Origin of the sequence: Capnocytophaga granulosa ATCC 51502 (genome assembly GCF_000411115.1) — a bacterium.
GTDB classification, from domain to species: Bacteria; Bacteroidota; Bacteroidia; order Flavobacteriales; family Flavobacteriaceae; genus Capnocytophaga; species Capnocytophaga granulosa.
Genome location: NZ_KE150242.1, coordinates 645,529 through 760,871, shown reverse-complemented (window position 1 = coordinate 760,871; position 115,343 = coordinate 645,529). Strand labels below are relative to the sequence as shown.

At 41.4% G+C, this 115,343-nt stretch carries 98 protein-coding genes, 5 tRNA genes and 1 other RNA gene (2 of these 104 only partly in view); 59 read left to right on the top strand and 45 right to left on the bottom strand.

Annotated elements, in window-relative coordinates; all coding sequences use genetic code 11:
- A protein-coding gene (locus tag HMPREF9331_RS03385) for a RecQ family ATP-dependent DNA helicase (RefSeq protein WP_234945848.1) crosses the window boundary here: on the bottom strand, positions 1 to 1,372 show its 5' portion. It extends 584 nt beyond the left edge of the window; only the first 1,372 of its 1,956 coding nucleotides appear in the window; it begins with the start codon at positions 1,370 to 1,372; the stop codon falls past the left edge of the window.
- 75 nt (positions 1,373 to 1,447) lie between these two features.
- On the opposite strand from HMPREF9331_RS03385, the gene hemC reads away from it, so the two are divergent.
- The 6 genes from hemC to HMPREF9331_RS03355 all read left to right on the top strand — a co-directional run bounded on the left by hemC (position 1,448) and on the right by HMPREF9331_RS03355 (position 10,481).
- Entirely contained in the window at positions 1,448 to 2,374 is a 927-nt protein-coding gene (gene hemC / locus HMPREF9331_RS03380; protein ID WP_040356925.1) for a hydroxymethylbilane synthase, read from the top strand.
- Entirely contained in the window at positions 2,374 to 5,916 is a 3,543-nt protein-coding gene (locus HMPREF9331_RS03375) for an MMPL family transporter (RefSeq protein WP_016419743.1), read from the top strand. The genes hemC and HMPREF9331_RS03375 overlap by 1 nt, the downstream gene beginning before the upstream one ends.
- A gap of 91 nt (positions 5,917 to 6,007) precedes the next feature.
- Positions 6,008 to 7,195, top strand: coding sequence for a phosphoglycerate kinase (locus HMPREF9331_RS03370; RefSeq protein WP_009641867.1), 1,188 nt, complete (start codon positions 6,008 to 6,010; stop codon positions 7,193 to 7,195).
- A gap of 216 nt (positions 7,196 to 7,411) precedes the next feature.
- Positions 7,412 to 8,278: a DUF58 domain-containing protein gene (locus HMPREF9331_RS03365; RefSeq protein WP_016419742.1), complete on the top strand. Its 867-nt coding sequence runs from the start codon at positions 7,412 to 7,414 to the stop codon at positions 8,276 to 8,278.
- Entirely contained in the window at positions 8,278 to 9,873 is a 1,596-nt protein-coding gene (locus tag HMPREF9331_RS03360) for a BatD family protein (protein ID WP_016419741.1), read from the top strand. The genes HMPREF9331_RS03365 and HMPREF9331_RS03360 overlap by 1 nt, the downstream gene beginning before the upstream one ends.
- A 5-nt stretch (positions 9,874 to 9,878) precedes the next feature.
- Entirely contained in the window at positions 9,879 to 10,481 is a 603-nt protein-coding gene (locus HMPREF9331_RS03355) for a non-canonical purine NTP diphosphatase (RefSeq protein ID WP_016419740.1), read from the top strand.
- Positions 10,482 to 10,600: 119 nt separating this feature from the next.
- Here the strand turns inward: HMPREF9331_RS03355 and HMPREF9331_RS03350 are convergent.
- The 6 genes from HMPREF9331_RS03350 to HMPREF9331_RS03325 all read right to left on the bottom strand — a co-directional run bounded on the left by HMPREF9331_RS03350 (position 10,601) and on the right by HMPREF9331_RS03325 (position 14,009).
- Positions 10,601 to 10,675 (bottom strand) — tRNA-Pro (locus tag HMPREF9331_RS03350).
- Between the two features lie 6 nt (positions 10,676 to 10,681).
- Positions 10,682 to 10,755: transfer RNA gene (locus HMPREF9331_RS03345), tRNA-Arg, on the bottom strand.
- 40 nt (positions 10,756 to 10,795) lie between these two features.
- A tRNA-Pro gene (locus tag HMPREF9331_RS03340) sits at positions 10,796 to 10,870 on the bottom strand.
- 20 nt (positions 10,871 to 10,890) lie between these two features.
- Positions 10,891 to 10,974 (bottom strand) — tRNA-Ser (locus HMPREF9331_RS03335).
- A gap of 217 nt (positions 10,975 to 11,191) precedes the next feature.
- Positions 11,192 to 13,135 (bottom strand): DUF349 domain-containing protein, encoded by a 1,944-nt coding sequence (locus tag HMPREF9331_RS03330; RefSeq protein ID WP_016419738.1) that lies wholly within the window; start codon positions 13,133 to 13,135, stop codon positions 11,192 to 11,194.
- Between the two features lie 136 nt (positions 13,136 to 13,271).
- The gene (locus HMPREF9331_RS03325) at positions 13,272 to 14,009 is read right to left on the bottom strand and encodes a 16S rRNA (uracil(1498)-N(3))-methyltransferase (RefSeq protein WP_016419737.1); all 738 of its coding nucleotides are present in this window, start codon (positions 14,007 to 14,009) and stop codon (positions 13,272 to 13,274) included.
- 177 nt (positions 14,010 to 14,186) lie between these two features.
- On the opposite strand from HMPREF9331_RS03325, the gene HMPREF9331_RS03320 reads away from it, so the two are divergent.
- The 7 genes from HMPREF9331_RS03320 (at position 14,187) to HMPREF9331_RS03290 (ending at position 20,938) form a co-directional block, all read left to right on the top strand.
- A complete protein-coding gene (locus HMPREF9331_RS03320) occupies positions 14,187 to 14,750 on the top strand; it encodes a DUF1599 domain-containing protein (protein WP_016419736.1) in 564 nt (187 codons plus the stop codon).
- A complete protein-coding gene (locus HMPREF9331_RS03315) occupies positions 14,737 to 15,834 on the top strand; it encodes a BT_3928 family protein (RefSeq protein WP_016419735.1) in 1,098 nt (365 codons plus the stop codon). The genes HMPREF9331_RS03320 and HMPREF9331_RS03315 overlap by 14 nt, the downstream gene beginning before the upstream one ends.
- Positions 15,834 to 16,649, top strand: coding sequence for a twin-arginine translocase subunit TatC (tatC, locus tag HMPREF9331_RS03310; RefSeq protein WP_009642792.1), 816 nt, complete (start codon positions 15,834 to 15,836; stop codon positions 16,647 to 16,649). Before HMPREF9331_RS03315 ends, tatC begins: the two co-directional genes overlap by 1 nt.
- Before the next feature lie 20 nt (positions 16,650 to 16,669).
- Positions 16,670 to 17,320 carry a hypothetical protein gene (locus HMPREF9331_RS03305; protein WP_016419734.1) on the top strand — a complete coding sequence of 217 codons (651 nt, stop codon included), beginning with the start codon at positions 16,670 to 16,672 and terminating at the stop codon, positions 17,318 to 17,320.
- A 126-nt stretch (positions 17,321 to 17,446) separates the two neighbouring features.
- Positions 17,447 to 19,351 (top strand): hypothetical protein, encoded by a 1,905-nt coding sequence (locus HMPREF9331_RS03300; protein WP_234945847.1) that lies wholly within the window; start codon positions 17,447 to 17,449, stop codon positions 19,349 to 19,351.
- Complete coding sequence (gene lptB, locus HMPREF9331_RS03295; RefSeq protein WP_009642782.1) at positions 19,332 to 20,066, top strand: LPS export ABC transporter ATP-binding protein; 735 nt, start codon at positions 19,332 to 19,334, stop codon at positions 20,064 to 20,066. The genes HMPREF9331_RS03300 and lptB overlap by 20 nt, the downstream gene beginning before the upstream one ends.
- A 26-nt stretch (positions 20,067 to 20,092) precedes the next feature.
- Positions 20,093 to 20,938 (top strand): transketolase, encoded by an 846-nt coding sequence (locus HMPREF9331_RS03290; RefSeq protein WP_016419732.1) that lies wholly within the window; start codon positions 20,093 to 20,095, stop codon positions 20,936 to 20,938.
- 34 nt (positions 20,939 to 20,972) lie between these two features.
- Here HMPREF9331_RS03290 and HMPREF9331_RS03285 read toward each other — a convergent pair whose 3' ends face one another.
- Complete coding sequence (locus tag HMPREF9331_RS03285) at positions 20,973 to 22,040, bottom strand: branched-chain amino acid aminotransferase (protein ID WP_016419731.1); 1,068 nt, start codon at positions 22,038 to 22,040, stop codon at positions 20,973 to 20,975.
- 985 nt (positions 22,041 to 23,025) lie between these two features.
- On the opposite strand from HMPREF9331_RS03285, the gene HMPREF9331_RS12560 reads away from it, so the two are divergent.
- From HMPREF9331_RS12560 to HMPREF9331_RS03245, 8 genes are all read left to right on the top strand, one after another.
- Positions 23,026 to 23,721 carry a GLPGLI family protein gene (locus tag HMPREF9331_RS12560; protein WP_016419730.1) on the top strand — a complete coding sequence of 232 codons (696 nt, stop codon included), beginning with the start codon at positions 23,026 to 23,028 and terminating at the stop codon, positions 23,719 to 23,721.
- Between the two features lie 208 nt (positions 23,722 to 23,929).
- The gene (locus tag HMPREF9331_RS12555) at positions 23,930 to 24,628 is read left to right on the top strand and encodes a GLPGLI family protein (RefSeq protein WP_016419729.1); all 699 of its coding nucleotides are present in this window, start codon (positions 23,930 to 23,932) and stop codon (positions 24,626 to 24,628) included.
- A gap of 349 nt (positions 24,629 to 24,977) precedes the next feature.
- Complete coding sequence (locus HMPREF9331_RS03270; RefSeq protein ID WP_016419728.1) at positions 24,978 to 27,599, top strand: carboxypeptidase regulatory-like domain-containing protein; 2,622 nt, start codon at positions 24,978 to 24,980, stop codon at positions 27,597 to 27,599.
- Between the two features lie 90 nt (positions 27,600 to 27,689).
- The gene (gene nirK, locus HMPREF9331_RS03265; protein ID WP_016419727.1) at positions 27,690 to 29,123 is read left to right on the top strand and encodes a copper-containing nitrite reductase; all 1,434 of its coding nucleotides are present in this window, start codon (positions 27,690 to 27,692) and stop codon (positions 29,121 to 29,123) included.
- A 52-nt stretch (positions 29,124 to 29,175) separates the two neighbouring features.
- Entirely contained in the window at positions 29,176 to 29,949 is a 774-nt protein-coding gene (locus tag HMPREF9331_RS03260) for a formylglycine-generating enzyme family protein (protein WP_016419726.1), read from the top strand.
- A gap of 76 nt (positions 29,950 to 30,025) precedes the next feature.
- The gene (locus HMPREF9331_RS03255; RefSeq protein WP_040356921.1) at positions 30,026 to 30,697 is read left to right on the top strand and encodes an SCO family protein; all 672 of its coding nucleotides are present in this window, start codon (positions 30,026 to 30,028) and stop codon (positions 30,695 to 30,697) included.
- A 90-nt stretch (positions 30,698 to 30,787) separates the two neighbouring features.
- Positions 30,788 to 32,218 carry an L-serine ammonia-lyase gene (locus tag HMPREF9331_RS03250; protein ID WP_016419724.1) on the top strand — a complete coding sequence of 477 codons (1,431 nt, stop codon included), beginning with the start codon at positions 30,788 to 30,790 and terminating at the stop codon, positions 32,216 to 32,218.
- Position 32,219: 1 nt separating this feature from the next.
- Positions 32,220 to 32,846, top strand: a complete 627-nt coding sequence (locus tag HMPREF9331_RS03245) for an endonuclease III domain-containing protein (RefSeq protein WP_040356919.1) — start codon at positions 32,220 to 32,222, stop codon at positions 32,844 to 32,846.
- A 190-nt stretch (positions 32,847 to 33,036) separates the two neighbouring features.
- Here HMPREF9331_RS03245 and metE read toward each other — a convergent pair whose 3' ends face one another.
- Entirely contained in the window at positions 33,037 to 35,343 is a 2,307-nt protein-coding gene (gene metE, locus HMPREF9331_RS03240; RefSeq protein ID WP_016419722.1) for a 5-methyltetrahydropteroyltriglutamate--homocysteine S-methyltransferase, read from the bottom strand.
- A 288-nt stretch (positions 35,344 to 35,631) separates the two neighbouring features.
- Here metE and HMPREF9331_RS03235 point away from each other — a divergent pair, with 288 nt between their 5' ends.
- A complete protein-coding gene (locus HMPREF9331_RS03235; protein ID WP_016419721.1) occupies positions 35,632 to 38,454 on the top strand; it encodes a TonB-dependent receptor in 2,823 nt (940 codons plus the stop codon).
- Positions 38,455 to 38,519: 65 nt separating this feature from the next.
- Here the strand turns inward: HMPREF9331_RS03235 and HMPREF9331_RS03230 are convergent, their stop codons facing one another.
- Complete coding sequence (locus HMPREF9331_RS03230; protein ID WP_009642116.1) at positions 38,520 to 40,520, bottom strand: DUF3857 domain-containing protein; 2,001 nt, start codon at positions 40,518 to 40,520, stop codon at positions 38,520 to 38,522.
- A gap of 59 nt (positions 40,521 to 40,579) precedes the next feature.
- Positions 40,580 to 41,224, bottom strand: coding sequence for a ribulose-phosphate 3-epimerase (gene rpe, locus HMPREF9331_RS03225; protein WP_016419720.1), 645 nt, complete (start codon positions 41,222 to 41,224; stop codon positions 40,580 to 40,582).
- Positions 41,225 to 41,593: 369 nt separating this feature from the next.
- On the opposite strand from rpe, the gene HMPREF9331_RS03220 reads away from it, so the two are divergent.
- Together HMPREF9331_RS03220 and rlmD are read left to right on the top strand one after the other, a co-directional pair.
- Complete coding sequence (locus HMPREF9331_RS03220; protein ID WP_009642063.1) at positions 41,594 to 42,457, top strand: sigma-70 family RNA polymerase sigma factor; 864 nt, start codon at positions 41,594 to 41,596, stop codon at positions 42,455 to 42,457.
- A gap of 51 nt (positions 42,458 to 42,508) precedes the next feature.
- Positions 42,509 to 43,927, top strand: coding sequence for a 23S rRNA (uracil(1939)-C(5))-methyltransferase RlmD (gene rlmD, locus HMPREF9331_RS03215; RefSeq protein WP_016419719.1), 1,419 nt, complete (start codon positions 42,509 to 42,511; stop codon positions 43,925 to 43,927).
- Here rlmD and HMPREF9331_RS03210 read toward each other — a convergent pair.
- Both HMPREF9331_RS03210 and HMPREF9331_RS03205 read right to left on the bottom strand, forming a co-directional pair.
- Complete coding sequence (locus HMPREF9331_RS03210; RefSeq protein WP_016419718.1) at positions 43,922 to 44,248, bottom strand: MerR family transcriptional regulator; 327 nt, start codon at positions 44,246 to 44,248, stop codon at positions 43,922 to 43,924. The genes rlmD and HMPREF9331_RS03210 overlap by 6 nt on opposite strands.
- Positions 44,248 to 45,222: a M23 family metallopeptidase gene (locus HMPREF9331_RS03205; RefSeq protein WP_016419717.1), complete on the bottom strand. Its 975-nt coding sequence runs from the start codon at positions 45,220 to 45,222 to the stop codon at positions 44,248 to 44,250. The genes HMPREF9331_RS03210 and HMPREF9331_RS03205 overlap by 1 nt, the downstream gene beginning before the upstream one ends.
- Positions 45,223 to 45,581: 359 nt before the next feature.
- Here HMPREF9331_RS03205 and HMPREF9331_RS03200 point away from each other — a divergent pair, with 359 nt between their 5' ends.
- Entirely contained in the window at positions 45,582 to 47,060 is a 1,479-nt protein-coding gene (locus tag HMPREF9331_RS03200) for a YfcC family protein (RefSeq protein ID WP_016419715.1), read from the top strand.
- A gap of 113 nt (positions 47,061 to 47,173) precedes the next feature.
- On the top strand, positions 47,174 to 48,025 hold the full coding sequence (locus HMPREF9331_RS03195) for a lipocalin-like domain-containing protein (protein WP_016419714.1): 852 nt from the start codon (positions 47,174 to 47,176) through the stop codon (positions 48,023 to 48,025).
- Positions 48,026 to 48,100: 75 nt separating this feature from the next.
- On the opposite strand, the gene HMPREF9331_RS03190 is transcribed toward HMPREF9331_RS03195, so the two are convergent.
- From HMPREF9331_RS03190 to HMPREF9331_RS03180, 3 genes are read right to left on the bottom strand one after another with little or no spacing between them, the layout of a single operon-like run.
- Complete coding sequence (locus HMPREF9331_RS03190) at positions 48,101 to 48,889, bottom strand: class I SAM-dependent methyltransferase (protein ID WP_016419713.1); 789 nt, start codon at positions 48,887 to 48,889, stop codon at positions 48,101 to 48,103.
- Positions 48,890 to 48,920: 31 nt separating this feature from the next.
- A complete protein-coding gene (locus tag HMPREF9331_RS03185; protein WP_016419712.1) occupies positions 48,921 to 50,147 on the bottom strand; it encodes a hypothetical protein in 1,227 nt (408 codons plus the stop codon).
- Positions 50,148 to 50,173: 26 nt separating this feature from the next.
- Entirely contained in the window at positions 50,174 to 52,498 is a 2,325-nt protein-coding gene (locus tag HMPREF9331_RS03180; protein ID WP_040356915.1) for a TonB-dependent receptor, read from the bottom strand.
- A gap of 233 nt (positions 52,499 to 52,731) precedes the next feature.
- Between HMPREF9331_RS03180 and HMPREF9331_RS03175 the strand changes: the two genes are divergently transcribed.
- Positions 52,732 to 53,721, top strand: a complete 990-nt coding sequence (locus tag HMPREF9331_RS03175) for a helix-turn-helix transcriptional regulator (protein ID WP_016419710.1) — start codon at positions 52,732 to 52,734, stop codon at positions 53,719 to 53,721.
- A 2-nt stretch (positions 53,722 to 53,723) separates the two neighbouring features.
- On the opposite strand, the gene HMPREF9331_RS03170 is transcribed toward HMPREF9331_RS03175, so the two are convergent.
- From HMPREF9331_RS03170 to mtaB, 5 genes are all read right to left on the bottom strand, one after another.
- The gene (locus HMPREF9331_RS03170; RefSeq protein ID WP_009642119.1) at positions 53,724 to 54,131 is read right to left on the bottom strand and encodes a hypothetical protein; all 408 of its coding nucleotides are present in this window, start codon (positions 54,129 to 54,131) and stop codon (positions 53,724 to 53,726) included.
- An 11-nt stretch (positions 54,132 to 54,142) separates the two neighbouring features.
- Entirely contained in the window at positions 54,143 to 54,376 is a 234-nt protein-coding gene (locus HMPREF9331_RS03165; RefSeq protein WP_016419709.1) for a hypothetical protein, read from the bottom strand.
- Between the two features lie 131 nt (positions 54,377 to 54,507).
- Complete coding sequence (locus HMPREF9331_RS03160) at positions 54,508 to 55,458, bottom strand: acetyl-CoA carboxylase carboxyltransferase subunit alpha (protein WP_016419708.1); 951 nt, start codon at positions 55,456 to 55,458, stop codon at positions 54,508 to 54,510.
- Between the two features lie 138 nt (positions 55,459 to 55,596).
- Positions 55,597 to 57,699, bottom strand: coding sequence for an ATP-dependent DNA helicase RecG (recG, locus tag HMPREF9331_RS03155; RefSeq protein ID WP_016419707.1), 2,103 nt, complete (start codon positions 57,697 to 57,699; stop codon positions 55,597 to 55,599).
- A 5-nt stretch (positions 57,700 to 57,704) separates the two neighbouring features.
- Positions 57,705 to 59,021, bottom strand: a complete 1,317-nt coding sequence (mtaB, locus tag HMPREF9331_RS03150) for a tRNA (N(6)-L-threonylcarbamoyladenosine(37)-C(2))-methylthiotransferase MtaB (RefSeq protein WP_009642077.1) — start codon at positions 59,019 to 59,021, stop codon at positions 57,705 to 57,707.
- Positions 59,022 to 59,168: 147 nt separating this feature from the next.
- Here mtaB and HMPREF9331_RS03145 point away from each other — a divergent pair, with 147 nt between their 5' ends.
- Positions 59,169 to 59,594: a hypothetical protein gene (locus HMPREF9331_RS03145; protein WP_016419706.1), complete on the top strand. Its 426-nt coding sequence runs from the start codon at positions 59,169 to 59,171 to the stop codon at positions 59,592 to 59,594.
- 142 nt (positions 59,595 to 59,736) lie between these two features.
- On the opposite strand, the gene HMPREF9331_RS03140 is transcribed toward HMPREF9331_RS03145, so the two are convergent.
- Positions 59,737 to 60,198: a PIN domain-containing protein gene (locus tag HMPREF9331_RS03140; protein ID WP_016419705.1), complete on the bottom strand. Its 462-nt coding sequence runs from the start codon at positions 60,196 to 60,198 to the stop codon at positions 59,737 to 59,739.
- Positions 60,199 to 60,200: 2 nt separating this feature from the next.
- Positions 60,201 to 60,545, bottom strand: coding sequence for a hypothetical protein (locus HMPREF9331_RS03135; protein WP_016419704.1), 345 nt, complete (start codon positions 60,543 to 60,545; stop codon positions 60,201 to 60,203).
- 155 nt (positions 60,546 to 60,700) lie between these two features.
- Here HMPREF9331_RS03135 and HMPREF9331_RS03130 point away from each other — a divergent pair, with 155 nt between their 5' ends.
- Entirely contained in the window at positions 60,701 to 62,977 is a 2,277-nt protein-coding gene (locus tag HMPREF9331_RS03130) for a helix-turn-helix domain-containing protein (protein WP_016419703.1), read from the top strand.
- A gap of 52 nt (positions 62,978 to 63,029) precedes the next feature.
- On the opposite strand, the gene HMPREF9331_RS03125 is transcribed toward HMPREF9331_RS03130, so the two are convergent.
- Both HMPREF9331_RS03125 and HMPREF9331_RS03120 read right to left on the bottom strand, forming a co-directional pair.
- Positions 63,030 to 65,591: an ATP-dependent Clp protease ATP-binding subunit gene (locus HMPREF9331_RS03125; protein ID WP_009642142.1), complete on the bottom strand. Its 2,562-nt coding sequence runs from the start codon at positions 65,589 to 65,591 to the stop codon at positions 63,030 to 63,032.
- A 140-nt stretch (positions 65,592 to 65,731) separates the two neighbouring features.
- Entirely contained in the window at positions 65,732 to 68,362 is a 2,631-nt protein-coding gene (locus HMPREF9331_RS03120) for a valine--tRNA ligase (protein WP_040356911.1), read from the bottom strand.
- Positions 68,363 to 68,529: 167 nt separating this feature from the next.
- Here HMPREF9331_RS03120 and HMPREF9331_RS03115 point away from each other — a divergent pair, with 167 nt between their 5' ends.
- The 11 genes from HMPREF9331_RS03115 to HMPREF9331_RS03065 all read left to right on the top strand — a co-directional run bounded on the left by HMPREF9331_RS03115 (position 68,530) and on the right by HMPREF9331_RS03065 (position 77,611).
- Positions 68,530 to 68,910, top strand: coding sequence for a DUF1573 domain-containing protein (locus HMPREF9331_RS03115; protein ID WP_009642140.1), 381 nt, complete (start codon positions 68,530 to 68,532; stop codon positions 68,908 to 68,910).
- 83 nt (positions 68,911 to 68,993) lie between these two features.
- A complete protein-coding gene (locus tag HMPREF9331_RS03110) occupies positions 68,994 to 69,446 on the top strand; it encodes a hemerythrin domain-containing protein (protein ID WP_016419701.1) in 453 nt (150 codons plus the stop codon).
- A gap of 63 nt (positions 69,447 to 69,509) precedes the next feature.
- On the top strand, positions 69,510 to 70,106 hold the full coding sequence (gene def, locus HMPREF9331_RS03105; RefSeq protein ID WP_016419700.1) for a peptide deformylase: 597 nt from the start codon (positions 69,510 to 69,512) through the stop codon (positions 70,104 to 70,106).
- Positions 70,107 to 70,119: 13 nt separating this feature from the next.
- Positions 70,120 to 70,512, top strand: a complete 393-nt coding sequence (locus tag HMPREF9331_RS03100; protein ID WP_016419699.1) for a DUF5606 family protein — start codon at positions 70,120 to 70,122, stop codon at positions 70,510 to 70,512.
- 228 nt (positions 70,513 to 70,740) lie between these two features.
- On the top strand, positions 70,741 to 71,670 hold the full coding sequence (locus tag HMPREF9331_RS03095) for a YbbR-like domain-containing protein (protein WP_016419698.1): 930 nt from the start codon (positions 70,741 to 70,743) through the stop codon (positions 71,668 to 71,670).
- Positions 71,667 to 72,275 (top strand): dephospho-CoA kinase, encoded by a 609-nt coding sequence (gene coaE / locus HMPREF9331_RS03090; protein WP_016419697.1) that lies wholly within the window; start codon positions 71,667 to 71,669, stop codon positions 72,273 to 72,275. The genes HMPREF9331_RS03095 and coaE overlap by 4 nt, the downstream gene beginning before the upstream one ends.
- Before the next feature lie 61 nt (positions 72,276 to 72,336).
- Positions 72,337 to 73,932: a sensor histidine kinase gene (locus HMPREF9331_RS03085; protein WP_016419696.1), complete on the top strand. Its 1,596-nt coding sequence runs from the start codon at positions 72,337 to 72,339 to the stop codon at positions 73,930 to 73,932.
- 90 nt (positions 73,933 to 74,022) lie between these two features.
- Positions 74,023 to 74,751, top strand: coding sequence for a response regulator transcription factor (locus HMPREF9331_RS03080; protein WP_009642111.1), 729 nt, complete (start codon positions 74,023 to 74,025; stop codon positions 74,749 to 74,751).
- Between the two features lie 134 nt (positions 74,752 to 74,885).
- Positions 74,886 to 75,245, top strand: a complete 360-nt coding sequence (gene rnpA / locus HMPREF9331_RS03075; protein WP_016419695.1) for a ribonuclease P protein component — start codon at positions 74,886 to 74,888, stop codon at positions 75,243 to 75,245.
- A gap of 103 nt (positions 75,246 to 75,348) precedes the next feature.
- Positions 75,349 to 76,542, top strand: a complete 1,194-nt coding sequence (gene sucC, locus HMPREF9331_RS03070; protein WP_009642110.1) for an ADP-forming succinate--CoA ligase subunit beta — start codon at positions 75,349 to 75,351, stop codon at positions 76,540 to 76,542.
- Between the two features lie 61 nt (positions 76,543 to 76,603).
- On the top strand, positions 76,604 to 77,611 hold the full coding sequence (locus tag HMPREF9331_RS03065) for a 3-oxoacyl-ACP synthase III family protein (protein WP_016419694.1): 1,008 nt from the start codon (positions 76,604 to 76,606) through the stop codon (positions 77,609 to 77,611).
- Here HMPREF9331_RS03065 and HMPREF9331_RS03060 read toward each other — a convergent pair.
- Genes HMPREF9331_RS03060 through HMPREF9331_RS03035 form a run of 6 tightly spaced genes read right to left on the bottom strand, consistent with a single transcriptional unit; the run spans position 77,558 to position 83,245 of the window.
- Positions 77,558 to 78,184 (bottom strand): aminotransferase class IV, encoded by a 627-nt coding sequence (locus tag HMPREF9331_RS03060; RefSeq protein ID WP_016419693.1) that lies wholly within the window; start codon positions 78,182 to 78,184, stop codon positions 77,558 to 77,560. The genes HMPREF9331_RS03065 and HMPREF9331_RS03060 overlap by 54 nt on opposite strands.
- A 4-nt stretch (positions 78,185 to 78,188) precedes the next feature.
- Positions 78,189 to 79,139, bottom strand: coding sequence for an aminodeoxychorismate synthase component I (locus tag HMPREF9331_RS03055; RefSeq protein WP_016419692.1), 951 nt, complete (start codon positions 79,137 to 79,139; stop codon positions 78,189 to 78,191).
- Entirely contained in the window at positions 79,139 to 80,263 is a 1,125-nt protein-coding gene (locus tag HMPREF9331_RS03050; RefSeq protein ID WP_016419691.1) for a nucleoid-associated protein, read from the bottom strand. The genes HMPREF9331_RS03055 and HMPREF9331_RS03050 overlap by 1 nt, the downstream gene beginning before the upstream one ends.
- Positions 80,264 to 80,302: 39 nt before the next feature.
- Positions 80,303 to 80,932, bottom strand: coding sequence for a rhomboid family intramembrane serine protease (locus HMPREF9331_RS03045; RefSeq protein ID WP_016419690.1), 630 nt, complete (start codon positions 80,930 to 80,932; stop codon positions 80,303 to 80,305).
- Positions 80,933 to 80,938: 6 nt separating this feature from the next.
- Positions 80,939 to 81,454 (bottom strand): IS1096 element passenger TnpR family protein, encoded by a 516-nt coding sequence (locus HMPREF9331_RS03040; RefSeq protein WP_016419689.1) that lies wholly within the window; start codon positions 81,452 to 81,454, stop codon positions 80,939 to 80,941.
- A 12-nt stretch (positions 81,455 to 81,466) separates the two neighbouring features.
- Positions 81,467 to 83,245: an AMP-dependent synthetase/ligase gene (locus HMPREF9331_RS03035; protein ID WP_016419688.1), complete on the bottom strand. Its 1,779-nt coding sequence runs from the start codon at positions 83,243 to 83,245 to the stop codon at positions 81,467 to 81,469.
- Between the two features lie 353 nt (positions 83,246 to 83,598).
- Between HMPREF9331_RS03035 and dnaB the strand changes: the two genes are divergently transcribed.
- Positions 83,599 to 85,167: a replicative DNA helicase gene (gene dnaB, locus HMPREF9331_RS03030; protein ID WP_016419686.1), complete on the top strand. Its 1,569-nt coding sequence runs from the start codon at positions 83,599 to 83,601 to the stop codon at positions 85,165 to 85,167.
- Between the two features lies 1 nt (position 85,168).
- Here dnaB and HMPREF9331_RS03025 read toward each other — a convergent pair whose 3' ends face one another.
- On the bottom strand, positions 85,169 to 85,708 hold the full coding sequence (locus HMPREF9331_RS03025) for an isochorismatase family protein (protein WP_016419685.1): 540 nt from the start codon (positions 85,706 to 85,708) through the stop codon (positions 85,169 to 85,171).
- Between the two features lie 159 nt (positions 85,709 to 85,867).
- Between HMPREF9331_RS03025 and HMPREF9331_RS03020 the strand changes: the two genes are divergently transcribed.
- From HMPREF9331_RS03020 to HMPREF9331_RS02995, 7 genes are all read left to right on the top strand, one after another.
- Positions 85,868 to 86,155, top strand: a complete 288-nt coding sequence (locus HMPREF9331_RS03020) for a hypothetical protein (RefSeq protein WP_016419684.1) — start codon at positions 85,868 to 85,870, stop codon at positions 86,153 to 86,155.
- A gap of 14 nt (positions 86,156 to 86,169) precedes the next feature.
- Positions 86,170 to 86,463 carry a cell division protein ZapA gene (locus HMPREF9331_RS03015; RefSeq protein ID WP_016419683.1) on the top strand — a complete coding sequence of 98 codons (294 nt, stop codon included), beginning with the start codon at positions 86,170 to 86,172 and terminating at the stop codon, positions 86,461 to 86,463.
- Positions 86,464 to 86,501: 38 nt separating this feature from the next.
- Positions 86,502 to 86,611: non-coding RNA, 6S RNA (ssrS, locus tag HMPREF9331_RS13525), on the top strand.
- A gap of 49 nt (positions 86,612 to 86,660) precedes the next feature.
- A complete protein-coding gene (rny, locus tag HMPREF9331_RS03010) occupies positions 86,661 to 88,238 on the top strand; it encodes a ribonuclease Y (RefSeq protein ID WP_016419682.1) in 1,578 nt (525 codons plus the stop codon).
- Between the two features lie 112 nt (positions 88,239 to 88,350).
- Positions 88,351 to 88,725 (top strand): DUF4296 domain-containing protein, encoded by a 375-nt coding sequence (locus HMPREF9331_RS03005; protein ID WP_016419681.1) that lies wholly within the window; start codon positions 88,351 to 88,353, stop codon positions 88,723 to 88,725.
- A gap of 9 nt (positions 88,726 to 88,734) precedes the next feature.
- Positions 88,735 to 89,400: a DUF4271 domain-containing protein gene (locus HMPREF9331_RS03000; protein WP_040356902.1), complete on the top strand. Its 666-nt coding sequence runs from the start codon at positions 88,735 to 88,737 to the stop codon at positions 89,398 to 89,400.
- Between the two features lie 11 nt (positions 89,401 to 89,411).
- On the top strand, positions 89,412 to 90,155 hold the full coding sequence (locus HMPREF9331_RS02995) for a uroporphyrinogen-III synthase (protein WP_009642120.1): 744 nt from the start codon (positions 89,412 to 89,414) through the stop codon (positions 90,153 to 90,155).
- 34 nt (positions 90,156 to 90,189) lie between these two features.
- Here HMPREF9331_RS02995 and HMPREF9331_RS02990 read toward each other — a convergent pair whose 3' ends face one another.
- Positions 90,190 to 90,552, bottom strand: coding sequence for a YraN family protein (locus HMPREF9331_RS02990; protein WP_016419679.1), 363 nt, complete (start codon positions 90,550 to 90,552; stop codon positions 90,190 to 90,192).
- A 442-nt stretch (positions 90,553 to 90,994) separates the two neighbouring features.
- Here HMPREF9331_RS02990 and HMPREF9331_RS02985 point away from each other — a divergent pair, with 442 nt between their 5' ends.
- A complete protein-coding gene (locus HMPREF9331_RS02985; RefSeq protein ID WP_016419678.1) occupies positions 90,995 to 91,435 on the top strand; it encodes a nucleoside deaminase in 441 nt (146 codons plus the stop codon).
- On the opposite strand, the gene HMPREF9331_RS02980 is transcribed toward HMPREF9331_RS02985, so the two are convergent.
- Positions 91,432 to 92,391 carry a PhoH family protein gene (locus HMPREF9331_RS02980; RefSeq protein ID WP_016419677.1) on the bottom strand — a complete coding sequence of 320 codons (960 nt, stop codon included), beginning with the start codon at positions 92,389 to 92,391 and terminating at the stop codon, positions 91,432 to 91,434. The genes HMPREF9331_RS02985 and HMPREF9331_RS02980 overlap by 4 nt on opposite strands.
- 149 nt (positions 92,392 to 92,540) lie before the next feature.
- On the opposite strand from HMPREF9331_RS02980, the gene HMPREF9331_RS02975 reads away from it, so the two are divergent.
- Together HMPREF9331_RS02975 and HMPREF9331_RS02970 are read left to right on the top strand one after the other, a co-directional pair.
- Positions 92,541 to 93,476 (top strand): sulfite exporter TauE/SafE family protein, encoded by a 936-nt coding sequence (locus tag HMPREF9331_RS02975; RefSeq protein ID WP_016419676.1) that lies wholly within the window; start codon positions 92,541 to 92,543, stop codon positions 93,474 to 93,476.
- Positions 93,477 to 93,488: 12 nt separating this feature from the next.
- The gene (locus HMPREF9331_RS02970; RefSeq protein ID WP_016419675.1) at positions 93,489 to 94,436 is read left to right on the top strand and encodes a peptidylprolyl isomerase; all 948 of its coding nucleotides are present in this window, start codon (positions 93,489 to 93,491) and stop codon (positions 94,434 to 94,436) included.
- 378 nt (positions 94,437 to 94,814) lie between these two features.
- Here the strand turns inward: HMPREF9331_RS02970 and HMPREF9331_RS02965 are convergent, their stop codons facing one another.
- Positions 94,815 to 95,552, bottom strand: a complete 738-nt coding sequence (locus HMPREF9331_RS02965; RefSeq protein WP_016419674.1) for a ZIP family metal transporter — start codon at positions 95,550 to 95,552, stop codon at positions 94,815 to 94,817.
- Positions 95,553 to 95,676: 124 nt separating this feature from the next.
- Between HMPREF9331_RS02965 and HMPREF9331_RS02960 the strand changes: the two genes are divergently transcribed.
- The gene (locus tag HMPREF9331_RS02960; protein ID WP_016419673.1) at positions 95,677 to 96,693 is read left to right on the top strand and encodes a quinone-dependent dihydroorotate dehydrogenase; all 1,017 of its coding nucleotides are present in this window, start codon (positions 95,677 to 95,679) and stop codon (positions 96,691 to 96,693) included.
- Between the two features lie 71 nt (positions 96,694 to 96,764).
- Here HMPREF9331_RS02960 and purH read toward each other — a convergent pair whose 3' ends face one another.
- The 5 genes from purH to HMPREF9331_RS12695 all read right to left on the bottom strand — a co-directional run bounded on the left by purH (position 96,765) and on the right by HMPREF9331_RS12695 (position 103,746).
- Positions 96,765 to 98,297 carry a bifunctional phosphoribosylaminoimidazolecarboxamide formyltransferase/IMP cyclohydrolase gene (gene purH / locus HMPREF9331_RS02955; protein WP_016419672.1) on the bottom strand — a complete coding sequence of 511 codons (1,533 nt, stop codon included), beginning with the start codon at positions 98,295 to 98,297 and terminating at the stop codon, positions 96,765 to 96,767.
- A 71-nt stretch (positions 98,298 to 98,368) separates the two neighbouring features.
- Positions 98,369 to 99,076 carry a WG repeat-containing protein gene (locus tag HMPREF9331_RS02950; protein ID WP_016419671.1) on the bottom strand — a complete coding sequence of 236 codons (708 nt, stop codon included), beginning with the start codon at positions 99,074 to 99,076 and terminating at the stop codon, positions 98,369 to 98,371.
- Positions 99,073 to 100,026: a methyltransferase gene (locus HMPREF9331_RS02945; RefSeq protein ID WP_016419670.1), complete on the bottom strand. Its 954-nt coding sequence runs from the start codon at positions 100,024 to 100,026 to the stop codon at positions 99,073 to 99,075. Before HMPREF9331_RS02945 ends, HMPREF9331_RS02950 begins: the two co-directional genes overlap by 4 nt.
- Positions 100,016 to 101,446 carry a tyrosine-protein phosphatase gene (locus tag HMPREF9331_RS02940; RefSeq protein WP_016419669.1) on the bottom strand — a complete coding sequence of 477 codons (1,431 nt, stop codon included), beginning with the start codon at positions 101,444 to 101,446 and terminating at the stop codon, positions 100,016 to 100,018. Before HMPREF9331_RS02940 ends, HMPREF9331_RS02945 begins: the two co-directional genes overlap by 11 nt.
- Positions 101,446 to 103,746 (bottom strand): glycosyltransferase, encoded by a 2,301-nt coding sequence (locus tag HMPREF9331_RS12695; protein ID WP_016419668.1) that lies wholly within the window; start codon positions 103,744 to 103,746, stop codon positions 101,446 to 101,448. The genes HMPREF9331_RS02940 and HMPREF9331_RS12695 overlap by 1 nt, the downstream gene beginning before the upstream one ends.
- 360 nt (positions 103,747 to 104,106) lie before the next feature.
- On the opposite strand from HMPREF9331_RS12695, the gene HMPREF9331_RS02930 reads away from it, so the two are divergent.
- Together HMPREF9331_RS02930 and HMPREF9331_RS02925 are read left to right on the top strand one after the other, a co-directional pair.
- Positions 104,107 to 106,311: a RelA/SpoT family protein gene (locus HMPREF9331_RS02930; RefSeq protein WP_016419666.1), complete on the top strand. Its 2,205-nt coding sequence runs from the start codon at positions 104,107 to 104,109 to the stop codon at positions 106,309 to 106,311.
- 13 nt (positions 106,312 to 106,324) lie between these two features.
- Positions 106,325 to 106,822 (top strand): PH domain-containing protein, encoded by a 498-nt coding sequence (locus tag HMPREF9331_RS02925; RefSeq protein ID WP_016419665.1) that lies wholly within the window; start codon positions 106,325 to 106,327, stop codon positions 106,820 to 106,822.
- Positions 106,823 to 106,871: 49 nt separating this feature from the next.
- Here HMPREF9331_RS02925 and HMPREF9331_RS02920 read toward each other — a convergent pair whose 3' ends face one another.
- Complete coding sequence (locus HMPREF9331_RS02920; RefSeq protein WP_016419664.1) at positions 106,872 to 108,497, bottom strand: S8 family peptidase; 1,626 nt, start codon at positions 108,495 to 108,497, stop codon at positions 106,872 to 106,874.
- Between the two features lie 125 nt (positions 108,498 to 108,622).
- Between HMPREF9331_RS02920 and HMPREF9331_RS02915 the strand changes: the two genes are divergently transcribed.
- The 5 genes from HMPREF9331_RS02915 (at position 108,623) to HMPREF9331_RS02895 (ending at position 112,168) form a co-directional block, all read left to right on the top strand.
- The gene (locus tag HMPREF9331_RS02915; protein ID WP_016419663.1) at positions 108,623 to 109,183 is read left to right on the top strand and encodes an L-threonylcarbamoyladenylate synthase; all 561 of its coding nucleotides are present in this window, start codon (positions 108,623 to 108,625) and stop codon (positions 109,181 to 109,183) included.
- A gap of 78 nt (positions 109,184 to 109,261) precedes the next feature.
- Positions 109,262 to 110,536 (top strand): serine hydroxymethyltransferase, encoded by a 1,275-nt coding sequence (gene glyA / locus HMPREF9331_RS02910; protein WP_016419662.1) that lies wholly within the window; start codon positions 109,262 to 109,264, stop codon positions 110,534 to 110,536.
- A gap of 145 nt (positions 110,537 to 110,681) precedes the next feature.
- Positions 110,682 to 110,754 (top strand) — tRNA-Pro (locus HMPREF9331_RS02905).
- Positions 110,755 to 110,782: 28 nt separating this feature from the next.
- The gene (locus tag HMPREF9331_RS02900) at positions 110,783 to 111,298 is read left to right on the top strand and encodes a hypothetical protein (protein WP_016419661.1); all 516 of its coding nucleotides are present in this window, start codon (positions 110,783 to 110,785) and stop codon (positions 111,296 to 111,298) included.
- Between the two features lie 33 nt (positions 111,299 to 111,331).
- Positions 111,332 to 112,168, top strand: a complete 837-nt coding sequence (locus HMPREF9331_RS02895; protein ID WP_016419660.1) for an alpha/beta fold hydrolase — start codon at positions 111,332 to 111,334, stop codon at positions 112,166 to 112,168.
- A gap of 65 nt (positions 112,169 to 112,233) precedes the next feature.
- Here HMPREF9331_RS02895 and HMPREF9331_RS02890 read toward each other — a convergent pair whose 3' ends face one another.
- The 4 genes from HMPREF9331_RS02890 to ftsA form a co-directional block, all read right to left on the bottom strand.
- Positions 112,234 to 112,878, bottom strand: coding sequence for a rhodanese-like domain-containing protein (locus HMPREF9331_RS02890; protein ID WP_040356894.1), 645 nt, complete (start codon positions 112,876 to 112,878; stop codon positions 112,234 to 112,236).
- Positions 112,879 to 112,897: 19 nt separating this feature from the next.
- Positions 112,898 to 113,920: a UDP-glucose 4-epimerase GalE gene (galE, locus tag HMPREF9331_RS02885; protein WP_016419658.1), complete on the bottom strand. Its 1,023-nt coding sequence runs from the start codon at positions 113,918 to 113,920 to the stop codon at positions 112,898 to 112,900.
- Between the two features lie 22 nt (positions 113,921 to 113,942).
- The gene (locus HMPREF9331_RS02880; protein ID WP_016419657.1) at positions 113,943 to 114,779 is read right to left on the bottom strand and encodes a mechanosensitive ion channel family protein; all 837 of its coding nucleotides are present in this window, start codon (positions 114,777 to 114,779) and stop codon (positions 113,943 to 113,945) included.
- Between the two features lie 104 nt (positions 114,780 to 114,883).
- A protein-coding gene (ftsA, locus tag HMPREF9331_RS02875; protein ID WP_016419656.1) for a cell division protein FtsA crosses the window boundary here: on the bottom strand, positions 114,884 to 115,343 show its end. Its footprint extends 944 nt past the window's final position; only the last 460 of its 1,404 coding nucleotides appear in the window; the start codon falls outside the window, past its right edge — the gene reads right to left on this strand; its stop codon occupies positions 114,884 to 114,886.

Sequence of the window (115,343 nt, the reverse complement as noted above, 5' to 3'; positions counted from 1 at the left end):
GCTCTTTGGCTTGTGGATTTTGGTCAAGATAGCCGATAACCTCTTGGCTGGAGTGGAGGATTTGTACGCTGGCTTTTCTAAAAAAAGCTTGGCTGAGGGCAAGCACCCCATTGCGATCGAGAATCTCCAAGGCCTGATACACCTTGAGGGCATCCATTTGGGTACGTGTGGCGAAGTCGGCCAAATTAAAAAAATGGGTAGTACCTTCGCCTTCGCCTATAGCTACCTGAAAGTAGTTACAGAGCTTGGGGAATAGCTCCTTTAGGAAAGGGACGGAAACTTGGCTCCGCTGGGTGTCTATAAGTAGTTTTTTGACATCGTTATCGTTGTATAGGATAATGGCAAAAGCCTTGTGGTTATCGCGTCCTGCACGTCCTGCTTCTTGGAAATAATCTTCTAAGGAGCTAGGCAAGTCCCAATGGATTACAGTACGCACATCGGCCTTGTCTATCCCCATACCAAAGGCATTGGTAGCTACCACTACCTGTACACTGCCTGTTTTCCACATACCCAAGCGCTGGCTCTTCTCTTCGATAGAGAGGCCTCCGTGGAAGCTGGTAGCCGTAAAGCCCTCATCACATAGGTGTTGTGCTAGCTCCTCGGTCAGTCGTCGGTTGCGAACATAGACGATGCTACTTTCCTTGTTTTTGGTAAGAATACGCCCTAGCCGCTCCCATTTGTCCTCTATATAATAGGTCATATATGCCAAAGTGGGGCGCGCAAGACTGCCCTTGATCACTGTGGCCTTAGGAATCTGCAATAGCTGCAATATATCTTCTTGTACCCGATCGGTAGCGGTAGCTGTAAGGGCGACAATAGGCAGGGCGGGGAACCACTGTTTGAGTCTTTGGCACTCAAGGTAAGCGGGGCGAAAGTCCTTTCCCCAATGGGAGATACAGTGGGCTTCGTCTATGACTATGTAGCTTAGGAGGGTGTGCTGCAAGCGGTAAAGTACCAGCTCGTTACTTAGGCGTTCGGGAGCCATATAGACAAATTTGTAGGCCTCACTCTGCACATTGCCTAGCAGTCGTTCCAGTTCGTAGTGGGGAATGCTCCCTGTAAGGGCTAAGGCGGGAATCCCCTTCTCGGAGAGGTTACGCACTTGGTCTTCCATAAGGGAAATCAGGGGCGAGATAACCAAACACACCCCCTCTTTGGCCATAGCAGGCACTTGGAAACAGAGTGACTTGCCCCCACCAGTGGGTAGCATGGCGAGGGTGTCCTTTCCTTGAAGAATAGCATCAACAATAGGCTCTTGGGCGGGACGGAATTGGTCGTACCCCCAGTATTTCTTGAGTATTTCTAAGGCATGTGGCTGCATATAGGCATCGTTAGAGCCGACAAAAATACGAAAATAATGACTAATGGTCAATGATTAATGATTAATTGTTAATTCTATTTGCGTAGGTGCGCAAAAAGTGCTACCTTTGGCCGTTATTACAAATCAATGGAAAAAGTACTACGAATAGGTACCCGTGATAGTGAGCTTGCTATGTGGCAAGCCAAGAAGGTACAATCTCTCTTAGAAAATTTGGGTTATACCACCATCTTAGTTCCCGTGAAATCACAGGGTGATTTGACCCTAGATGTGCCCCTATATGAGATGGGTATTACTGGGGTTTTTACCAAAGTGCTCGATGTGGCTATGCTTCAAGGGCATATAGATATAGCGGTACATAGTATGAAGGATGTGCCCACTATGCTTCCTAAAGGAATTGTAAAGGGGGCCGTACTGGAGCGTGCCAATGTACAGGATGTACTAGTATATAAGGGAAATTTGGACTTTCTCTCCATGGCAGAGGCGACCATAGCCACCGGTAGCCTTAGGCGCAAAGCCCAATGGCTTAGGCGCTATCCTACTCATAGCGTAGAGAATCTCAGGGGCAATATTGCCACCCGCCTGCGCAAATTGCAGGAACAACCTTGGCAAGGGGCGATTTTTGCTGCTGCTGCCTTGGAGCGCTTACAGCATGATAACCTACAAACCCTCACGCTAGACTGGATGACCCCTGCCCCTGCTCAAGGGGCGATTATGGCCGTAGCACTGGCCAATGACACCTATGCCCTTGAGGCGCTTGCCCAGATAAATAGCCCTAAGGCAGATGCTGAAACCGATATAGAACGCCGCTTCCTCAAGCGCTTAGAAGGAGGCTGTACCGCCCCTATTGGGGCAAGAGCGACTCTTGAAGGCGAGCAGATTTCCTTTGTCGGTAACCTTTTCTCCTTGGACGGACAAAGAGCAGAGGAGGTAAGAAAAACAATTTCTGCTCACCAAATAGGGAATTTCCCTGAAGAGGCTGCCGATACACTTCTTACCCAAGGAGGGGATGCTCTTATGCAAGAGATACGAAAAGCAATGAATATACAGAAATAATGCTCGTAAGAATTTTTGATTTTGTCAACAAACACAAATTTTTCTCCCTCCTATGTCTGCTCCTTTGGGCATGGGTTGCCCTGTGGGGGGTGTGGCAGTTGCGCTTTGAAGAAGATATTACCAAGGTGCTCCCACAGAACGAGAAAACGTCCTTAACGGCCAAGGTGCTCAAACAACTGAACTTTGCCGATAAGATTTCGGTTGTTGTAAGCAGGGAGAATACAGGTGATTTTGCTCATATGCAAGCCCTTACCGATGCACTCTGCGATACACTCCGCCAAAGACTTCCTCAGTACTTTACCGATATTCAAGGAATCATTCCAGAAGAGGAGCTTGACAAAGCGTGGGGCTTTGTCTATGAGCATCTACCACTGTTTTTGGAAGACAAAGATTATGACTACTTAGCCCAAAGACTACAAACCGATAGCCTGCGTGCTTTGGTACAAGGGCACTACCGTATGATGCTCTCCCCTGCGGGTATGGTAGCCCAACAGTTTGTTCGCAAAGATCCATTTTCGCTGACCTTTAGAGGATTACAGAAATTGCAAGCCCTCAATATAGGCACAGATCTAACCCTCTCAGAGGGCTATCTTACCACCCAAGACCAGCGGCATATACTTTTTTTTCTCAACCCTGTATTTCAGGGGAGCGATACGGAGCATAACACCGCTTTTGTAGACGCTTTGGAGCAGCTACAGGAACAATTCAATGCCCAATATGCAAGCAAGGCCTCTTGTGAGTTCTTCGGAGCGCCCTTTATTTCGGTGAGCAATGCCTCTCAAATCAAGGCCGATATACTCACTACCGTCCTTATCTCCCTTTCTGCCCTCTGTCTGCTACTTATCTTCTTTTACCGAAGTATAACAGTACCTTTCATAGCCTTTATACCCTCTCTCTTTGGCGTACTTACTGCTTTAGCCTTGCTCTACTGGCTCAAGGGAAGTATCTCGGCCATCTCTATCAGCTTGGGAGCGGTGCTACTGGGCGTTACTATAGACTATTCCCTGCATATTCTTACCCACTACAAGGCTACTCAAGACACACGAGAGCTATACCGTTCGGTTACTACGCCTTTGCTGCTCAGTAGCCTTACCACTGCGTTGTCCTTCTTCTGTCTGCTTTTTGTGCATTCGGAGGTGATGCGCGACTTGGGGATTTTCGCCTCTGTGGGGATCATGGTCTCGGCCTTGCTTTCCTTGCTGCTGATTCCTCATTTCTATAGGAAAAATAAAAACATAGAAGCTCGCAAAACTTTTCTCGATAGGGTAGGGGCTTACCCTTTTCACCAGAACAAATGGGTAGTAGGGGCAGCCTTGCTGCTTATCTTGGCTAGCTTTGTAGCGTTTCACGAGGTGCGCTTCAATGGCGATATAGCCTCGGTCAATTACCTAAGCGACCGCTATCAGAAAGCACAACAACGACTCGAAACCCTTACCGATAGCAAGTATAAGTCCCTTTATACTACCGCTTATGGCCACTCTTTGGACGAGGCGCTCAGTCAAAACACTCAGCTCTATCATACCCTTACTCAGCTCAAATCCCAAGGCAAACTCCAACAATTCTCCTCCCTGGGAGCCGTAGTACTCCCTTTGGCGGAGCAACAAAAACGCCTAAAACGCTGGAGTGACTTCTGGAGTGAGGAGCGTGTCAAGGCGCTTGCCCACTCGCTCAGTACTCTTGCTCAAGAGACGGGGTTCAAGTTAGGTATGTATACACCTTTCTTTGCCTACCTTGAGCAGCCCAAAGCACCCATAACCAACCTCTCTGATTACGAGGCGCTTTCTGCCCTGCCGATCAAGGATTTTATCACCGAAAAAGATGGCTTCTACACCATAGCCAATTTGGTCAAGCTCAACACAGATCAGCGTGATACCTTTATACAACAGATAGAACAGCAGACGCCCGCAATAGTCATAGACCGCAAGCAAATAAGCGAAACATTCTTGGGCAAGCTCAAGGACGATGTACTCGCTTTGGCCTCCTATGCCTCTTTGGCGATTTTCTTTATCCTCTTAGTGTTCTTCCGCCGTATAGAATTAGTCCTACTGACCCTTATTCCTATTGCTCTTACAGGAGTGGTAACTACCGCCCTGATGAACCTCTTCGGTTTGGAGTTCAATGTCTTTAGCATGATCGTCTGTACCTTAGTCTTGGGGCACTCTGTGGATTTTAGTATCTTTATGACCTGTGCCCTCCAGAAAGATTATTCCACAGGTAAGGACGAATTGCCTGTATATAAGGTATCGGTACTGCTGGCCTCTATCACTACCTTTTTAGCCATAGGGACTTTGATTTTTGCCAAACATCCCGCCCTGCGTTCTATTGCCTCAGTCTCTCTTATAGGGATATTCTCGGCCTTATTGCTAACCTTCGTATTTTATCCGTCGCTCTTTAGGTTCTTTATCTTCAATCGCCCCAAGAAAGGTTTGTCGCCTATCTCGCTGCGTATATTACTAAATACGATTCTATCCATAACCTACTATGTGGTGTTCTCTATCATACTCTCCAATTCGGGTTGGTTGCTCCTAAAGCTCTTGCCCAAGGGGAAAACGCTTTGGCTGCGCACCTTGGCTGCTAAGCTCACCACTTCGGTACTCTATTCCAATCCCTTTGTACGCAAGCGGGTAGAGAACCCCTCCGCGATAGATTTTACTAAGCCTTCGGTGATGATAGCCAACCACAACTCATGGCTCGATACGCTCGCTATAGGCATGCTCACCCCACGAGTAAGCTATATGGTCAATGATTGGGTGTATCATTCCGTGGTATTTGGTCGTTATGTACAGGCGATGGATTTCTACCCCGCCTCCGAGGGAATAGAAAAAGGAATGGATATATTTGCTAAAAACTTTGCCAATGGTTATTCGGCTATGATCTTCCCAGAGGGCAAGCGCTCGGAGAGCAATGTCATTCATCGCTTTCATAAGGGAGCTTTCCTTGTGGCAGAGCACTTCCATAAGCCGCTGACCCTTGTGTATATACATGGTAATTCCGAGGTACAACCCAAGGGGGATTTCGCCATTTATGACGGTAGTATCACCGTAGTAGCCGCCGAACAGATAGCGCTTGATGATCCTCGTTTTGGTTCGTCCCCGAAAGAACGCGCCAAGCTAATAGGCAGGTACTTCCGAGAGCAGTTTGCCCTACTGCGTCAGCGTATAGAAGGGGAGGACTACCTCAAGAAAAAACTCTTTCTATGCTACCTATACAAGGAGCCTTATATAGTGCATGCCGTCCGAGCTGATTTCCAAAAGCGTAAAAAGCAGTATCATGAGCTTTCTCTTGCCTTACCGGAAAAGGCCACCATACTCCATTGGGCTGATGACTATGGCCAGGCCGATTTTTTATGGCTATTTACCAACCCCCAGCGTACCCTTATCACCATAATCGCTGATGACCACAAGCGCGCCATCGCCGAGCAGTCCTATATCACTCACATTCGCAAAATACAATACCATAAAGAGCTTCCCGAAGGGGTGAGCTACGATTGGGTAGTGGATACAAGGGGAGAGGATTGGACGGTGAGGCAATTGGCTCATTAGCAAATTACCTCATTAAATTCTTGTTTATTACAAGAAAAAAACCTATATTTGCACGGCTCAAAAAAACTGAACAAGATTAAATTTATCATATATGAAGACCATTAATGATATTTCTTGCAAAGGCAAGAAAGTATTGGTGCGTGTGGATTTCAACGTACCTGTCAATGACCAATTTGAGATTACTGATACCACTCGTATTGAGGCGGCGAAACCTACTATCTTGAAAATCGTTAAGGACGGCGGTAGTGCGATTCTCCTCTCTCACTTCGGACGTCCTAAAGGAAAGGACGATAAGTATTCTTTCTCTCACTTGGTAAAGCAAATAGGAGAGGTACTTGGCGTACCTACTCATTTTGCTCCTGATTGTATAGGGGAAGTGGCTGAAAATACCGCTAAGAACCTACCTGCGGGAGAGGTACTCCTTTTGGAAAACGTACGTTTCTATCCCGAAGAAGAAAAAGGCGATGAGGCTTTTGCTGCTAAGCTCGCTAAGCTAGGCGACATCTATGTCAATGATGCTTTCGGTACTGCTCACCGTGCCCATGCTTCTACTACCATTTTGGCTAAATTCTTCCCCAAGGATAAGTATTTCGGTTACCTCCTTGCCAAGGAAATTGAAAGTATTGACAAGGTAATGAAATCAGGAGAAAAACCTGTAACCGCTATCTTGGGCGGTTCTAAAGTATCGTCTAAGATTACTATCATAGAAAATATTTTGGATAAGATAGATCACCTAATTATCGGAGGCGGTATGGCCTTTACCTTTATCAAGGCGCAAGGCGGACAGATAGGTAACTCTATTTGCGAAGATGACAAACTGGATTTGGCTTTGGATATCCTTAAGAAGGCCAAAGAAAAAGGCGTACAAGTACATCTACCTGTGGATGTAGTAGCTGCTAATGACTTCAATAACAATGCTTCTACTCAAGTGGTGCCTATAGACAAGATTCCTAATGGCTGGCAAGGCTTGGATGCTGGGGAAAAATCCTTAGAAATCTTCAAGAAGGTAATCCTTGCTTCCAAAACTATTCTTTGGAATGGCCCTGTAGGGGTGTTTGAAATGCCTAACTTTGCCAAAGGAACCATAGCTGTAGGCGAATACGTAGCTGAAGCTACTGCTAAGGGAGCTTTCTCCTTGGTAGGAGGTGGTGACTCTGTAGCCGCAGTAAAACAATTTGGTTTTGAAGACAAGGTAAGCTATGTATCCACTGGAGGTGGTGCTATGCTCGAAAGCCTAGAAGGTAAGATTCTCCCTGGTATCAAGGCTATCAATGATTAAGTATAAAGCATACAAGAGTAAGGGCGAATCTTGATTCGCCCTTATTTTATATAAAAAACTCGTAAAAACAAAACGTTTTTCTTAACCCAATAATAATATTCTACAGAGCAGATAAAAAGATTTCATATTTAGAAAAACTTTTAGAAATAGTATTGTAGTTTTGCATGAAATTTGAGGCAATAACTAATGACTAATCACTAACAACTAACAACTACATTGGATACAAAAGAAATTTTAAAAAAAGTACGTAAGATAGAGATAAAGACCAAGAAATTGAGCGATAATATCTTTGGAGGGGAATATCATTCAGCGTTTAAGGGACGTGGAATGACCTTTAGCGAAGTGCGCCCTTACCAATATGGAGATGATATCCGCAATATTGATTGGAATGTAACGGCACGCTACAATGAGACCTATGTAAAGGTCTTCGAGGAGGAGCGCGAACTGACCCTGATGCTACTGGTGGATGTCAGTGGGAGTGAACTCTTTGGCTCTCTGCAACAGTTTAAGAATGAGATCCTAACCGAGATAGCGGCGACTTTGGCCTTTTCGGCCTTGCAGAACAATGACAAAACAGGGCTGATTCTCTTCTCTGACCAGATAGAACTATATATCCCGCCTAAAAAAGGCAAGTCGCATATCCTACGTATCATACGCGAACTCATAGAGTTTCAGCCTAAAAATAGGCATACCGATATAGCCAAAGCCTTTGAGTTTCTCAACAAGGTAACCAAGAAAAAGACCATCGCCTTTGTGTTATCGGACTTTATAGGAAGCAATTACCAAAAGCCTCTACAGATAGCCGCACGCAAGCACGACCTTACAGGCATTCGCCTATATGACCCCAGGGAGATGAGTCTGCCGAATGTGGGGCTTATATTGGCCAAAGATGCCGAGAGTGGGGAGCTTTCTTATCTCGATACTACCTCTGCGGCAGTGCGCAAAGCCTATGAGCGTTTTTATAAGGAACGTACCGATTATTTTGAAACTACTTTCCGACGCTTAGGGGCAGGCGTGCTTCAATGCCGTACCGATGAGAGTTATACAACCAAATTGTTAGGATATTTCAAATACAGAGCCTGATGTATATAAGAATTAGTTTGTTTTTAATCCTTTTTCCTGTCTTTCTCTATGGGCAGCAGGTAGGCATATCGGCCTCAGCAGATCGCCAGCAGATAAAGATAGGGGAGGAGATACGCTATAGAATCTCGGTAGAGACAGATTCTACAGCTCAGGTGTTTTTCCCAACAGCAGACCAGTTTGCCCCCTTTGAAGTGATTCAAGAGGACAGGATAGATACGCTGCGCGAACATGACAAGATGCGATTGATAAAGGAATACGGCCTTACTCAGTTTGATACAGGTCATTATGTATTACCGCCCTTGCGTATTGATGTCAATAGGAAGGAATACACAACCGATTCATTGCGCTTTGCAGTGCAAAATGTGGTGATTGATACCCTGAATAATCCTCCGCTTTACCCTGTAAAATCTGCTTTGGAGATAAAAGAAGCTACTAATAAAGCCTCATCGGGATGGGTGTGGCTTATAATAGGGCTTCTTGTAGGGCTTGCTTTGGGGGTATATTGGTTTATCCGTAGAAGAAAAAACCAAAAAATAGAGAATCCGGAGGAAATACTCCCGCCTTTTGACCGAGCACTACTTAAGCTAAAGAACCTCAAAGACTCTCGTTATCTAATAGAGTCTAACCATAAGGAATATTACTCAGTTCTTACCGATATTATCCGTAAGTACTTAGAAGAGGAGATCCATATCGCCGCTACTGAGAGTACTACCGATGAATTATTGACCAAGCTACAAGTATTCTTGGATGCAGGCAAGCTGCACCTTTCTTCTGATGTAGTAGAGGAGCTTAGAACGGTACTACGCAAGGCCGATTTGGTAAAGTTTGCCAAGTCAAAACCAGAGGATTTTGAGGCAGAAAACGACCGTAAGTCTATAGAAACCATAGTGGTAAAGACCAACGAAGGCCTACCTGATGTCTCCGAGCAGCAGGAGGACATGGAGGATATTTACCAGAGAAAACGTATGGAAACCCAGCGCAAGAAGCGTCGCAATAGGTATATCATCATAGGCTCGGCGGCCAGTGTGCTACTGCTGCTGATGCTATGGGGTACTTGGTATGCGTTTTCCTTAGGTCGCGGGGAGAATATCAGTATGGAAAACTGGATCACCAGTGCCTACGGCAATCCTCCTATTACCCTCTCTACCCCTCATGTACTCAAGAGAGATGAGGGAATGGTAGGACAGACGAGATTTGTCTATAAGGAAGCCAAAAATCCACTTTCTATCATGCTTATTTCCAATGACTTACAAGGTTATAAAAAGCAAGAAGCGGAAGCAGATCAAGGTCAAGCCGAAAACGAACTTAACGAACTGGCAGTCAAGATGATAGAACTGGAGCTGATGAAATATTTCCAAGGACAGAATATCATGATAAAGGACGACCCTTATACGACTGTACAGGGAGTAGTGGGACATAAGGTCTTTGGTTCTTTCACCCAGCACACCAAAGAAACCCGACAGATGCACTATCAAAGTTATTTCTTTATACGCGAAAGTAACCTCTATATGCTGCTTTTCGCTTATCCAGAGAGTGATAGGGGGCATTGTAATTCCTTGGTGGAGAAGATTATGACAACGATAAATATTCAATAACAACGATGAAATTAGTATTTGCTACCCATAACAAGCATAAGCTTAGCGAAGTACAACGCATGCTCCCACAGGGGCTTACGCTCCTTACCTTGGATGAGATAGGTTGTTTTGAGGACATACCCGAAACCTCTACCACGATAGAGGGCAATGCGATACAAAAGGCACAGTATATCAAAGAGCGATATGGTTATGATACCTTTGCCGATGATACAGGCTTGGAGGTAGCTGCTCTGAATAATGCCCCAGGGGTCTATTCGGCACGGTATGCAGGTGAGGCAAAGGACAATGAGGCGAATATAAATCTCTTGTTGGCCAACCTGAAAGATAAGCCTAATAGACAAGCGCAGTTTAAGACTATATTTGCCCTTTGCTTGGGTGAAGAGCTATATACCTTTGAAGGAATAGTTCGTGGAGAAATCACCCATGAGCGCAAGGGAACGGGTGGTTTTGGGTATGATGCTGTATTCTTACCAGAGGGCTACAAGGAAACCTTCGCTCAGATGTCAGCAGATGAGAAGAATAGGATCAGTCACCGAGGGCGTGCCTTGCAGCAGCTCAGCGCTTTCCTAAGAAAAGTAGAGATAGAAAAAGTAGCGCGTGAAAAATAAGAATAGCACAAGAGAGATAAAAAAATAGAGATACTTTTTGGAGTATCTCTATTTACTATGGTACAATTTGTTAAACAAGTGTTCTTAGTAAGATGCTATGATCTTATGGATAGAAACAGTCGGGGTGGCAGGATTCGAACCTACGACCTCCTGGTCCCAAACCAGGCGCGATAACCGGACTACGCTACACCCCGCAACGGTGATCACGACAGGATTCGAACCTGTGACCGTCTGCTTAGAAGGCAGATGCTCTATCCAACTGAGCTACGTGACCTCAATTTAAAATAAAAATTAACTATGCCACAAAAATAAAGTCGGGGTGGCAGGATTCGAACCTACGACCTCCTGGTCCCAAACCAGGCGCGATAACCGGACTACGCTACACCCCGAATAAGTTAAGATAAAAAAGCGGAGAGACTGGGACTCGAACCCAGGCGACAGTTACCCGCCGACAGATTAGCAATCTGCTCCGTTACCACTCCGGCACCTCTCCTAAACCATAACTATAAATTCACTATTGCAAATAATAGCTCTTATTTGCGGGTGCAAAGATACAACTTTTTTTCATATATACAAAACAATTTCTCGTTTTTTTCTTGATAAAATTTTAATGATAACTAAATGCTTGATTTTCACCAAAAAGGAAGCTGTTCCTTGGTATAAGAAACAGCTTCAAACAAATAGTATGACACTCTTTAAAAGTTATAATGCTATACAGATGTGGGTTCTTGCTGCGCGGTGGCCTCTTCTTCCTCCTTCTTTTCGCGAAGGCGAAGTTCCTTGAGCTTGTCTTCCCACAAGGCTAAGGCTTCATGTTGCTCATGGATACTCTTGAGGGCTTCACGCATAAGTGGGTGTTTCTTATCCACATTGGTAAAGAACTGTAGGTTGTTTTCCAATTGGAGAATTTCCTTGCGGATATCGTCAATCTTTTTGCGTACGAAGATTTCCTCTCTGGCCAAGGCGTTATCATCGTTGGGCATGTGCTCTAATTTGTTGTTGTACTTGATAAGCTCTATTTGCTTCTTATCAAAGTTCAATTTCTTGTAGATAGCACTCATTATTTTATTAAAACGTGTATCTACCACACGTAGCCTTTCGGGCAGCTTGCCAAGGGCATTCCATTTTTCTTGGAAGTCTTCCAGTACTTTGACATCTTCCTCTTGGTTACCAGTCAAAACGAAAGCCTTGAGCTGGTCAAGAAGCGCCTTTTTCTGTTCTATTTCGGCATTTTCCTGCTTGTGCTGGTGGCGTCTTTCCTTGTGGAGACGGTCAAAATAATGGTTGCAAGCCTCACGGAACTCTTCCCACATAGCATTGGAGAGCTTACGAGGGATAGCCCCGATTTGCTTCCAGTCCTCTTGTATCTTTTGGATCAGAGGAGTTACCACTTCCCAGTCGGTACTGTCCTTATGAGCGTTGGCAATGGCTATGAGTTCTTGTCGCTTAGCGATATTTTCGTTCTGTGTCTTTTTGTTTTCCTTATAGAAATGGTTCTTTTGCTTACTGAAAGCACGGATAGCCTCAATGAAGCGTTGCCATATAGGTTCGGAATCCTCCTGAGGCACACGGCCTATTTTTTGGAACTCTTCGCGTAGCTCATTGACCTTAGCTATGGCCTTTTGGTACTCACTATGAGAGGAGGCTTGTTGCTTGGTAATCTCCTCTATTTGGCTGATGATACCCAATTTCTTGTGTTTGTTATCCACAAACGATGCCTCCAAGCGCTTCAAGAAAGCTTGTCGCTTGTCGTGGATTTCCTTGGTAATAGCACTGAATTGTTCCCATAGTTTTTCGCGGTATTCCTTTTCCACTGGGCCTGTGTCCTCTTTCCAAATCTTGTGTAAGAGCTGGAGTTCTCGGAAAGCCTTTTGCACATCAGCTTCAGCCAGTAGCGCTTGGGCTTTTTCTATGAGCTTGTTCTTTTTTTCCAAGTTTTGCTTGAAATCATTCTCTTGGTAATTGCGTGTAAGGCTCAAGTAGTCAAAGAAATTGTCCGTATGATGATTGAAGTTGTTCCAGATATCGTTGTAATACTCTCTGGGGACAGCACCGATCTCATACCATTTCTTTTTTAGGTCAAGGAATTTGCGCAAGAGGGTATTGGTATCCCATGCCACATCGTCCTTACCTAAGGAAATAAGATTCTTTATCTCGTTTATAATCTCTTGTTTGCGTTCCAGGTTGCTCTTAAGTTCACCTTCGAGTTGCTTTTGGTGTTGCCCTTTGAGCTGTTTGTACTGTTGGTAAGTCTTATAGAAAGTATCGCGGATGGGCAAGGAGAAAGAAAAGTCCTTATCCTCGGCGCCTTCTTGGCTTAGGAACTGGGCACGCTTTTCCTCCACTATTTGGGCATAGCGGTTATCAAAGGCTTTTTTGATGGCCTCCACATGAGGTCTGATAGCGGTAATTTTCTCGTGATCAATAAGTTTCTTTAATTCATGTTGGAGCGCTTCCAAGTCTAAATTATCATAATTAAGCATGGGGATTTCATGCTTTCTTTTCTCTTCCGTATCTTCGGCACTACGAGCATTCTCCTGTTGTATCTCCGTTAAGAAATCAGCAGAAGTATTTCCAAGCGTTGCTTCTTGCACTTGCTCAGCAGGTGCTTGAGCAGAGACATCTTGGGATGATTTTTTTTCGTTTTCTAACATAGAATGAAATACTATTGTGATTAATTTTTCTCCAAAGTTACAATTTTTTTGTCAATTTGCCAAAAAAAATGGCAATAAAGTGCGAAATGAACTAGATAATATATTGTAATTGATTGATAATGAGGGGTATATATATTTAAAAAAGTCCTACTTTTTTTGCACCAAAAGCATCGGCAACGCTGCTGGTGGCCACTACAGCGGCTGTTTCGGTACGTAGCCGATGGGGCGATAAAACCACAGGAGTGAACCCCATGGAGAGGGCTTTTCCAATCTCTTTGGAGGAAAAATCACCCTCTGGGCCTATTAATATGGTAATGTTCTTCACAGAGCTGGGCAAGGCGCAGAGCTGCTCGAAGAGGGCTAGGCGGTTACCTTCTTGACAATGAGCGATGTATTTGGCCTCATTGGGTACCTTATTGAGCCATTCGAGTAGGGTAATGGGAGGGTTGATTTTGGGTAGGTAGCATTGTAGGGATTGCTTCATGGCTGAAAGCAGGATTTTTTCAAGTCGCTCTGTCTTGATGACCTTTCGCTCGGAATGTTCACAGATAATAGGGGTGAGTTCCTGTAGGCCTATTTCCATGGCTTTTTCTACGAACCATTCGTAACGTTCGTTCATCTTGGTAGGTGCTACAACCATGTGTAAGTGGTAGGGGGGGGCAGGGGTTAGCTCACAAGAGCGCAAGTGGACAAGGCACTTCTTGTCGCTTACCTCAAGTATTTGGCCTTGGTATAGGTATCCTTTGCCATCGGTGATGTGGAGAGTGTCACCTGCTTTTTTGCGTAACACCTTGTATATGTGGGTACTTTCTTCCTTGTCAAAGAGGAGGGTCTCACTCTCAGGGCTAAGGGAAGGGTGATAGAATAGTTGCATGATTTTTTGCGCACAAAAGTAAGGATAATTTGCCAATTAGCCAATTAGTCAAGCGGTTAATTAGCCAATCGATTTTTGCTAATTTGCTGAGAAATAATTTTGATTATAAAAATATTTTTTATACATTTGCTCCGCCAAATGGAGCTTTCCATTTGTGTGAAATTTCTATAGTAAATAATGGATAAAACCGTTTTACAGTATAATAAGGTAATAGCCCATTGTCAGGCTATATTTGCAGATAAGATGAAGGATTATGGGAGTGCATGGCGGACGCTTCGCTTGCCATCGCTTACCGATCAGTTATTTATAAAAGTACAGCGCATTCGCACCCTTCAGGAGAAACAAGTGCGAAAGGTGGAAGAGGACGAGGCTACAGAGTTTGTCGCTGTGGTAAATTACTCCATTATGGCACTGATACAGCTGAAGTTATCGGTGGCTAGTGAGCCTGATTTGTCCTTAGAGCAAGCCGTTGCCCTTTATGAGGAAATGGTAGGGGAGACCCAAGGGCTGATGCTGCGCAAGAACCATGATTATGGGGAGGCATGGCGTAGTATGCGCCAGAGCTCACTGGCCGATCTTATTCTTCAAAAAATACTTAGAATCAAACAAATAGAAGATAACAAAGGAAAAACCCTCATCAGTGAAGGTGTAAAGGCTAATTATCAGGATATGGTTAATTATGCCGTTTTCGCCTTGATTCTTTTGGAGGAACATAATGAGAAAAACAATGAAAAAAATTAGTATTTCCATTGTACGCCTTATTGTAGGTGTCGTTTTTATCATAAGTGGATTCGTAAAATTGGTGGATCCTATAGGTTTTTCTTTCAAATTGGAGGAATATTTTGAGCCACCGGTACTCAATATGCCATTTTTTATCCCCTACGCCTATCCTATAGCTATATTTGTAGTAGCATTTGAGCTTATTTTGGGGGTATTACTACTTTTAGGGTTCTTAAGGAAGTTTACCCTGCTTTCTCTGTTGGGACTTACCATCTTCTTTGGGTTTCTTACCTTTTACTCTGCCTATTTCAATAAGGTAACGGACTGTGGTTGTTTTGGAGATGCACTGAAATTTACCCCATGGGGTTCCTTTACCAAGGATATGGTATTGCTATTTTTAGCCCTAATCCTCTGGTGGGGAAGAGATTATATCAAGCCCTTGTGGAGTAATAAGGTATCCGCAGCCCTGCTTACCCTTACTGTAGTGGGCTGTATAGGCTTAGTCTGCTACACTCATAAGCACTTGCCCATCATAGATTTCCGCCCTTACAAGATAGGAGTTAATATCCAAAAAAACATGGAAATCCCCGAAGATGCCCCCAAGGCAGTGTATGATTATCATTGGAAATTCAAGGTAGGGGATAGGGAAGAGACCATCACCACTCAGGGAGCTTACCCAGAGGTAGAGGGAGGCGAATACCTCTCGGTAGAGACCGAATTGGTTTCTAAGGGGTATGAACCGCCTATACATGACTTTGTGATCCAAAACCAAGGTGAGGACGTAACGGCACAGCTTCTTTTAGAATCTAAGTTGCTATTGGTTACCTCCTATGACCTTAAGCGAGCTAACCTAGCGGGTTTTGTTGCTATTAAGCGATTGACCGACAAGGCACTCAAGGCTGGCTATAAGGTGGTAGGCCTTACCCCCTCTCCAGAGCAAGCCAAGCGACTACTGGGCAGCTATGGACTTAATTTTGACTTCTATGCGATGGATGTTACCCCACTGAAGACTATGGTGAGAGCCAATCCTGCCGTGATCCGATTGGAAGCGGGAACAATCAAGCAGAAAGTAAGCTATAACGATACCGATAAAATAGAATTGTAATGGAACAACCACAAGAGGAGATGTCTTTCCTTGCACACCTAGAGGTACTGCGATGGCATATCATCAGGGCAATCATGGTGGTTGTAGGGGTAGCGCTATTGGCTTTTTTCTTCAAGAGTTATATATTTAAGTATATTATTCTCCCTCATACCGAGGGGGACTTTCCTACCTATAAGTTTTTTTGTGAGATAGGGCGCTTTTTTGGTTCAGAAACAGACTTCTGTAACCAGAAATTGCCATTGGTGATACAGAACCGAACCATGACGGGACAGTTCTCGGCCACCCTATGGATTTCCTTTTGGACAGGGATAGTGATAGGCTTCCCTTACCTGATGTATGAGATGTGGCGCTTTATCTCCCCTGGCCTCTACCAGCAGGAGCGAAAGATGGCTAAGGGCTTTATAGGGATTACCTCTGTACTATTCTTCATAGGAGTGCTCTTTGGTTACTATATTATAGCACCACTTTCTATTCATTTCTTTGCTACCTACTCAGTGGTAGGAGGAGAACAAATGATTAAGAATGAGATAGATATAGGTTCTTATATAGATATGTTGCGCTCCTCGGTAGTCTCTTGTGGGCTGATCTTTGAACTGCCAGTAGTGATTTACTTTTTGGCCAAGCTAGGGATTGTAACGCCTGATTTTATGCGTAAATATCGCAAGCATGCTATTATAGTAACGCTAATTTTGGCCGCTATTATCACCCCACCCGATGTGGCTAGCCAAGTGATTGTCTCTATCCCTATACTGCTGTTGTATGAAGTGAGTATCTTTGTAGCCAGATATGTACAGCGCAAGCAAGAAAAGAATTAAATTAAATTGATATACCAAGAATGAATTTTACTCCTGATTTGAGCCAACTACCTCATTGGCTGACATTGAAAAAGATCTGCAAAGGGCAAGCGGTACTGGATTTGCTCATCTGTGGGCAAGAGTTTGAGACCTATCACCGCTATATGCCTAGCCTCCAAGAGGAATACGAGGGGAATGAGGCACGTATAGGCTTTGATTTTGAAGAAGAAGACGGCCCATCACTCCATTTGTTTTTCACAGAAAAAGGGTGTATCATAGTCCCTAGTGTTTGTGAGAACTTTTCGTCAGTTGAGGGTGCTTTTGAAAAACAAATTCCTAAGGAATTTCAGGCTTTTTACAGAAAAAATTACCACGAACAGGATATTCCTTTTGTCATCTGTGCACAGGAGGACAAGCCATGGCAGCTGATTACCCAGTTTGAGATAGAGGAAGAGATCTTCACCCTCAAGCACTTATGTGCTGACCCTGAATTTTACAGGGATTGGGCAACTATTTTCTTTGGAGAAGAGACCGAATACCTCAACGATGATGCCTCCACTGAGACTATAGAGGCACTCTACCAAGGGAAGGTACTTTCTGAGGCTATGGTATATACAATAGTGGGGAGTGTTCAGGACTGGCTGTTCTTGGAAGAGGAACTTAATCATATACCTTATCGGTTTGATTTTTAATAAGCCAATTTGTCAATGAATCAATGAGTCAATTTGCTAATGAGCTGGATAGGATAAATAGAAACAATGCAAATAAAAGAATTACTAAAAAATAACAAAATAAGCTTACGTACATACAATATTTGTATGGAACAACAGTGGCATTCGTCGGAGGATATTCGTAACTATTACAACGAATATAAGCACTTTGATGGTATAAAAAACTGTGGCAAACGTTCTATGGAGGAGCTTATGCGTATTTCTTCTTCGGATTTTTTTGATAGATTGCAACAGGAGGATATGCTCCACAAGCAACTTTTATCCTCCTTCCAAACTCTTGTGCCACTACAGAGGGAGATTATTGATAGTTATATCCAAATGATTACCACTAGCCTACCACCAAGGCTGAAAAATACGCTGGATATGTACTTCACCCAAGGGATGTCCTTGCAGGCTTTCTATGATTTCTATACCCAATCACAGGAAAAAGCCATCAAAATAAGGGGTATAGGGCGAAGAAATACCTTAGACCTGAATATCTATTTTGATAAGATAAAATACTTTATCATAGAGATTAGCAAGGTGAAAGATCCTGATAAGATCATGGTATTCAAGGAGATGTGCGTCAATCAGAATATTTACCCTATTGAGAATATCCCCACGGAGGTAACCCGATTGGGCTTCTTCAAGGTAGTGGATTATTTGCTGACGACCCCAGCCTTGTTTGATGAAGGTAAGATCAAGCTTTTTTCCAAGGCCTTTAGGTTCTATCAGTATACTACGGGCTTAAAACTCAGGGAGATAGGCAAGCAAATGCAGATTACTCATGAGCGTGTGCGCCAGATTCGCAACCAAGTGATCTGCGATTTTTTTAAGAAACTACCTGTGATTCGCGCCTTTAATGATGACTTGCTTGCTCAGGGGAAGATAGATGTATCGGGTGATGTGGTTACCCTGACCCCAGAGCAGGTAGTATGGCTTAACCAAAAGAGCCAAACCCAGTTCACGGAGAACTTTATTTACTTTATTCTCTGTATCTATCTAGAAAGGTTTGAGATCGTAGGCAGCCTCTCCGATGTGCTCTATCCGCATTTCTCTAAGAAGAAAAACAGACATAATTGGAAACGCATCTATCTGGTATCTAAGGTTATATATCCGCATTTTGATTGGGACGGTTTTGTAGCTGATATCACCACCCTACTGGAGGCAAAGACAGCAAAGGCGTATGAACTTTCACTCAAGGATAAAGTCTCTGCTTTTATGCTGGATCGCACCGTCTCATGGGAGCGTGTAGCTATGGTGGCGGCACTGATACTCAAGGACGAGTTTGGACTAAAGGTGGAGGGAGACCATATTATCATTCCTCGCAACACCTACAAGCAGATCAACGAATATGCCTATGAGGCTTTGGAGGCCCTAGGCACCCCCTCCTATGTGGAGGAAATTGCTGAAAAGGTCAAGGAACTCTATCCTCAGACCAACTTTACCCATGCGGGGATTCGCTCCTCTCTCAAGCGAGAATATGGGTTTGTTCCCATAGGGAGAAGCAGCAATTTTGGACTGAAGAAGTGGGAGTCTACCGTGGAAAATTTTAAAGGGGGGACTATCCGAGATATAGTTAAGGAGTTCCTACAGCAACAACAGCGCCCACAGACCCTCCAGCAGGTGACTACCTATTTGCTACAGTATCGCCCTCATACCAACTCCAAGAGTGTACTAACGAATCTCAAGGCGGAGGCCTCCGATACTTTTGAGTTTTTCCAGAACTCACTCATAGGCCTTAAGGGTGTCAATTACCCTGAAGAATACGGCTTGGTGGTGGAGCAACCTGTTAAGAAACGTACTTGGGAGGAGAATTATCAGGCCATGAGCGAGTTTGTTCGCACTTATAACCGTCTTCCCTTATCCTCGGATAAGATTCCTCAGGCTATAGTACTCTATCGCTGGATGAGTGTACAGCGAAACCTCATCAAGAATGGACGTGTATCGGGGGAAAAACAAGCACTGTTCCATGCACTTATAAACCAAAATTATGAAAACATTACGAGCTGAAAATATAGTAAAAGAGTACAAAGGGCGTAAGGTCGTTAAGGGTATTTCCTTGGAAGTGAAGCAAGGAGAGATCATCGGTCTCTTAGGGCCTAATGGGGCAGGTAAGACCACGTCCTTCTATATGATTGTAGGCTTTATTAAGCCCAATGCAGGACATATCTACCTCAATGATAAGGAGATCACCCGATACCCAATGTATAAGCGCGCCCAGAATGGCATAGGCTACTTGGCACAGGAGCCTAGTGTATTCAGAAAGATGAGCATAGAGGACAATATCCTCTCGGTACTGCAACTGACCAAGCTCACCAAGAAAGAACAGCTCTACAAAATGGAGTCCCTGATAGATGAGTTCAACTTAGGTCATATCCGTAAGAACAGAGGCGACCTGCTCTCAGGGGGCGAACGTAGGCGTACCGAGATCGCCCGTGCGCTGGCTACCAGTCCTGACTTTATCCTTTTGGACGAACCCTTTGCAGGGGTAGACCCTATTGCGGTGGAGGATATACAGAACATTGTCTTTCAACTGAAAAACAAGAATATAGGTATCCTAATTACCGACCATCGTGTGGAGGTAACCCTACCAGCCACCGACCGCACTTACCTGATGTACGAGGGAGGTATCCTCAAGGCAGGTTTGCCCGAAGAACTCGCCTATGACCCTATGGTCAGGGAAGTGTATCTGGGAAATAACTTTGAACTAAAGAAAAGAAATTAAGAAATAAATACGTAAAAACAATCATAATGTCAGCTATTGAACAATTAACCGACCTTACCACTCAGGTGCGTAGGGACATTTTGCGAATGGTACATGCAGTAAATTCAGGCCACCCAGGAGGTTCACTGGGTTGTGCAGAGTTTCTGGTATGCCTATATAACGAGGTGATGGATATCAAGTTACCTTTTGCTATGGACGGACGAGATGAAGACCTATTTTTCCTCTCCAACGGCCATATATCCCCTGTATTCTATAGTGTGCTAGCACGCAGAGGGTTCTTCCCAGTGAGTGAGCTAGCCACTTTCCGTAAGATTAGCTCCCGCTTACAAGGGCACCCCACTCCATGCGAAGGCTTGGAGGGGATACGTATAGCTTCAGGTTCCTTAGGACAAGGCCTTTCGGTAGCCATAGGAGCGGCACTGGCCAAGAAGCTCAACGGAGATCGCCATCTTGTCTATACCCTACATGGCGACGGAGAGCTACAAGAAGGACAGATATGGGAAGCGGCTATGTATGCCGCAGGTAAGGGGGTAGATAACCTTATAGCCACTGTAGATTACAACAAAAAACAGATAGATGGCCCCACTGACGAGGTGCTTCCGCTGGGTGACCTCAAGGCCAAGTTTGAAGCCTTTGGTTGGCAAGTGCTCACCATAGAGCAAGGCAATGACATCGCTGCTATCTTGGACGGTTTTAAAGCCGCTAAAGCCCTTACAGGTAAGGGTAAACCCGTATGCGTACTCTTATGTACAGAGATGGGACATGGGGTAGATTTCATGATGGGCACCCACGCTTGGCATGGTAAGGCACCCAACGACGAACAGTTGGCCAAAGCCTTAGTACAAAACCCAGAGACTTTGGGTGACTACTAATAAAAAAGGCGAGCCGTACGGCTCGCCTTACTTATCAAACTCTTACACGCCATCCGAAAGGATCTTCTGCTCTGTTGTATTGTATATTAAGCAAATATTCCTTGATACGTGCGGCAAAGCTATCCTTAAGCTCAGGTAGGCGATATTCCTTACCCTCATAACTAAAAGCAGCCACAGGACTTACTACAGCAGCAGTACCACAGCCAAAAATCTCCTTAAGAGTACCTTTTTCTGATGCTTCCAATAACTCACTAACGGTGATAGGACGAGATTCGAAAGCAATTCCGAGCTTTTCGGCCACAGCCATCACACTTCGGCGGGTAACCCCATCCAAGATACGTTCGGTAGGAGGAGGGGAGATCAGGGTGTCACCTATACGTACCACAATATTCATAGTGCCACATTCTTCTAACTTTTGGTGGGTGGCATCATCCGTCCAAATCACTTGTTGGTAACCCTCTTCTTTGGCCAAGGCAGTAGGGTAGAATTGGCCTGCATAGTTACCAGCAGCTTTGGCAAAGCCCACGCCTCCATTGGCAGCACGGCTGTAGTGGTCGGCGATTTTCACTTTGACCTCCTGCCCCTTGTAGTAGCTCTGTACGGGGGAGGTAATAATCATAAAGCGGTATTGGCTAGAAGGATTGGCCTGTACCCCAGGGGAAGTAGCGATCATAAAAGGACGTAGGTAGAGCGCATTGCCAAAGCCAGGTTGTACCCATAGGCGGTCTAAATCTACCAAAGTCTTCAAGGCCTCATCAAAGAGGTCTTCAGGGAACTCAGGCATAGCCATACGCTTGCAGGACTTATTGATACGTGCATAGTTCTCCGTAGGGCGGAAAAGGAACACCTCGCCGCGGTCATCTTTGTAGGCCTTCATACCCTCGAAGACCGCCTGCCCGTAGTGGAATACACTTAAGGAAGGTTCTACCGAGAAAGGGCCATAAGGCACGATACGAGGGTCTTGCCACTTGCCGTCCTTATAATCACAGATGAACATATGGTCGGAGAAAACTTGTCCGAAAGACAATTGGGAGAAATCAATATCCTGTAGCCTGCTTTGTGCTACCTTTTCAATAGAAATAGAGAATTTTGTAGTACTCATTATTTTCTTATTAAAATTATTATCTTCTTGAAATGCAAAGGTACGAATTAAATAATTAATGATTGGTGATTAATGATTAATTAACGCAAAGCCTAAAATAATGCCAATAATAATGATTAATGATTAATGCCAGCAATGATTAATGCCAGCAATGATTAATGCCAGCAATGATTAATGCCAGCAATGATTAATGCCAACAATGATTAATGCCAACAATGATTAATGCCAACAATGATTAATGCCAACAATGATTAATGCCAACAATGATTAATGCCAACAATGATTAATGCCAGCAATGATTAATGAGAGTTCAATATAATGAAAGCATCCACAAAGACAGCTGTGGGCACTTGCTGGCTATCCCCCTCAAGAGGCAGGGTTGTTACAAAGTTCTATAAATAACAAACTCCCACGGATTTCACGGATTTTCACGGATAAAAAGGTTATTATTCTTGAGTATAGCGTTGAGATTTTAAAAGATAAATAAGGCCGAAGGCCTTATAATAATCCGCGAAAATCGTAGGAGCATGATTATACTAACATAGAAAATCTGTGAAATCCGTAAAAATCCGTGGGCGACTTTTCTCTTTTGTAAGAGATAAATTTCACAAGAACAGCCTATAATAAGACTTTATAATAACCCTGCTTTGGAGGGGAGCTTATAGGAGGATTTGAAAATCAATAAATTACATAACTTTTGAAACTTGAGTTATTAATCATTAATCATTGTTGGCATTAATCATTAATTATTATATAGACTTTTATTATTAAAAAAGATTAATAATTTTGTTATATTCATATTATGTAAATAATATATGTTAAATATAAAAATTTTATTTTGTAATTAGAGAAAAAATACTATTTTTGTAGCAGATATAAGACATATTATAATAAGAGGCGTAACTAACTTAAAATAAGCTCTCAAAGTCGTCTTTTGAGGTAGGTTGTTTTTCAGTAAGCACTTGCAAGAGGGTAGGATTTGATTATGAAACGTTTGTTATTTTGTTTGGCATTGGGTATTTTTTCCTTAGGCTATGGACAAGGAAATGATAAGATACTAAAAGCGACCTATACCTGTCATGTAATACTTTCAGAGAAAGGAGATTTTGATACAGTCTTGTATGCTGATGATACCCATTCTCAGTTTGTCTTTGATCAAAAAGCGAATACAGTGACTACAGAAGAGGGTTATAAAATAAAGTTATCAGCAGCTTATTATATTAGTGATTATGATTTTCAAACACAGAAAGTTCATGCCAATAGAACTGTAGATAAGGTGGTACTTTCTTCTCGGTGGAAGAATGATTTGGCATGGGAGATTACTGATGAGGAAAAGGAAATAGCAGGTTATAAGGTACGTAAGGCAGTAGCAGCGTCTTATGGAGATAAGAAGGATCCGTTTTATACAGGGAAAGTAACAGCATGGTTTACAACAGATGTCCCTATCCCTACAGGGCCAGAGCATTATTATGGTTTGCCAGGGCTTATTGTAGAATTATACTACGACATTACCAGAAAAGGCTATACACTTAAGAAAGTAGAGCAAATCTCTAAGGAGGATTATACTTTTGTTCCCCTTACGGATGAAAATCCTATCAGTAAGGAGGATATGATTTATAACTATTACCATTCAAAAGAAGTTAGAGCAGTAATTAAAACTGCTAAAAAGAAAAAGAAATGATTTCAGTCTCTTGTATTTTAATTAGTTAGAAAGAGGAGGATTATTTCTATCTTCCTCTTTTTCAATAAGTAAGAGAGTTGGTAAAGATTAAAAAATAAAATTATTTGGTAAATCTAATGAGGCGCAACTAACTAAATACAGTCCTTAAAGTCGTCTTATGAGGTAAGGTGTTTTTCAGTAAGCATCGAGCAAGAGGGTAGAATTTGTTATGAAACGTTTGTTATTTTGTTTGGCATTGGGTATTTTTTCCTTAGGCTATGGACAAGGAAATGATAAGATACTAAAAGTGACCTATACACATCATGTGTTACTTTCAGAGAAAGGAGATTTTGATACAGTCTTGTATGCTGATGATACCCATTCTCAGTTTGTTTTTGATCAGAAAATTAGATCCTTAACAACAGAGGAAGGGTTTAATCTTAATATATCTCCTGAATATTATGTTAGTAATTATGATTTCCAAAAAGAGGAAGTTCAAGCCAATAGAGTTATAGATAAAATAGTACTTTCCTCCCAATGGAAAAACGACTTAGTTTGGGAAATCACTGATGAAGAGAAAGAAATAGCAGGTTACAGAGTACGTAAAGCCATTACAGATTCTTATGGAGATAAGAATGGGGATGATATTTATTTAGGAAAGGCAATAGCTTGGTTTACTACAGATATTCCTATTCCTGCAGGTCCTGCCTATTATCAAGGCTTACCAGGGCTTATTGTAAGTATAACTTTTGATAAAACAAGGATAGGATACACCCTTAAAAAAGTGGAATATATCTCTAAAGAAGATTATACTTTTGTTCCTCTTACGGATGAAAATGCAATCAGTAAGGAGGATATGATTTATAACTATGCTCACTCAAAGGAGGTAAAAGATGTAATCAAAGCCGCTAAAAAGAAAAAGAAATGATTTCAGTCTCTTGTATTTTAATTAGTTAAAAAGAGGAAAGTGCTTATTTCCTCTTTTTTCAATTCTAAAGTCCTAATGCTCTAATACGAATCAACAGTTATAGTCAATCATATTTAGAATGCGAATAAAATGCGAATAAATAAGGCAAGGGGTTCATTCCTAATTCGCTCTTTTTCAAGGGCTAATTGCCATTAGCCCCTACACCTGCTCATGCTAATTTTTCGCAAACCATTTCTATTTGACTATAAAAATATCTATATACTCTAATTCGTTAAGACACAATAAATTGCGTCTTAAGAAGTAGTAAATAATATTTTAACTATTGATTGGAATCTCTAATAAAATAATTATGAAAAAATATATCTTTATACTTCTCTCTGTTCTAAGTAGTTATATAGCAAATGCACAGACACAGGTAAAGGGGAAAATCACCGAGGAAGGGAGTGGTACTCCGCTTTCCAATGTGATGGTGCTCTTCTACAACGAAACTAATAACAAAATAGAGACCTATACCCAGAGCAACGAGCAAGGGGAATATACCCTTGGGAAACGCTTTGCCGAGGGGATCTATAAGCTGGAGGCCTCCAAGTTGGGCTATCATAAGGATGCCAAACGGATCGTGATAGGTACAGAGGCGGATAAGGTGGTGACCTTTGACTTTGTCCTAAAGTCCAAAGTATATGAGGTAGAGGGGGTTACCTTTGAGAAACGCGCGCCTATAGTGGTTAAAAAGGATATCATTATCTATGACATTCCCCACTTTACCGATACCCATGACGAGAGTTTGGAGGAGGTGCTGGCTAAGATTCAGGGCTTTAAGATCTTGCCCAACGGAGAGATAGAAGTCAATGGTAAGAAGATTCGTAAGGTGCTGGTAGATGGCAAGGAGGTATCGGACTTTGGGGCGGCGATGATCACCCGTTCGCTCTCCCCTGAGAAGGTGGAGAAGGTGGAGGTGCGTTTTGATGAAAAGAACGAAAAGCTCAAGGAAAGCCTTTTGGATGCAGAGAACTTCGTGGTACTGGATATTACTCTTAAGAAAAACGTAAAGAGATCTCTCTTTGGCAAGCAGCGGTTTTCGGCAGGCTATCAGCAGCGGCCTAAGATAGGGGGGCTGACCAATCTCTTTTCGCTTAACTCTAAGGCCAATATACAGTTCTTTGCCGAGAATAATAACTTTAATAAGAATGAAATAGACCTCTATGCCATACGCAATATAGGGGAGGAGGCCTTTGCCCGAATCTTCACTACTCCTGTGGATATGGAGGATATCAAAACCAGACAAACCTATCAGGAAGATACCTTTGGTTTTGAGGATTTTATTACCAATGACAATGCTATTGTAGGGCTGTCCATGAACTTTCCACTGAGCAATACAACTGACCTCTATATAGGGAGCTTTAACAATTATCATTTCTTAGAAAAGGAATATGCCCAACAGAGTTTTTTTGATGGGCAGCAGGTCTATGCACAAGAGCAACAGCACTATAGCAACGAATACAACTCCAAGAACAAAATCCAGCTCAAGCATACCTCTGAGGGCTTGAAGGTAAATGCTGACCTGAACTATGTGTATTTTGACCAAGCCCTACAGGGCGATGTAAGGGACACCTACCAAAACCTTTTTAAAAAGAAGCACTATACGAGCAACTTCTATTTCAACCAACGTATGGAATACAAGCTCAGTGAGGCGTCGGGAGTGTTCTCGGATTTGTCCTTCTCCAAGGAGGATTTTACCATCCATTCGCGGCTCTTTACCAATCACCCTTTGGCGCTTTCTTTCTTTGGTATAGCGGATGATTTTCGTCAGGAAAACAGAAATGTACAGCGCTTGTTGCAGAGCAGGACAGGGCTGGTCTACCAATCAGGACTTTTTGGTACTCATACTTTCGGTTATAAGTATCATGGCAACACTCTTGAGAACGAAAAGCTGTCCCAAGTAGCGGCTTTTGCAGCCCAACATAGGAAATACCATAGTGAGAACCGCTCTTTGTTCTATAAGAATGTGTTGTATGTAGGAGATTTTGATCTGCAATTGCAAGGAGAATACACCTCGGCTCGTTTTCCCTATGGCGATGGCAGTGGTTATGGAGAGAAAACCAAGTCATACTTCCAATACAAAGCCCATGCGGGGTATAACTTTAGCAGTCGTAGTTCCTTATGGGCAGAAGTCTCTCACCTGTTGGATTACTATCCCTTGCAGAAAGCTACCTTTGGCGATGTACTGCAAGACTACCAAACCATATATAGAACCCAGCAAGGGATACAGCCATTTTATAACACCTCTTATGCACTGCGCTTCTCTAATAGTTTTTACAATGGAGGAGAGCTATATGTGGCCTATCTGAGGGGGATTTCCAATAATCTAAATAGTCAGTCGTTTAATGACTATTTTATCTTTACCAATGCCAACCAGTTATCGAGCCATTATGACCTGTTTTCTTTCCAATACGAAGGCAAAATCAGCGATTGGAAGCTAAGCTATAGGGCAGAGCCAGAGTTTCTTTTTAATAGTTCAGAATACCTCTATAGGGGAGAGGTTGCTCATACGACCGCCTATCGCTTATTTGCAGGGCTGAAATTCACCTATACGCCTCATGAACAGGTAAAGTTATATTACTACCCTAAGTATAGCTATTTTATCTTTGACAACAGTATCTCGCAAGGGCAAGGGAAGTTTGATTTTCTAACGAATAAGTTGGAACTCACCACTTATTTCTTTGATAAAAAGCTATTGGCAGAAGCAGGATTTCAGCAGGTGAATTTCTTTCAGACGCCTACGAGCTTTAACAACCTGACTCTTAGGTTAGTATATAAAACAAAGAAATATCGCTGGTATGTAGAGGGGGACAACCTTTTGGGGTCTAAGTACTTTATGACCCAAGATTTCAACCAGTCGCTGCTAAATGTAGCCAACAATAGGGTTTTTGGCCGCTATCTCAATGTAGGGTTTGAGTTTAAGATTAATTAGTGGTTAGTGGTACTGAATTTTTTTTGAAAAATATTTGTATTTTTAAAGATAAAGTACTACTTTTGTGGCACGTATAAAAATACTAATATAATGAAGAAGTATACAGTAAAACTAATGACTCTTGCTGCGTTCGCTTCCCTATTGGGAGCTTGTGGAGGCAGCGAACCCGAACAAAAAACAACCTCTGTACCAGCAATAGATATTGTTGCTGAGGGAGAACAAGAGATGGCCGAGCTTACCTCTCCGCCATATGTACCTAAGCCAGTGGGCACTCGTCCTGCCAAGAAGCTCAAGGTAGATTTGGAAATCATAGAGAAAGAAGGCGAAATCATGGATGGCACCAAGTACCTATTCTGGACTTTTGGAGGTACTGTACCAGGTAGCTTTATCCGTACTCGTGTGGGAGATGAGGTGGAATTTACCCTCAAGAACCATCAGGACAACAAGCTCCCTCACAATATAGACCTACATGCTGTAACAGGCCCAGGAGGAGGTGCAGAAGCCAGCTTAGTAGCACCAGGACAACAACGTACCTTTAGCTTTAAGTGTCTTAATCCAGGGCTTTATGTATATCACTGTGCGCAAGCACCTGTACCTTTGCATATTGCCAATGGTATGTACGGGCTTATCTTGGTAGAACCAGAAGGCGGACTTCCTCCAGTGGATAAGGAATACTACGTGATGCAAGGAGACTTCTATACCGATGGAGCTTATGGAGCAGGTGGTACTCAGGCTTTTAACCAAGAAAAAGCCTTGATGGAAAATCCTGATTATATCGTATTCAACGGTAAGGTAGGTTCGCTTACCCAAGATGGCGCCCTAACAGCTAATCCAGGGGAAACCGTGCGCTTATTCGTAGGAAATGGAGGGCCTAACAAGGTATCTTCTTTCCACGTAATTGGGGAAATCTTTGACCGCGTACATGTAGAGGGGGGTAGCCTTATGAATGAAAACGTACAAACTACCCTTATCCCAGCAGGGGGTGCTGCTATTGTAGAGTTCAAGGTAGATGTACCAGGTTCTTATGTATTGGTAGATCACTCCATCTTCCGTGCGTTCAACAAGGGAGCTTTGGGACTTTTGGTAGCCAAAGGAGAAGAGAACCGCAAGATATATGCTAAGAATGAACCTACTCCTTATGTGTCTGATCTAAAGATTTCTACCACTCCTAAGGACGATGCGATTGTTAATAAAACCAAAGAACAACAAATCGCTGATGGTAAGACAATATATGCTAAGACCTGTGTGGCTTGTCACCAAGCACAAGGACAAGGTATGGAAGGAGCATTCCCTCCACTAGCCAAATCCGACTTCCTCAATGCCGATGTAGATAGAGCTATAGATATCGTATTACACGGAAAACAAGGAGAAGTTACCGTAAATGGCAAGAAATACAACAGTGTGATGACTCCTCAGCCACTTTCTGTACAAGAAGTAGCTGACGTGCTTACCTATGTATATAATACTTGGGATAATAGCAAGAAAGTCGTTACCCCTGAAATGGTTCAGAAAATCAAAAAATAATCCAAGTGATAAGGGCGCACTTTTGCGCCCTTATTTTTTAATCTTATGACTTATGAAAAAACTATTGAGCATTACCTCCTTTCTTTTCTTTCTACAAGCCATAGCACAGTCACCTACTGCTATGGTGGAGATCAAAGGGGGAACTTATATTCCTATGTATGGAGTTAAAGAAAAACAAAAGGAGACCAAGCCAGTGAAAGTCAAGTCTTTCCTCTTGGACGTATATCCTGTTACCAATGCCCAGTATAGGGATTTCTTGGAGAAGAACCCACAGTGGCAGCGCTCTAAGATCAAGGGTATCTATGCACAAAAGAGCTACCTCTCGGCATGGAAAGGGGACTTGGATTTTTCCCCTTTGGATCCAGAGGCACCTATTACCAATGTTTCTTGGTTTGCCGCTAAGAAGTATTGCGAATGTCAGGGCAAGCGTCTCCCTACTACCGATGAATGGGAGTATGTAGCCCAAGCCGATGAGACTTCTATCAATGCACGAGAGAAGAAAAGCTATTCGGACTATATTACCAACTGGCTACAAACCCCCAGAACCTATGAGAACAAGATAGGCAGCACCAAGAAAAACTATTGGGGCGTATATGATATGTATGGCCTTGTATGGGAATGGGTCAGCGACTTCAATAGTGTATTCTTCTCAGGAGAAGCCCGTAAGGACAATTTTGGGGACGATGCTCTTTTCTGTGGGGGCAGTGCGCTGAACGCCTCTGACCTAACGAATTATGGGGCTTTTATGCGCTATTCCCTCCGTGGTAGTCTTAAGGCAAGCTATACTACTAAAAATCTGGGCTTTAGATGCGCGAAGGATAAATAGTCAGAGGTCAGAAGTCAGAAGTCAGTTTAAATCACTAACCACTAATCACTAAAAACTAACAACTAATAATGCAATTATGAAAAGGTTTTTTATTATGGCTTTAGGGGTGCTATTACTCCAAAGCTGCAAGAACAACACAACAGAGTCTTCAGCAAAGGCAGAGGATCTCAAGGAGTCAGCAATGACAACACCTGCTGAAGGACAGCAGGCAGAAAGTGCCAAACCTACCGAGATTTCGGATATTTCTATCTACAACTTGCCAGAGACATGGACAACCCAAAATGGCAATGATGTGCAATGGAAAGACTTCAAAGGGAATGTATTGGTGGTGGTGATGATATACACCTCCTGTAAGGCGGCTTGTCCTATTCTTATCGCTGATATGCGCGATATACGCAAAACGGTAGATGCCTCCGATATGCCTCATAAGAAAAAGGTGAAGTATATCTTGGTCAGCATAGACCCTAAGGTAGATACCCCTGAGCACCTTAAGAAATTCGCCCAAGAAAGTGGTATGGATGATGACCAATGGGTATTCCTACGCTCCGATGAAGAGAAAACCCGTGAGTTTGCCGCTGTATTGGCTGTGAATTACAAGCAAATCTCTCCTGTGGATTTCTCTCATTCCAACATTATCAGTGTCTTCAATGCCGACGGTGAACTTGCTGCCCAACAAGAAGGGTTGGGTATAGATCGCACCAGTATTGTGCAAGAAATCAGAAAACAATTAGAGAAAGTAAAGGAATAACAAATAACTATTTTGCAGGTGAAAAAATTAATCATTACCATAACCATTAATCATTATTTTTCGTAATTTTGCCTGCTTAAAAAAAATGTAATGGACTACGTAAGTGTTTTTGAAATGCTTAAGATAGGAGTAGGCCCTTCCAGTTCGCACACCTTAGGACCATGGCGTGCAGCGGAGGCCTTCCTAAAAGAACTCAGGGAAAGACAACTATTGGAAAAAGTACAAAAAGTGCGTGTGGATCTCTACGGCTCGCTTTCCCTTACAGGAAAAGGACATGCTACCGACCTTGCGGCTATGCTGGGCTTGAGTGGTACTGATCCAGAGTATATCCCTATAGATAGTATCTCAACTATTATTGAGGCTATTAATAAAGATAAAAAAATGCACTTGGCAGGAGCTTTCTATATAGATTTTGATCCTGCAACTCAGGTGGTATTCAATAAGAAATTCCTACCTTTTCATGCCAATGGCATCACCTTCACAGCAGAAGGAATGGGGATGGAGCCTTATGCTTCTACCTTTTACTCTATAGGAGGAGGCTTCATTGTCAAGGAAAAGACAGAAGAAAATAAAGGGCAGAACGAGAGACAAATCCAGCACTTCCCTTACGGATTTGAGTCGGCCAAGGAGCTTTTAGCCCATTGCCAGAGAGAGGGAAAGAAGATTTCCGAGATTATCCTTGAAGACGAGAAGGTCTTGCGCGACGAGGCTAAGATTCATTCAGAGCTACTAAGGGTATGGCATACCATGGAAGAATGCGCCTATATAGGTTGCCATACCGAGGGCGTTCTTCCAGGAGGGCTCAATGTGAGGCGCAGGGCTTATGATATCCACAAGAAGCTCTTAGGAGACACCCCCCCATATGAGGGCTTGGATGCTTGGCTTGCAGCTATTAGGAACAAGAAGGTGGAGTTCCGCGAAATCCTCAAGTGGGTAACTTGTTTCTCCTTGGCCGTTAATGAGGTCAATGCCTCCTTAGGACGTGTGGTAACCGCCCCTACCAATGGTAGTTCTGGGGTGATACCCGCAGTATTGCTCTATTACTTAACTATAGATAACCACCAAGGAGGAGACAAGGAGATAGAACAGTTCTTGCTTACGGCAGGAATCATAGGTAGCCTTTTCAAGAAAGGAGCCACTATCTCGGCTGCTATGGGTGGTTGTCAGGCTGAAATAGGCGTGTCCTCGGCTATGGCGGCGGCAGGCTTGTGCGAACTCTGGGGCGGTACGCCCGAACAGGTGATGATCGCTGCGGAGATCGCTATGGAGCACCACTTAGGCCTTACTTGTGACCCTATAGGCGGCTTAGTGCAAATCCCTTGTATAGAGCGCAATGCTATGGGAGCAGTGAAGGCAATCAATGCGGCTGAACTCGCCCTTGAGACCGATCCTAAGAATGCAAAAGTACCTTTGGATAAGGTGATTCAGACCATGTGGCAGACTGCTCAAGACATGAATACCAAGTACAAAGAAACCTCCGAGGCAGGCCTTGCGGTAGCCGTAAGTATAGCCGATTGCTAAGATGACCAAAAGAGAGAAAGTACGTTTTATCATGGAGAAGCTCGATGAGCTTTTTCCCGACCCGCCTATCCCCTTAAATCACAAAGACCCTTATACCCTGCTTATAGCCGTAATCCTCTCAGCCCAATGTACTGATGCGCGGGTGAACCAGATTACCCCCTTGCTCTTTGCCAAAGCCGATAACCCTTATGATATGGTCAAGCTCAGCGAAGAGCAGATACGAGAGATTATAAAGCCTGTGGGACTTTCTCCTATGAAAGCACATGGGATCTATTATCTTTCTCATATTCTTATAGAGAAGTATGAGGGACAGGTTCCCCAGTCCTTTGAAGCCTTGGAAGCCCTTCCTTCGGTGGGACATAAGACAGCCAGTGTAGTGATGAGTACCGCCTTTGGAGTGTCTGCTTTTCCTGTAGATACACATATACATCGTATGCTCTTTCGCTGGGGACTCTCCGATGGTTCATCGGTTATACAAAGCGAAAAAGATGCCAAAAAGGCCTTTCCTAAGGGCAAATGGAACAAACTCCACTTGCAAATCATCTACTATGCTAGGGAGTATTCCCCCGCCCGTGGCTGGGATCTTGACAAAGATGTAATCACGAAAATAGTGACTAATGACAAGTGACTAGTGACAAGTGACTAGTGATTAATGACTAGTGACAAGTAAAGAGTGATGAATAAAAGAGAGGAGGCTATCCAAAATGGGTAGCCTCCTTTTATTTATTAATGAATGTGACTTATTAGGATTAGTTGTTATTAGCTATTCACTATTCATTGTGACTAGTCGTTAGTCACTAGTCATTAGTCGTTAGTCACTATTTTTTGTATTCCTCGCGGAGTTTCTTAGCGGTTTCCACCATAGCGGTTAGGGCTAATTTGGTTTCCTCCCAGTGGCGTGTTTTAAGACCACAGTCAGGGTTCACCCAAAGGTTACGGAAAGGTACTACCGCGATGGCTTTCTTCATCAGGTGATAGATTTCATCCTTAGAAGGTACACGAGGGGAGTGGATGTCGTATACTCCAGGGCCTATTTCGTTAGGATATTTGAAGTCAGCAAATACATCCAAGAGTTCCATTTGTGAACGAGAGCATTCTATGGTAATTACATCGGCGTCCATATCGGCTATAGCCTCGATCATATCATTGAACTCAGAGTAGCACATGTGGGTATGGATCTGGGTTTGGTCTTCTACGCCAGAGGCAGAGATACGGAAAGCCCTGATAGCCCAGTCAAAATACGCCTGCCAGTCAGCCTTGCGCAATGGTAAGCCCTCACGGATAGCAGGCTCGTCGATTTGGATAACTTTGATACCTGCTTTTTCAAGATCCACAACTTCATCACGAATAGCAAGAGCTATCTGGGTAGCTGTTTCAGAACGAGGTTGGTCATCACGAACGAAAGACCACTGTAGGATAGTTACAGGCCCGGTGAGCATACCCTTTACAGGGAGCTTAGTGAGGGACTGTGCGAACTTACTCCAGCGAACAGTCATAGGTTTAGGGCGAGATACATCTCCGTAGATGATTGGAGGTTTCACGCAGCGAGAACCGTAGCTCTGTACCCAACCAAATTTGGAGAAGGTATAGCCACTGAGAAGTTCTCCGAAGTATTCCACCATGTCGTTACGCTCGAACTCACCATGTACCAGTACATCAATACCTGTTTGTTCTTGCCAACGGATAGATTCTTCAATTTCTTTTTCCAACTTCTTATCATATTCCGCTTGAGATAGGGTACCTTTGTTAAAGGAAGCTCTCCAAGAACGCACCTCAGGTGTCTGAGGGAAAGAACCAATGGTAGTGGTAGGGAATAGCGGTAAGTGTAGCGCTTCTTCTTGAACCTTTTGGCGGGTAGCGAAAGCACTCTTGCGCTGGCTATCCTTATCGGTGATAGCCTTGACACGGGCTTTTACTTCAGGATTGTGGATAAGGGTAGAAGTCTTGCGGTTTTGGGCAGCCTTCTTGTTTTCTTCAAAGATAGCTTTCACCTCAGGGCTAAGGTCATGGCCTAAAGCAAGCGTCTTGAGGGTAGCGATTTCTTTTACTTTTTGTTTGGCAAAAGCCAGCCATTGCTTGATCTCAGGGGTAAGTACCTTTTCGTTGTTCTCAAGCTCCAAATTACAAGGAGAGTGCAACAAGGAAGAGGAAGAGGCAATGTATATGCGGTCACTGCTGATCACTTCTTTTACCTTTTCAATGAGGGCAAGGGAGTGTTCAAAGTTGTTTTTCCAAATGTTACGACCATCTACAATACCCAAGGAGAGTTTTTTATCCTTAGGAAGCGCTTTTAGTACGCTATCAAGCTGAGCAGCTGCACGTACTAGATCAATATGTAGCACATCAAAAGGAAGTGATACAGCTAGTTCTGTATTGTTTTCCAAAGCACCGAAGTAAGTGGTGAGGATGAATTCGGTGTTAGGGAACTGCGCCTTAAGGGCAGTATACACCTTTTTGTAAGCTTCAGCAGCTCCTTGAGGAAGGTCAAGCACTAGGTAAGGCTCATCTATCTGGATGGTCTTAGCACCTGCCTCTACTAGGCTTTTTACAAGCTCTATATATACAGGAAGTAGGCGGTCAGCCAGTTCCAAACGGTGGAAGCCCGCTTCTTTTTCTTTACCTAAGAGTAAATAAGTGATAATTCCAAGGAGTACAGGTTTGGTTTCAAACCCATGTTTTTTAGCTAAGTTGTATTCTTGTAGAGGTTTATTTACCTTAATAGAAAAGGCTTGGTTTTTAGTAAATTCAGGAACGATATAGTGGTAATTGGTATCGAACCATTTGGTCATTTCGGAGGCGGTCACATCGATGCCGTCTTTTTGGTAGCCACGAGCGATAGCAAAGTATTGTTTTAGCTCGGAGAGGCTTTGTGTAGGGGCAAAGCGTTCAGGAATTGCATTGATAGTAAAGGAGAAGTCCAATACTTGGTCATACAATGAAAAGTCATTAGAAGGAATCAGGTCAATGCCAGCTTCTTTTTGTAGTGTCCAGTTATGTACACGGATGTTCTCCGCTACGGCCAGCAGCTCTTCTTCACTGAGGTTTCCCTCCCAAAAGGCTTCGTTGGCTTTTTTTAGTTCGCGCTTCTCACCGATACGCGGATAGCCTAACACATTTGTTTTCATATTCACTTAATTTATTTCTTATGAGACTTAAAATAATTTCTTTTTACTTTCAGGGTGCAAAGATATAATATAATATTCTAATAACCAAATTTTTTTCAAAAAAAAATTCTGATGCACATGAAAAGTTCTGTTTTTGAAGTTGCACAAAATAATTTATGAACAAGTTAGTAAAGTTTTCAATAATTAATGTGGATAAATAACCTTTAAGATTAACAAATTATTATGTATAAAGTGGCGAAAAATGACTAAATTTGCGACATAGAACAACAATATAATACTACTTAAAAGATGAAGAAAGTTAAGTATTGGCTGAGTTTGTTAGTCTTTTTTATTATGACAACGCTCTCAGCACAGACCATTACAGGTACGGTTATAGATGAGGAACTAAAGGAGCCTCTGTTGGGAGTCAATGTGCTCATAAAGGGCAGCACTCATGGAGCTTCTACGGATAATAAAGGGCATTTTACCCTTAAGACTACCCAAAAGAAGGGCGTATTGGAAGTTTCTTTTATTGGTTTCAAGACCAAAGAAGTACCATTTACTATTGTCAAAGGCAAGGCAACTCTCCAGATTGTCTTACAGCCCGACGCTGAGGAGCTTACTGGGATAGTGATCACAGGCAACACTCTCTTGGACATAGCCAAAGAGCGCAAGACGCCGGTGGCTGTTTCTACCATACGGGCGGCTGAGATTGTGAACAAATTGGGTAACCAAGAGTTTCCAGAGCTGCTCAAGAAAACCCCTTCGGTATATGCTACCAAGTCCGGTGGGGGGTATGGAGATTCCAAGATTAACATTCGCGGTTTCGGTAATGAAAACATAGCGGTGATGATCAACGGGATGCCTATTAATGATATGGAGAACAGTAGGGTGTATTGGAGTAACTGGGTAGGAATATCTGATGTTACTTCCTCCATGCAGGTACAGAGAGGATTGGGTGCTTCCAAGATTGCCATTGCTTCGGTAGGGGGTACCATAAATATAGTAACCCGTGCGGCAGATATGACAGAGGGCGGATTGGTATCGGCTACTTTGGCAAATGATGGGTTCTACAAGGGATTGGCCGCTTATAACACAGGAAAGCAGAAGAATGGTTTTTCCGCTTCTGTATTGCTTAGCCGTACAGCAGGGGCTACTTATGTAGATAGCTCTGAGTTTGAGGCTTACAATTACTTCTTGGCGTTGGGGTATTCGCCTAATGAGAAGCATGCACTTCAGTTCATGTTCACAGGGGCGCCCCAATGGCACAACCAGCGCAGCAATTACATCTCTATCCAAGATTACTTAAAATATGGATCTGATGGTGAGCCTAATCGCCGTTACAACTCCGATTGGGGAAGCTATAAAGGAAAAGCGTTCAACTTCCGTCGCAATGTGTATCACAAGCCAGTGATGATGCTCAACTGGGATTGGACAATTGATGACCATTCTACTTTGAGCACCGTAGCCTATGCTTCTTTTGGGCGTGGGGCAGGTACTCGTGATGCAGGAGCAGCTTGGACAGGTGGTTTCGGTAGAGATGGGCGTCCTATTTCCTTGTATGCCAATAATTTTAGAACCAGCGATGGACAGATAGACTTGGAACGTATTGTCAATTATAACCATGGAGAGGATGTTTCTGTTCCTGGTCAGCCGGTGGCTACTCATGGGACACCTTATGTAGCCAATGCAAGAAGGAGTGTTACCAACCCCAATAACAACCGAGATTATAGTATAACCGAAGGTTTTGCTCGTAAGGCGGCAGTGAACTCCCACAACTGGTTTGGCTTTTTGACCAATTTTAGTCATAAACTCTCTGACAAACTTTCCTTTAGTGTGGGTCTCGACGGTCGTTATTACAAAGGCTACCACTATGAAGTCCCCAGTAACCTCTTGGGTTCAGAGTTCTATTCCGATGGTTCTAATAGAAACTTATCTCAGCCACGTAATATCACCTATACCATCTCAGATAGACCCAGTTTCAATCCTTTTGGAGGTAGTATAGACCCCTTAGAAGCACAAATCACTTATAGAAATGATGGAAATGTACGCTGGATGGGTGCTTTTGGTCAAGTGGAATATACCGACGATAAGCTCTCTGCCTTTGTACAATGGTCAAGCTCTATACAGTCTTTCCAGCGTATAGACCTCTTTACAAAACCTGGTACCCTTGCTCTTAAGGGGCGACCAGAGACCGCTATGCCAGAGACCACTTCCTATAAGGGAATCCCAGGTTACAATATGAAGGGAGGGGCTAACTATAACATAGACAAACACCACAATGTATTTGTCAATATAGGTTATTACTCTCGTCAGCCTTTCTTTGATGCGGTGTACCCTAATTACAAAAACTTCCTTAATACAGAGCTGACCAATGAAAAGATCTTGGGATTGGAATTAGGCTATGGCTTTAAGATGGAAAACTTAACTGCTAATGTGAACCTATATCGTACCACTTGGAAAGACCGCTATATCCGACGCGATAGTCAATGGGATGGAAACACTCAGTATTTTGTAGAGCTACACGGAGTGGGGGAAGTGCACCAAGGAATAGAGCTAGATGCTTCTTATCGTATGAATGACTATTTGAAGTTTGTAGGTATGTTCTCTGCAGGAGATTGGTATTATGAAGGTAAGACAAATGTACGTACTTTCCTTTCTGCAGATAATAGCGAATATATACTTACAGGTAAGCGTTCGCCTGAGTTTGACCTTAACTTAGATAATATCAAAGTAGGGGAGTCGGCGCATATGACCGCTAGCCTAGGGGTGGATGTGACCCCTATTGAGAACCTCAACATAGACCTAAGTTGGCACTATGTCAATAACCTCTATGCGAGAATGGATATTACCGCTATGGTTAATAATCCTAACCTCAATAGCCTTAAGCTCCCAGATTATAGCCTTTTTGAAGGAGGGGTTTCTTACAAATATCCTTTTGGAAAGAGACAAGCCATTACTGTCTTGGCCAATGTGAATAATATCTTGGATACCACTTATATAGCAGAATCCACTACTAACCAAGCCATAGACAACAAAACCACAGATACTTACAAGGGTATAGATGTGAGAAATAGAGTCTTCTTTGGCTTTGGACGTACTTGGAATGTCGGGCTGAAGTATCAGTTCTAAAAAGTATAAACATTAAAAAACTACCTCCCGAAAGAGGTAGTTTTTTTATTGACCATGGAAAGAATTTAACTAAACCAAGATTTTATTTTGCCCCAAAGTCCTTTGGGAAGTATATCAATTCCTAAGCCAAAGTTACTATCACCGATGCGATTGTAATCGTCCTTAAGCTCTTGGATTCTACTAAGGGTAATCTCTATATTGGTCAGCGGATTGTAGGAAATTTCTACTTTTCCAAAGGTTTTCCCAATGGTTTTCTTACTTGTGTAAGCAAAAAAATCATTACAGATGTCCAATTCCTGGGTGGTGTATTTTTCTTTGGTATCAATAGGCTTATCCGCATATAGCTCTATGATATAGTGTTCGCTGTCATAGTTATGCCAATAGCTGCTATCCTTATGGCGGAAATCAAGCAAGTCTTTCTTGAGTACCGAATGATCAAAGTACATGAGAAACTCTCGCCCTTCCTTGTTAGTAAAGTAAGGTTTTAGGATAGTGGCCTCGTAGGCAATGGTCAGTTCGTTTTCTTCCTTGTCGTCCTTTTCTATCTTGATACTAGCATCCTTGAAAATCTCACGGATGTCTTGTTCGCTTCTATCGTTGATATAATTGAGGTTATAGAAGAGGAAGCGGTTCCAGCCGTCAATGAGTTCTTTTTTGTTGGTCTGCTTGAAATAATTGCGCATATTGTTGGCGCGGTTGTAGCGGTAGGTGGTATTGAGGCTTATTTTGCCTTTATCACCATTTACCACGACCTTTACATGTTCGTCAATACAAGGCAGGTCAAAGAAAGTAGCTGCTCGTACTTGGAGGCTTGCATTTTCCTTGATTTCCATGTAGTGGCAGAAGCTTAGCACGGTGCGTTTCTCCAAGCGGCCAAATTCGTTGCGAGAGGTAGCATCTATGAAATAATCCTTGGCATGGTGGTTTATTTTTACGATAACATGATTGAATGATAGCAATGAAGGTAGGTAATACTTCAGGTAAAAATCCGCATTGTAATTGACAAGCACGATAGAGGAATCTACCTCCAAGTAATCGAGTATTGTCTTGAGCAGTACACATTTTGCCTTGCAATCGCCCTGCTTGTTTTGAAAGGTGATAGCAGGCTCTTGAGGCTTGTGTCCGTTCATCTCATCCGCATTGTAAGTATAATAGATGTTGTTCTGTACGTACTCAATGGCGAACTGCATCTGTTCGTCTAAGGAAGGTAGTTGGTCTAACTTCTCTACCAGCTCAGGGGCAAAGGCTCTGAGGTCGGACTGTTTCAGTACGTCCTCATACAAGGGATAGATGTAGTTGGAGAGCTCTTTCCAAGTGCTTTCGGTAGCGAAATCAATGAAAGGAAAGATCTCCCGATTGGGATCCACGGGATTGATATAGTTGGTGTGTTCTATCTCAAACACACCCCCTTTTTCCAAGTACTCAACGGGCTGCTCTATGGCATTTCCTTCACTATCGCGGAAGAAAAAGCGCTTATAGGCCACTTTTTTCTCTCGGTTATTGATAAATTTGTAATGGTACTTTCCATACGCCCAATAAGTATCGGGGGTCAGGTAGATATGCTTTACAAAGTCACGGCGTACAAACTCTTTTTCAGAAAACACCTTGGTACGGGTGTCCTCCAAGATAAGAATGTCATAGAGGCGTAGATCGCGGATAGAAACGTTGATTTTCTTAGATTTGCTAAGAATACCTCCGTTGCTATTGTTTTCATTGTCAAGCACTTTGATATTGGTATCGGGGAGCTTATCTATATACTCGCCCTCACGGATCACCGCAATACGATGGATCTCATAGCACTCGTTTTCCTCCAAGACCATATCGTTCATGGAGGCACGTTCCAGGTTCTCAGGTTGGGTAAGGGTATAAGCCATCAGGGCATAGTCTGCATTTTGCTGGTCATCTACATAATAATACTTATTGAGTAAATAGCAGAAATCCCTTCCCTCCTCAATTTGTTCTGTGGCGAAGGGTGAATCTTCGCACAGCTTGATGAGCTGTTCGTCGGTTAAGGTATCCGCCCACTGTGGAGCGGCTTGTATTTTATACCCTTGTTCTATTTCCATATTTTAGTCTTTTATGTTTTAGTTTATTAAGTGTAGAAACATAATGTTTCAGTAGTTTGTCAGTCTTTTTTTAGCTCGGCAATGGTTTTCTCAGGATCAGGGGCAGAGAAAACAAAATTTCCTGCCACCAATACATCGGCACCGGCGCTTACCAATTTGGGAGCATTTTGGGCATTGACCCCACCGTCTACCTCTATCAAAGTTTTGGCATGAGATTTGAGGATCAACTCCTTAGCTTGAGATACTTTTTTGTAGGTGTTTTCTATAAAAGATTGCCCACCAAAACCAGGGTTAACACTCATGATAAGCAGCAAATCCACCTCAGTGATAATATCCTCCAGTACATGGATAGGAGTGTGAGGATTCAGGGCGACTCCTGCGAGCATGCCCTCATGCTTTATAGCTTGAAGGGTACGATGCAAGTGTGTACAAGCCTCGTAATGTACCGAGAGGGTATAGCTACCCAAGCGGGCAAATTCGGAAATATATCGGTCAGGATCCACAATCATCAAGTGTACATCCAAGGGTTTTTGAGCATGTGCTTTGATGGCCTTGACCACAGGCATCCCATAGGAGATGTTGGGCACAAAAAGCCCATCCATAATATCTATATGGAACCAATCGGCTTGGCTACGGTTGACCATCTCAATGTCTCTCTGTAAGTTGGCAAAATCTGCCGCTAATAAGGAAGGTGCAATAAGCATAATGAAAAATAATAGCTGTATTTCTAGCTACAAAGATACGTTTTTTTTTAAGGAAACAAAATAAAAATGGAAAAATGTCGTATATACTCAACTGACATTTTTTCTTTAAGACACTGTCAGCGAATCTGACACTTTTCATGACAAACACAAGGAAAATGAATTATAAAGAGGAAGTTGGGGTTAAATATAGTTATATTATAAGGTTTGTAAGTTAAATGTAGCTAACAAACTATAATTTGGAATGATTTTTGTTAATTACACTTCTCTAGTGACTAACCACTAATCCCTGACAACTAACAACTAACAACTAGTAACTGACAACTAATAACTGACAACTAACAATTAACAATTAACAATTGATCACTATAAATGAGACAGCTTAAAATCACCAAGCAGGTTACCAATAGAGAGACAGCCTCTTTGGATAAGTACTTACAAGAGATTGGTAAGGTAGATTTGATTTCTGCCGATGAGGAAGTGGAGCTTGCCCAACGTATTAAGGCAGGAGATAAGATCGCTCTTGAACGCCTAACTAAGGCCAACTTGCGCTTTGTGGTCTCTGTAGCCAAGCAATACCAAAACCAGGGACTTACCTTGCCTGACCTTATCAATGAGGGGAATATGGGACTAATTAAGGCAGCCCAACGCTTTGATGAGACGCGTGGATTCAAGTTCATCTCCTATGCGGTATGGTGGATTCGCCAGTCTATCTTGCAGGCCTTGGCAGAACAGTCGCGTATTGTGCGCTTGCCGCTGAACAAAATAGGCTCTATCAATAAGATTAATAAGACTTATGCCTATTTGGAACAGACCCATGAGCGTGTGCCTTCGGCTGAGGAAATTGCAAAGGAACTGGATATGTCGGTCAATGATGTAAAAGAATCCATGAAGAATTCGGGTAGACATATTTCCATGGATGCCCCCTTGGTAGAAGGGGAGGACTCCAACCTATACGATGTCTTGCGCAGTGGGGAGTCACCTAATCCTGATAAGGAACTCATGCACGAATCGCTCAAAACAGAGATAGAACGTGCCTTAGAAACCCTCACCCCACGTGAGGCCGATGTGATACGTCTTTACTTTGGGCTTGGGGAAAACTACCCTATGACCCTTGAGGAAATCGGAGAGACTTTCGAGCTGACCCGCGAACGCGTACGACAAATTAAGGAGAAGGCTATTCGCCGACTTAAGCACACTTCAAGAAGTAAAATCCTTAAAACTTATTTAGGATAATACCAATAGGGGTTAGCAGTTGTCTAACCCCTAAAATCTGTCTTCTAAAGAATGAAAAAAGAAAAGAAACCTCTCTTATTAGAAAATATTACCATAACCGATGCTGGGGCAAAAGGCAAAAGCATCGCACACGCCCCCGATGGGCGTGTCATCTTTGTTGAAAATGCTGTTCCTGAAGATGTGGTGGATATACAAGTTACCAAGAAAAAAAAGGCTTTCTATGAGGGAATAGCGGTAAAGTTTCACCAGTATTCACCACAGAGGGAGACGCCTGTATGCGAACACTTTACCTATTGTGGGGGCTGTCAGTGGCAGCATATGAACTACCAGAGCCAACTCTTCTATAAGCAGCAAGAGGTGGTCAATAACCTCAAGCGCTTGGGAGGAATAGTCCCAGAGGAGACTTTGCCTATTTTGGGCTGTGAGAAACCGTATTTCTACCGCAATAAAATAGAATTCTCCTTTAGCGAGACCCGCTGGCTCACCCCCGAAGAGATAGCTTCCAAAGAGACTATAGACAGTCGCAATGGCTTGGGCTTTCATATAGCAGGGGCGTGGGACAAGGTATTGGATATTCATAAGTGTCACCTCCAGCAAGATCCGTCCAATGCTATTCGCAATACGCTGAAGGCATACGCGCTCTCCCAAGGGTATACCTTCTACAATCCTAGAACCCATATAGGGTGGTTGCGTACTATTATGATACGTATTACTTCCCTAGGCGAGCTGATGGTTGTCATTCAGTTCTTAGAGGAGCAGCAACATGAGCGAGAGCAGCTCTTGGATTATCTTTTGGCACAATTTCCTCAAATCACCTCCCTACAATATATCATCAATAATAAGCCCAATGATACTATTTATGACCAAGAGGTGATATGTTACCATGGGCGAGACTTTATCTATGAGCAGATGGAAGGCTTACGGTTTAAGATCAATGCCAAGTCGTTCTTCCAAACCAATTCCACTCAGGCCTATGAGCTTTATAAGGTTACCCGTGATTTTGCTGCCCTAACAGGTGAAGAGCTCGTCTATGACCTCTATACAGGGACAGGCACTATTGCCCAATTTGTTGCCCGAAAAGCTAAAAAAGTCATAGGGGTAGAGGCCGTACCTGAAGCTATAGCCGATGCCAAGGAGAATGCACGTAACAACCAGATAGACAATGTGGAATTTTTCGTAGGAGATATGAAAAATATCTTCAATGAAGAGTTTATCGCCACTCATGGCACTCCCGATGTGATTATTACCGATCCTCCTCGCGATGGTATGCACAAGGACGTGGTAGCTCAGATTCTCAGGATCGCTCCCCAGCGGGTGGTCTATGTCAGCTGTAACAGTGCTACCCAAGCCAGAGACTTGGCACTGATGGCACCTATGTACAGAGTGGTCAAGATACGTCCAGTGGATATGTTTCCCCAGACCTATCATATAGAAAATGTAGCACTATTGCAACTGAGGGAGGACTTATAGTTCATTTTTGATAGCCAACAATTGTTCTTTGATAGCCTTGAGTTTGTCTATGATTTCAAGGGTGGAGAGCAGTTGCTTGGGTTGTCTTTTGAGTTTGGCTTTAGCACCCTCCAGCGTATAGCCTTCTTCTTCTACCAGGTGATAAACCAAGCGGAAATTTTCTATATCTTTTTGAGTATAGCGTCGGGTGCCCGATAGGCTTTTGCAGGGGGAAAGAAAGTCAAATTCTTTCTCCCAAAAACGAATTTTCGAGGTATTCACCCCAAAGGCTTCGGCCAGTTCTCCTATAGAATAGTAGTGCTTTTGGTTAGGGATTTCCATTAGTCTAAGGATTGGTTACCTTGGTTAGATTTCTTAAGCATTTCAGCATATTCCTCGGCAGAGAGGCTACCATAGTAGAAGTTGATAGGATTGAGGTGTTCGCCGTTTTTCTTTACCTCGTAGTGCAAGTGAGGCGCTTCGGAGCGGCCTGTACTACCTACAAAGCCGATCACATCGCCACGTTTTACCTTTTGTCCTGGGCGTACATTGTATTGGCTGAGGTGTCCATAGAGCGTTTCGTAGCCATAGCCATGGTCTATACGTATATGCTCTCCATAACCAGAGGAATTGTTATCAGCACGGGTAACCACTCCATCGCCAGTGGCATAGACGGAAGTACCTGTAGGGGCGGAGAAGTCCATACCATAGTGGAATTTTCTGACCTTTGTGAAAGGATCGGTACGGAAACCATAGCCCGATGCCATACGCTTGAGGTCTTTGTTCTGAACGGGCTGAATAGCAGGAAGGGATTGTAGGAGTTTTTCTTTCTCCTTGGCCAAGGCTGCAATATCGTCCAAGGATTTGGATTGTATAGCTAGCTGTTTCTCTAAGGTTTCCAAGCGCTTAGTCATATCGATAAGCAACGTAGAGTTGGTGTATTTTTCTAAATCTTCATATCGGTTCACCCCTCCGAAGCCACTTTTTCGCTGAGCATCGGGGATAGGTGCCATTTCAAAATAAGTACGGTAAAGCGTATTGTCCCTGTCAGCAATATGGTCTAATACCTCTTCCATTTGCTGCATTTTCCTATTGAGAATGGCAAATTGTGTTTCATTTTCTTTCAGCTCCCGCCTAAGGGAAAGCTCTTTAGGAGTCTGCATGAAGTTGATATTATAGAGGATCACTACCAAAATTAGGGCAAAAAGAAAAGAAGAAAGCAAGAAAAAAAACATATACTTGAGACGTCTTTTTCTGTTATCTATCTGTTTGAAAGAGAGCGTTTCGGTATCGTAATAGTATTTGATTTTTGCCATAAATAATGCTTTTTAGATAGTATATGTTGTTTATGTGTGGCAAAGATACAAATTTCATGCCAAAGGAAAAAATGAATTAACTAATTAGTTAATTAGAAAAAGAGCTAATTATTAGGGGCAAAAAACTGATTAATAGCTATATGGGTAAAAATTCCTATAAAATTAAGATTATCGGAAAATACTTTTGGAAAAGAGGTAATAAATTTGTACTTTTGTTCCCTGAGCTGATATTCTTTTTTAGAGGTATAATTGTGGTAGATGAGTGACTCTAAGTGTAATGAATTTTAGCTTTTTTGTTAAGTAATTATTTTGTCATATGCAAAATATGATATCTTTTTCATAACCCTTTAATCCTAAAAATGAAGAAGCTAAAATTTCCTACACCCTATACAGTCCTTGTGATTGTGATGTGTTTGGCGGCCGCCCTTACTTATTTACTGCCTGCTGGAGGCTATGATACCCTTTGGTATGATAAGGACAAAGATGTATTTGTTATTCAGAGTGCGGACAAGACCCAAGAGGTCGCTGCTACCAAAGAAGCACTTACCAGCCGTAATATCTCCATTGGCCTAGAGAAGTTCAAGGAGCAGAAGATCAAGAACCCTATCTCTGTCCCCAATACCTACAAGCAGCGAGAGGCTACTCCACAAGGCTTTTTGGAAATTCTTTTTGCTCCGATCAAGGGGATTTATGAGACGGTGAGCCTGATTCTTTTTGTCCTCTTTATAGGAGGATTCATTGGTGTCTTCAACAGTTCGGGAGCACTGAATGAGGGAGTGGGCTATTTGGCACATCGTTTTAAGGGAAAGGAAGGAATACTTATTATCGTGCTCTCCACTCTTATGGCATTAGGAGGTACTTCTTTTGGTTTGGCAGAAGAAACCTTAGCTTTTTACCCTATGTTGGTGCCTATCTTTTTAGCAGCGGGGTATGACTTGTTAGTACCTTTGGCGGTGATTTATATAGGAGCCAATGTAGGTTCTATGGCCTCCACTACCAATCCTTTTGCGGTGATTATTGCCTCCGATGCAGCAGGGGTGGATTGGACTTCAGGTCTTACTATACGTGCGATAGCCTTGGTACTATGCCTTGTTATCAGTATTATATATATCATTCGCTATGCAGAAAAAGTAAGGAAACATCCTGAAAAATCGTTAGTTTATGGAGTAGCACTTCCAGAAATCTATGCTACCAATACAGCAGAGGCTACCACAAAACTCAAAACTTCTACCAAAATACAGCTATTTATCTTTGCCCTGACTTTCATAGTGATGATCATAGGCGTCTCCCAGTGGGGCTGGTGGTTCCAAGAGATGACAGGTCTCTTCTTGGTCGCAGCTATAGTGATAGCTATAATCCAGCGTACAGGTGAACAACCCTTTATAGATCATTTCCTTACAGGGGCGAGGGATCTCCTAGGAGTAGCTTTTATCATAGGGATTGCCAGAGGAGTCTCTTTTATCCTTAACGAAGGACAGATATCGGGTACTATCCTCTACTATGCTACTGAGTTGGTACAAGGCATGTCGCCTATGGTCTTTTTGCCTATACTCATGTTGGTTTTTGCTGTATTGAGCTTATTTATTGCTTCCTCTTCGGGTATGGCAGTGCTTACCATGCCTATTATGGGGGCTTTGGCCACTGTCGTAGGGATAGAGGGAGACAAGGTCGTGAGTGCTTACCTCTTTGGTATGGGAATCATGGGACTCATTACTCCTACAGGTATGATACTCCCTTCATTGACTATGGTCAATATCAACTATAACCAATGGCTTAAGTTTGTTTGGCCATTGATTGCTATCTTTACAGTGGTACTGACAGTTTTGCTATGGTTCTAATGAGTGAAGAGTGAAGAGTGAAAAGCGAAGAACAGTTAATATTTTTATAAATAGTTTTTTATTACAGAAAAAGTAGTATCTTTGCCCTTATAAAAACCGAAATATTGATTTTTATGAAAAGAATTTTTTTAGGGGCAATGGCTTTTGTAGCTTTGCTATTTTCTTCTTGTGGGAAGAATGATAATGCATCAACAGACCTTACAGGGGCTTGGCAATTGGAATCATTTACAGTTGCAGGACAACCACAAACACCTAATGACTGTCAAAAAAAATCTGTGTATGTTTTTACTCAGAACCAATTGACTTCTCATGATTTTAATAAGAATGAAGGAACAGGACACTGTGAATATGATAAAACTGTAGAAACCTATAAAATAGAAGGTAATCTTATCAAGGATGCAAATGATCCAAATGGAAAAGGGATTCCTTTTTCTATTTCAGGCAATACACTTACACTAACCATAGATGAAAATGGACAGAAGGAAACCTTAAATCTCAAAAAGATTAACCAAACAGAGTTAGATGCTATCTTAGCGACTATTAATAATAGAGGCAGTAATAATAATGGCGGCGGTAACAATAATGGAGGCAACAATAATGGAGGCAGTAATAGCAATATAGGAAAAACAATTGCAAATCTTGATGGGATTTGGCAGGTAGTTTCCGTGATAGAAAATGATGTTATAGAAATCCTTGGTGATTGTCAGAAGAAAATTTCAATGAAAATCACAGGAAATCAAGCATTACTCTATGAATTTGAAGAAGAGACAGGAGTTTGTCGTTACAAAACAGACAGAGAGGTTTTTACTATTCTCAATGAAACTACTATTGAAATAGAAGGAACTAGAATTTTTGTTTCTATAACAGGAGATAACTTAACCTTGACCACTGTAAAAAATGGTAGAAGAAATATAACTGTATATAAACGAATCACTCAAGCACAATTAGATGCTTTATTGCGATAAAATAGACACAATAGTAGAATAAGTTATAAAAAGAGGCTAACCTTTGGGATAGCCTCTTTTTTCACTTTTCACTCTTCACTTTTCACTAATTTCTGCTCTTATGACTCTTTGGTTAAACCGTTTGTAAAAATAAGGGAGCTTATAGAGCATTCTAAAGATAAAGGGATAGCGTCCACGGTTGTAGTCACTCATATAGTACTCTTGACCAATATGCAGATGAGGGTGCCACTGCTCAAGTATATGGCTATCCAGTTCGCTCCATCTAAATTCGGGGCGCTGCTTCTTGTCCATAGAGCCGAGAGAATCGTGATTTTTGGCATGCCCCACAAGACTATAAGCCAACATGTCAAAAAGGAGGGTAGCTTTCTCGCATTTTTGGCAAAGGTTCTCAAAGAAATTTTTCACTTGCGTACGCTCAAAGTACATCAGTACCCCCTCTACAATGATAAGAATGGGCTTCTGATGCGCCTTTATGGTCTCTATCCATTGGTAATCAAAAAGAGAAAGAGGGATAAAGGTACGCCTATCATTCTCCTTGAAGAACTTTTTACGCAATTCAATCACTTCAGGTAAGTCCAATTCGTACCAATGGGTTACCGCTGGGCTTCCCAAGCGTTCGTAGCGAGCGTCTAAGCCAGCGCCCAACTGGATTACTACCGCATCGGGATGGGCTGAGAGGAAGGCTTGAGCTTCCTTATCTATAAGGCTTGCCCTGAGGCAGACCCCCGCTTGGCTGAATTTGGATCGGCTGAACTTGGAGAAGTCATAATCTATCTGAGGAATCATCTCTTCAGCCTTTTTATCTATGAGAAAGGGAGGGGAGTAGTGGCGTTCCTCAGCTTTTGCCCATAAGGTAATGAGCATGGTTTCGGGTATTTTTCCTAATTTCATAATTCTATTCAAAAGCATGGAAATAAGCAGGATTTCCCACAGTAGAGAGTACTTGCTGTACAGCGCCTGTAGTAGGGTCAAAGGTAAATAAACCTGCCTTATCTGTTCCGAAAGCAGCAAAAACAGCCTTATTTTCCAGTTTGCCAATAGCTATACTATGTCCATCGCTGAAAGGAATACCATCTATCTTCTTGATAGTTTTAGCACTAAGGTCAATGATAACAGCCATGACATTTTTGGCTATATAAGGATTTTGCTCATTTAGTTCACGAATACCTACATAAGCAGCTACTTTGTTATTGCCTATATATTGTGTATTAATGACAGTGGCAGCCTTATGCTCATAACCTTCGATGGGAGTAGTGGAGATATCCCATGACCTATTGGTGTCAAACTCAGTAGCTCCTTTAGGAATACAGAGGAAGCCACACTTGGTATTGGCAGGATTGAACCCAAAATATCCTGAAGTAGCTATATAGAGGTCGCCAGCTTCGTTAGTAAACATCATACCGCTATGTGGAGCCATAGAACGGGTAGGATAGATGAGTCCAGAGGTCTTCTCTGAAGCTATTTTTTCAACTTTATCGGTTTGGACATCGATGATAGCTACATCACTTTGTAGATAGTCAGCATAGGGAGCACTTGCATTAGGATCTATTTGGTTAAGAGATAAGTAGTATTTACCATCTCGTACGAATCCCATAGCAGGGTCAGCACTGTTATCTCCATGGGCATACTCTTGGAGGGCAATTTCACCTGTTTTTTTCATGGTTTGTGGATTGATAATCCATACTACTCCTTGAGTATAGAGCGGCATATAGGCTTTAGTATCACTTACTTTTTCTAGGTGTCCGACAAAGGAACCTACAGGAGTAGGAAGGCTGGCTCCTTTATTGAGCTTTTTAGCAGCAGGATCATATACCCAATGGGTAACATTTGTCCCTTTCATCAAGTCAAAGATATAGACGTCTTTGCCTATCACTTGTACACAGGAGGCGAACTCTAATTGTTCGGCATTATCATTGGTGATAGTTCCAGATAATTTTTGGAACACTTGTACATAGGAGCTTCCGCTCATACCATCAGGGTTTTTCACAGTGGTTTCCAATAGAAAATCTCCTGTGTATTCCTTGCCCTCTGGAGTAGGTGTAGGTGTTGGTTCATCATCTTTTTTGCAAGCGGTGCTTAGTACAGCGCAAGCACATAGTGTTAAGAAAATTTTTGAATACATAATAATATGATTTTTTAGTTAATTTCTTAGAATATAACACGGAGTTTTACCCCTCCATTGATACCTGGGAGGGGACGGTTGAACTCGGTGAACACTTTTTGGTTGGTAAGGTTGCGTATTTTTCCTGAGATAAAGAACTTATTATTGAAAAAACTATGCTCAAAGCCCCAATCAAAGGTTATACTACGGGGAATACGGCGCTTGTCGCGCTTGGTCATCTCGAAATCATAGTAGTATTCCTCTACAAAGGCATAGTCTAAGAAGATACGGGTATTCTGTCCAGTACCTCCAAAAAGATTTTCTCGGTGAAATTCTAATCCCATATTGCTCATAAGGTAGGGAATATTGGGCATACGCTTGTCCTTAGTAGGGTTGGGTACGCTACTGTTAGACTCATAGTTGCGGACATCTCTCAGGTCTTGGTAGGTAGTATTCACATAGGCATATAACCAAGGAAGTACATCGGCTTTGGCTTCGAACTCTACCCCTAAGGTACGCATCTGGCCAAAATTCTGATATTGTGCACCTATAACCCCTGCGGTATAGCGGATCATATCTTTCAGGTACATATAAAAGAAGTTCAGTTCCACTTGAGCATTGGTAGGGTGCTTGCCAACCAAGTCAAAGAGGCAGCCAACATTGACACTGGTATTGCGTTCGGGGAGTAAATTCCCACTAGGTACTATAGCGATACCATCACCTAAGAGTTCCGTTTCAGAGGGGATACGGACATCATACCCTACAGAAAATTTTCCCATAAAGGAAGGAAGAAAGCGATAACGCATAGCATCATTGATACCGAAATCCTTTTTGTTGAGATCTATATCATATTGTCCTGGTACGAAAAGATGAGCCATTTGGGTGTGCATGGTATAGAGATAGTAGCGCCCCGTAAGAGAGTTAAGGAACTTGTCGTCTAAAGAACGGAAGTCATAGGTAAGCCCGCTGACCCAACTGAGCATATGGGAATCAAAATTCACTTGCTTGCCTAAGCTCATTTGCTTGAGTTCGTCCTTGGGTTTTCCCTTAGCAAAGGCCAGTACCGAATTGAAATTAAGCGAGTGCTGCTGGTTTATCAAATACTCCAAGTTGGTTTTATTGCCAATGGTAAATTTTTGGTCATCGGAATCAGAAGGATATCTATAGCCTGCTTCCCCTCCATAACGAGAAGCTGTGGGGTAGGAGGAGCCATCCCATTCGTAACGGCGGGTAGCCTTGTCTATAAAATTCATACGAGAGAGCGCTATCACATTGAGCATGTCAAGGTTAAGCCCATCCCAAAAGAAATGATTCTTTTGGAGTTTGATAGGCAATCCTATCACGAAGGAACGACTATGTGCCTGACGGATATCATACTCTATTCCTTGTATTTCCTTGTAGGTTCTTATGGCAACAGCTTCTATCTCTACCTTATCAAACCACCATTTTTTAGCTTCAAGCCCAGCACTTGCCAATATTTTTTGATATTTGTCATGATTGCGAGTCAGGCGCAAGCCCTCGCGATAGGGAGAGTCAAAAGAATAATTGTTATCTGAGCTGGTATAACCTCCTCCGACCCCGAAGGTAAGTCCTTGCTCCTTGAGGTTGCGCTTGAAGATGGCTTGTATCTTATGGGTATTATAGGATTCAAGGCCATAACTAAGGTCTGCATATTTATCAGGATATTCACGAGTTACAATATTGACCGCCCCACCAAGGGAAGACCCACCGAGTCGGGCAGGTACCACTCCCTTATAGATCTCGATACGGTCAATCATATCCACAGGAATATCGTTGTAGTCAATATAATCTGTTTGATCGGTCATAGGTACTTCGTCTATAAAAAAACCGATACGCTTACCCTCCAAGCCACGGACAGAAAGGCGAGAGCTACTGCCTACCCCTCCAGAGGTACGCAGGGTAACCCCCACGGTCTTGACCAATATATCTTGTACACTGCTGACGGTACCTCGCATATTGGACAGGTCAATCACCGTAACAGGCATGGCTTCTTCTTTCTTTTGGTGAGCAATGGTCTTGGCAGTAACCACTACCTCTCCGATTTCCTGCTTCTCAGGGGTAAGCGCTATATTTTGCTTAGTATCTCCACTAATAGTAATTTTTTTACTAATACTCTGATAGCCAAGATAATAGAAGCCTATGGTGTAGCTTCCCTTAGGTAGAGACAATGAGTAGAATCCCTTTTCATTGGTAGCGGTTCCCTTTCCTGTTTCCTTGATGATAATCTCGGCATTGATTAAGGGTTCGCCTGTGCTCTTATCTACAATTCTCCCTGAAAGCATTCCTTTATTTTGTGCGAAGCTAAGGGAAGAAAAAAAGAGTAATAGATAAAAAAACTTCTTAACTGACATAAATGTAATGAGTTGATTAATTGTGTTTTAGTTTATTTAGTCTTGTTAAATAGTAAAAAAGACTTGTGAGATTTAAAATTATTATTTATTTTTGTTCTAAGTATCAAGGTTGAGTATGCAAAATTACATCTAATATACTTAATTTATTTTAATCTCAATAGCAAAAATTTTAATCTTAATAGCGAAAATTTTAATCTCAATAGCAGAATTTTAATCTCAATAGCAAATTTATGATGAAGCGATTAACAACAGAAGACTTGCAGGAATTGACTGTAGAACAAGAAGCTCCTTTGATAAAGGATGAGAGGGAAATGGAGCGCTATTATGGGTATCTTCAGAACGATATAGTTACCTTTGTAACTTGTGGTAAGCAGATAGGTAAGCATACCTATTATAATTGGCAAGCTCAGATAAAGGAAAATTACTCCTTTGAGGGGCGAATGTCAATTCCTTCGGTACGATTTCATTTTGCTATCAAATCTAGAAAGAAATCATGTGTGGATGTAGCAGGGCAGTTAGTTTCTGCCAGTCAAGGTGAGCACAATGTTTTTTTCTGTAAGGAGGAATGTTCAGGGAAGGATATTTTTATCAAAAATGATAATTTAGAAATAATTACAATTGCAATAAGTGAAGCGGAGTTTGCTCAAATGGCGCAGCAATACCCTGATAGTTTTATGGCCATCTATGAGCGATACCAGAGAGGAGGAAGTTTCTTGCTCAATCCTTATGGCTGTTATTGTACTCCTGTTCAAATGCAAACTATCTTGCAACAACTCAATAATACAGAACTTTTGGGCAATGCCGCAGGGGTATATGCCGACTTGAAAGTGCTGGAATTATTTCTATTGCAGTTTCACCTTTTGAACACTCAGAAGTACCAAAACTACCAATATTGTAAGACCCACACCGATATAGATAAGATACATGAGGTAAGCGAGCTGATTATTCATGATTTGCAGCATACTCCCTCTATCTCAGAACTGGCAAAGGGAGTAGGTATGAATGAGAAGAAATTGTGCTATGGATTTAAGGAGGTTTTTGGCAATACCATCTTCGGCTATCTCTATGATTATAAGATGAATCTTGCCCGACAATTGTTACTACATACCGATAAGTCTATAGGTGAAATAGCACTTCAATGTGGCTATGAGCATCTGTCGCACTTTTCTAGCGCTTTCAAGCGCAAGTTTGGTCGTAGCCCACAGGGGGTAAGGGGGAACTAAGATTACCAAGGAGCTTTGGCTAAGAAAGTAAGTCGGATAAAGGTGATAACCGTCTCAGGGGTAATGGTAAGGGGAGCGTCCAAGGCTTTGACTTCCTCGTCATCTACAAAGACAGCAAAGAGTCCATCGGTAAAGGCAAGAAAAGCGGTGTCCAAGGCCACGGAGAGGTCGGCCAAGGTTCTATTTTCCTTATCCCCGAAGGTGATTTTTCCCTCTTGGGCTTGCTCTCCTATTTCTTGGGCAGAGAGGAAAGGAATCAGAGAGGTATCCTCTCTCGAATCATTGAAGCGTTTTACTTCGCTCTTGACACACTCCGAGATCAGTTCTCGGAGCGTTTCAGGCTGCTTTTCTAAGGTTACCTCAATGATTTTGATTTTTTTCTTGCCTAATTTTTTGAGTTGTATCTGCATGAGCTAGGGATTTAGAATTGTCGTATGCCCTTTAAGAAAATCCAGCGCATAAGCAATACCTCCTTACCCTCATCCTCATAAGCAGCAAAGCGAGGCGAGAGCACTATGGCCAACACTCCCGTAATGGCAAAGATAATAAGATAAGGAAGATTAGGAAAAAAACAGAGAATTCCTAAGCGAATCAAGATAAACAACGCTCCAAAACAGAGGAAGTTGAATAGAAAAGCACGTACTTTGGCCGACATAGATAGGGTTTTAGGTTAGCATCTTCTGCCATGAGGGCAAGCAAAGCCCTGAAAAGCCCCACAACTACTAGCCAAAAGACCTAAAGAGAGGGCAATACATACGATTTTAAACCAATTTTTCATTCTTATAATTATTTATACACACCATAGCTGGTGTATTTTTCCATTCTTTTTTCAATGAGTTTCTCTACAGAGAGTTTGGAAAGTTTCTTGTAGGTATCTTCAATTGCTTTTTTGACACTTTCAAAAACAGCTTCTCTGTTTCGATGAGCACCTCCAAGGGGTTCTGGGATAATTTCGTCAATAAGGCCATTGGCTTTCATATCCTTAGCGGTGAGTTTAAGGGCATCGGCAGCACGTTCCTTGTACTCCCAAGTACGCCAAAGGATGGAGGAGCAAGACTCTGGAGAAATTACAGAATACCAAGTATTCTCTAGCATAAATACCTTATCACCCACTCCTATACCGAGGGCACCTCCTGAGGCGCCTTCTCCTATGATAAAGACAATGATAGGCACTTGCAGGCGAGACATTTCCAATAGGTTACGGGCGATAGCTTCTCCCTGACCTCTTTCCTCTGCTTCAATACCAGGGTAAGCACCTGGGGTGTCAATAAAGGTAACTACAGGTAGGTTGAACTTCTCAGCCGACTTCATCAGGCGCAAGGCCTTGCGATAGCCTTCGGGGTTAGGCATCCCAAAGTTACGGTACTGGCGGCTCTTGGTATTGTTACCTTTCTGCTGTCCGATAAACATATAAGATTGATCGCCTATTTTTCCCAATCCTCCGATCATAGCCTTATCATCCCCCACGGTACGGTCACCATGGAGTTCTATAAAGGTATTACCACAGAGAGCATTGATATAGTCAAGCGCATAGGGGCGGTCAATATGTCGGGATACCTGTACACGTTGCCAAGGAGTAAGGTTCTCATAGATGTCCTTTTTTACTTGTTCCAAGCGTTTGTTAAGTTTTTTACAAGTATCAGAGACATCTACATTAGTTTCATTTCCAAGGGCAACACATTTATCTAATTGTTCTTCAAGTTCCTTGATAGGTAGCTCAAAATCTAAATATTCCATATCTTTAAGTTTGATTTAAAGTGGTTGCAAAAATCACTTAATTAGCGCCGCAAAAGTACGGATTTTTTCCGAAAAAAGCAACAATTAAGTTTTAAGTTTTGAGTTTTAAGTTAGTCATTAGTCGTTAGTCACTATTCACTAACTAATGAGGTTCCATATCCCTTTATTCCTCTTGAGCATATTGAGTGTATGGGCAACATGCTGGTGAGCGGGGTCGGCCAGTTCAGGGTCTATACGGATGAGGTCAGTGGCATAGTCGCGGGCTATTTTGAGTAGCCCCCCGTCCTTGACCAAATCAGCTATTTTCAGGGCAAGTACTCCGCTCTGTTGTTTTCCCATAAGGTCGCCAGGGCCTCGGAGTTTTAGATCCACTTCGGCGATTTGGAAACCATCACAAGTGGCGACCATGGTCTCCATACGGGTACGGGAGTCATGGCTAAGCTTTACATCGGTCATTAGGATACAATAGCTCTGCTCGGCACCGCGCCCCACACGGCCACGCAATTGGTGTAGTTGGGAAAGGCCAAAGCGCTCGGCACTCTCTATGAGCATCACCGAGGCATTAGGCACATTGACCCCGACCTCTATTACGGTGGTAGCTACCATGATTTGCGCTTTGCCCTCTGAGAAAAGGCGCATTTGGGCATCCTTCTCTTCAGGCTTGAGCTGACCATGTACCATGGCTATGGTGTATTTCGGGGGGGGAAAGGTGGTGTAAAGCTGGTTATAACCTTCGGTAAGGTTCTTGAAAGCCAATGCTTCAGACTCTTCAATCAGTGGATATACTACATATACTTGTCGTCCTTTGGCGATTTCATCATGGAGGAACTGATACACCCTCGCTCTATGGGTTTCATATTGGTGGATTGTCTTGATGGGCTTTCTTCCAGGAGGAAGTTCATCAATTACCGAGACGTCCAGATCCCCATAGAGACTCATGGCCAAAGTACGAGGAATAGGAGTAGCCGACATGATCAGCACATGAGGCGGCAACTGGTTCTTATGCCAGAGCTTAGAGCGCTGTTCCACTCCGAAGCGATGCTGTTCGTCAATAATGGCTAAGCCCAAATTCTGAAACTTGACCTTGTCCTCCAGCAATGCGTGAGTGCCCACAACAATCTGTAATTGGCCACTTTCCAAGCCCTCATGTATCTCTCGGCGTTCCTTCGTCTTAGTACTTCCTGTAAGCAGAGCAATGCGTATATCCATAGGCGCGAGCAGTGAGGCGATACTCTCATAATGCTGCTGAGCGAGAATTTCGGTAGGTGCCATAAGACAGGCTTGGAACTGATTGTCAAGGGCTAAGAGCATAGCAAATAGTGCAACTATGGTCTTACCTGCCCCCACATCCCCCTGCAGGAGTCGGTTCATCTGGGCACCAGTGGCTACATCGTTACGAATTTCCTTGATGACTCTCTTTTGGGCATTGGTCAAAGGGAAAGGAAGATACTGGTGGTAGAAAGTATTGAAATAATCACCTACCTTTGGGAAAACATACCCTTGGAGTTTTTTGTTTAGGTAATTCTTCTGTATGAGTTGTAGTTGTATATAAAAAAGCTCTTCCAGCTTGAGTCTGAATTGTGCCTTAGCCAAGAGTTCTTGGGACTGAGGAAAGTGAATTTGGAAGAGTGCCTCTCCCTTTGGCAGTAGCCGTAGGGGTTGTATCATCTCATGGGGGAGTGTCTCCTGAAAGTGCTTACCCACTTCGGTGAAAAGGTTCTCAAGGAGCTTGCGCATAACCCGTTGGCTGATGCCCTTTTTGGTGAGTTTTTCAGTAGAAGGATACACGGCTTGTATATTTCCTTGCAGCGTATTTTGGTGTTCCTCAAGGGTTTCCATCTCAGGGTGAGCCATGGAGAAGACTCCAGCAAAGAGGGCACATTTGCCGAAAATCACATAAGGCACATTGATTAGCAAATGATCTTTGAGCCACTGTGAAGGGCGAAACCACACCAGTTCCATACTACCTGTATCATCAACAAAGGTAGCCACGAGCCGCTGTTGAGCTTTGCTTTTACCCTCTACAGTTTTCAGGTGAATGATACGCCCGATGATCTGAACCTCGGCCGAGGAATCCTGCAGGTCTTGGATTTTATAGTATTGTGTGCGGTCAATATAGCGCGTAGGAAACAAGTGTAGCAAATCCTGAAAATTGGCTACTTGAAGCTCATTCTTGAGTAGGGTAGCCCGCTGGGGGCCTACTCCTTTTAAGTATTCAATAGGAGTTTCCAAAACGCTCATATCTCTCAAGGGTTTATAAGATCCACTGTAACAATCCCATCTGTATCTATTTTCTTGAGTACCACAGGCTGTAGGGTATTGATCAGCTCAGGGTTGAAAGGCGTTTTTACTTTTACGTAATTCTCTGTAAATCCGTGCATAAATCCGTCTTTGTTATCACTTTCAAAAAGTACTTCGCGGGTAGTACCGAGTTGTTTTTCATAGAAATGATGTCGCTTTTTAGCCGAAAGCCCACGAAGCATACGGCTACGCTTGGCACGTACCTCGCTTGGCACGACTCCCTCCATCTCTACCGCTTCGGTATTGGCGCGTTCGGAGTAGGTAAAGACGTGTAAGTAAGAGATATCCAGCTCATTAAGGAAGTGGTAAGTCTCCAAGAAATGTTCGTCCGTCTCCCCAGGGAAGCCCACGATCACATCAACTCCTATACAGGCATCGGGCATCAGCTCACGGATTTTGGCTACGCGATTCTGATAGAGTTCCCTTAGGTAGCGGCGCTTCATCTTCTTGAGAATATCATTGCTACCACTCTGCAAAGGAATATGAAAGTGAGGGACAAAAGTACGGCTCTGGGAGACAAAAGCGATGGTCTCGTCCTTGAGTAAGTTTGGCTCAATGGAAGAGATACGTAAGCGCTCTATACCCTCTACTGTGTCCAAGGCTTGGATTAGTTCCAAGAAGGTGTGTTCGTGCTTTTTGTTGCCAAACTCCCCCTTGCCATAGTCTCCTATATTGACCCCAGTAAGGACAATTTCCTTGATATTGTTCTCGGATATTTTCTTAGCATTCCTAAGGATATTCTCTATAGTATCACTACGGGAGATACCACGCGCCATCGGAATGGTACAGTAAGTACACTTGTAGTCGCAACCGTCCTGAATCTTGAGAAAAGCACGGGTACGGTCGCCTATGGAGTAGCTCCCTACATAGAAATCAGCTTCGTTGATGTCACAGGAGTGAATCTGCCCCTTGTTAAGCTTGGTTAGGTCGTCTATATACTGGGTGATATTGAATTTCTCTTTGGCACCCAATACCAAATCCACTCCGTCTACAGCGATGAGGTCTTCAGGCTTGAGCTGAGCATAGCAGCCTATGGCGGCGATAAAAGCATTTTCGTTGTGCTTTAGGGCTTTACGTACAATTTGCTTGAACTGCTTGTCCGCATTTTCGGTAACAGAGCAGGTATTAATCACATAAATATCAGCAGGTTCCTCAAAATCTACCTTGTCATAACCCTCGTTCTCAAAGCTACGGGCAATAGTGGCTGTCTCAGCAAAATTTAGCTTGCAACCCAAGGTATAAAAGGCAACACGTTTTTTCATAAGGGTAAAAGAAATTTGGGGCAAAGATACAAAAAAATAATAACAAATGATTAATGACAAGTGAATAGTGAAAAGAGATAAAAAATGTAGGAAAGACCATTTTCTGAATAAAAACGAGTATCTTTGTACGCTGAAAGGAGGGTTATTATGGAGCAAGAACATGCTTTTTTAGATACTACAAATGGTGATTTCCTCTTGATAAAGGAAGGGGTGATTACCAGAGAGACTACCTATTCAAGTCTTCGGGTGCAGTTCCCTACTCATAAGATATGGGAGGTAGGGACAGGCTACTATTGGATCTATTTTGACAAATGTCCTTTTGAAGGGAAGCTATTCCATGTGGCAGTTTGTTTTGAAGGAGAACGCTTGTTTTCTATAGAATTTTCCATGAATGAACGACAAACCTCTTGGGAGGATTGGAGTGAAGCGTATGAGCTACAAACAGAGAAGTATTACAAGCAATGGCTTACCTCACAAATAGGAAAGATACATTCTTTTGATTGGGGAAGTGTAGGGGCTTATTACGACCGCAAAGGAGGGAGTACCTTTATGTGGATTACTTATAAAAAGTAAAAGGTAAAAAGTAAAAAGTAAAAAGTAAAGGGTAAAGCCAGCGGATATTGGAGCTGGATATGTGAGTAGAAGTAGAAAAATAATAAATAGAAAACGAGAAACTCCCACTTAAGAAGCGTAAAACACTTGTATAGCAAAGGAGTTATTTCTTAGGTTTTTTCTTGTAAAGGTGTGTTTTGAGTTCTTCGGTACTAATGAAAAAGTTGCCATAACCTTTTTCTGTAAGTCCATTTACAAGTATTTTGTCAGAAGTCCAGATTTTATGATTTACTTGCAAATGTAAGGCTATAAAAGGGTAGTCATCATAATCAACGTCTTCTGTGATAAGTTCCGCCTTTTGAATATTACTTTTTTGCACTTCCTTTTTTATATTGACAATAGTAATCCCCTCTAATAATTCTTTGAAATCAGCCAAGAGCTGTTTTTTAGTTTTTTGATTTTTAAGGCGTTTTACTATATCAGGAATATGTTCTGTAACTTCTGTAATCAGATAATCAGGCACTATATATTGAATCTTTTTTCTTTCTGCTAAAATGGAAGCCGTTTCTCCATTAGGAGAAATCAAGGCACTCATAAAGATGTTACTATCTGCAATGATAATCATACCTATTTCTTTTTATAAGGAATATTAAAATCCTCACATACACGCTTGGCTATGTTATGGTTTATCTTTTTAGAAAGCAACATTGTAAAAGCATAGTCTTCAGGCGACATTTCTTCCCTCTTGGCAGCTTCTACAATTTCGGCGGGTGTCCATTTTAGTTTTTCAGCAGCTTCCAAAACCTCCTGAGAGAATGCAGGCTCTTTAAGCCCTGTTTTAGCCTTAGCTTTAGTAGGGGCTTTTTCTTTAGTTTCTGTTTCTGTAAATTTCACGAAACTAAGTGTTTTCAGATATTCAATAATAGCTAATGCTTGTTTGCTACTGTTGTCAATAGTAAAAGTGTAAGCCATAAGATTCTTATTTTGAGTACAAAGGTACAAATTATTTTTGTACAGCGCACAAAAATTGTACCAAATAAAAAATCTGCCTATAATCCTAAATATTTACTTTTTACCTTTTACTTTTTACCTAAATTTTGTACCTTTGTAGGCTAAAAATAGCACTCATGGATATAGCCCAGTATGTATTGGATTTTGTCAATCAGACCCATCGTTCTATTTTCCTAACGGGGAAAGCAGGGACAGGGAAAACAACCCTATTGCATCAGATTATAGCTACTACTTATAAGAATGTCATGGTAGCTGCTCCCACTGGGATAGCCGCGCTCAATGCCAAAGGTGTGACGCTGCACTCCCTTTTTCAGTTGCCAATAGCTACCTTTGTACCTTCTACAGCAATGGATATGTCCCTTGCGGAGAATGTAAATGTGGTCACTCCCAAAACTCTTATACAACGGCAGCAAATGAATAGCTATAAGCGGAAGACGCTCAGGAAATTGGAGCTGCTAATCATAGATGAGGTCAGTATGCTCCGTGCTGATACCTTGGACATGATCAACACTGTACTGAAATCGGTCAGGGGGTCTTCGGCACCTTTTGGGGGCGTACAGGTGCTTTTTATAGGGGACTTATTACAGCTCCCTCCTGTGGTCAAGCCCCAAGAATGGGAACTCTTACAACAGTATTATAAGGGCATCTTCTTCTTTCATTCCAAGGTAATAGAGGAAAATCCCCCCTTGTATTTGGAACTGGAAAAGGTATATAGGCAGTCCGATGCTGATTTCGTACAGATACTCAATCACTTGCGTACCAATGAGATCACACAGCGAGATATACAGACCCTACAGCAGTATATACAGCCCTCTTTTAAGCCTTCTTATAATGATGGTTATATCACACTAACAACCCATAATTATAAGGCGGATCAGATCAATGCAGCTGCCTTTAGTGCTATTAAGGCGCCTGTATTTACCTATCAGGCAGAGGTCAAAGATGAGTTTCCTGAATACCTCTATCCCTTGGATACTCAATTATCCTTGAAGGTAGGTGCCCAAGTCATGTTTGTCAAGAATGATTCAGAAATACCTAAGCGCTATTATAATGGAAAGATAGGCGAAGTAGTATACCTCTCCGAGGAAGAGATACGAGTGAAACTCTCCGATGAGGATACTGTTATAGAGGTAGGTAAATACATATGGGAGCATATTCGCTATAAGAGCAAGGCCAATTCGGAGGAGATAGAACAAGAAGTATTGGGTACTTTTACCCAATATCCTTTGCGACTTGCTTGGGCTATTACTGTACATAAGAGCCAAGGGCTTACCTTTGACAAGGCGGTTATTGATTTAGCAGATGCTTTTGCCTCTGGACAGACCTATGTAGCGCTTTCCCGTCTTAGAAGTCTTGATGGGCTTATACTGCTCTCCTCTCTCAATGCTAAAGAGTTCTTTACGGCTACAGATGTGATAGACTATGCCTCTCAAAAAGCAGCCCCTGAGACCTTGGCCGATACTTTTTCTTCAGAAAGAAAGGCATTCTTGGAGAAAGAAGTACTCAAAACTTTTTCTTGGCTAGACTTGGCAGTACAATGGGGCGCACATGTCAGTTCGTATAAGCAGGAGAATGCACGAAGCCTCAAAAGCCAGTTTCGCCAATGGGCACAGGAGCAAAGTCGTACGTATGATACGATTGTCCAGCATTCGGAAAAGTTCCTCAATCAGCTAAGAAGTATCTTCTCAGATCCACATTATGACAAATATTACCTATATGAGCGCTTTCAGAAGGCTTATGACTATTTCTATCCACAGTTGGATAGGCTTGCTTTAGAGACTTTCTACACCCATCTGCAAGTGAATGGAAAAAAACAAGTAAAAGCCTTCACCGAGGAGCTTACTCAATTGGAAGACATGCAGATAGATGCTATTGTGCAGCTACTTAAGACTAAAATTATTTTAGAATCCATCATAGACCCCCTTTCAGAACAAGAGGAAAGGAAATCCTTTGAGAAAGCTAAGAACTATAGGGAACGCTTGCTGGGGCGTGCCATAGAAAAATGGAGAGAAGACTCACTCAATGGCAAACTCTCCACAGAAGCACCAGAGCTTGTCAAGAAAAAGGAGAAAAAGGAAAAGATATCTACCTATGCTCTTACACTTGAGCTTTGGAAACAGAAAAAAAACGTGACAGAGATCGCTGCAGAACGCAAACTAACCGAATCCACTGTCTATGGGCACTTAACCAAATATATAGGAGAAGGAGCTATTTCCATAGAAGAGGTGCTCTCTGCTGAAAAGTTACAACACTTTCAGCAGGCATTACCTACTATAACTCAAGAAGAAACGCTCAATGAACTAAGAGCACGAGTAGGAGAGGAATATAGCTTTGGAGAAATAAAGCTCTTTAGAGCCTATTGGTTCTATAAAAATAGAGATAAAGAAGGATAAGAAAAAAGAGGCTATTGCAAAGGAAATAGCCTCTTTCTATTGTTAGGATCTCTTATTCTTCCTCTATGGGTATACTTTTTATATTACTTACAATAAAAGTAAGTTTCTCTTCATTATTCGTATAATCTACCGAGATGGTATCACCCTTTCTTACTTCGCCAAGGACAATCTTTTCAGCGATTTCATCTTCTATATAGCGCTGAATGGTACGCTTGAGCGGACGAGCACCATACTGCTTGTCGTAACCCTTTTCGGCGATAAATTCCTTAGCCTTATCAGTAAGATAAAGGGAGTAGCCGAGTGCTTTCATGCGTTCCAATAGTTTCTCAAGCTCTACCTCTACGATGCCTTTGATATTCTCTTTGTCAAGGGAGTTGAACATCACAATATCATCAATACGGTTAAGGAACTCAGGGGCAAAGACCTTCTTGAGTGCACCTTCTACTATGGAGCGTTCATGCTCATCGGCTTGTGAGATCTTGGCAGCAGTGGAGAAACCTACACCTTGTCCAAACTCTTTCACCTGACGTGCTCCTATGTTGGAGGTCATGATGATAATCGTATTGCGAAAATCTACTTTTCTATTGAGGCTGTCGGTTAGGAATCCATCATCGAGCACCTGCAAGAGCATATTGAAAATATCGGGGTGTGCTTTTTCTATCTCATCGAGCAAGACCACGGAATAAGGTTTGCGACGTACTCGCTCGGTAAGCTGTCCCCCCTCCTCATGACCTACATAGCCAGGAGGCGCACCGATAAGGCGAGAGACGGTGAATTTTTCCATATATTCGCTCATATCCAAGCGGATTAGCGCATCCTCGGAGTCGAAAAGCTCACGGGCTAAAATCTTAGCTAACTGCGTTTTCCCAACCCCTGTTTGTCCGATAAAGATAAAGGAACCAATAGGGCGGTTCGGGTCTTTTAGTCCTGTACGGTTACGCTTGATAGCCTTGACAATCTTCTGTACGGCTTCCTCTTGTCCTATAACTTTCTGCTGGATAATTTTCTCCAACGAAGAGAGTTTTGTCATTTCGGATTGTTCCATACGCGTAATAGGCACGCCACTCATCATGGAGACCACTTGGGCAATATCATCAAAGCCTACTTCGCTGCGATTTCGCAAAGATTCTTTTTCCCACAACTGTTTTTCGGCTTCCAATTGTTCTTTGAGCCTACGTTCTATATCACGGTAGTTAGCTGCTTCTTCATAGCGCATTCCTCTTACAGCATCGTTCTTGAGTGTTTGTATTTTCTCAATTTCTTCCTCTAAGTTCTCCACTTGTTTGGATACCTTTATTTGTGAGATATACACACGGGCACCCGCTTCGTCCATAGCGTCCAAGGCCTTATCGGGAAGGAATCGGTCAGTGATATATCGGGTGGTGAGTTTCACACAAGCCTCAATAGCTTCAGGGGTATATTTCACATGATGATGGTCTTCGTATTTACCCTTTACATTGTTGAGGATTTCGATGGTTTCCTCATAGGAGGTAGGTTCTATGATGACCTTTTGGAAACGACGCTCTAGAGCACCATCCTTCTCTATAGATTCACGGTACTCATTCATGGTGGTAGCCCCTATACATTGGATTTCTCCACGTGCTAGTGCTGGCTTGAACATATTGGAAGCATCAAGACTTCCAGAGGCACTACCAGCGCCCACGAGGGTATGTATTTCATCAATGAATAGGATAACGTCCTTGTTCTGTTCCAGTTCGTTCATAATCGCCTTCATACGTTCCTCGAACTGTCCGCGGTACTTGGTACCAGCCACAAGCGAGCCTAAGTCCAGTGTTACCACACGCTTATTGAACAAGGCACGTGATACCTTGCGCTCAATGATACGCATAGCAAGCCCTTCGGCCACAGCACTCTTTCCTACCCCAGGCTCTCCGATGAGTAAGGGGTTGTTCTTTTTTCTACGGCTGAGAATCTGGGAGACACGCTCTATTTCCTTAAAGCGGCCTACCACGGGGTCAAGCTTGCCTTGGCGAGCCATAAGGGTTAAATCCTTCCCAAAGTTATCTAAAACAGGTGTATTAGTTTTCTGGTTTGAGTTGTTTTTTTGAGGGGTAGAGGGTGACAAAATGTCAGATTTTTCGTCTTCATCGTCATCCTCGTAGGCGTACGAACTCATAAAAGTGCGTTCGTCTTGTTTTTTCTCATTGTTAATCATCTCAAACTGTTGTCTCACATTCTCGTAATTAATCTTTTCCTGATTAAGGAGCTTAGTGGTTGGATCACTGTTATTTCTAAGGATACACAAGAGCAGATGAGCGGTCTTGATTTGGTCATTCTTGAAACTTTTTTGTTCAAGGACAGTGGCCTTCATCGCATTTTCTGCCTGTAGGGTAAGGGGGATACTCTTCTCAAGCTGAGAGGCAGCCGTATCTGAATAGGAATTGATAGAATTGGCAAGTGATTCCGTTTTTCTCTGCAAGGTAGGTATGTTAGCATTCAGGGCAGCGAGCACTTCAAAAGCACTTCCATCCGTTTCTTTAAGGATACCCAATAGCAAATGCTCTGTCCCTACCACACTATGTTTCATACGGATAGCTTCGAGCTTTCCCGTATTGACTACATTTTTTACTCTTGGTGAAAAGTTATCGTTCATAAATAGGGTTGTCCTTTATTGTGGGGCTAAGTTATGATTTTTACTTCATACGGCAAAAATAATGCCATGAATTTTTTGTCAGTTGCCCCCACTTTAACAAGCATAGACTGGGTTTGTTAAAGTAATTAGTGATTGGGGGGTTATTTTAAGTTTTGCAAACTCTTCTCTAGTGTCTCAATTTTGGCCAAGGCATCGGCTTCTTTCTTACGCTCTGTTTCTATTACTTGTGCAGGAGCGGAAGAAACGAACCTCTCATTGGAGAGCTTAGCACGTACCGATTTTAGGAATCCTTGTACATGAGCAAGTTCCTTTTCCATTTTTTTGATCTCTTCCTCTACATTGATCTTGTCCAAAATAGGAACAAAGTATTCATTGGCCTTTACACGGAAAGAGACTGCGCCTTCTACGGCGGAATCTGTATAGGAAATGGCGGGGATATTGCCCAATTTCTGAATAATACTATCCCAATGAGTAGGTAGTTGTTCACTATTAATCACTGATAGGCTGATTTCGTCCTTGAAAGCAATGTTTTTCTCCTTGCGAATGGTACGCACACCAGAGATGACCTCCTGAACAAACTCAAACTCGGCTAAGATACCTTCGTCAAAGGCCTTTTGCTCAGGGTAAGAGGCCACTATAAGTGCTTCTTGAGGGGTTCTTGGAGCTATTTGTTGCCAAATTTCTTCGGTAACAAAAGGCATGAAAGGGTGTAAGAGCTTTAGGTTATCTTCAAATAGTGCAATTACCTCTGTAAGAGTTTGGTTATCAATAGGTGCTCCATAAGCAGGCTTGATAATCTCCAAGAGCCATGAGCAGAAATCGTCCCATACAAGTTTGTATATCTTCATCAGCGCATCGGAGATACGGTATTTGCTAAAGTCATCTTCGGTTTCACTCAGTACCTTTTGGAATCGGGCATTGAACCACGCAATAGCCCTTTTGGAATGGTCAGGCTGAGGAATATCGGCTGTTTGCCAACCTTTGACTAGGCGGAAAGCATTCCATATCTTATTGGCAAAGCCACTGCCTTGTTGGCATAAGGCTTCATCAAAAAGCAAGTCATTCCCCGCTGAAGAAGATAGGAGTAAGCCCACACGTACCCCATCGGCACCGAAGTCCTTGATCAGTTGTAAGGCGTCGGGGGAGTTTCCCAAGGATTTGGACATCTTGCGACGGAGCTTATCCCTTACCAGCCCTGTGAGATATACATTGGTAAAAGGTTTGTCACCAGCAAACTCATAGCCTGCGATGATCATTCTAGCCACCCAGAAGAAGAGAATATCCGGTCCTGTAACTAAATCCTGAGTAGGGTAGTAGTACTTGAAATCCTCGTTATCAGGCTCTAAAATACCATTGAATACACTCATAGGCCAAAGCCATGAGGAAAACCAAGTATCCAGTGCATCTTCATCTTGGCGTAGGTCGTCCAAGATAAGGGCAGGATTATGGCTTTTTTCTTTAGCTAAAGCCAATGCCTCTTCTTTGGTTTCAGCTACGACAAAGTCTTCTTTGCCAGTGCCATAGTAGTAAGCAGGAATCTGTTGTCCCCACCAGAGTTGGCGAGAGATATTCCAGTCACGAACATTCTCCAACCAGTGACGGTAAGTATTGTCAAAACGCTTAGGATAGAGCTTGATTTCCTCGGTTTCCACCACTGCCTTAAGCGCAGGCTTTACTAGCTCTTCCATCTTGAGGAACCACTGGTCTAAGGGGCGCTGTTCCACTACGGCACCTGTACGTTCGGAGGTGCCTATATTATTAGTATAGTCTTCTGTTTTGGAAAGGAGGCCGTTGGCTTCCAATTCTTTAACAATTTCCTTGCGTACTACAAAGCGGTCTTTGCCCTTGTAATGCTTACCGTGTTCGTTAAGCTTACCTTCATCGGTGAAAGTATCTAAGATAGGCAATTGGTGTCTTAGCCCTATTTCATAGTCATTGATATCATGGGCAGGGGTAATTTTCAAAGCCCCTGTACCGAACTCCATATCCACATAATCATCTTGGATAATAGGTACAGCACGCCCCACCACAGGGATAATCACTTTTTTTCCATGTAAGTGCTTGTAGCGCTCATCATTAGGATTGACACACACTGCCACATCCCCAAAAATCGTTTCAGGACGAGTGGTAGCCACTGTAAGGAATTCTTCAGAATCCTCTACCTTATATATAAGGTAATAAAGCTTTCCGTTTTGTTCCTTGTAGATTACCTCCTCATCGGAAAGGGTAGTCTTGGCCTCTGGATCCCAATTGACCATACGATAGCCGCGGTATATATACCCCTTATTATACAACTCCACAAATACCTTAATTACAGAGCGATATAGCTCATCGTCCATAGTAAATTTGGTGCGATTCCAGTCACAAGAGCAGCCCAATTTCTTGAGTTGTTCGAGGATGACACCCCCATACTGGTGCGTCCATTCCCAAGCGTGCTTAAGGAACTCCTCACGCGTAAGGTCACTCTTTTGGATTCCCTGTTCCTTGAGCTTGGCTACAACTTTGGCTTCGGTAGCGATAGAGGCATGGTCGGTACCAGGTACCCAACAAGCATTGAACCCCTTGAGGCGTGCACGACGAATGAGTACATCCTGTATGGTATTGTTCAGCATATGTCCCATGTGTAACACTCCTGTCACATTGGGAGGAGGGATAACAATGGTGTAAGGTACTCGTTTGTCGGGAGTTGAGCTAAAAAATCCGTGCTCCATCCAGTAAGCATACCACTTAGTTTCGAAGTTCTCAGGTGAATATTTTGTCGTAATTTCCATTTTTGGCATGATATTTGTTAGTGTATAAATGTCTTATGATTTAATGAGGGGACAAAATTAAAAAAAAAAATTACATTATATATTTGTTTTTAAAAAAAGTATTGTAATTTTGCACCCAGTTAAAACGAAGAAACTAAATAGTAATTATAAATTAAATTTTTAAAACAATGAAAAAAATCTTATTTTTTCTACTTGCTGTAACATTCGGATTTGTTGCACAAGCGCAAAACAAAGCAGAAATCAAGTTTGTTACCGAAGAAATTGACTACGGAACAATCAAACAAGGAGCTGACGGAGTTCGTGTATTTGAGTTCAAGAATACAGGTAAAGCTCCACTGGTAATCTCAGGTGCAAGCTCAAGCTGCGGATGTACAGTACCTTCTTATCCTAAAGATCCTATTGCACCAGGTGCAACAGGAAAAATAGAAGTAAAATATGATACACAACGTGTAGGTGCTATCGCCAAAACAATCATGGTTACTTCTAATGCTACAGATACCCCTAACATTGCCCTTAGAATCAAAGGTAAAGTAGAGGCTAATAACTAAGGATTAGATTTTTAATTAGTTAATAATGTTATAAAAGCTGTCTCTTCACAGAAGAGACAGCTTTTCTTACAAAAAGAGAAGATATGAAGCGAAATGAAAATATCGTATTGCTCTCTCGCGATCACCATTTCGGCCTACTGCATGTGTGGAAGATCAAGCAAGGTCTCAGCAGAGGAATCGCTCCAGAGCGTATTGCTGCCTATATAGCCTTTCATTGGCAACATAACCAGCAGGCACATTTCTTAGAAGAAGAGCAATACCTCTTTCCCTATATCAAGAACGAACTGATAGACCAAGCCCTAAGGGAGCATGAGCAAATCCGACAGCTCATAGCCCAGTGCTCGATTGCTCCTACAGAGGCACTGCTGACCCAATATATGGAGCTACTCACCGCACATATTCGCTATGAAGAGCGCGTACTCTTTCCCTATATGGAGCAAAATCTCTCCGATGAGACTTTGGCCGAAATAGGGCGGAACCTCAGCGCAGAACACCATACTGAGGTAGAAGAATACCCAGATGCTTTTTGGCAATGATTTGCTAAAAAATAGAATTATTTCAAAGAAAATAGTTACCTTTGCACCCTTAAAAATAAGCTTATGATATTACCTATTGTAGCCTATGGAGACCCCGTCCTTAGAAAAGTATGTGATACAATACCAGAAGATTATCCTGCGCTTGACAAGCTCATAGAAGATATGTTCCAAACCATGTATCATAGCAATGGCGTAGGGTTGGCTGCACCCCAAGTAGGACAGGCTATCCGTCTCTTTGTAGTAGATACGGTAGGCTTCTCTGAAAATGAAGATCTTACCCCAGAGGAACAAGCCTATCTCAAGACCTTTAAGAAAGCTTTTATCAACGCTAAAATCCTCCAAGAGGAAGGCGAACCTTGGGCTTTTAACGAAGGTTGCCTAAGTATCCCTGGGATAACAGAAGACGTTCGCCGCAAACCTACCCTTGTGATAGAATACCAAGATGAGTACTTTGTAAAACATACTGAAACCTTCTCAGGCCTTGTAGCACGTGTTATACAACACGAGTATGACCATATAGAGGGAATCCTATTTACCGATCACCTTTCCTCCTTCAAAAAGCAACTACTTAAAAACAAGCTCAATAATATAAGTAATGGCAAGATAAAGGTAGGTTATAAAATGAGATTTTTTGAAACCAATAAGAAAAGAACCCGTTAAAAATATACTATAAATGAAATTAAATCAAATATTGACTATTTCAGGGAAGCCAGGTCTCTACCAGCTACAATCCCGCACACGTACAGGATTCTTAGCACTTTCACTCCTTGATGACAAACGTATCAGTATTGGTCTGAGAAGCAATGTAAGCTTACTTTCAGAAATTGCGATTTATACTTTGGAGGGAGAAAAACCCCTAGAGGAGATATTTACAGCCATTAAAGAAAAGGAAGAAAATAACAAAACCAAGATTTCTCACAAGGCACCTGATGCCGAATTGGAGGCTTATTTCTTTTCAGTGGTACCTAACTATGACGAAGATAGAGTGTACCCAAGCGATATAAAAAAGATTATCCAGTGGTATAACCTACTGATAGATAAAGGATTCTTAGATAATGACGAATGACTAGTGACAAACGACGAGTGACAAGTGACTAATGAAGAGTTACTAACGACTAACTACTAATAACTAACAACTATTAAGATTAGTCACTAGTCGTCAGTCACTAAAAAAGGGGGCACTTTGTAAGGGCGAAAAAAACGCTTTTACAAGGTGCATTTTTTGTAAACAAAAAAATGAAAAAAACTTTAATTTTCTTTGTTTTTTTGAAAATAAAACCTTAATTTTGCGACAATGAAAGCGAATGGACATTTTTTCTCAAAGCACACTATAGGAATGCTCTTTTGTATAGGCTTGGCAGCCCTTACATGGCTGGTAGGAAACCTATCTAAGCAAGCTACTCAGCTCTATACAGTGAAGCTGAGTTATAAGGAAATACCCTCTCATGAGTTCATAGACCCTCAGACACCTTTTTCTGTAAAAGTGGAGTTGGAGGGAGAGGGGTTTGCCCTACTTAAGTATGCTTTTTCCATGCCTACTCTTTCGGTCAATATTAGCGAACTTAGAAAGGCAGGGAAGGATAAGTATGTATTTACTCCAAGCATGCTCAGTCAAATCAACAAAAAGTATTTCCCTGAGGTAAAGCTACTGAGTATCCAGCCCGACACCCTGAGTATTCATTATCAGAAAATGAAACAAAAGAAAGTACCTGTGAAGTTACAGTTCTTGTTTCCCTTGCAGGAGGATCATCGCATAGATACCTATCAAGTCTTCCCTGATTCGGTGCAGGTGAGCGGTTTGGAACAGGACTTAGATACCCTTACGGGACTTTACCTAAAGCTAAGACGAAAAAAGAATGTAACCAATTCTTTCTCAGGGGAAATTCCTCTGAAAAGTACCTCAAAGATACACTATGATACCGATAAGATGAGCTATTCCTTACAGATTATTCGTGTAACAGAGCAATCCATGGAAGTGCCTATACAGCTACTTCACCAGCCACTGACCGCTCAGGTGGAGTTACTTCCGGAGAAAACCACGGTGCTCTTATCTGGAAATATGGAAACCATACGAAACCTCAAGCCCTCCGATATTGTAGTGGTGGCAGACTATAACAAGCGCAAGGAACAGACCATTCCTCTTGAGGTATACAAGAAACCCCTTTCTGTGTCGGTTACCCTCAAGCAGGAGACACAGGTAGAATATCTTATAATACACCCATGATGACAACCGTAGGACTTACAGGCGGCATAGGTAGCGGCAAGACTACCATAGCAAATCTCTTTGCCACAGAGTTTGCCATACCTATCTATATAGCCGATACCAAGGCCAAAGAACTTATCGCTCAGGACACCCACTTGCAACAGGAGATAAAAGCCCTTTTGGGAGAAGAAGCCTTTGTGGAGGGAAAATACAACACGGCTTTTGTGGCAAGTATTGTCTTTTCCACTCCCGAAAAGCTCCAAGCCCTGAATCAACTGATACACCCTTATGTACAGCAGGACTTTGCAAGATGGAGAGAAGAGCAGCATAGCCCCTATGTCATCAAAGAGTCAGCCATACTCTTTGAGAGTGGTTCCTATAAGGATTGCGATTATATCATCTCTGTAACGGCTCCCTTAGAAGAGCGTATTCGCAGGGTTATGCTCCGTGATAAGATTGATAGAAAAACTGTTGAAAAAAGAATAAAAAATCAATGGAATGATGAAAATAGAATAAAATTATCAACATTTGTTGTGGATAATAGAGATTTCGGTAGAAATTTAGATAAAATCCAAACAATCCATTGTAAAATAATGGAAATGATAGATGAAAATGCAGAAAATTAACCAAAAAGTTAAACATTGTTAAAAACTAAATATATCAAAAAAATAATTATAATTTTGCCTGATGAATAAGAGAAGTTATATTATTGCTCTAATATTGATGCCTATAGCGCTTATAGGTCTTATATCTATTCAGTTTTATTGGGTAAAGAGTTCTATTGATAATAAAGAAGAAGCCTTTACACATTCGGTACAACAGGCGCTGAACTCGGTGGCAGAATCGGTAGAACTGAAAGAAATTAACAAGTATATTACCCGATTTATAGAGTTAAAAGGAAAAGATAGTTTAGGTTCTTTGAAATCTTCACAGATTCGTGATTTGGTTTTTGTACAAGAGAATAAGAATACCAAGGAGACATTCACTTACAAACATCAAGTATTGGAGGAGGGGTATACAGTGCCCTCGGAACTGTTCAACCTACCCAAAGGAGATACTACCCAGATACGTAATTATGTAAGCAAACAGACTTCACGAACCTTTGGCCCCAGTCAGGGATTCGACGGACAGCGCTTTAATAGTACTACCATTAAAGAAAAAACAGGCCGTATAACCTCCTTTGACAAGGCTATGTTCGAGGAGCTGTTCCGTGAGGTATCGGCCAAGCTCTCTATAGAGAATAGGATTACGGCACCTCAGTTGGACGTTCTTTTGGAAAGAGAACTCAGAAACAGAGGCTTGAACTTGGATTTTGAGTTTGCTATCTATGATAGGTCGCTCCCCAAGGACAAACAAATGACCAGTGTTGTCTCTGCGCGGTTCGACCCCAATGCAAAGAATATATACACCATTGCTTTACTGAGAAATCAGGCGGGGGATTCACATTATGAGTTACAGGTACATTTCCCTGATAGGCAGCGCTACTTGCTCTCTTCGGTGATTATGTTGGCTGTATGGGTGTTCATATTTACAGCGATAATTATTTGGGCTTTTGCTAAGACCTTTATCCAGATGCGTACTCAAAAGCAAATCAATGAAATCAAGACCGATTTCATTAACAACATGACCCATGAGTTCAAAACACCTATTGCTACCATCAACTTAGCTCTCGATGCAATGAAGAACCCACAGGTGATGAGCGATCCAGAGAAGATGTCTTTCTACCTGAAGATGCTGCGCGATGAAAACAAACGTATGCATGCCCATGTAGAGAATGTGTTGCAGATTTCAAAATTGGACAAAAACCAAGTGGAGATAGAAAAAGAACCACTTGATGCACATGAACTGATAGAGAATGCCATAGCTCATGTACAACTTTTGATAGACGATCGTAAGGGTAAGATAAAGAAGCATTTGCAAGCGGAAAACTCTGATATACTGGCTAACGAAATGCACTTTACCAATGTGATTGTCAATATATTGGAGAATGCTATTAAGTACTCACCCGAAGCCCCTGATATAGATATATATACTGAAGTGGCTCATAACAAATTGGTTATCCGTATTCAAGATAAGGGACAAGGGATGAGTAAGGCGGTACTGAAAAAGATTTTTGAAAAATTCTATCGCGAACATACAGGCGACTTGCATAATGTGAAGGGACATGGATTAGGGTTGGCTTATGTAAAGCGCATCGTAAAATACCACGATGGAGAGGTATATGCTGAGAGTGAAAAAGGAAAGGGAAGTACATTTGTGATAAAGGTGCCCCTAATTATTTGATAGACCTTTGTTGCGCTTGGTTTTTAATTAAGTAAGTTAGAAAAAATATATAAACGTAAAAAAATAGTATTAATTTAAATGTTGAAAATAATGGAAGCAGTTAATAAAAAAATTCTTCTTGTAGAAGATGATCCAAATTTTGGAACTGTACTAAAAGACTATTTGTCCATGAGTGGCTTTGATGTTACCTTGGCTAAGAATGGAATGGAAGGCTTTGACAAGTTTCGTAAAGACCCATACGATATGTGTATTTTGGACGTAATGATGCCATATAAGGATGGTTTTACTCTTGCTAAAGAAATCCGTGAAAAGAACGAAAAAGTGCCTATCATCTTCCTTACGGCAAGAACCATGCGTGAGGACGTGATTAAGGGGTATAAATCAGGAGCTGATGACTACCTCAATAAGCCTTTTGACTCAGAGGTGCTACTGATGAAAATCCGTGCAATGCTCCAAAGAAAATCTATCGATACAGTGATAGATAGCAAGAAGTTTGAGTTCCAAATAGGAGATTTCTTCCTTAACTCTAAGCTTCGTTTCCTTCGTTACAAGGACGAAGAGCCGCTAAAACTTTCCCCAAAAGAAAATGAACTTTTGCGCTTGTTGGCCTTGCATGAGAATGACCTAATGCCTCGAGAACTTGCCCTTAACAAAATCTGGAAAGACGACAACTACTTCACCTCTCGTAGTATGGACGTGTATATTGCTAAACTTCGCAAATACCTCAAGAAAGACGAAAATGTAGAGATTGTTAATATACATGGTGAAGGTTTCCGTCTGCTTACTGGTAAGGAAGAGGAAGAAGAGGAAAACGCTTAATAGATGTAAAAAATAAGTAAGGTAATAGGTAAAAGGTATTTGCTACTTTTTACCTTTTACTTTATACTCACATATCTAAGATTTAGGCATTCACTTAGCTTTACTTTTCATTATTCATTTTTTACTTTTATGATATGAATGATTTTCCAAAGACTGAAAGATTATGTAATTATCATAGCATACAAGCGCTTTTCAAAGAAGGCAAAAGCATCAAGAAATACCCCTTGAAGCTCATTTATCTTCCCTTAGATAAGGCGCTTACTCCCTCGCAAGTGCTTATAAGTGTCCCTAAGAAGAAGCTTAAAAGGGCTGTAGATAGGAACCGTATCAAGCGCTTGATAAGGGAGAGTTATCGCAAGCAAAAGCATCAGCTATCTTCCCAGGATAAGTCTTATTCCTTAGCACTCATTTACATGAGTGATGAGTTGGCTTCCTATGAACAAATATACGCTCTTGTAGGTACCTTGTTAAAACAACTCTCTTTGTCAGCATAAGAGCTGTTTTTCAAGGGGATTTTCCGTGTAAAAAAAATAAGAGAAAAACATAGGTTATGTCATTATTTTTTTGTAAATTTGCAACTACAAATAAAGTTATATTATGAATTTACACGAATATCAAGCGAAGGAAATCCTCTCAGGGTTCGGAGTGCGCATACAGCGTGGTGTAGTAGCTACCACAGCTGATGAGGCTGTGAAAGCTGCTGAAAAACTAACTCAAGATACAGGTACCCAATGGTATGTAGTGAAAGCACAAATTCATGCTGGGGGACGTGGTAAAGGCGGTGGCGTAAAGCTAGCTAAGAACTTAGATCAGGTCAAAGAAATCTCTTCTCAGATCATAGGCATGAACCTTGTAACTCCTCAGACTCCTAAGGAAGGTAAAAAGGTACATCAGGTGCTAATTGCTGAGGACGTTTTCTATCCAGGTGAGAGCGAACCTAAGGAATATTATATGTCTGTACTGCTCAATCGTGCCAAAGGAAAGAATATGATTATGTATTCTACCGAAGGAGGTATGGATATAGAGGCTGTAGCTGAGAAGACTCCCCATCTTATCTTCACTGAAGAAATAGATCCAGAATTGGGATTGTTGCCTTTCCAAGCGAGAAATGTAGCTTTTAACTTGGGATTAGAGGGTGAAGCCTTTAAGGAAATGGTGAAGTTTGTAACAGCTTTGTACAAGGCCTATATCGCTTCCGATGCGAATCTTTTTGAAATAAACCCTGTGCTAAAGACTTCCGACAACAAAATACTTGCAGTAGATGCCAAAGTAACTATTGATGACAATGCGCTCTATCGTCATAAGGATTATGCCGAATTGCGTGATACTCGTGAAGAACGTCCTATAGAAGTAGAAGCCAAGGCTGCTGGTCTTAACTATGTAGATTTGGACGGAAACGTAGGTTGTATGGTCAATGGTGCAGGACTTGCTATGGCTACCATGGATCTTATCAAGCAAGCGGGTGGAGAGCCTGCCAACTTCTTGGATGTAGGAGGTACTGCCGATGCAGCACGTGTGGAAACTGCTTTCCGTATTATTCTAAAAGACCCTAATGTAAAGGCTATTTTGGTAAATATCTTCGGAGGTATCGTACGTTGTGACCGTGTAGCTCAGGGTATTGTAGATGCTTATAAGAATATGGGAGCTGATATTAAAGTGCCTATTATTGTACGCCTACAAGGAACCAATGCAGAGATTGCCAAAGAAATCATTGACAAATCTGGTCTTGCAGTACATTCTGCTATTCAGTTCCAAGAAGCAGCGGACAAAGTGAAAGAAGTATTGAAATAAAATTACAATTTATAGTTGGAAAGCCTTGCATGTCAAGGCTTTCTTTTTAATATAATAGCTTATGTATAATTCTATTATCACAGGTACAGGATATTATGTGCCGGAGAATATAGTAACCAATGATGACCTTTCTAAGCTCATGGATACTTCTGATGCTTGGATACAAGAGCGAACAGGGATTCAGCAGCGTTGTTTTGCTACTCGTGGAAAGGATACCACAACCTCTATGGGAGTACGCGCCGCTCAGATGGCTATGGAGAAAGCTAAAATAAATAAAGAGGATATTGATTTTCTTATTTTTGCAACTCTTAGTCCTGATTATTATTTCCCAGGCTGTGGTGTATTAGCTCAAAAGGAATTGGGACTTAATACCGTGGGCGCTTTGGATATTCGCAACCAGTGTTCAGGCTTTATCTATGCTCTATCGGTGGCCGACCAATTTATTAAGACGGGAATGTATAAAAATATCTTGGTAATAGCCTCCGAGATGCAGTCACCTGCATTGGATCTTACCACTCGAGGACGTAATATGGCAGTACTTTTCGGAGATGGAGCAGGGGCAGCAGTGCTTTCTCGCTCTCAGGAGAGCGGAAAGGGTATACTCTCTTCTCACCTACATAGCGAAGGAGCACATGCCGAGGAATTAGCTATTCTTACTCCAGGGGTAGGGAAGAAGTGGGTTACTGATCTTTTAAAAGAAAATGACCCAGAGGACACCTCTTATTTCCCTTATATGAATGGGCAGTTTGTTTTTAAAAATGCGGTGGTACGTTTCTCTGAAGTGATTATAGAGGGACTCAAGGCTAATAAGCTCACCGAAAGTGATATAGACCTATTCATACCTCACCAAGCCAACTTGCGTATCTCCCAGTTTATCCAACAGAAATTTAAACTCTCTGACGCCCAGGTGTTTAACAATATCCAGAAATATGGAAATACCACTGCGGCCTCTATTGCTATAGCCTTGGCTGAAGCTGTGGAACAAGGCCGTGTCAAAGAGAATGATATTCTTCTGTTAGCTGCTTTTGGTAGTGGCTTCACTTGGGGAAGTGTAGTGATTAAGTGGTAAGGTTAATTCTCCTAAATCTAACATAGCATTGATAAGCCCTATATATCCAAAGGACGGTATGTCTTTTTCGAATATGGGGCGTTCTTCTATTTTTCCCTCTTTCAATAGCCGTTGCCTACAAGTGCCATTGAGCAGAAAGGAAGTAGGGGTATACCACTTAACCCCGTCAGAGAATACGAGATTAGCATAACTACTATCGGTAACCATTCCTTTTTTGATAAAGATCACCTCATCGGTAAGCGCTTCTTTCTTGAGACGGTTAAGTTGTTCTCTATCAGAGAATTTATAGGAATATTCCAAATCTCCTACATCTATACAACTTATTGACTTAATAGGAGTTATTTGATAAGGGATAACTTCTAATGTATAATCATAGGCACTATATACAAAACGGATTTTGTATTTTCCTTTTTCGGGAAAGCCTTGTTTGCTTAGAATATTTTCTAAAGAAAAAACTTTTTCACTAGGAAAAAAGTGTGAAAAAGTTTTTTTTATACGCTCTTGGTGATATTCTATATGGAAGATACGACTATCCAATAGCTTTATAGTCTCAATAAACTTATTTCTTTGCATATTCTTAGTTAGGAATATATATTTTTTCTAATATTTCCTTGTATTCGCTCTCAGGATTGCTGTGAGCAGTAATTCCTGCCCCACTTTTATAATAGAATTTTTCTCCTATACGTTCGATAAATCGGATAAGCACACATGTATTGAGAGAATACCCATCAAATATACCTGCAATTCCCGTATAGTAACCTCTATCATAGGTTTCTGCCTCTTGAATGATTTCCATAGTTTTCTCTCTTGGTGCCCCACAGATAGAGCCAGCAGGAAGGAGCTTAACCAAAATATCACCTAAGTGGTCATACCAGTTAGCAGAGAGCGTTCCCACAATTTCGGAGCTAGTTTGTAGTAGGTTTCCTGTAGATTTTTCTATCACATCCACATAGCGAAATTTACTTACTTGTACCTCGGAGGCAACTTGTTCTAAATCTTTTGATAGTAGAGCAACAACCTTATGATGTTCGTCTATTTCCTTCTGATTATTTAGTAGCAGCTCTTCAGCATTGGGAATAGTAGCACTGATAGTTCCCTTCATGGGATAGGTTTTTATCTTATTAGCTTCTATTTTTATGAAAATTTCAGGAGAAAAACATACCCATTCGTCTTTGTAAAGGATTTTGTATTTGGCTTTGGCATTGTGGTATACTTTTTCTAAAGAAATAGGTGCTATTTCGGTAGCAAAAGTAAGATTGATAAGCTCTGTATCCCCTTTTTTTAAGTGAGAAAATACTTTTTTAAAGGATTCCTCAAAAGTTTTGTAAGGAATGGGGTGTTTTTCTATTGTAATAGGATCGGAAATAGGTGTTTTTTCTTCAGAAAAGGAAAAATGAATGTCCTGTGGTAATTCTGAGAGGGGAAATACCTGTCCTTGGGTTCCTTCATAATTGACAACAAAGAAGCAAGGAGTCTGTTTTTCTCCTAGTTGATTGAGCATTTCTGCCCATTTGGGAAGTATTTTCATTAGCTTTTTTTCTCTTCGTTAAAGTAAATAAGGTAGTAGAACATACCGCGTTCTTCGTCCCAACCTTTTTCTACAAATTTTTCAGCAGATTCAGGGTTGATGAAGTCCATACGGATTTGTACATTGGTATCAAGGTCTATGATATTTTTGATTTTTTTACGCATATCCGATACCGCTTTATTGACAATGGGGAAAGAAGAAACGTCTTCTATATAGTATTTCTTCCCCTTGGTCTCTTTGAAGTTGTGAAATTCGGGAATCAGATCCATATATCCCTCCTTAGGGCTTTGGTCTTCATCGTCCTGATGGGCATCAAATTCCTTCTTGAACACCTTATCGCCCAAGACCTCATTGAGGAAGTGGGTTTCTTCAAACTCATCGTTTTTGGCAAAGTGATTCACTGCACGATTCATAAATAGGATTTCTTCCTGCTTTCCCTCAGTAGGGAGAACTACTTCTTTGGCAAAATCCTGACACATCTTGAGGTACTTTTTGGTGAAAAAAGCATCATCGGCAAGTACATCAATCCCTAAGAACTGTTCTGTCCAGTACTTGGTATCATAGCGATTGCTATCCACAGAAAGTATTTTGTATCCACCTTCTTCATTGACATTGAAGATAAGGCAACCCTTGTCCAAGCGGTTGACATTCACCCCTTCTTCCAAGAGGATCTCTAATTGGCTTTGCCCTTGCTCGAATTGGAGAAAATTCTGTTTCATCTCGGATTTAAAAATCCCTATAGCTTCCACCTTGGTATTGTCTAGAGTAATATGAGTGAGATAGGCTACATAGAGTTCGCCAGACTTTATGTGTGGATGGTTGGACTGCTCATATAAGAGCTGAGCGATTCGTAGCGAATGGGTATGTATGGTAGAGGGATTGGTGAAAACCTCATAGGCGATGCCAAACATCTCGTTGAATTCCAAGGAAGTTTCATTGACAAAACGCATATAGTTTTCTTCCTTTTCCCTAAAGGGTTTTAGGAAATATTCCTTGAGCACGCTGGTGATTTGGTCATTTAGGGCATAGGGCTGCTGAGAGAGAAAGAGGTTTTCTCCCTTCTGCATATTCCCTACCTGATGTATAGAAAGGGACTCAATCTGGGTATTGAAGAGGTCTAACATTTTTTTTAAGGATTAAAGTGGGCGCAAAGATAGGAAAAATTATTTTTGTAGCAATCGGTACCCCATATACCCTAGCGGTAGCGCCATGATGCCTAAGTAAAGCGCATTCTCTGCTACAAGTAGGGGCTGCAAAAGGGCAATAACAACGATCCCAAAGATAGCCCCTCCTAAGTGAGCCGCATGCCCTACATTGTCCCCCTCACGAGGGTTGAGCATTTGGTATACCGAATAACCAAAATAAATGGTACCAAAGAGCCAACCAGGGATGAAATTCACCCTTAGCTGTGGCACGAGAGCTATGGCCGCAAAGATAATACCAGAGACGCCTCCTGAGGCACCAATGGCAGAGTAATAGGGCTGATGCCTATAGATGTATAGGCAGGAAAGATTACCCAAGACGATGGCTCCCAAATAGATGAGCATAAAGACCCCTGCTCCCATTTCTTCGATGATAATCTTGTGGAAGAAGAACAGAGAGATCATGTTGAATATCAGGTGTTCCCACCCAGCATGCAAAAAGCCTGAGGAGATCAGTCGCAAGTAGTCTCCCCCTTGTACAGCCTTGACATTGAACATATAGCGACGAAAGAAAGCCTCGTGGGTGAAGCCATAGTAGCTCATACCTATAGTAACTATAAGAATACTATAGAAGAGAATATCGGTAATCATGCTTTTTTAAGAATAATATTCGTCCTCACTATAGCCGTGATATTCGTCAAATTCATCTTGGTCAAACTCAAAATCGTTGAACTCTGAGTCAAACTCATCAAAATCTTCTGCCACAAAGTTCTTCTCTGGGGCATCTTCGGGGACAAACCCATGAGTGGTTAGGATATGGGGATAGCTAACTCCTTCTACCTCATGACCTATTTCCTTCAGATCCACGAAGAATGTCCACATATTGTAGAAGTCGTATACATAGAGGAAGTGCCGGTTGTCCTCATCCATGACCGATTCCAAGATGGTGTCGGCCATCACTGGGGTATCTCCCTCTGTGTCAAAGAGGCTGAACTCTTCTCCTTGGTTCCAATCCTCATCACTCTTATAGAAAGAGGCCATTTCTTCCCCATTGAAGCCAAAGGAAGTGGAGATACATTTGTGGAAATCCTCCAAGCTAATGTGACTTTCCACTTCTATATCGCGGAATACATCGGTATCCACGTCTAAAATTACTCTAAAACGATATATCATAATGAATGTTTTCTAAGATTCTTTGTTGTAAAAAGTATTGTACATATCCTTGTATTTTTCAAGAATGATGCGGCGCTTGAGCTTTAAGGTAGGGGTGAGGTGTCCTGCATCTATACTCCACTCATCGGGGGTAAGGTCAAAGACTTTCACCTGTTCCCACTTACCTAATCGCTTATTGATGCGTTCTATTTCTTGACCTATACGCTCACGCACGCGTGTATCCTTGACAAGGGCCTCATTGCTTAGGGTGTCTGCTTCTCCATGTCGCTTGAGCCACTCACGCACGAAAACAAAATTGGGTTGTACCAAGGCAGCAGGCATCTTTTCTCCTTCGCCTACGACCATGGCTTGTTCTATAAAGCGGGATTGCTTGAGCTTGTTTTCTATATATTGGGGGGCTATATACTTCCCGCCAGAGGTCTTGAACATCTCTTTTTTACGATCAGTGATAGTCAGAAAGCCCTCTTCGTCCAAGATGCCTATATCCCCTGTATGGAAAAAACCATCTTTGTCAATGGCTTCATGGGTTTGCTCTTCATTCTTGTAGTAACCTAGCATGACATTAGCCCCCTTGCAGAGGATTTCTCCATCTTCGGCTATCTTTACCTCAATATTATCAATAGGCTTGCCTATAGTGCCCACTTTCCAAAGATGTCCCTTCTTACAATTAACGGAGATCACAGGTGAAGTTTCTGTAAGGCCATACCCTTCCCAAATAGGGATTCCTGCGGCAGAGAAGACTCTCACTAGCCGTGGTTGTAGTGCTGCACTTCCACAAATCATCTGTAAGTGTCCTCCTAATGCCTTTTTCCATTTGGAGAAGATAAGTTTGCGGGCTATCTTGAGTTTCATATCGTACCACCATCCGTTTTTGCCGTAAGGCTCATATCGGTATCCTAATCGCAATGCCCAAAAGAATAGGCTCTTAGCAATGCCAGAGAGCGCGATGCCCTTGCTGTAGATGCTATCAAATACCTTCTCAACCACACGGGGTACTACCGTAATCAGTCGTGGCTTTACCTCGGCTATATTTGTGGCTACCTTTTCAAAAGATTCGGCAAAGTATAGGCGGATACCATTATATTGGTATAAGTAGGTGAGCATGCGCTCAAAGATGTGGCAAACAGGCAAGAAGCTCAGGCAAGTATCACCCGCTTTTATAGGTACGCGAGAATGGCAGTTCTTGATATTGCTCAGGATATTATCATGGGAGAGCATCACCCCTTTGGGTTTTCCTGTGGTGCCCGATGTATAGATAATAGTGGCCATATCGGTAGGCTGTATCTGTGCCTTGAGGGCTTCCACTTGGGCTTGGTTCTCTGGATCTTCTCCCAAGGAAAGTATCTGTTGCCAGCCGCGTATATTTTCTATAGGGTCAAAAGAGAGGATTTCCTCCATAGTGGGTATTTCTGAGGCTATGCTTGAGACCTTCTCCCATAAGTCTTTGTCCGAAACAAAGCAATATTTTATCTCGGCATGGTTGAAGATATATATATAATCTTCCTTAGGAATAGTGGGGTAGATAGGTACATTGTGGGCGCCAATCTGCATGATGGCCATATCTAAGATATGCCATTCGGTACGATTGTTCGAGGAAACCATCGCAATCTTATCCTTAGGTTTTACCCCTAAGCGTAGCAGAGCGCGGCTTACTTGGTTGATTTTCTCTACATATTCCTTGGAAGAGAGGGGTATCCATTTTTGATTATATTTTGTAACTAACGCATTTTCAATAGGATATTGTTCTAGCTGATAAGCAGGAATATCAAACAAACGAGTTACATCTTTCATTGAACTGTATTTTTTAGTGTATTTATTCTTTGTGCAAAGATACAAAAAATATTTATTAAATGAAGAATGAAGAAAGAAAAGTGAAACTCGAATCATTGACCATTAACCATATAACTATTGTCTTTGTTTTGTTGAAAAATAAAAATTTTATCCTCTAGAGTAGCACAAAGTGTTACCAAAGTGCGAGAAATCAGTCTGTTACTGATGTGTATTTATACATTATTATATAGGAAGAGGTAGAAGAAAACGTACAAAGGGAAGGGGGGGGCTTTCTTGAATCAAAAAAAGCGTGTATTTTTGCCGAGGATTTAAGGTAGGTATTACAAAAATCTAAGTACTTAAAAATTAAAGATATGGAAAATATTTCTCCACAAACTATGGAAACAATATCGGCATCACGAGCTATTCCTTCTCTTGAGAAGGGCAAGATTCCTCCCCAAAATTTGGAGCTGGAGGAGGCTGTACTCGGGGGTATGCTTATAGATAAGCGTGGGGTAGATGAGGTCATTGATATTCTTTCCGATGAGGCTTTCTATGTGCCTGCACACCAGAAGATCTATACGGCTATAGATAGGCTCTTCAAGGACTCAAAACCTATAGATATGCTCACGGTACGTGAGCAATTACTCAAGGACGGTACTCTAAAAGAGATAGGAGGGGCTGCTTATTTGGTCTATCTGACAGAAAAGGTATCTTCTTCGGCCAATATAGAGTATCATGCGCGTATTCTTATGCAGAAGTATATCCAGCGTAGGCTCATCAAGATGTCCAATGAGGTTATAGAAGAGGCTTATAACGATGAGACAGATGTCTTTCATCTGTTAGACAGCGCCGAAGAAAAGCTCTTTTCTATCACTCAAGGGAATATTACCCGTACTTCGGAGTCGGCACATAACTTGGTTTTGCAGGCAATTAGGAAGATAGAAGAGCTACACAATAGGAAGGAGGAGTTCAGTGGGGTACCATCGGGCTTTACCAAGGTAGATGAACTTACCGCTGGTTGGCAACCTACCGACCTTATCATTGTGGCAGCACGTCCGGCGATGGGGAAAACAGCCTTTACCCTGAGTATGGCGCGCAATATTGCGGTTGATAGCAAGATTCCAGTGGCTTTCTTCTCCTTGGAGATGTCCTCCATTCAGCTCATCACAAGGCTTATTTCATCTGAGACAGGAATTAGCTCCGATAAGCTGCGTACAGGAAAGCTCACCGAAGAGGATTTCGAGCGCCTTACCCACAAGACCCAGAGCCTCTTGGAAGCTCCCTTGTATATAGATGATACCCCTTCGCTTTCTATCTTTGACCTCAGGGCTAAGGCGCGTAAGATGGTCTCTCAGCACGATGTCAAAATCATCTTTATAGATTACCTCCAGCTGATGACTGCCAACGCATCGGGTAAGGGAGTTGGGAACCGCGAACAGGAAATCTCCACGATCTCTCGTAACCTCAAGGCCTTGGCCAAGGAATTAGACCTGCCTATTATCGCCCTTTCTCAGCTTTCGCGTAATGTGGAAAGCCGCTTAGGACACAAGCGTCCTCAACTCTCCGATTTACGTGAATCGGGAGCCATAGAGCAGGATGCGGATATTGTTACCTTCCTCTATCGTCCTGAGTATTACAAACTCGATACATGGGACGATCCCGATGCTTCTTCCACGGCCAATCAGGCAGAGTTTATCGTAGCCAAGCACCGTAATGGGGGATTGGACAATATTCGTTTGCAGTTTATTAATGGGGTTTTCAGCAATCTCAACACGCTCTTCTCTGGTACAGCCATAGGACAAGGCGTGCAATCCTTCTCGTCCAAATTTAACAACCAAGAGGAGGATACTAACTCAGGAGCTCCCGTCCCCAAAGGAGATGTCAATAGTGCTTTCAGTGGGCGGAATGATGACCCCTCTGAGGGTGTGGTACAATTCTAATTTACTTGATAAGCCTTGCGATTTCTCGGAATTTCTCATGGGTAGAGCGCTTCAGTAAGGCAAAGAGGGCAGCCTCTACGCTGGTGATTTTTCCTTGTCCTTCTCGGATCATCTCAAGGCCTATTTTTTTGTTTTCTTCTGTGCGAGAGGAGACCGCATCGGCCACGACAAAGACTTCATAGCCTGCCGCTATCAGATCCATTGCAGTTTGGTAGATACAGATGTGGGTCTCTATCCCAATAAGCAACACTTGCTTACGGGCATTGGCCTTGACCGCCTCTACAAAAGCAGAAGTACCATAAGCCGAGAAGGTAGCTTTAGCAATAGGGGATTGGCCTGTGAGGTGCTGGGCAATAAGCGCAGAGGTAGCACCCAATTTTTCAGGGGTTTGTTCCACCCATATTATAGGTATATCCAGTAGCTGGCAGCCCTGCACAAGGCTGCTGCTATGCTTTAGTACCGCTTCGGATTGATAGACGATTTGTGATAATTTTCCTTGGATGTCAAGGATAACTAATTGAGTATCATTGATAGATAACATATATTGGCTTTTTCAAATTCAGCAGAACAAAGATAATAAAAATAACGCAAATAAGCCGCGATTCTTGGGTGAAAAATAAAATTTGCCGAATAGTTGTTTATAACCTCAAAAAGTATTATCTTTGCACACCAAAAGTAAGGGTTATTATCTCTCAAGGAAATGGAAGAATGGATTGAAAAAATAGAGAGGTTACTTCCTCTAGTGCAGCAGTATGTACTTTCATTGGAAGAGAGAAACAGGGAACTGATTCTTCAAGTAGAGATGCTACAAGGCCAGTTGCAGGAGCTTATTAAGCAGAGCCAAGAGCAACAACAGAAGTATCAGGCACTGAAGGTAGCCCAAGCTCTTTTAGGCAGTGATGAAACTAAAACGGAAGCCAAGCTCAAAATAAGTAGGCTCATTCGTGAAATAGAGCAATGTATTGTACAACTTTCACAAGATAAGTAATAATATGCTAAGCAATGAGTGAGAAGCTACGAATTACCTTGAAAATAGCCGATAGGGTATACCCTCTGAAAATATTTCCAGAGCAGGAGCAGGCCTATCGCCAAGCGGCCGAAAGGATTAACAAACAAATTACATATTTTGAGCAGAACTTTCCTGTGAAAGACCGCCAAGATTCCTTGGCTATGTGTGCCATTTCCTTGGCTACACCGCTCTTTCAAGAGAGCCTTGCTGATGAAAATCAAAAGGAAAAAAATATAGAAAGATTAGAAAAAATACATCAGACTTTAGTAGAAATCAGTAATATATAGATAAAGATTACTGCCTGCAAGAATAGTTTTTTTGGTAAACTCAACAGAAAATAATTCAGAAGGGTGAGTCAAACCACCAAAGCGTGCCGCCTTCACTTGGCGGATACTTGAAGGGTTTGGTAGCTCTAAATATGCTTTTTAGGAGTTTATTCATATATCCTTCTTGCAGGCTTTTTTGTATAATTATATTTTATTTTATGGACGTAACAATGTTAGTAGTAGGTAGTGCCATTGTAGGAATATTTGTAGGGGGCATCTTAGTTTGGTATTCTCTGAAAAAAAAGCAAGAGAAATATGCTTTTAAGGTAGTCAAAGATGCTCAAGAGGAATCTCAGAATATTCTAAAACAGGCAAAAGTAGAAGCCGAAAACATTAAGAAAGAAAAAATCTACCAAGCAAAAGAAAAATTCTTAGAACTTAAGGCTGAGCATGAGAAACTCATCTTGGCTAAAGAAAAGAAAATCTCTGAGACAGAAAAACGTATCAAGGACAAGGAATCCCAAGTCTCCAACGAACTGGCTCAGAACAAGAAGCTCAACGATGAGCTGCTGCAGAAGACCGAGGAGTGCAACCACCGCATGTTGCTTGTGGATAAGAAACAGGAGGAAGTGGATAAGCTCCACAAGAGCCAAGTAAAACAATTAGAAGTGATCTCTGGACTGACTGCTGAAGAGGCTAAAACCCAGTTGATTGATTCCCTTAAGAACGAAGCCAAGACCGATGCTATGGCCTATATACAGACCACCATCGAGGAGGCAAAACTCACTGCTCGCCAAGAGGCGCGAAAGATTATCATCAATACCATACAGCGTATAGGAACAGAAGAGGCTATAGATAACTGTGTATCGGTATTTAACCTCGAATCCGATGACGTAAAGGGGCGCATCATAGGCCGCGAAGGGCGTAATATCCGTGCCTTGGAGGCTGCTACAGGAGTGGAGATTATAGTAGATGATACCCCTGAGGCTATTATCCTCTCTTGCTTTGACTCCGTACGTAGGGAGATAGCGCGCCTTTCTCTCCATAAGTTGGTTACCGATGGCCGTATCCACCCTGCCCGTATTGAGGAAGTAGTGGAAAAAACGACCAAACAGGTAGAAGACGAAATAGCCGAGATAGGTAAGCGTACCATCATTGATTTAGGAATCCATGGCCTTCACCCAGAGCTGATCAAGGCAGTGGGTCGTATGAAATACCGCTCTTCCTATGGGCAAAACCTCTTGCAACACTCTCGTGAGGTAGCACGCCTTTGTGGACTGATGGCGGCCGAACTGGGACTGAATGTGAAACTAGCCAAGCGTGCAGGACTTTTGCATGATATAGGTAAAGTGCCTGAGACTGATACCGAGACACCACACGCACTACTGGGTATGGAATGGGCACAAAAGTATGGTGAAAAACCTGAAGTATGCAACGCTATCGGAGCGCACCATGACGAAATAGAAATGACTTCTCTACTCTCTCCTATAGTACAGGTGTGTGATGCCATCTCTGGAGCAAGACCAGGAGCACGCCGTCAGGTATTGGATTCTTATATCCAGCGTCTTAAGGAATTGGAAGATACGGCCTTCTCTTTCCAAGGAGTCAAGAAAGCCTACGCTATACAAGCAGGTCGTGAACTACGTGTGATTGTAGAGAGTGAAAAAGTATCCGACGAAAAAGCAGCAGAACTCTCCTTTAACCTTTCTCAAAAGATACAAACCGATATGACCTACCCAGGACAAGTAAAAGTAACGGTGATCCGTGAAACAAGAGCTGTTAATATAGCTAAATAGTGGTTAGTTATTAGTTCTTAGTCGTTAGTCATTGGTTTTAAAGAAAAATATTTCTAAAAAAATATTTTGCTTAGAAAAAAAGAAGTATCTTTGCACCGCAAATAAATAGAAAGTGAAGTCTGCTTATTATCTCTTATGTTTGTCTTTAGTGGCTTGTTCTCAGATGGTTCCTTCTCCTAAGAAATTATTATCGGAGGGAGAAATGGAACAGCTCTTCTATGACCTAGCAGTACTGAATGCTGCCAAGAGTATAGATGCTTCTTTCTATGAAAAGCAAGGTGCTGATATTTCACTTATTTATAAGAAGTATGGGCTAGATAGCCTGCTGCTGGCACAGAATATATCTTATTATGCTGCTCAACCTGAAAAGTGTAAACAGATACTCTCCCATGTAGAGACACGCCTAAAGCAGGAAGATAGCTTATCCAAAAAGCAACAAACGCCTATATTGCCACCTGAGGGTATGCAGCCTTTGGACTCTTTATAATCGTATTTTATGGAATGGACACGGGTTACAGCTTCTCATAAGGATTGGATTTCCCTAATATTTGTCCTAATATTAGGGATTATGGCTTTCATAAAGGCCTACCATGCCTTCCGCTTTAGGGAGTTTCTTAATTTGCTTACCAATAATAAGTATATCATCATCTTTAATAAGCGGGAGCGTAGTGGTGTATTCTTTACCACTTCTCTGCTGGTAGTACAATGGGCAATTTTGAGTATTGCCATTTGGCGAATCTTGAGTTTTTTTCATATAGAAATCTCTTTTTATGCCATTGCTCAGCAGTATATAGTGATGCTTGGTGTAGCGCTTTTCATCTTGCTCAAAATAGCTTTTCAGCGATTGGTGAGCTATGTGCTGGATATGGATAACTTCTCACGTTCTTATTTGTTTGTACGTCTGAGTTATTCGAACTATGCCGCTTTGATTTTGGTATTGCTGCTCTTTGTCAATAGTTATGCAGCAGCACACAATATATATTTGTTTGCTTTTTCATTAATGGTATTCTTGTATATACAAGTACTTGGACTTATCTCATTTGTGAAATTGTACAAAAGTGAATTAAGAGCTTATTGGTATTATTTTATTTTGTACCTTTGCGCCTTTGAAATAACCCCCTATATTTTTATTAACTCAATAATATCTAATCAATATCGATAAATTAAAAGACTATGAAAGTGAAAACAATCTTGGTTTCCCAACCCGAGCAATCAGAGAATTCACCTTATCACCAGATTATAGAAAAGTATAAGGTAAAAATAGACTTTCGCCCTTTTACAGAAGTACAAGGGGTAACAGGAAAGGATTTGAGAGCTCAAAAGATTGAACTTCAGAATCATACAGCCATTATCCTCACCAGCAGAAATGCCGTGGATCATTTCTTCAGAGTAGCTGAAGAGATGCGCTTTAAAGTGCCTGATACCATGCGTTATTTTTGCCTTTCGGAGGCTGTTGCTTTCTATTTGCAAAAATATATCACTTACAGAAAAAGGAAAATATATGTGGGCAAAAAGGATTTTGCAGACTTACTTCCTTTTCTGAAAAAACACAAGGAAGAGAAATTCTTTTTTCCTACCTCCGAGGTACTCAGCCCTGCTATAGAGAAATCATTAGACGATCTGAAACTCAACTGGAAACGTGGTATTTTGTTCAAGACCGCCCATGCCGACATCTCCGATCTGAAAGATGTCAAGTATGATGTTATTGCTTTCTTTAGCCCTGCAGGAGTAGAATCGCTCTTTAAGAACTTTTCTGACTTCAAGCAAGGAACCACACGTATAGCGGTTTTTGGTGCTTCTACGCTGAAATCGGCGGAGGAAGCGGGACTTAGAATAGATATCCAAGCACCACTGCCAGAGACTCCGTCCATGACAATGGCCTTAGATAAGTACTTGGAAAAGACCAATAAAAGATAATAAGAAAGGGTGCCATGCACCCTTTTTTGCTCACTTATGAAAAAGGAAAGAAGGCATCTTCTATATGTTCCAAGTGGTATTCGGCATCGTTCTTTACAATGGAGATGATGTCAAAACGCACTTCCAAATCTAAATTATGTGTCTTGATATAGTGGTTGGTAGCTTTGGCCAAGAGTTGTATCTTATGTGGACTAACGAAGGAATAAGGCTCCCCATAATAGGCGGATCGTCTGGATTTTACCTCTACGATGACCAGCATATCCTCATATTGTGCAATGATGTCAATCTCAGCACTTTGCCAATAATAATTGCGTTCGAGAATCGTATAACCCAAACCAACTAAGTATTGTACAGCTTCCTCTTCGGATTGCTTCCCAAAATCATTATGTTCAGCCATAAGTATAATTGTTAATTGTCAATTGTCAATTCAAGTATAATAGTATGAGCATAAGTCATTAATTTAAGTTTCGCAAGTCATTTTTAGATTATAATTAGGTTTATAATTGATTAATAATCAATATATTGCAAAAAAACCTCCCCCTTGCCCCCTCCGAGAGGGGGAATAAATTCGTTGAAAAAGATAAAAATTGTCTATCAATCTGGAAAATGTCCTCTCTCTAACTCCTTGAGAATCAAAAACTATCTCATTCCCCCTTTGGAGGGGGTAGGGGGAGGTTTTTGAATATCAATAAGTTACAGAACTTGCGAAATTTAAATCATTAATCATTATTGACATTAATCATTAATCATTATTGACATTAATCATTAATCATTAATCATTATTGGCATTAACCATTAATCATTATTGGCATTAATCATTAATCATTAACCATTAACAAATGACAATTAACAAAGACGAATATTTTATGCAAAAAGCCCTGCAAGAGGCAGAAAAAGCCTTTGAAGCAGGCGAGATACCCGTAGGGGCTATTATCACTGTAAATGAAAAGATTATCGCCAAGGCGCACAACCTCACTGAGCTACTCCACGATGTTACTGCTCATGCCGAAATACAAGCCATCACCTCAGCCAGTGAATACCTTGGGGGGAAGTACCTCAAGGACTGTACGCTCTATGTAACCCTTGAGCCTTGTGTGATGTGTGCAGGGGCACTCTATTGGAGCCAAATAGGCCGTGTGGTCTATGGGGCTTCCGATGCCAAGCGGGGTTATCACCTCCATGGTGAGCTATTGCATCCTCGCACCGAGGTTGTTCAAGGAGTCTTGCAGGACGAATGTAGTCAATTGGTCAAAGCCTTTTTCGACCAAAAACGACTTTAATCTTCTTCCCTCTCCTCTTTCTCGGCGCGGGTATAAGCATTGATAATCTCCTTGACCAAGGGATGGCGTACCACATCCTTGTCATCAAGCCATAACGTACCTATGCCCTTGATTCCTTTGATGATGCGTAGGGCCTCCGAAAGCCCACTGGCGGTTTTTCTCGGTAGGTCTATCTGTCCTGGGTCTCCTGTGATGATGAACTTAGCATTTTTCCCCATACGTGTGAGAAACATCTTCATCTGTACATAAGTGGTGTTCTGTGCCTCGTCCAAGATGACAAAGGCGTTGTCCAAGGTACGCCCTCGCATAAAGGCTAAGGGAGCAATTTGTATGGTACCATTTTCAATAAACGAATTGAGCTTATCAAAGGGGATCATATCCATCAGTGCATCATAGAGGGGCTGCATATAAGGATCCAGCTTGTCCTTGAGATCCCCAGGGAGAAAACCGAGGTTTTCCCCTGCCTCCACTGCAGGACGGGTGAGGATGATACGCTTTACCTGCTTATCTTTCAGGGCTCTGACAGCTAGCGCTACACTCGTATAGGTCTTACCTGTACCCGCTGGGCCTATGGCAAAGACCATATCGTTCTTGCTGATAAGCTCCAATAACTTCTGTTGGTTGGGCGTTTGGGCACGAATGATTTTCCCTTTTACTCCATGTACGATAAAGTCCTTATCCAGTAGGGTAGAGGGGAGCAAACCCGTATCTGAGAAGAGAATACGCTCTATAGTATTTTTGTCTAAGTGATTGTATTTCTCAAAATGCTGGATGAGCTGTCCCAATCGTTTTTCAAACTCGTCAAGCAGCGCCTCTTCTCCAAAAATATGTATCTCATTGCCACGGGCAACAATCTTTATTTTTGGGAAATAGGTCTTTAGCAGTTCAATTGTACTATTTTGCTCTCCGAAGAAAGCCTGCGGATTTACGTCTAAAACAAGGGTTCTTTGGTTCAAAAGTCTAAGTCTTATAATTTAGGTCAAAAGTACGTATTTTTTTTGATATAGGAGAGTGTTTGCTGAAAAATAATTGTTATTGCTTTATGGTTATAAAAAAAAGTTATACCTTTGCCCTTTGTTTCAGCGACCTTATAATTGTATCATACATGAAAGAATTTAATAAAAATGAAACTAACGAAACCGTTGTGGCACAGCCCTATTCGCTTAAGCGACAGAAACGGAATCGCTTATTTTTGTTTTTAACCTTTTTCCTTTTATTGACCATTACCCTTTATACTATATATACAGCCGAGACCTTTGTCCCTTTGAAAAACTATTTAGCTCAAGATAACTATTTGTTTTATTGGATGATATTGGCAGGCTGTGGAGCGGAGATTGTAGCAGGCTCCATGGGTATGGGCTATGGGGTGATCTGTGCAACTGTTTTGCTGATGATGAATGTAGACCCACGCGCTATCAGTGGCAGTATTCATGCTTCCGAAACCATTACCTCAGCGGCTGGGAGCATCAGCCATTTTAAGCTCAAGAATATGGATAAGGAGCTGATCAAAAGGCTCTTAGTACCTGCTATCGCGGGGACTATATTGGGTGCCTTATTGCTGCTATATCTCGGTGATGAGGGGAGCCGCTGGGCTAAGTTCACCAAGCCATTTATTGCCATTTATACCATTATCTTAGGGGTTAAGATTCTTTATAATGGGGTTCGTGGGAAAGTCGAGAATAAGCAAGTGAGAACTATACCTTTGGGCTTATTTGCAGGTTTCGTGGATGCTTTCACCGGAGGAGGCTGGGGGCCATTGGTTACCAGTGCTTTTATCAAGAATGGGCATACACCTCGCTATGTGATAGGGGTTTCTACCTTTACCAATTTTGCCATTACAGTGGTCAGTACTCTTATCTTTATCACCGTGCCAGAAGCGATTAACTGGCGTATTGCCTTGGGGCTTATCATAGGGGGAGTGCTCACAGCACCTGTTTCGGCCTTGGTTACCTCCAAGCTCCACACAAGGAAGATTTTCTTTATTATAGGTGCCCTGATTATCTTCATGGGGCTTACTACTATTTACAAAGCTATTTTTTAAAATATTTGTCTTATGGATATAAACAAATTAGAGAACGGGATTTATGCACAAATCCATACGGCTAAGGGAGATATACTCCTTCGCCTGACTTATGAGAAAACCCCTGCTACAGTGGCTAATTTTGTAGCTTTAGCAGAAGGGAAAATGAAGAACAACGCCAAGGCAGCGGGCGTGCCTTTCTACGATGGACTGAAGTTCCACCGTGTCATTGCCGACTTTATGATACAAGGGGGCTGCCCCTTAGGGACAGGTACAGGTACCCCTGGTTACCGCTTTGACGATGAGTTCCACCCAGACCTAAAGCATGACCGTGCAGGTATTCTCTCCATGGCCAATGCAGGGCCTGGTACCAACGGAAGTCAGTTCTTTATTACTCACCGAGCTACACCTCACCTGGACAACAAACATACAGTATTCGGCTATGTAGTAGAGGGGCAAAATGTGGTAGATAGCATTGCCCAAAACGACAAAATAGAGTCAGTGAAGATTATCCGAGTAGGCAAAGAGGCTCAAGAGTGGGATGCGCTTGCTGCTTTCCAGAAGTTTAACGCAGAAAAACAACAACGTATAGAGGCTGAAAAACGCAAACAACAGGAGGCTTTGGCCAAACATACGGAAGGTTTTGACAAAACCCCCTCTGGTCTTTTCTATAAAATTACTGAAAAAGGAAATGGCAAGAAGGCTAAAAAGGGTGATCAAGTGGCCGTACATTACACAGGAATGCTCTTGGATGGTAAGGTGTTTGACTCCTCTCTCTATCGTGGCCAGCCGCTCAACTTTACCGTAGGGGTAGGCCAGGTGATAGAAGGTTGGGACGAAGGTATCCTTCTGCTTAGTGAGGGTGATAAGGCGCGCCTTGTGATTCCTTCAGATTTGGCCTACGGCTCACAAGGAGCAGGGGGTGTGATCCCTCCCAATGCTGCTTTAATCTTTGACGTAGAACTCGTCAGAATAAAGTAAAAGATAAAAGGAAAAAAGCGAATCAATAGTTAAAATATTATTCACTGACTTTCTAAGACGCAATAAATTGCGTCTCTACCCTAACGCTGGCTAAGACAATTCCTGATTAGCGTAGTCATCCGTAGAGACGCAATTTATTGCGTCTTAACGAATTAGATTATACAGATATTTTTTAACTATTAATTCAAATTATAGTCAAACAGAAATGGTTTGCGAAAAATTAGCATGAGCAGGTGTAGGGGCTAATGGCAATTAGCCCTTGAAAGAGAGCGAATTAGGAATGAACCCCTTGCCTTATTTATTCGCATTTTATTCGCATTCTAAATATGATTGACTATAAGAGTACATTCTTTACTTTTTACCTTTTACTTTTTATTTTTATAAAGGGTATGCCAGTGCAAATCCCAGTACAATCACACCTAGTTTTAGGTAGTTGAAATGGTGATTCTCGGAGGTTTCAAAGAGGATTACTGAGGAGATATGTAGAAAAATACCTATGACAATGGCACTCATTTGCGTATGATAGGCCACTAATTGGGGTACTGTATTGGCTAAGAAAGCGCCAAAAGGAGTCATTAGAGAGAAAAGGAAGAGGAAAATAAGTGTTTTCTTCGTACCTATACCCGAATCCAAAAAGAAAATAGTCAGTACCATGGCGATAGGCAGGTGATGGATAAAGATGCCATACACCATATTGCTGTGGGCATGTAAGGGAAAGCCCTCTAGAATAGAGTGAATACTTAGGCTGATGAAAAGCCCCCAAGGGAATTGGGTTCTTAGTCCCTTGGCAGGGGAGTGGAAGTGGCCATGTTCGGCACCATGAGAGAAAAACTCTAAGACAATCTGCAAGAGAATCCCTATAATAATCCATATACCTATTGTCTTTCCAACGTCATGGGTGTGTGCCTCATCCAAATCGGCTGTATGTAGGGAAGAATCACTCTCAAATACTGCATGATAGATCTCTGGAATAAGCGTAAAGACTGTCATACCCAAAAGAAAAGCCCCACTAAAGGCCAAAAGTAGCTTGATACGACTCTTATTATTGGGTTTTATCCATAGAACCAAGCAAACTCCTATGATAATGGAGAGGAAAGGAAGTAGATAATTTTTCATAGCTTGTAGCTTAGTATAAGCATTTGTTTCAAGGGGGCAAAGTTACTGCTTTTTTCCCAAGAAAAAAAGCAGAAAAACAGGTAAAAATTCAACTAAAAATTGTATATTTGCAATAAAAATCACCATGTATAAGCGTATTATTCGCCCCTTATTATTTCTCTTTGACCCAGAGAAGGTACATCATTTTACCTTTGGTTGGCTCAAGTTTGTCAATCGTATTCCGCTGGTTCCCGCTCTTCTGAGGGCTCGTTATCAGCTAAAGGACAAGCGATTGGAGCGAGAGGTGTTCGGAATTAAGTTTCCCAATCCTGTCGGTCTAGCAGCAGGATTGGATAAGAATGCAGAGCTTTTCTCAGAACTTTCTTCCCTTGGTTTTGGCTTTATAGAGATAGGTACCGTAACACCTAAGCCCCAACCTGGAAATCCTCGTAAGCGCTTATTCCGCTTGGTAGAGGACAAAGGGATTATCAACCGTATGGGCTTTAATAACGACGGAGTAGAGGCAATTATTGCCCGACTAAAGAAGAACAAACAGGTGATCATAGGGGGGAATATAGGAAAGAACAAATGGACAGAGAATGAGAAGGCTCATGAGGATTATCTCTATTGCTTTGGACAATTAGCTCCTTATGTGGATTATTTTGTGGTAAATGTCAGCTCTCCCAATACACCTAATCTGCGTTCTCTACAAGAAAAAGAACCACTACAGAAGCTACTGACACTCTTGCAAGAGGCTAACGGAAAACTCCCCAAGCCCAAACCTATATTACTGAAAATAGCTCCAGACCTTACGGACGAACAGCTATTGGATATTATAGACATAGTAAAACAAACCTCCATAGCAGGGGTCATAGCAACCAATACTACCATAAGCAGAGACGGATTGGCATCGCCTAACAGGGTAGAAACAGGAGGTCTCAGTGGCAAACCCTTAACCAAGCGCTCTACTGAGGTGATACGTTTCTTAGCCGAGAAGAGTGGCCATAGTTTCCCTATCATAGGGGTCGGAGGCATACACTCCCCAGAAGATGCTCTAGAGAAACTCCATGCAGGGGCGAGCTTAGTACAACTCTTCACAGGCTTTATCTACGAAGGCCCCGCACTAATTAAGCGCATCAACAAAGCCTTATTAAGTGAATAACGAAAAGTGAAGAGTGAAAAGCGGCTATCCACTTTTCACTCTTCACTTTTCGTTTTTCACTGTTCACTTCATTAGTGTTTAAAGTGTCGTATACCTGTCATCACCATAGCTACTTGATGGGTATTACAGTACTCTATACTTAGATTGTCTTTGATAGAGCCTCCTGGCTGGATTACACTGCGAATCCCCTCGTTATGAGCTATTTCCACACAGTCAGGGAAAGGGAAGAATGCATCGCTGGCCATAACAGCTCCCTCAAGGGAGAACTTGAACTCTTTAGCCTTTTCGATGGCCTGCTTGAGGGCATCCACACGGCTAGTTTGTCCTGTTCCAGAGGCTAGAAGTTGTTTGTTTTTAGCCAGTACAATGGTGTTGGATTTGGTGTGTTTGCATATCTTAGAGGCAAAAAGTAGGTCTTCCAAGTCCTCAGTCGATGGTTTCTGGTCTGTAACATAAGAAATATCGGAGACAGCATCAGTTTTAAGGTCTCTATCTTGCCATAGATAGCCATTGAGGCAAGAGCGAAGGGAAGTTTGTGGCAAAGAGATCTGCTTTTGTACCAGTAGAATACGGTTTTTCTTACCCTCAAGTAGCTCCAAAGCTTCTTTTTCATAGTCAGGAGCAATTACCACTTCACAAAATAGAGGGTTGATGGCCTCGGCTGTTGCCTTGTCTATAGGGTGATTGGCGATAAGAATCCCTCCAAAGGCTGAAACAGGATCGCAGGAAAGGGCAGTATTATAAGCCTCCAATAGAGTAGGGCGCGTGGCAATACCACAAGTGTTGTTATGTTTTAGAATAGCAAAGGTAGGGTCTTCATGTGCAAATTCGCTCATAAGGTTTACCGCTGCATCTACATCTAAGAGGTTGTTATAGGAGAGTTCTTTGCCGTGTAGTTTGGTGAAAAGAGCATCAAAATCGCCATAGAACACCCCTTTCTGATGAGGATTCTCTCCATAGCGGAGTACTTGTGCTTTGTCTTCGCTTACTCTGAGCAGTTGGGCGGAGTGATCAGTATTGAAGTAGTTGAAAATAGCCGTATCATATCTTGAAGAAGTGGCAAAAGCATGTAGGGCAAACTGCTTTCTCTCGGCAAGGGTAGTTTCTCCTTTGCCTTCAGAGAGAACTTTCAGCAGGGCAGGGTAGTCTTCTTTGGAAGACACACAGAGAGTATCGTTGAAGTTCTTAGCGGCAGCGCGGATAAGGGAGATACCTCCTATGTCAATCTTTTCAATAATATCTTGTTCATTCGCCCCATTGGCAACGGTTTGCTCGAAAGGATACAAATCCACGATTACTAAGTCTATCTGAGGAATATCGTAGGTTTGCATCTGTTCTTGGTCAGAAGCATTACCTTGTCGGTTTAGGATACCCCCGAAGATCTTAGGGTGTAGGGTTTTGACTCTTCCTCCAAGGATAGAGGGGTATTGGGTAATATCCTCTACCGCTACCACAGGGATATTGAGGGATTTGATAAAGGCTTCTGTACCTCCAGTGGAATACATAACAATACCTAAATCATTCATTTTCTGGATAATAGGCTCAAGACCATCTTTGTTAAAGACAGAAACCAAAGCCGAATGGATGCGTTTTTTTTGTTCCATTACTTTATGAGATTTGTTTGACAAAAGAGAGCACAAAAGTAATTATTTTTTAGGAAATTACAAAATATAATTTAAGGAATAAGAAAGACTATTTCTCCTTTTTCATTTATAATCTTCTTTTTATATTCAAATGTTGTAATCAAAGCATGACCATTATAAAAAGGTTCTATAAGTAAATATCTTTCATTATATAAGGCCTCTCCTTTTTTATTGATATGAAACCATCCTTTTGAATCTCTCGCAGTAGCAAAATTTTTGTGAAACACTCCCAAATCAATAAATTGTTTATCATTAACATAATTCCCTTGTAAATCAATATGTTTAAAATAATTATTATATAAACGTACACAAGCTATTCCATCTTTATAGTCCCCTGCATAGGCATATCTCTCCATATACAATTCATTACCTAATAAATCAATATGATAATATTTATTTTGTTCATCTCTTACGGTACAGTAATTTTCTTGATAATTACCAACCCATAGAAAATTTTTTGAGTATACTCTTTCTCCTTTTTCATTAATATGAAACCATTTATTATTATCATCAATTACAGCTGCTCTTTTATCATAGAACCCAAAAGTTCTCTTATATCTACAAGTATAAAGAGGTTCTCCTTCAGTAGTGATATGATAAGCACCACTCTCATCTAATACAGGAGCAAGTCCTGGATCATGAAACTTTAGTACTTCTATAAATTTCTTATTGAACAAAATATTTCCATTATATAGAAAAGAAGTATTATTCTGTGTTATTTTTATATCTTTCCAATTCATTTTTTAAATATTAAGATATTTTGTAATTCATTCAATTTTATTTCTTGACAAAATTTAAAATTTCTCTTATCAGCAAGTAAACAATATTCTTTTGACGTTCGTTCATAACTCTCGCATATAACAGCCATATTTAAAGATAAAAGAGAAATATCTATTTCTGTTTTATCAATGCAATTTTCAATAACATACAAGGTGCCATCATCATTTAAGGCATCAAAACAGTTTTTAAGTATTTGTAGAGCTTTCTTATCATTCCAATCATGTAATATCCTTGAAAGAATAATAGCATCTGTTTTTGTTGGTATTGGATCAAAAAAACTACCTCCTATTTTTTGTATATTAGTAGCAGATACTTTTTCTATTACTTTCTCTAAATCAAATAGAATACATTTTAAAGTAGGATACTTTGATTGAATGTTGTTGATAAGAGCACCATACCCCCCTCCCACATCTATTATTGAGTTATGTTTACTAAAATCAATAATGTTAGGGAGATTTTTATAATCATCTTTTGCATATTGATACATTGCTTTGTGATAATTGTTTAATTCTTTTGGGTTTTCGTCCAAATAATCGAAGAAAGGGAGTCCGTATATTTTCTCAAAAGCATTTTTGCCTGTTTTTATAGAATATGGTAGTTCTTGCCATGCTCTAAGGTGCTCCTTACTCCAATTCAAGCAAGCATATTTGAGGCTTTCAGAATGATCTTCCGTTAGGAACTCCGATAAACTATTGATGCTATATAAATCTTCTTTCTTAGTTAAGAATTTTATGTTTGCTAAAGCCTCTAATAGGTGAAATAATGTTTTTTCATATAAGAATAATTCATTTGCTAATTGTTTGGCTGTTTTTGGAACTTTTAAAGCATCAAATAAATTTAGTTCGCAAGCAGTACTTACAGCTAAATATCCCCAATACTCAGTGAAAAATGATTTAAGTTTATTTCTCATTAGCAGTCAATTTTTCTTTTAGAGATATTATTTCTTCTTGTTGCAAACCACAACTCAATAAATAAGGAATGATACCGCCTTCATTGGTTATGACTTCAAGGGCGGCATTAAGTTTTGAGATTTCAGTATCTACTTCACTTGCTAAATAATCTTCATAAACTATCTCCATATTGGCACCAACTAATAAGTGTAGAAGAGAGATTAAGATACCTGTTCTATCTTTCCCCGCAAAACAATGAATAGCAATAGCTCCCCTATCTTCTTTCAGGATTGAAAGCATAGCAGTACGAATACTATCTTTACAGCATAATAAGAAAAAACGATAAGCTATTTCTATGTCTGTACCATAGTGGTAATGTTCTTTGAACCAGTCTGGCTGTTCCCAAGGATCAAAAGGAGCTAATACATATTTAAAATTCTGAGTAAAAGATGTTGGATAGGGAAGTTCTTTAATTTCTCTATTAGCACGTAACTCAATAATTGTTTTTATATTGGTATCTCTAATAAGTTCTTCAAAGAAATCACTCTCTAAAAAAGAGACAAAATTAGCTGTTCTATATATAATTCCTTTTTTTATCAATGGATTATAAAGGCTTATATCTCTAAAATTCCAAAAATAATCTCTTTTGTAGATATATTCACAGAAATTTTTCACCTCTTCTTTTTGTTTTTCTGTTACAAGATTAGTAAGTGTTTTGTAAAAAAAATCTAATAATTTTCTCTTCTGCCTATTAGCCTTTGTTAGTAATATTTCACCATGTAGCTCATATATCTCTTTACGTTTATCATCATTAGGAAGACTACTTACAAAACGTTTGGGTAGGAAATTGAATTGTGTATTTCCTATAGACAGTTGATGAAGTTGTATGGCTTTATGTAGGGCTATATTGTAAAAGAAATAGAACTGATAGGCATCACTTCTCTTATGCATGGTTGAGGCATTTTCAAATTGATAGATAAATTCATCTACTAATTCATCTATATATTTAGATGTATTAATATCATTTTTGTTCTCTGTAATTTTCCTTAAATAGGTAATAAGTTTATTTTTCCAAGAATTATTAGCATATAGAATAGTTCTATCAACATTCATGATTTCTGACCCTACATAGAACCTATTAATATCTTTGGATTCTGTATAAAAGCTAAATTCTATTTTTGGACTATATAGAAAATAGGCTATAATTTTATGTTTTACTTCTAGTTTTCTTACAGAAAAAATATTTTCTTGAAAGCATTTTTCAATAACTGAAATAAAATTATTTATATCAAAAGATGAGGTTACCAATATTTGAATATCAATATCTGAATTAGCTGTTGCTGAACCTCTAGCAAAAGAGCCATAAAGAATGGCAAATTCTATTCCTTCTATTTTAGAGAAAATAGTTTTAAGTTTCTGTATAGTTTCTGTTTGTTTCATTATGGTTTACGCATATTACAAGTTTTACATAAAGGAATTTGTTTGTAGGTAGAAATTAAATCAGTATAATTTTTACTGTTTAAGATGCTTTCAATAGTATTGTTTTCTATATTGCCGAAATCTCCCAATGTCTGTCGCATCTCATCTGGAGCACAACAAGGAGAAATTTTGCCTGTAGGAGAAATCCATAATTCTTTTCCTAAGAAGGGACAATTGTAATTCTCAGGTATTTCTTGCGATTCGTTTATTTCAATTGGGATAATGTTTTCTAAAATCACCTTTTCTCCATTAGGTTTTCTATATTTTTCTTGAGCTTCATGCGCTTGTCTTACATATTTATTCCATTGTAAGATACTTTCAGTAGAATGTTTCATTGATAAATTTTTTATCTCATTAAAGTGAGCCCAAAGCTGATGGCCTTTCACTCTATCAACATCCAATTCAGCTGCCAAAGCTATTATATCTGCTAATTCATGCATGTTATTTTGCATAAAAGTTAGCTGAAAAGTGACTCTACATTTATGTCCTATTGTTTTAAAGTGTTCATTACGAATACGAATAAATTCTTTTACATTAGCAAGAGCTTCATCAAAATTAATCTTTAACATTATTTTTTGAGCCGTTTGTGCAGTAGCTCCATTCCAACTTATTTTTACATCTGTAGTTATAGGAACTAATAATTTTGCCCATTCAGTAACACTTTTTTCTGTAGTTTTAGGGAAAGTGCCATTAGTTGTCAGATTCATTTTGATATTATATTTATAGCAAAGTTCTACTATATAAGCGAAATGTTTGTATAGTAAAGGTTCTCCCATAGTAGAAGGTATAATTTCTTTCACACCTAATGTTTTAGCCTGTTGAAAGATATTTTCTAACCATTCTTTTGGCATTCTACGCCTTTTCCCATTTAGTTTTTCTTTGATAAATTTAGAGAAAGGGCTATGTTCCTCACACATAGTGCAACTCAAATTGCAATCCTCTGGATTAGTATCAAGAGTTATTCGCCATAATTTATATTTTTTAGAAATATGATTTTGGTAAATAGTTTCTAGTTGCATACAATGCTCTTCTATATTAGGGATTGCTCCGTTTGCTGAATATAAATAGCCAACATTTCCTAATTCTTCCATTTTTTTAGGATTTGATATAGCAAAATTTAATTGTTCTACTAAAGAGTCTACATCTCTATGTTTAAATAATAAACCATTTACATTATGGGCTACATATTCTTTCATTCCTCCAAAATTTGCTGTAATTACAGGAATTTTGCAGGCTTGAGCTTCGTGAATTACCAAGGGAGAGTTTTCTCCCCAAATACTAGGAACCACTATACAGTCAACTTTAGAAAAGACATCATTCACCAAATTTTGATTTATATATTCACCTAAGAACTCTATCTCATTTTTTGAAGAAGAAGCCATTGCTCGTAAGGCTTTGGTACTTTGTCCATTTTCTCTTCCAAATATTTTAAGAATAGCAGGTTTTTCTGTTTTTTTAAACGCTTCTATTAATAGATTAATACCTTTTGCAGGTATATGAGTACCTATATATCCAAAAGTATAGGGTTCTTTCTTTTTTGTTTTTTCTGTAGGTATTAAATAATCAGTAGGAAAACCGTAATCTAAGTAGATAATCTTTTCTTTTGGGATATGAAAATCTTTTTCAAAACGATATTTTAGATATTGGGAAGGTGCTATAAACAAATCTACTTTGTCAACAATTTTTTTAGTTTCCTGCATTCGTTGGCGAACCCATGTTTCCCATTGTTTAGTATCACTTGCTTCATTATCTTTTATTCCACTAAAATATACTTTATAGCAATCTATTGCACATTTCTTATTATCTTGATGAGTACATAACTGAAAATTGCCTTCAACTTTACCTATACTTCTGGTTAGGAACTGTCCTCTTGGACACATTAACCAAAAATCATGTAGTGTATATATAATAGGGATTTCAAATTGATTTAATACATCAACTAATCCTGTGGAAAGATGGTTTAAATGACCTATATGAGCAATGTCAGGTCGAAGTTTCTCTAATAAAGAAGTGAAAACATCATCTATTTGTTGATGCCTATAACCATCTTTCCCTTGTGGATGATTTACTAGATAAAGAGTTAAATTTTTATTAACCTTTTTTTCTCTGATAGAAAAACAAGGTGCATAGGGATTTTCCTCTCTTGTAAATACAGATATTTTATGGTGTTTTGACAGTTCATTACAGATGGATTGACTATAAACTTCAGAACCAGCATTGTATTGGGGGGGATAACCATGAATAATTTTTAAAATATGCATCTTAAAATAGATTTGTTTGTTTGGCAAAAATAGAAAAAAAATAGAAATAAAAAATATAATAATTAGAAATATTTTTTAAGTATAAAAAGGTTGTCTAATGCGTTGATTTTTAATAATATATTTTAGTCTCTATTTTAGGTAAATATTTAAAAGGGATCGTTTAGATTTGTATGAATAATTCTAGATTAATTATTGGGGTTTATTAATTTTTATAATCATTTGAATATAATCTACGAAATTTGAGTTGTTTATAAATAAACGAGAAGTTTTGATAATTATCATTGATTTTTTCAGTTAAAAAACTTTTTTAATCGAAGAAAAAAACGTAATATAGCCCTTGATTAGAGAAATGTAATTTTTATGGAAACAGAATACTATACCCCGGAAGAAAGCAAAGAAATTGCCAAAAGATATAAAGACCTCTTACGTGAAAGCTATCAGACCCTCAGCGAAGAGGATAAGAAGCTGATTCGTAAGGCTTTCGATGTAGCTGTGGATGCTCATAAGGAGCAGCGCCGCAAGAGTGGAGAGCCTTATATATTTCACCCCATAGCCGTGGCTAAGATCGTAGCTTACGATATAGGCCTTGATGCGGTATCTATTGCTGCGGCCTTGCTGCACGATGTAGTGGAGGATACTCCTATTACTATAGAAGAGATTGCGCGAGATTTTGGTGATGTGATTGCTAAGATTGTCAAAGGTCTCACCAAAATATCCAGCCTTAGCCGCGATACCGATGTTTCCTTACAAGCGGAGAACTTCCGCAAGATGCTCCTAACGCTTAACGATGATGTGAGGGTCATCCTTATCAAGATAGCCGACCGTTTGCACAATATGCAGACCATGGATGCCATGCCTACCTACAAGCAACAGAAAATAGCCTCCGAAACACTCTTTATCTATGCGCCTTTGGCACACCGAATTGGGCTGTACAATATCAAGACCGAGCTGGAGGACTTGGGACTTAAATACACCGAGCCTGAACAATATTACGCGATTTTGGGTAAAATGGAAGAGTCCAAGGAGGAACAACTCCAGTATATCGAAGAGTTCTCCGAAACGGTGAAAACAGCCTTGGACAAGGAGAAAGTAGATTATTACATCAAGGGACGACCCAAATCTATTTACTCTATCTATAAGAAGATGGTGGCCAAAAAGATTCCTTTTGAGGAGGTGTATGACAAGTTTGCCATTCGTATTATTTATAAGAGCACGCCTGAAAATGAGAAGTTTTTGGCTTGGAAGATCTATTCTATAGTTACCGATTATTTTCGTCCCAACCCTACACGACTTAGGGATTGGCTTTCCTCTCCTAAGAGTACAGGCTATGAGGCCTTGCATATTACCGTAGTAGGGCCTAAGAACAAATGGGTGGAGGTACAGATTCGCAGCGAGCGTATGCACGAGATTGCTGAGAAAGGCTATGCCGCTCACTTCAAGTACAAACATGGTCAGCAGAATGAGCGGGGTATAGAACAGTGGCTCAACCGCTTGCAAGAGGTTTTGGAGGATAGCGAGGCCAATGCAGTAGAGTTTGTCCAAGAGTTCAAAATGAACCTCTATGCCGATGAGATATTTGTCTTTACCCCCAATGGAGAAATAAAATCCTTACCCAAAGGGGCAACTCCGCTGGATTTTGCCTTTAGTATCCATACTGAAGTGGGGATGCACACCCGTGGGGCTAAGGTCAATGGAAAGCTCGTTCCGCTAAACTACAAGCTCAGAAGTGGAGAACAGGTGGAGATTATCACCGCTGAGAATGCCTCGCCCAATGCCAACTGGTTGGACTATGCCACTACCACTAAAGCCATAGCCAAAATCAAGGGCGCACTCAAGGAAAACCGAAAGAAAATAGCCGAAGAAGGAAAGGAAATACTAAGACGCAAGCTAAAGCAGCTCAAGGTAACATTGGACGAGAAGGTGACCAATGATATGGTCGCTTATTTCAAAACTAAAACAAGCCAAGATGTCTTCTATCAAATGGCCACAGGAGAGATTAACAACCAGATGCTCAAGAACTTTGTCTCCAGCAGAAGCACGGCCTCATCTTTCTTTAACTTCTTTAGGAAGAAACCTACTATCGCCATAGCACCTGAAAAGACCAAAGATGCCCATGACTATGATATGATTGTCTTTGGAAAGGACGAGCAGGTTTTGGACTATAGCTTTTCCAAGTGCTGTACCCCTATTCCAGGAGACGATATCTTTGGTTATATAGCCGTCAATGGCGGAAGTATCAAGGTACATAAGAAGGATTGTCCCAATGCGCTCTCCATGTTCTCCAACTATGCCTATAGAATTATTCCTGCCAAGTGGATAAAATCCACTGAGCGAGAGTATGAAACTTCTATCAAGATTATAGGGGTGGATAGGAAAGGCTTGGCCGCTGAGATTACTAACCTAATTTCCCATAAGGGAATAGGTATGAACAACATACAACTCATGAGCAAGGGCGGTATCTTTGAGGGAGAAATTACCCTTTTGGTCTCCAATACCGAGGCCTTAAATTCCCTCTTGGATAGTCTTAAAAAACTCAATGGGGTAGAGAAGGTGTTTAGAGAATAATTAAATCAAAAATATGGAACAGTATTTTAAAGTGCGCTGGAGTTGGTGGGTGAGGATTACAACCGTTGTAGTAACAGTGGCTCTCTTAGGACTGCTTAATTATAGTCTGAACAAGTTCATGATTGATAATGATGATTATGAGGCGCTGTTAATATCTGTAACCATTTTTATCCTCTATGGAGTTTTTATGATTAATGCGCCTATTTCAGTAAGGCTAACTACCCAATATTTTGAACTCAAGAAAGTAGTGGGAAGCATAAGGATAGAGTATGCGGCTATTTCCTATATAGGACGTTATAGACCTACGCTTTCGGATATGAAAATGTTTAGTTCAGGAGGATTATGGGGTTTTGTAGGAGTGTTCCGCAATTCTGATATAGGCAGCTACAATGCTTTTATAGGGGATATGCAGCAATCCTTTCTTATAAGAACAGTAGAAGGACGGGTATATGTCTTCAGTGTGGAGGATGTAGATGATTTGATAGCTTCTATAAAGCGAGTGATTAGATAAAAAATAGGGAAAGATTCGTCTTTCCCTATTTTTTAGTTATAAAAGTCTCTTATTTACTGCGTTGGGCAGCTAAAATAATTGCATTGTAAGCATTTACTATCTTACCGGATTTGCTAAGTTCAGAGAAAAGCATGCGCTTGGCTTCTCCTTCCTCGCCTCTGCCCCCTACAAGTACTTCTTTTACAGTAGGAGTAAGTCCTGACTCCATAAGGATTTGCTTTACTTCACGAGCTTTTAGTTTAGGGAAGTAAGCACGGATAAGGGCAGCTACTCCAGCCACTTCGGGTGCCGCCATAGAGGTGCCGTCTAAGAATTTGTACTTGTTCTCAGGTACAGTAGCATAGATTTGTACCCCTGGGGAGAACAAATCTACATTGTTCTTACCGTAATTGGAGAAAGAAGCTACCAAATTCTCATTATACTCATAGTTGAGTGCCCCAATGGTAATCATAGTGTCGGTGAATTCTTTTCCATTTATATTATCGTCAGGGAAAGTGAGTTGTACATCCACGTTTTTGGTATCATTACCTGCGGCATTTACAATGAGTACATCTTTCTCAGCAGCATATTTTAGTGCATCATATACCCACTCCTTATGTGGAGAGAACTCCTTACCGAAAGAAGTGTTGATCACCTTGGCACCATTGTCAATAGCATAGCGCAAAGCAAGGGCTACGTCCTTATCATACTCATCACCATCGGGTACGGTACGTACGGGCATGATACGTACATGGTCAGCCACGCCATCTATGCCTATGTTATTATGGCGTACAGCAGCGATGATCCCAGCCACATGGGTACCATGTAAAGCGCCTTCGGCAGTGGGGCCTATCACATTGTTGTTACCATATATCTTGTCAGTGATGTCATCGGGATTGTCATTAAGCACTTTTCTTGGGTTGAACTCCTTGTTAAGCCCGTACTTGAGACGGTCTTCGTAGTGCTTGATTCCTTCAGAGAGTTCCTCTAGGGTCTCTTTTACACTTACACCATTGCTCAATAGGTATTTCATACCGCGTACAGCACCTAATAGCTGTAGGGAGGAGGCATCTATCTTATCCAAGTCTTCCTCAGTATATTCCTTTTTACCTAAGTGCTTTTGGATAAGGGCATCACTTTGAGCGATTCTTTCCTTTATTTGAGAATAGAGTTCTATTTTCTCGTTGGCATCTTTGAACTCTTTGTCGTATTTTTCCTCAGCACGCTTATAGTCAGGGTCACTCGTATCGCCTTTTTTGAGAATACGTACATATTCTAGGTTATCTTGGTTGATTTCACCTAAGAAGTTCCATCCATGTACATCATCTACATAGCCGTTTTTGTCATCGTCTATACCATTATTAGGAATTTCTTTCGGATTTGTCCAGATGATAGATTTGAGATCTTCGTGGTTAATATCCACTCCAGAATCTACTACCCCTACAATCACTGTTTGTGCTTTTCTTCCTTTAAGGGCTTTATAGGCCTCTGCAAGAGAGATACCTGGGTATCCTGTGGTGAGTAAATCTCTGTGTGGCCAAGTCTTAAGTTCGTCCTTACTTGGGTTTTCTACTTGGGTCGGAATGTTTTTTCCTTCTAGTGTTTCTATGGGTAAAGAGGCAATCTTAGAGGTCCCCCCACAAGCCACTAAAAGGCTGGCAAAAGCCCCCATGGAAATTGGTTTGATTATATTCATAAATATATTTTTTAAAAACGTCGCAAAAGTACTATTTTTTTCTGAGATATACGCTAATTTCTTAATTAAATACTAAACTCAAAAGAAGGTTGGGTTTTGTCATGGAAAAAAGGTAACTTTGTAATATGGAACTCAAAGAAATAATACACCAAACCCTTTCTTTCTTGCAAGAGGAAAAGGTAATACTTTACCCCACTGATACCATATGGGGCTTGGGCTGCGATGCTTTTTCACTAAAAGCTATTCAGCGTATCCAGCAGATCAAGCAAAGACCCTTGGCTAAGAGCTTTATACTCTTAGTCTCCTCAAAGGAGATGCTAGAGCGGTATGTAAGAGTACCTGCGGAAGTAGTAACATTCTTAGCTCGACAAGAACGCCCCACTTCGGTTGTCTATACAGAGGTATATGATAAGCATCTTCCTATAGCTGAAGATAATTCGCTGGCTTTCAGAATAGTACAAGATGATTTCTGCAAGCAGCTTATAGAAGCCTTTGGGCGTCCGCTTGTCTCTACCTCGGCCAATATAAGTGGACAGCCAAGTGCAGCCACTTTTGCTCAAATAGCCCCCGAAGTACAGCAGGCGGTAGATTTTGTTGTGCCCTATCACCAAGAAAATCAGCCTAATGCCTTAGCTTCACAGCTGGTCAAGTGGCAAGATGGACAAATTGTATATATAAGACGATAAGAAAATAAATTTTCAGTAAAAAGGCTGATTATTGAAAAAAAATAACTATATTTGCACCACTTAAAATTTTTATTTTCCATGAAGAGAGACCAACAAATTTTTGATCTTATCAAACAAGAAAAAGAAAGACAGCTCAGAGGTATAGAACTGATAGCCTCAGAGAACTTTGTAAGCCCAGAGGTGATGGAAGCCGCAGGTTCTGTACTTACTAATAAGTATGCAGAAGGCTACCCTGGCAAACGCTATTATGGAGGTTGCCAAATAGTGGATCAGGTAGAACAATTGGCTATAGACAGAGCCAAAGCCCTCTTTGGAGCAGCCTATGTGAATGTACAACCCCATAGTGGTTCGCAAGCCAATGCGTCTGTATATGCTGCAACTCTTGCCCCAGGGGATAAAATATTAGGTTTTGACCTCTCTCATGGAGGACACTTAACTCACGGCGCTTCTGTTAACTTCTCTGGAAAGCTATACCAACCTTTATTCTATGGGGTAGAGAAGGAAACAGGCCTTTTGAACTATGACAAAATAGCTGAAATAGCTCAAAAAGAAAAGCCTAAGATGATAGTGGCAGGTTATTCTGCTTATTCAAGAAATATTGACTTCAAGCGCTTTAGAGAAATAGCTGATAGTGTGGGGGCTTTCCTTATGGCCGACATAGCTCACCCAGCTGGGCTTATCGCCAAAGGTCTTCTCAATGACCCTATTCCTCATTGCCACTTTGTAACTACTACCACTCACAAGACTCTTCGTGGGCCAAGAGGGGGTATGATTATGATGGGTAAGGATTTTGAAAATCCTTTTGGTCTTAAAACCCCTAAGGGTGAAATCCGTATGATGTCCTCTCTAATAGACCTTTCTGTATTCCCAGGAAACCAAGGAGGGCCTTTGGAACATGTGATTGCGGCCAAAGCTGTATCTTTTGCAGAAGCTCTCTCCGATGAGTTCTTGCACTATGCTATTCAGGTACAGAAGAATGCCAAGAAGTTGGCTCAGCTCTTAGTGGAAAAAGGCTACAACATCGTCTCTGGCGGTACCGATAACCACCTGATGCTTATTGATCTTAGAAACAAGAATATCAGTGGTAAGGAAGCAGAAACAGCTCTTGTGAAGGCCGATATTACTGCCAATAAGAACATGGTACCTTTTGATGATAAGAGTCCTTTTGTAACCAGTGGTATCCGCTTAGGTACAGCTGCTGTTACCACACGAGGCCTTAAAGAAGCCGATATGGAAGTGGTAGCAGGCTATATAGATGAGGTTATCAATAATGCCAAAGATGAAAAACTCTTAGAAGCTGTTGCCCATAAGGTAAACAAATTCATGCAAGAGAGACCACTCTTTAATTACTAATGACAATTGACTAATGACAAGTGCTTCATAATTAGTCACTTGTCACTTGTCATTAGTCACTAGTTGTTTGTCATTAGTCATTATAAAAAAGTTTGGTTGTTTGAAAAAAAAGGTGTATCTTTGCACCCGCAAATCAAAGTTTGTTCGGGATGTAGCGCAGTTGGTAGCGTTCACGTATGGGGTGCGTGAGGTCGCTGGTTCGAGTCCAGTCATCCCGACTATTTTTTTAATCTACTTTTATAACGAATGTTTCACAGATACATAAAGATTGCTATAGCAGTGCTTATCTTCGCATTTGCTATTTATCAATTTACCTTAGGAAATATTGGTAATGGGATATTCCTTATACTACTTTCGGCTTTTCCTATATTGTTTTTCTTCAGAAATGAGTTTTTGCTTTTAGCTTTCCTAAGACTGCGTAAGCAGGATATGGTAGGAACTAAAAAGTGGCTTGATCGCATCAAAAATCCTGAAACAGCTCTGATTAAAAAGCAAAGAGGCTATTATAACTATCTGTATGGGATTGTCTCTTCTCAGACCAATCTTACTCAGGCAGAGAAATACTTCAAGACAGCGCTCAAATATGGACTCAATATGAGTTATGATGAGGCTATGGCAAGGTTGAGCTTGGCGGGCATAGCTATGCAAAAAAGGCGTAAACGAGAAGCCCAAGAGTACCTTACCCAAGCTAAAAAGTTAGATAAGCAAAATATGCTCAAGGATCAAATCCGAATGATGCAAGAACAACTCAAAAGGATATAATATTTTTCTAATTCTATCCTAACTCCCCAATATATGAAAAAAATTACGATAACCACCCTCTTATTTCTATTTATATTCCCTTTGTGTACTTTAGGACAAGCAGCGCCATTTTCAGTACAAAAAACAGGAGAAAAAGGAAATCCTATTTTATTTATTCCAGGGCTTGCCTGCTCAGCGGAAGTGTGGCAAGATACCGTTAAGGAGTTTAGTCCTAATCATATCTGCTACCTCTTTACTATGGCAGGATTTGCAGGGGTTACTCCAGTGAAAAATCCAAGTTTGGAGAATTGGGCAGAAGCTATCATTTCTTATATCAAAAAGGAAAAAATCAAGCAGCCTATTATTGTTGGGCACAGTTTGGGGGGAATGCTTGCTATGAAAATAGCAGCAAAAGAACCTAAACTACTTCAGAAAATAGTAGTGGTAGATGCGTTACCTGCGCTTGCAGCTCTCTCCAATAGTGATTTTAAAGTGGATCCCAATAAGGATTGTTCTCCTATAATTAAAGAGTTTGTGGATATGTCAAAGGAAAAATTTGAGCAAACACAAAGGTCATCTATGGTTTATTATACTGAAAATAAAGAGAAAATTCCTCAAATAGTACAATGGAGTGTAGATTCAGACAGGGAAACTATTGCAAAAATGGTCTGTGAATTATCTAATACAGATCTTAGGGAGGAGATACAACAAATACAAGTGCCTACTTTAGTCTTATTAGAGTCTGTTTTTAGCTTTTCCAAAAATAAGATAGAACAACAATACGCAAAGTTACCCAAAAAGGAACTTAAATATGCAAATAAGGGACTCCATTTTGTTATGTATGACGATTATGATTGGTATATACAACAACTAAAAGAGTTTATTCAATAAAAAGTAAGTGAACAATACACTGAAGAAGAGGCTGTCCTTCGTCGACAGCCTCTTTTTTGTAGCATCTACTCTTGGAAATACTTTGATTTGGTCAGTATAAAAAGGTTTTCATCCTGAACTCCTATAAGCTCATGCTCTACATTGGCAGGGATATTATAGGTGTCTAAGGCCTTTAGTAGTACTTCTTCTCCATTGATCAAAAAGCGTACTTCTCCTTTGACCATCACAAGGAAAGCAGGAACATCGGTAGTATGCTTTCTAAGAACAGCACCTTTGCCCAAAGCAACGGCTACTTGTTTGATACCTTCACCACTTTTGATTACCAAGGCAGTATGCTTATCTGTACGATAGGTGAGCATATCCATAAGATTCTCTTTCTGTAGCGACTTGAGAAAAGCAACTCCTTTTCCATTTACTGCCTGAATGTTGTGCTTAGCTAGGAGCTTTCTAGCCGCTTCAGAGCGCTTGCCACTCCTACAGAAGACAATGATATTGGTTTTTCCTTGGAATTGAGAGAGTTCCTTCTCTATATTTTCCAAAGGAATATTCACTGCATGTGCGGCACTTCCTGCGTCAAATTCTTTTTCAGAACGTACATCGACCAAGAAGGCATCCTTCTCATTGACAAGGGTAGCCAAGGATTTCTCTTGCGCTAAGGCGATTCCTGAGAAGGAGAGCGCCACTAGCGAGAGGAGTTTATTTATTTTCATAAGATAAAAAAATTGAAGATTATTTCGCTCTTAGTTTTTGCTCCCAATTCCAAGCCGAGAGCAGGGCATCTTCGAGGGTCTGCTTAGCCTTCCAGCCCAATACTTCATTGACCTTATGGGTATCGGCATAGGCAGCAATGACATCTCCTGCGCGACGACCTACAATCTTGTAAGGGAGGGATTGCCCGCTTACTTTTTCAAAGGCCTTGATAACCTCCAGCACGGAACTTCCCTTACCAGTACCTACATTGAACACCTCATAGTTGCCTTGTATCTTCCCTTGAAGAATATACTCAAGGGCAGCTAAGTGTGCTTCGGCCAAATCTACCACATGGATATAGTCGCGGATACAAGTGCCATCGGGGGTAGGGTAGTCGTCCCCATATACAGAGAGAGATTCTCTTAAGCCAATAGCCGTTTGGGTAATATAAGGAATTAGGTTTTGAGGTACACCATTGGGCAACTCCCCAATAAGGGCAGACTCATGGGCTCCAATAGGGTTGAAATAGCGTAAGGAAATGGCTTTGATAGCAGGTACTACGGCACAGGTATCACGGATAATCTCTTCGTTGATCTGCTTGGTATTGCCATAAGGGCATTCGGCCTGCTTGAAAGGAGCGTCCTCTGTTACGGGGAGCTTGTCGGCCTGTCCATACACGGTACATGAAGAACTGAAGATAAAGGCCGTGTTTTCCCTTTTCTGAAGCTCCTCGAGGATATAGATAAGAGATGCTATGTTATTTTCATAGTACAAAAGGGGTTTTTCTACACTTTCCCCTACCGCCTTGGAAGCTGCAAAGTGGATAACGCCATCAATCTTGGGATAACGACGGAAGAAATCCTGTACTTTGTCCTTTTCTCTAAGGTCTATTTGCTCAAAAATAGGTGTTTTTCCAGTGATTTTGGCAATTCTATCCTTAACTTCAATAGAAGCATTGGACAAATTGTCTATGATAATCACTTCATGACCAGCTTGTTGCAGAGCCACCACAGTATGAGAGCCAATAAAGCCCAAACCACCTGTTACTAAAATGGTTGCCATATTCTTAATTTAGTTAGTTACTTTATTGTGAAATGATATGTACATCTCTTTGAGGGAAAGGAATTTCAATACCTTCCTTATCAAAGGTTAATTTTATTTGCTCTATTAGATAAAAGTGAGTATCCCAATAGTGTTCGGTTTTTGACCATACACGTAGGGTGAAGTTTACCGAGTTATCCGCCAATTCGTTCACATAAACCACAGGAGCAGGATCCTGAAGGGCAGTAGGACAACTTTGGGTAAGTGAATAGAGAATTTCTTTTGCTTTCTTGAGGTCTGAGCCATAGCCAATGCCTACAATAATGTTGTCTCGGCGGGTTGGATTCTGAGAATAATTGATGATATTATCCGAGAATAGAGGACCATTGGGGATAATCACTCGTTCGTTGCCAAACTTGATAATAGTAGTATAGAACATACCTATACGCTCTACTGTGCCTAAATGTCCTTTTGCCTCGATAGAATCACCTATACGGAAAGGCTTGAGTATTAGGAGCATGATACCACCAGCAAAATTGGATAATGACCCCTGTAAGGCTAAGCCTATAGCAACGCCCGCTGCGGCCAAAGCTCCTAAGAAAGAGGAAACAGGTACTCCTACCTTTTGGATAACGGTTAGAAAAAGAATGATATAGAGCACCCAGCGCAGTAGTTCATTCACGAAGTTCTGTATGGTAATATCCACCGAACGAGCCACCATCAGGCGTCTTACGAACTTTCGTATCAGGCGGCATATCCATACCCCTACAAATAGGACAATGATAGCTCCTATTAGGCTAGGTAAGAAACCAATAATTTTGTCCATGAATTTCCCCAAAAAGGACTGAAAATCATTTAGATATACATCTTTTTGTTCCATTGTGAATAAGTAATGAATTAAGAGACAAAAATAAGGATTATAATTGTATCTAACAAATATAATCCTTGTTTTTTACGTTAATGTAGTATAAAAATCAAGTATGGCTATTCCATGGTTTTGAAAAAGTCAGTAAACTTATCCGAGAGGGTTCTTATGATATTCTTCTTTTCAGGCTTGTGTTCTTCCTCTTTTTCTTTTTCCTTTTCAGGTTCTTGTTCCGCTACAGGAAGTACTACAGGTTCGGCAACTGCGGGCGCTTCCTCCTCTGGTTCTATAGTAGCTGTAGGTTCCTGTGTAGGGGTCTCACTTAGCTGGGAGAAGTCGATGCGCTGTCCCTCACTATGTTCGCGCTCTATGCCGTCCAATAATAGCCCGATGGCAGTGGCATAGATAGGAGAGGAAAGCTCGGTAGGGGTATTGCTAGCTAAGTGCTCATTGGGGTGACCAATACGGGTAGGTAGGCCTGTGAGGTATTCCACCAGCTGAGGTAGGTCTTTCAGTTCACTACCCCCTCCAGTGAGTACAATCCCTGCGATGAGCTTTTTGCGCGGTTGGTCATAGCCA

What these genes read in the sequence shown, in the direction of transcription:
- HMPREF9331_RS03195 (WP_016419714.1), top strand. Translation starts at nt 47,174, where the DNA reads ATGAAAAGAATTTTTTTAGGGGCAATGGCTTTTGTAGCTTTGCTATTT.
- HMPREF9331_RS03180 (WP_040356915.1), bottom strand. Translation starts at nt 52,498, where the DNA reads ATGTCAGTTAAGAAGTTTTTTTATCTATTACTCTTTTTTTCTTCCCTT.
- HMPREF9331_RS03305 (WP_016419734.1), top strand. Translation starts at nt 16,670, where the DNA reads ATGAATTTTACTCCTGATTTGAGCCAACTACCTCATTGGCTGACATTG.
- HMPREF9331_RS03025 (WP_016419685.1), bottom strand. Translation starts at nt 85,708, where the DNA reads ATGTTATCTATCAATGATACTCAATTAGTTATCCTTGACATCCAAGGA.
- HMPREF9331_RS03330 (WP_016419738.1), bottom strand. Translation starts at nt 13,135, where the DNA reads ATGTTAGAAAACGAAAAAAAATCATCCCAAGATGTCTCTGCTCAAGCA.
- HMPREF9331_RS03175 (WP_016419710.1), top strand. Translation starts at nt 52,732, where the DNA reads ATGAAGCGATTAACAACAGAAGACTTGCAGGAATTGACTGTAGAACAA.
- HMPREF9331_RS02945 (WP_016419670.1), bottom strand. Translation starts at nt 100,026, where the DNA reads ATGAGAAATAAACTTAAATCATTTTTCACTGAGTATTGGGGATATTTA.
- HMPREF9331_RS03145 (WP_016419706.1), top strand. Translation starts at nt 59,169, where the DNA reads ATGGAGCAAGAACATGCTTTTTTAGATACTACAAATGGTGATTTCCTC.
- HMPREF9331_RS03375 (WP_016419743.1), top strand. Translation starts at nt 2,374, where the DNA reads ATGCTCGTAAGAATTTTTGATTTTGTCAACAAACACAAATTTTTCTCC.
- HMPREF9331_RS03135 (WP_016419704.1), bottom strand. Translation starts at nt 60,545, where the DNA reads ATGGCTTACACTTTTACTATTGACAACAGTAGCAAACAAGCATTAGCT.
- HMPREF9331_RS03095 (WP_016419698.1), top strand. Translation starts at nt 70,741, where the DNA reads ATGAAAGCGAATGGACATTTTTTCTCAAAGCACACTATAGGAATGCTC.
- HMPREF9331_RS02920 (WP_016419664.1), bottom strand. Translation starts at nt 108,497, where the DNA reads ATGAATATAATCAAACCAATTTCCATGGGGGCTTTTGCCAGCCTTTTA.
- HMPREF9331_RS03205 (WP_016419717.1), bottom strand. Translation starts at nt 45,222, where the DNA reads ATGGCAAAAATCAAATACTATTACGATACCGAAACGCTCTCTTTCAAA.
- HMPREF9331_RS03235 (WP_016419721.1), top strand. Translation starts at nt 35,632, where the DNA reads ATGAAGAAAGTTAAGTATTGGCTGAGTTTGTTAGTCTTTTTTATTATG.
- tatC (WP_009642792.1), top strand. Translation starts at nt 15,834, where the DNA reads ATGGAACAACCACAAGAGGAGATGTCTTTCCTTGCACACCTAGAGGTA.
- HMPREF9331_RS02990 (WP_016419679.1), bottom strand. Translation starts at nt 90,552, where the DNA reads ATGGCTGAACATAATGATTTTGGGAAGCAATCCGAAGAGGAAGCTGTA.
- HMPREF9331_RS03190 (WP_016419713.1), bottom strand. Translation starts at nt 48,889, where the DNA reads ATGCTCATTACCTTATGGGCAAAAGCTGAGGAACGCCACTACTCCCCT.
- HMPREF9331_RS03045 (WP_016419690.1), bottom strand. Translation starts at nt 80,932, where the DNA reads ATGATTACCGATATTCTCTTCTATAGTATTCTTATAGTTACTATAGGT.
- HMPREF9331_RS03300 (WP_234945847.1), top strand. Translation starts at nt 17,447, where the DNA reads ATGGAACAACAGTGGCATTCGTCGGAGGATATTCGTAACTATTACAAC.
- HMPREF9331_RS02975 (WP_016419676.1), top strand. Translation starts at nt 92,541, where the DNA reads ATGAAAGAATTTAATAAAAATGAAACTAACGAAACCGTTGTGGCACAG.
- HMPREF9331_RS03040 (WP_016419689.1), bottom strand. Translation starts at nt 81,454, where the DNA reads ATGATATATCGTTTTAGAGTAATTTTAGACGTGGATACCGATGTATTC.
- nirK (WP_016419727.1), top strand. Translation starts at nt 27,690, where the DNA reads ATGAAGAAGTATACAGTAAAACTAATGACTCTTGCTGCGTTCGCTTCC.
- dnaB (WP_016419686.1), top strand. Translation starts at nt 83,599, where the DNA reads ATGGAAAATATTTCTCCACAAACTATGGAAACAATATCGGCATCACGA.
- HMPREF9331_RS03230 (WP_009642116.1), bottom strand. Translation starts at nt 40,520, where the DNA reads ATGGAAATAGAACAAGGGTATAAAATACAAGCCGCTCCACAGTGGGCG.
- HMPREF9331_RS03000 (WP_040356902.1), top strand. Translation starts at nt 88,735, where the DNA reads ATGGAATGGACACGGGTTACAGCTTCTCATAAGGATTGGATTTCCCTA.
- rnpA (WP_016419695.1), top strand. Translation starts at nt 74,886, where the DNA reads ATGAATGATTTTCCAAAGACTGAAAGATTATGTAATTATCATAGCATA.
- mtaB (WP_009642077.1), bottom strand. Translation starts at nt 59,021, where the DNA reads ATGAAAAAACGTGTTGCCTTTTATACCTTGGGTTGCAAGCTAAATTTT.
- sucC (WP_009642110.1), top strand. Translation starts at nt 75,349, where the DNA reads ATGAATTTACACGAATATCAAGCGAAGGAAATCCTCTCAGGGTTCGGA.
- HMPREF9331_RS02965 (WP_016419674.1), bottom strand. Translation starts at nt 95,552, where the DNA reads ATGAAAAATTATCTACTTCCTTTCCTCTCCATTATCATAGGAGTTTGC.
- HMPREF9331_RS02930 (WP_016419666.1), top strand. Translation starts at nt 104,107, where the DNA reads ATGGAAACAGAATACTATACCCCGGAAGAAAGCAAAGAAATTGCCAAA.
- HMPREF9331_RS02960 (WP_016419673.1), top strand. Translation starts at nt 95,677, where the DNA reads ATGTATAAGCGTATTATTCGCCCCTTATTATTTCTCTTTGACCCAGAG.
- HMPREF9331_RS03130 (WP_016419703.1), top strand. Translation starts at nt 60,701, where the DNA reads ATGGATATAGCCCAGTATGTATTGGATTTTGTCAATCAGACCCATCGT.
- HMPREF9331_RS02895 (WP_016419660.1), top strand. Translation starts at nt 111,332, where the DNA reads ATGAAAAAAATTACGATAACCACCCTCTTATTTCTATTTATATTCCCT.
- HMPREF9331_RS03360 (WP_016419741.1), top strand. Translation starts at nt 8,278, where the DNA reads ATGTATATAAGAATTAGTTTGTTTTTAATCCTTTTTCCTGTCTTTCTC.
- HMPREF9331_RS02890 (WP_040356894.1), bottom strand. Translation starts at nt 112,878, where the DNA reads ATGAAAATAAATAAACTCCTCTCGCTAGTGGCGCTCTCCTTCTCAGGA.
- HMPREF9331_RS03170 (WP_009642119.1), bottom strand. Translation starts at nt 54,131, where the DNA reads ATGCAGATACAACTCAAAAAATTAGGCAAGAAAAAAATCAAAATCATT.
- HMPREF9331_RS03055 (WP_016419692.1), bottom strand. Translation starts at nt 79,139, where the DNA reads ATGAAAATACTTCCCAAATGGGCAGAAATGCTCAATCAACTAGGAGAA.
- HMPREF9331_RS03085 (WP_016419696.1), top strand. Translation starts at nt 72,337, where the DNA reads ATGAATAAGAGAAGTTATATTATTGCTCTAATATTGATGCCTATAGCG.
- HMPREF9331_RS03100 (WP_016419699.1), top strand. Translation starts at nt 70,120, where the DNA reads ATGAAATTAAATCAAATATTGACTATTTCAGGGAAGCCAGGTCTCTAC.
- HMPREF9331_RS03115 (WP_009642140.1), top strand. Translation starts at nt 68,530, where the DNA reads ATGAAAAAAATCTTATTTTTTCTACTTGCTGTAACATTCGGATTTGTT.
- rpe (WP_016419720.1), bottom strand. Translation starts at nt 41,224, where the DNA reads ATGCTTATTGCACCTTCCTTATTAGCGGCAGATTTTGCCAACTTACAG.
- HMPREF9331_RS03125 (WP_009642142.1), bottom strand. Translation starts at nt 65,591, where the DNA reads ATGAACGATAACTTTTCACCAAGAGTAAAAAATGTAGTCAATACGGGA.
- HMPREF9331_RS03015 (WP_016419683.1), top strand. Translation starts at nt 86,170, where the DNA reads ATGAGTGAGAAGCTACGAATTACCTTGAAAATAGCCGATAGGGTATAC.
- HMPREF9331_RS02900 (WP_016419661.1), top strand. Translation starts at nt 110,783, where the DNA reads ATGTTTCACAGATACATAAAGATTGCTATAGCAGTGCTTATCTTCGCA.
- purH (WP_016419672.1), bottom strand. Translation starts at nt 98,297, where the DNA reads ATGGAACAAAAAAAACGCATCCATTCGGCTTTGGTTTCTGTCTTTAAC.
- HMPREF9331_RS03165 (WP_016419709.1), bottom strand. Translation starts at nt 54,376, where the DNA reads ATGTCGGCCAAAGTACGTGCTTTTCTATTCAACTTCCTCTGTTTTGGA.
- HMPREF9331_RS03255 (WP_040356921.1), top strand. Translation starts at nt 30,026, where the DNA reads ATGAAAAGGTTTTTTATTATGGCTTTAGGGGTGCTATTACTCCAAAGC.
- lptB (WP_009642782.1), top strand. Translation starts at nt 19,332, where the DNA reads ATGAAAACATTACGAGCTGAAAATATAGTAAAAGAGTACAAAGGGCGT.
- HMPREF9331_RS03315 (WP_016419735.1), top strand. Translation starts at nt 14,737, where the DNA reads ATGAAAAAAATTAGTATTTCCATTGTACGCCTTATTGTAGGTGTCGTT.
- HMPREF9331_RS03160 (WP_016419708.1), bottom strand. Translation starts at nt 55,458, where the DNA reads ATGGAATATTTAGATTTTGAGCTACCTATCAAGGAACTTGAAGAACAA.
- HMPREF9331_RS03320 (WP_016419736.1), top strand. Translation starts at nt 14,187, where the DNA reads ATGGATAAAACCGTTTTACAGTATAATAAGGTAATAGCCCATTGTCAG.
- HMPREF9331_RS03110 (WP_016419701.1), top strand. Translation starts at nt 68,994, where the DNA reads ATGAAGCGAAATGAAAATATCGTATTGCTCTCTCGCGATCACCATTTC.
- HMPREF9331_RS03120 (WP_040356911.1), bottom strand. Translation starts at nt 68,362, where the DNA reads ATGGAAATTACGACAAAATATTCACCTGAGAACTTCGAAACTAAGTGG.
- HMPREF9331_RS02950 (WP_016419671.1), bottom strand. Translation starts at nt 99,076, where the DNA reads ATGAATTGGAAAGATATAAAAATAACACAGAATAATACTTCTTTTCTA.
- HMPREF9331_RS03245 (WP_040356919.1), top strand. Translation starts at nt 32,220, where the DNA reads ATGACCAAAAGAGAGAAAGTACGTTTTATCATGGAGAAGCTCGATGAG.
- HMPREF9331_RS03370 (WP_009641867.1), top strand. Translation starts at nt 6,008, where the DNA reads ATGAAGACCATTAATGATATTTCTTGCAAAGGCAAGAAAGTATTGGTG.
- HMPREF9331_RS02995 (WP_009642120.1), top strand. Translation starts at nt 89,412, where the DNA reads ATGAAAGTGAAAACAATCTTGGTTTCCCAACCCGAGCAATCAGAGAAT.
- HMPREF9331_RS12555 (WP_016419729.1), top strand. Translation starts at nt 23,930, where the DNA reads ATGAAACGTTTGTTATTTTGTTTGGCATTGGGTATTTTTTCCTTAGGC.
- metE (WP_016419722.1), bottom strand. Translation starts at nt 35,343, where the DNA reads ATGAAAACAAATGTGTTAGGCTATCCGCGTATCGGTGAGAAGCGCGAA.
- HMPREF9331_RS03185 (WP_016419712.1), bottom strand. Translation starts at nt 50,147, where the DNA reads ATGTATTCAAAAATTTTCTTAACACTATGTGCTTGCGCTGTACTAAGC.
- HMPREF9331_RS03060 (WP_016419693.1), bottom strand. Translation starts at nt 78,184, where the DNA reads ATGCAAAGAAATAAGTTTATTGAGACTATAAAGCTATTGGATAGTCGT.
- HMPREF9331_RS02985 (WP_016419678.1), top strand. Translation starts at nt 90,995, where the DNA reads ATGACAATTAACAAAGACGAATATTTTATGCAAAAAGCCCTGCAAGAG.
- HMPREF9331_RS03260 (WP_016419726.1), top strand. Translation starts at nt 29,176, where the DNA reads ATGAAAAAACTATTGAGCATTACCTCCTTTCTTTTCTTTCTACAAGCC.
- rlmD (WP_016419719.1), top strand. Translation starts at nt 42,509, where the DNA reads ATGAAAAAAGAAAAGAAACCTCTCTTATTAGAAAATATTACCATAACC.
- HMPREF9331_RS03210 (WP_016419718.1), bottom strand. Translation starts at nt 44,248, where the DNA reads ATGGAAATCCCTAACCAAAAGCACTACTATTCTATAGGAGAACTGGCC.
- HMPREF9331_RS03325 (WP_016419737.1), bottom strand. Translation starts at nt 14,009, where the DNA reads ATGCAACTATTCTATCACCCTTCCCTTAGCCCTGAGAGTGAGACCCTC.
- HMPREF9331_RS03250 (WP_016419724.1), top strand. Translation starts at nt 30,788, where the DNA reads ATGGACTACGTAAGTGTTTTTGAAATGCTTAAGATAGGAGTAGGCCCT.
- galE (WP_016419658.1), bottom strand. Translation starts at nt 113,920, where the DNA reads ATGGCAACCATTTTAGTAACAGGTGGTTTGGGCTTTATTGGCTCTCAT.
- HMPREF9331_RS03270 (WP_016419728.1), top strand. Translation starts at nt 24,978, where the DNA reads ATGAAAAAATATATCTTTATACTTCTCTCTGTTCTAAGTAGTTATATA.
- def (WP_016419700.1), top strand. Translation starts at nt 69,510, where the DNA reads ATGATATTACCTATTGTAGCCTATGGAGACCCCGTCCTTAGAAAAGTA.
- HMPREF9331_RS03140 (WP_016419705.1), bottom strand. Translation starts at nt 60,198, where the DNA reads ATGATTATCATTGCAGATAGTAACATCTTTATGAGTGCCTTGATTTCT.
- HMPREF9331_RS03050 (WP_016419691.1), bottom strand. Translation starts at nt 80,263, where the DNA reads ATGTTAGACCTCTTCAATACCCAGATTGAGTCCCTTTCTATACATCAG.
- HMPREF9331_RS03355 (WP_016419740.1), top strand. Translation starts at nt 9,879, where the DNA reads ATGAAATTAGTATTTGCTACCCATAACAAGCATAAGCTTAGCGAAGTA.
- rny (WP_016419682.1), top strand. Translation starts at nt 86,661, where the DNA reads ATGGACGTAACAATGTTAGTAGTAGGTAGTGCCATTGTAGGAATATTT.
- HMPREF9331_RS02915 (WP_016419663.1), top strand. Translation starts at nt 108,623, where the DNA reads ATGGAACTCAAAGAAATAATACACCAAACCCTTTCTTTCTTGCAAGAG.
- HMPREF9331_RS02940 (WP_016419669.1), bottom strand. Translation starts at nt 101,446, where the DNA reads ATGAAACAAACAGAAACTATACAGAAACTTAAAACTATTTTCTCTAAA.
- HMPREF9331_RS02925 (WP_016419665.1), top strand. Translation starts at nt 106,325, where the DNA reads ATGGAACAGTATTTTAAAGTGCGCTGGAGTTGGTGGGTGAGGATTACA.
- HMPREF9331_RS03200 (WP_016419715.1), top strand. Translation starts at nt 45,582, where the DNA reads ATGAAGAAGCTAAAATTTCCTACACCCTATACAGTCCTTGTGATTGTG.
- HMPREF9331_RS12695 (WP_016419668.1), bottom strand. Translation starts at nt 103,746, where the DNA reads ATGCATATTTTAAAAATTATTCATGGTTATCCCCCCCAATACAATGCT.
- HMPREF9331_RS12560 (WP_016419730.1), top strand. Translation starts at nt 23,026, where the DNA reads ATGAAACGTTTGTTATTTTGTTTGGCATTGGGTATTTTTTCCTTAGGC.
- coaE (WP_016419697.1), top strand. Translation starts at nt 71,667, where the DNA reads ATGATGACAACCGTAGGACTTACAGGCGGCATAGGTAGCGGCAAGACT.
- HMPREF9331_RS03080 (WP_009642111.1), top strand. Translation starts at nt 74,023, where the DNA reads ATGGAAGCAGTTAATAAAAAAATTCTTCTTGTAGAAGATGATCCAAAT.
- hemC (WP_040356925.1), top strand. Translation starts at nt 1,448, where the DNA reads ATGGAAAAAGTACTACGAATAGGTACCCGTGATAGTGAGCTTGCTATG.
- HMPREF9331_RS03065 (WP_016419694.1), top strand. Translation starts at nt 76,604, where the DNA reads ATGTATAATTCTATTATCACAGGTACAGGATATTATGTGCCGGAGAAT.
- HMPREF9331_RS03020 (WP_016419684.1), top strand. Translation starts at nt 85,868, where the DNA reads ATGGAAGAATGGATTGAAAAAATAGAGAGGTTACTTCCTCTAGTGCAG.
- HMPREF9331_RS03220 (WP_009642063.1), top strand. Translation starts at nt 41,594, where the DNA reads ATGAGACAGCTTAAAATCACCAAGCAGGTTACCAATAGAGAGACAGCC.
- HMPREF9331_RS02880 (WP_016419657.1), bottom strand. Translation starts at nt 114,779, where the DNA reads ATGGAACAAAAAGATGTATATCTAAATGATTTTCAGTCCTTTTTGGGG.
- recG (WP_016419707.1), bottom strand. Translation starts at nt 57,699, where the DNA reads ATGAGCGTTTTGGAAACTCCTATTGAATACTTAAAAGGAGTAGGCCCC.
- HMPREF9331_RS03285 (WP_016419731.1), bottom strand. Translation starts at nt 22,040, where the DNA reads ATGAGTACTACAAAATTCTCTATTTCTATTGAAAAGGTAGCACAAAGC.
- glyA (WP_016419662.1), top strand. Translation starts at nt 109,262, where the DNA reads ATGAAGAGAGACCAACAAATTTTTGATCTTATCAAACAAGAAAAAGAA.
- HMPREF9331_RS03290 (WP_016419732.1), top strand. Translation starts at nt 20,093, where the DNA reads ATGTCAGCTATTGAACAATTAACCGACCTTACCACTCAGGTGCGTAGG.
- HMPREF9331_RS03035 (WP_016419688.1), bottom strand. Translation starts at nt 83,245, where the DNA reads ATGAAAGATGTAACTCGTTTGTTTGATATTCCTGCTTATCAGCTAGAA.
- HMPREF9331_RS02970 (WP_016419675.1), top strand. Translation starts at nt 93,489, where the DNA reads ATGGATATAAACAAATTAGAGAACGGGATTTATGCACAAATCCATACG.